This window comes from Nocardia gamkensis NBRC 108242, from assembly GCF_001612985.1.
GTDB classification, from domain to species: Bacteria; Actinomycetota; Actinomycetes; order Mycobacteriales; family Mycobacteriaceae; genus Nocardia; species Nocardia gamkensis.
The window spans coordinates 1-113,854 of the sequence record NZ_BDBM01000021.1 but is presented as its reverse complement, the minus strand read 5'-3'; the positions used below and the strand labels follow the sequence as shown (position 1 = coordinate 113,854).

The window sequence follows — 113,854 nt, the reverse complement described above, 5'->3', positions numbered from 1 at the left end:
ACGCCGTCGACGGTGAACGACACGATGCCGCTGTGCCGCAGGCCGATGTCGCGCACGGTCACCCCGGGAATCTCCGGCAGCGCCTTGCGCAGGTGCTCGGCGCGGGCCGCGATCGCGGCGTAGATGTCTTCCGGGCCCAGTTCGAGCAGGTATCGCACGGCGGCGCCCAGGCCGAGCCTGCCCGCGACGTCGCATTCCCAGAACTCGAAGCGGCTGGCATCGGGCGCGAGCCGGTAGTCGTGCGGGCCGGTCCATTGCGCGCCGTGCAGGTCGAGCCGGGCGGGTTCCATCGAGCGTGCCAACTCCGGCCGCAGGTAGAGGAAACCGGTGCCGCGCGGGCCGCGCAGCCACTTGCGGCCGGTGGCCGACAAGGCGTCGACGCCGAGTTCGGCCACGTCCAGGGGCAGCTGGCCGGCGGACTGACAGGCGTCCAGCAGCACCAGCGCGCCGACCGAGTGCGCGATCCGGGTCGCCTCGGCGGCCGGGTTGACCAGCCCGCCGTTGGTCGGGGCGTGCAGCACCGACACGAGCTTGACCCGTTCGTCGACCAGCGCCGACAACGCGTCCAAGTCGATCTGCCCGGTCCCGTCGCTGGGAATCTTCTCCACCGTGGCGCCGGTGGCGCGGGCCCGCTGCAGAGCGGCGATGGCGTTGCTGGCGTAGTCCGCCTCGGAGACCAGGATGCGATCGCCCGCGGTGAGCGGTACCGAGTAGAAGAAGTCCGCCCACGAGCGCGTGGCGCTGTCGCTGAGCGCGATGCTCTCGGGCGCGGCGTTGATCAGCGCGCCGATCGCGGTCTTGACATCGGCCAGATCGTCGAGCCGCTCGTTCGCGGCCCGATAGCCACCGATCTCCGCCTCCCTGCGCAGATGCGCGATGACGGTGTCGGTGACCACCCCGGGGGGCAGCGACGAGCCGGCGCTGTCGAGGAAAACGGGTCCCGGTCCGGGCCCCGGCGCGCATCCGGGAGTGTCGGCTCGTACGCGATCGTCATCCAGCATGGAGCCGACCCTATCGGGTGAATTGTTCGGCTTCATGTCGGTTTCTTGTCGGCCTGCGTCGCTACGCTGGATGGATCGCCGCACTCGAATTTCGGCCGGGGAGTGGAATACCACCGCGCAGAATGGCGATAACCGAAGAGCAGCGGACTACGTCCCGGAGCCCACTGGAGGTTGGCATGGCGGTCACGCTCGAGAGTCCTGAGTCGGCCGGGTGTGCCACCGAGCAGGGAGAACTCTCCTCCCGCGCGGCGGCGGAAGCATATGTCGGAGGGGTGTGTTTCAAGCTCGGGCCACCGGCGCTGATCGGCGCCGAACTCGAATGGCTCACGGTGCAGGGTGAGTGTTCGGCGTCGGGTCCCTCGGCCGCTCCGCGCCCCCAGCTGTCCGCCATGGCGGACGCACTCGGACCGTACGCACCACGGTCCATCGCCCCCGATTCGCCGGCACTCGCGTTGCCGGGGGGCAGCCGGGTCACTCTGGAACCCGGCGGTCAGATCGAACTCTCCAGTGCTCCCTACGGAGCTGCCGCGCAGCTGTGTGATCGGCTGCGCGATGATGCCCGTCTGTTGCGGGAACTTCTCGAATCCCGGTCCATCCGCACCGTTTCCGTCGCCGCCGACGCGGACCGCCGCCCCAAGCGCTTGCTTCAGCTGCCGCGCTATCGCGCGATGGAGCGCTCCTTCGGCGGCATCGGGCCGTTCGGCAAACTGATGATGTGCAATACCGCCGCCACCCAGGTCAGCGTCGACGCAGGGGCCGACCGCGCGGACGTCACCGCGCGCTGGAGCGCCCTGTACGCCGTCGGCCCGGCGCTGCTGGCCGCCTTCGCCTGTTCGCCCGGCCTGCGTGGCGCGCCGCCGGGAACATGGGCGTCTCAGCGCATGCGGGCCTGGTTGCGGCTGGACAACACGCGCACCCGCCCGCCGGTGCTGGACTGGGCCGACCCGATCGCCGCCTACGGCAGATGGGCGCTGGACGTGCCGCTGCTGTGCGTGCGCCGACCGGACGGCGGCGCCGAGGGCGGTGACGGCGACTGCGCGGAATGGTCCGCACCGCCCGGTGCGACATTCGCCGACTGGCTGTCGGGCGCACTGGACGACGAGGTCGGCCGCCGCCCCGGCATCGGCGACCTCGACTACCACCTGACCACGCTGTTCCCGCCGGTGCGCGCCTCGGGCCACCTGGAGGTCCGCTACATCGACGCCCAGCCCGGCGATGCCTGGACCGTGCCGGTGCACGTGATCGACGCGCTCATGTCCAGCCCGGCGGTGGTCGCGGAGGCGAGCTCGATCGCCGCGCCGCTGGCGGGCCGCTGGGTCGATGCTGCCCGCTACGGATTGGCCGATCCCGACATCCGGGCCGGTGCGGTCGCCCTGCTGCGCCTGGCGGCCGAGCACACCGCGACCGACGACGCGGCCCGCGCCGTGGAATCCGCCGCGAAACGATGTCGCCACGGACGCACCCCGACCGAGGACGACACCGAGCACAGCGCGGAGCCCACGGAGACAGCCCTGTGACCAGCAGCCGACCGCATTTCCCCGACAGCGACCCGGTCGACCGCGCCGAGTCGCCCAGCAGCGCAGACGCCGATCAGCACGAATCCCGGAGACGTTTCCCGTGACCACTTCCCATTCCGCCTTCACCGACCACGCCGGTACCGAACAGCTGCGCGACCGGATCGCCGAGGTGCTCACGCGCGCCCGGCAACGAACCCTCACCCTCACCGACTGCCTGGACGAAGCCGAACTGGTAGCCCAACATTCGCGACTGATGAGCCCACTCGTCTGGGACCTCGCGCACATCGGCAATCAGGAAGAACTCTGGCTCGTGCGCGACGTCGGCGGACGCGACGCGGTGCGCGCCGACATCGACGAGCTCTACGACGCCTTCAAACACGCCCGCGCGAACCGGCCCGAACTACCGTTGCTCGATCCCGGCCAGGCCCGCGACTACGTCGGCGCCGTGCGCGACAAGGTGTGGGATGTGCTGGAGCGCAGCGAACTACGAGGTCGGCCACTGATCGATGACGGGTTCGCGTTCGGCATGATCGCCCAGCACGAGCAGCAGCACGACGAGACCATGCTGGCCACCCATCAGTTGCGCGCGGGCGCACCCGTGCTCGCCGCGGCGGCCGCACCCACCGCCGCGGCGCCGGTCACCGGGGAAGTCGTGATCCCCGCGGGCGAATTCACCATGGGCACCTCGACCGACGTGTGGGCGCTGGACAACGAACGCCCCGCACATCCGGTCCGGGTGCCCGGCTTCGCGATCGACGCCGCGCCGGTGACCAACGAGCAATACCTGGCTTTCGTCGACGACGGCGGCTATGAGCGGCCCGAGCTGTGGTCCGAGCGCGGCTGGGCGCACCGCACCGAGGCAGGCCTCGTCGCGCCGCAGTTCTGGGAGCGCGATCCGTCCGGGCGCTGGTGGCGGCGGGTATTCGGGGTGATGACCCCGCTGCGCCCGCGGCAGCCGGTCGTGCACGTGTGCTGGTTCGAGGCCGAGGCCTACGCGAACTGGGCGGGTAAGCGCCTGCCCACCGAAGCGGAGTGGGAGAAGGCGGCCAGGTTCGATCCCGCCACCGGCGCGTCGCGCCGATTCCCGTGGGGCGACGCCGATCCCGACGCGACCACCGCGAACCTCGGGCAGCGGCATCTGGAACCCGCCGAGGTCGGCGCGTATCCGTCCGGCGCGTCTCCCGCGGGCGTGCACCAGCTGATCGGTGACGTGTGGGAATGGACCGCTTCGGGTTTCGAGCCGTACCCGGGCTTCCGTGTGTTCCCGTACCGGGAGTACTCCGAGGTGTTCTTCGGCGGCGATTATCGCGTGCTGCGCGGCGGTTCCTTCGGCACCGATCCGGTGGCCTGTCGCGGCACCTTCCGCAACTGGGACCATCCCATCCGTCGCCAGATCTTCGCCGGGTTCCGCCTGGCGCGGGATCTGGGTCCGGGAGAAGGCGAGTGAGCGACGCCCGTCATTCCGGCCTGCGGCCGGACCGCGGTCACGCGGTGAGCGGACCGCACCGGTCGAAGGCGGCATCGGCGGGTGCCGATGTGTAGACACCTGGGTTACATCGGCCCGCCGGTGCGGGTAGGCGACATGGTGACCCTCGGCTCCCATTCGCTGCACACGCAGGCGTGGGCGCCGCGCGACATGCGCCACGGCGGCACCATCAACGCCGACGGGTTCGGCGTCGCCTGGTGGCGCGTCGGAGCGGACGACACGGTCACCGCCAGCCGTTACCGCAACGCGGCGCCGATCTGGACCGACCCGGCCGTGGACGAGGTGCTTCCGCAGCTGGAGTCCGCCGCCGTGCTCGCGGCGGTGCGGTCGGCGACGGTCGGCATGCCGGTCGAGCGGTCCGCGTGCGCGCCGTTCACCCGTGACCGCTGGGCGTTCAGTCACAACGGCGTGGTGCCGGACTGGCGGCGCACGCTGACCGGCGTGGCCGAGGAGTTCGCGCTCATCGCCGCCGAACTCGGCGCCGAGGATCTGTTCACCCCCGCGCGGTTGCTGGAGGCGGAATCCGCCACCGACGCTGCCACGCTGTGGGTACTGCTGTGCGATCTGCTGGCGACCGGCGCACCGGACGGCGAATGGTCCGCCGCTCCGGCGGCACTGCGGCTGCTGGTGTCCGCGATCCTCGACCGAGCGCCGGAAGCACGCCTGAATCTCCTGCTCTCCGACGGCGCGCAACTGTGGGCGACCACCTGCCACCATTCGTTGTCGGTGCTGGTCACCGACGACTTCGCGCTCGTGTCCTCCGAACCCTTCGACGACGACCCCCGCTGGCGGTCGATCCCGGACCGCAGCCTGGTGAGCGCCAGGCCCGGCGCGCTGTCCGTCGACGCCCTCCTCTGACCCGAAAGGCCCGCGCCATGACCGCAGCCACGCTGGACATCCACCTCACCGAAGACGACCTGAACACGGCGCTCCGCTCGGACGCCACACAGGGCCTGACCGCGACCCCGAAATGGTTGCCGCCCAAATGGTTCTACGACGCCAAGGGCAGCGAACTGTTCGAGCGGATCACCGAGCTGCCCGAGTACTACCCGACGCGCACCGAGCGCGCGCTGCTCGAGCGGGTGGTCGACGAGATCGCCGACGCCGCCCAGGCCGAGGTGCTGGTCGAACTCGGCGCCGGATCGGCGGCCAAGACCCGCCTGCTGCTCACCGCCCTCAGCGCGCGCGGACCCTTGAAGACGTATGTACCGCAGGACGTTTCGTCCGCGGCGCTGCGAGCGGCGGCCGACGAGGTCGCGGCCGAGTTCCCTGGTCTCGGCGTGCACGGTGTGGTCAGCGATTTCACCGACACCTTGGACAACCTCCCGCGTGGCGGTCGCCGGATGATCGCCTTCCTCGGCGGCACCATCGGCAACCTCGTCCCCGAGGAGAGGGCCGAATTCCTCGCCAGGATCCACGCCGTGCTCGAGCCGGGTGAGCAACTGCTGCTCGGCGCCGGGCTGGTCACCGACCCGGCGGTGCTCGTGCCCGCCTACGACGACGCGGCGGGCGTCACCGCCGAGTTCAACCGGAATGTGCTGCACGTGTTGAACGCTCGCCTGCGCGCCGACTTCGCGCCGGAGAAGTTCCGGCACATCGCGGTCTGGGACGCGGCGCGGGAGTGGATCGAGATGCGGCTGGAGGCGAGCGAGGACATGACCGTCACGGTCGCCGACCTCGGTCTCACCGTGCGTTTCGGCCGCGGCGAACAGATGCGCACCGAGATCTCCGCGAAGTTCCGGGTCGGGGGGCTCGACGCCGAGCTCGCCGCCGCGGGCTTCGCCACCGGGCACGTGTGGACCGATCCGGACGATCGCTTCGCGCTGATCCTCGCCGGACGGCGCTGACCGGGGCTCCGGTCGGCGGCGGTCACCGGGAGGGCGCGCCGCCGACCACCGCCGCGAGCCACTCGACCAGCGGCCGCATCGTCTCCCACGCGGCGCGGACCTCCTTCGCCGTCCGCGGCGTGTCCAGCCAGCCGGGTGCGCCGAATTCCCTGCCGCACGTGATGGATTTGTGCCGCAGCAGGTCGATGCGCGGATGGTCGGCGTCGTAACCCTTGGGTTTGGTCTTCAGCTTCTCGCCGCCGATGTTGAAGCCGGCGTCGGCGAGTTTCGCGAGGATCGCCGCCAGTTCGCCGCCGCGTACCTCGTCGTCGATGGTGGCGCGCAGTTGCGCGAGCTGATCGGGCGAGCCCTGGTAGAAGCCGCCGCCGACGAACAGGCCCGCGGCGTTGATCTGGACATACCAGCCGACGCCGGGCGCGGCGCGCACCACCGCGCCCTGCGCGGTCTTGTACGGCGTCTTGTCCCTGGCGAAGCGCACGTCCCGATATGGCCGGAAGATCTTCGCCGCGCCGAAATCCGTCTCCAGCTCGGCTACAAGCGCCTTCATCGGCGCGAGTACCGATTCGTCGTAAATATTCTTGTGCGCGGTCCAGAAAGCCTTGGAGTTGTCGGCCTCCAAGTCTTCGTAGAAGTCCAGCCCGGCCAGCGGGAAGCCCGTGAATCCGGTCATGCGCGCACACTCCCCGCGCTGGTGTCACCGAAGGAACGCATACCGGAAATCTACGTCGTGAAGTCTCCGCCGAACACGGCGAATCCCACGATGAAGCCGATGACCATCCCGACGGCCGCCGCGATCGCTGCCCATTTGCCGAGCGATTCGCCCTTGTTGTGCCCGACGATCCCCAGGATTATCCCGGCCGGACCGAACAAGATCGGGCAGAACAGCACCGCGGTCACCGCGCAGACGAACCCGATGATCGAGTACACCTGGCTACCCGGCTGCTTCGGCGGGGTGGCATACGGCTCGTACCCCTCCTGCGGGTAGGACGGGTAGCCGTACTGCGGACCGGCCGCCGGTTGGTCGTACCCTCCGCCCGCCGGGTACGGAGGTTGCCCGGGCGGCGGATACGGTTGCCCGGCGTCGGCGGGCTGTCCGTACGGCGGGTAGGGCGGTTGTCCGCCCGACCCGTATCGAGCGTGGTCGTCCGGTGTGAACCGGCGCGTCTCCTCGTCGGTCGGAGGCTGCGGAGCGGAACCCGACAGTGGGGACCCCGGCGCGGCGGGTTCGGCGCCCCAGGACTGCTGGCCGCCCGGCCCGTCGGCGCCCCACGGCTGAGGTTCGGCCGGTTGACCGCTGGGTTCCGCGCCCCACTGGCCGCCCAGCGGGCCCGCGGGCGGTGTGCCGCCCGACTGCCACCATTGGTCCGCCGAACCCTGCTCGCTTTCCGGAGGCCGCGCGGCGGCCGGATCGTGCTCGGTGGGTGGTGCGCCGGTCTGGGCCGGGGCGGCGCCGGTCAGTGGCTGAGCAGGCTCGTCACCGGAGGTCTCACCGGTCTGGTTCGACAACGACGGTGCCTCCGGCTCCCGCCGCTCGTCGTCGGTGTGGTCCGGATCCTTCGGCGTGCTCATCGCACCCTCCTCGTGTCGTCCCGGTCACGCAACCTATGCCTACCACGCTGCTCGCGGCGTCATAGCAGATTGCTACAGCGCGGCGCGTCGGGGCGGTATTCGGCTCAGAGGTCCTCGTCGTCGACGATCTCGATCGCGGCCACCTCGGCGGACCGGTCGTCCGCCTCGTCGTCCTCGGCGCGGCCGTCGTGCGGCGTCCACTCCTGATCCAGCTCGTCACCGATGCCGAGCCTGCCGTCGTCCTCGTCCTCGTGATAGCGGATGCGCAGGTCGTCGGGCGGATCCTCGATATTGCGCCGATACTCGCGGATCTCGTCCTCCTGGTCGTCATCCCCCATCTCGGTTTCCAACGGGTCACTGTCCATACCCTCGGTATCCCCACCGATCGCCGCGGCTAACGCGTACGCGAAAACGGCGACCCGGACCGGAGTCCGAGCCGCCGTTTCCGCGGTGTGAGGCTTAGGCGTTGCCGTTGAAAAGGCCGGTGACCGACCCGTTTTCGAAGACCTCGCGGATGGTGCGGGCCAGCAGCGGCGCGATGGAGAGCACGGTGAGCTGCGGGAACTTCTTCTCTTCCACCAGGGGCAGGGTGTTGGTCACCACGACCTCCTTGGCGCCGCAGTTGGCGAGGCGCTCGGCGGCGGGCGCGCTCAGCACGCCGTGGGTCGCGGCGATGACCACGTCACCCGCGCCGGCCTCCTTCAGCACCTTGACCGCGCCCGCGATGGTGCCGCCGGTGTCGATCATGTCGTCGATCAGGATGCAGGTGCGGCCCTCGACCTCGCCGACCACGCGGTTGGACTTCACCTGGTTGGGCACCAGCGGGTCGCGGGTCTTGTGGATGAAGGCCAGCGGCGAGCCGCCCAGCGAGTCGGCCCACTTCTCGGCGACGCGTACGCGGCCGGAGTCCGGGGAGACGACGGTGATGTGCTCGAGGCTGTAGTTGGTGCGGATGTACTCCGCCAGCTGCAGCTGCGCGTGCATGTGATCGACGGGGCCGTCGAAGAAGCCCTGGATCTGGTCGGTGTGCAGGTCGACGGTGATGATCCGGTCCGCGCCCGCGGTCTTCAGCAGATCCGCGACCAGGCGGGCCGAGATGGGCTCGCGGCCGCGGTGCTTCTTGTCCTGGCGGGCGTACGGGTAGAACGGCAGCACAGCGGTGATCCGCTTGGCCGAGCCGCGCTTGAGCGCGTCGATCATGATGAGCTGCTCCATCAGCCACTGGTTCAGTGGCGCGGGGAAACTCTGCAGGACGAAGGCGTCGGAACCACGGACCGACTCCTCGAACCGGACGAAGATCTCGCCGTTGGCGAAGTCCCGCGCGATCTGCGGCGTGACGTGGACGTCGAGTTCCTTGGCGACCTGCTCGGCCAGCTCAGGATGAGCGCGTCCCGAGAAGAGCATCAGGTTCTTCTGGTTATCGATCCATGACGCGGTCACTGCTGATTGCCATCCTTTTGCTCTATTGCCTGACTCGACATCTCCTTGGCCGCGGTGGCTTCCGCCGCCGCGCGGGCCGCGTCCGTCCCAGGACGGTGTCGCTGCACCCAGCCCTCGATGTTCTTCTGCGGTCCGCCGGAGACCGCGAGAGCTCCGGGCGGAACGTTTCTGCGCAGTACAGTACCCGCCGCCGTATAGGCTCCGTCACCCACCGTCACCGGCGCGACGAACATGGTGTCGCTGCCGGTGCGCACGTGCGAGCCGACCACGGTGTGGTGCTTGGTCACCCCGTCGTAGTTGACGAAGACGCTGGACGCACCGATGTTGCTGTGTTCCCCGATGGTGGCGTCGCCGACGTAGGTCAGGTGCGGGACCTTCGAATGCGCGCCGATCGAGGCGTTCTTGGTCTCGACGAACGCGCCGAGCTTGCCCACCTCGCCCACGACGGTCCCGGGCCGCAGGTAACTGAACGGGCCGATGGTCGCCTTCGGGCCGATGGTGGCGCCCTCGCCGTGGGTGCGGATCACCCGGGCGCCGTCGCCCACGACGACGTCGGTGAGCGTGCTGTCCGGGCCGATCTCGGCGTCCTCGCCGACGACGGTGTTGCCGATAAGTTGCACGCCGGGTCGCAGCACGGCGTCCCTTCCGATGCGCACACCGGCGTCGACCCAGGTCGAGGCGGGATCCATGATCGTGACGCCCGCGCGCATGTGGCGTTCCAGGATGTAGCGGTTGAGCGTGTGCGCCGCCGAGGCCAGTTGCACCCGGTCGTTGACGCCGGTGACCTTGGCCGCGTCGACCAGGCGTGCGCCGTGCACCGGGTGACCGGCCTCGCGGGCCAGGCGCAGTACGTCGGTGAGGTACAGCTCGTGCTGGGCGTTGGCGGTGGACAGCCGGCTGATCATGGTGCGCAGCACCGCCGCGTCGAACGCGTACACACCGGAGTTCACCTCGGTGATCGCGGCCTGCTCCGGGGTGGCGTCGGCGTGCTCGACGATCTCGGCCAGCTGGCCCTCCGCGTCGCGCACGATGCGGCCGTAGCCGTTCGGGTCCGGCGGTACGAAGGTCAGCACGGTGACCGCGGGGCGTTCGGCGTAGCTGCGGTGCTCGTCGAGCAGCGCGGCCAGGGTGTGCCCGTCCAGCAGCGGCACGTCCGCGGAGGTGACCAGTACGTCACCGGTGAATCCGACCGGCAGGGCGGCCAGCGCGCACTGCACGGCGTGCCCGGTGCCGAGCTGCTGTTCCTGGATCGCCGGGGTGATCTCCCGGCCCAGCTCGTCGGCCACCGCGGTCACCGCCGCGCCGACTTGCTCGCGGTCGTGCCCCACCACGGTGATGAGGTACGCGGGGTCGATCTCGTTCGCCGCATGCAGCGCGTGGGCGAGCATGCTCCGACCGGCCAGCGAATGCAGGACCTTGGGGGTCTTCGACCGCATTCGCGTCCCGGCACCGGCTGCGAGAACGACGACGGCGGTCTGCTGTGGCATGGATCTCCCTCGGCTGCCTGTCCTCGTGCGGGGCATCGTCGTGCTTGGTCAGCGATCTGCGGGCCAACGATAGGGCATCGTGCTCTCGAGCTCCGCCGCCAGGACTCGAACCTGAACTCTCTGAACCAAAATCAGATGTGCTGCCATTACACCACGGCGGATTGCCACACCGGCGGTTGGCGAACACCCCGCCGCTGTGCCACGGCACGGGATGAATCCTCGCATACTCGGCCGCCTCCCCGCGAATTGTTCGGCCCGCCTGTCCGCGTATTCCGGCCGTACCAGGGCGGAGCCGGGACGGCCGCAGACACGCCGGCGGCGGACCGGTGGGCCGGGCGGGTGGATCCCCGGCCGGTCTGGGACAGTGGTATCCGAATGTCGGTGTCGTGCGTCGGAGCCCCGGTGCGACGGCCGACTCGACACGCACGAGGGCAACTCGCCGGGCTCGCCCGCGACCCGCCCGGCATGCGACCGTCGGTCGGAGGGAACCGCCGAGGCACTCACGACCGGCAACAACGCGGAGAGGGCGGAGGAGCAGGGGTGTCTTCGGGTGAGTCGCATCGAGTGTCCCGGCCGCGGATGACCGGCACGCAGCGGCGTCAGCAGCTCATCGAGATCGGGCGCGCGCTGTTCGCCGAACGCGGTTACGACGCGACCTCCATCGAGGAGATCGCGCAACGTGCCCAGGTCTCCAAACCCGTGGTGTACGAACACTTCGGCGGCAAGGAGGGGTTGTACGCGGTCGTCGTCGACCGCGAGATGTCGATGCTGCTCGACATGATCACCTCCTCGCTCACGCAGAACCGATCGCGTATCCGGCTCGAACAGGTGGCGCTGGCACTGCTGACCTACATCGAAGAACGAACCGACGGGTTTCGAATTCTGGTGCGCGATCAGCCCGCCGCGGCGGCGGAGGGCAGGTACTCCAGTTTGCTCAACGAGGCGACCAATCAGGTGGCGCACATCCTGGCCGGAGATTTCGCGCGGCGCGGGTTCGACACCAGTCTGTCCACCCTCTACGCGCAGGCGCTCGTCGGCCAGGTCGCCACCGCCGCGACCTGGTGGCTCGACGAGCGCCAACCCTCGAAAGAGGTTGTGGCGGCACACTTGGTGAACCTGTGCTGGAACGGGCTGAGCCATCTGGAGGCCGAGCCGCAACTGAGTTCGGAGTGGCGCGCGAGCGCAGGTGAGTGACCCGGATTGTTAACCAGCAAATTGCGCGGCGGGTCTTGTCGAATGCTCGAATTGGCTGCCGGGCGCGCGCCTGGTGGTACGGTTCACCCATCCTTTGGGTGCTGTTCGGGCGGTAAGTCGGTCAACTTCGGGATGTCGGTCTACTTCAGGATGGCTGGTTTTGGGATGACAGGCGGATCTGATGGCTAGGCAAGCGCGCGCGGAGATCACCCGCGACTCCGTCCTGGCAGGCGCGGCCGATGTCTTTCTGCGCTTGGGATATGCGAATGCGAGCCTGAGCGAGATCATCGCGCAGTCCAATGTGACCAAGGGCGCCTTGTATTTTCACTTCGGCTCGAAGGAAGAGCTGGCGCGCGCCGTGGTCGACCAGGGCAACGAGCGACTGACCAGCTCGTGTCAGGGCTTCTTCGATCCCCGGGTGCCCGCGCTGGAAGCGTGCATCGGCATCACCTACGTCGTCGCCGATCTATCGATGAACGACCCGATGGTCGGCGCCATGCTGAAGCTGACCCACCAGATCGGCGACTACCGCGGCGCCCAAGGCGACAACATCGCCAAGAACTGGGGCGACACCTACCGCCTGCTCGCCGAGCGAGCCATCGCCCAGGGCGACCTGATCGCCGACCTGGACGCGGAGGTCATCGGCCTGCTCTGGCAGGAGATGGCCGCGGGCGTGCACATCATCGCCGTCGGCACCGAATCCATCGACCAGATGGCGGTCCGGATGGAGCGCGCGTGGTACTTCCTGCTCCCGGCCCTCGTGCCGGCGGAGAAGTTGTCCTACTTCCGCGAGTTCGCCGCTAGGCGCCTGCGCCGCTACGTGCCGTAACTTTGGCAGCGCCTGCGGCGCTGCGTGTTCGCGGCCCCTTTGTGGCTCGCGTTTGCGCGACCGCCGCTGGCGACTTCGTCGCGGACGCGACGGCCGCGCAAACGCGAGCCGGGCCGCGAACGGCGCATGCTCGGTCTCGCTTCGCTCGAAACCGGGAGTTGGGGTGCGCTGGGCACGTTGGTGCCGAGGCTCGCTACCCGGTGCGCGCGGTGTAGTGGTTGGTGTCGGCCTTGGTGTCGCTTACTCCTTGTGTCGCGTGCGCGGCGGCCGCTCGAGCGACGGAGGTTCGGCCGGTGTGGTTGCGCTGGTGCCCGTGTCGGGGCAACGTTCGCCCTGTTGAGTCACGGGTCCGGGGCCAAAGGGATGGGTAATCTCGCGGCATGCGTCCGCATCTGATCTTCCACAATCCTCCGGCTCTGCCGCATGAGGTGGTGATCGCGGTGTTGGAGCGCGCGCTCGGAGACCGGGCGTATGAGTCGGAGGCGGCGGATGCTCTGGTGGGCAGCGCCTTGAACGACGACGATCGGGAGTTCGTCGAGCACTGGTGCGTGCAGGTCGGCACGCGAGCCGTGGCCGGAAGCCCGCTGCTCGGGCTGGCGGGGCTGTGCCTGGGACATACCGCTCGGCGGTTCGGGCGGCTCACCGATGAGTCTGTTGCGTTGGCGCGCTCCTTGGCGGCACGTGCCGAGTTGGATCCGTTGGACGTGGACGGGCGGGCACTCGACGGCCTCGATGACGTCCGGAGTTTCCTGCACCTCTGGTGAAGCAGGCGGCGACGCACTCGCTCGTGGACGGTCGCTCGGGGGCAGGCCGGGAGCGGCAGTCTCGTCGCGGCGGTGCGGGCGCTGGAAAAACGAGATGCCCGCTTCACTAGACTCGGTTGGCCGCTCGAACCGTGTCGCCTGCGCTCAGGAGTTGTCGATGTCCACCCACCGCCCACCGTTGGCGGGACTGGCCGCTGCGGCCGGTGCCGATACCTCGCTACGGACCGTCGCGGAGCTGATCGGCACCACGTCGGTCGCGTTGGTCGCGCCGTCGGCGGTGCGTCCGTTCGTAGCGGCGCGGGTGGCCGCCGAGCGGCCGCTGGTGGTGGTCACGGCCACGGGGCGGGAGGCCGACGACCTGACCGTCGAGCTGGCGGAGATGCTCGGTCCCGCGGTCGCGCAGTTCCCGTCCTGGGAGACGTTGCCGCACGAGCGGCTCTCGCCGGGCGCGGACACGGTGGGGCGCAGGCTGGAGGTGCTGCGCCGGATCGCGCACCCCGACGACCCGCATTTCCCCGCGCCACTGCGCGTGGTGGTGACCACGGTGCGATCGCTGATGCAGCCGATGGCGGCCGGTCTCGGCGACATCGAGCCGATCGTGCTGCGCGTGGGCGTCGAGCTGGACTTCGACGAATTGCTCGTGCGGCTGGTGGAATTCGCCTACACCCGGGTCGACATGGTGGGCAAGCGCGGCGAGTTCGCGGTGCGCGGCGGCATCCTCGATGTCTTCCCACCCACCGCCGACCATCCGGTGCGCGTCGAGTTCTGGGGCGACGAGATCACCGAACTGCGGCCGTTCGCCGTCGCCGACCAGCGCTCGCTGCCGGACGTCGCGGTGGACGTCGTGGTCGCGCCGCCGTGCCGGGAGCTGCTGCTCACCGCCGAGGTGCGCCAGCGGGCCGCCGAGGTGGCCACCGCCAACTCCGCCGACGCGGCGCTGGTGGAGATGCTGGAGAAACTGTCCCAGGGCATCCCGGTGGAGGGCATGGAAGCGCTGCTGCCGGTGCTGCGACCGGGCCAGCTGCGGTTGCTCACCGAGGTGCTGCCGGAAGGCACCCACGTGCTGCTGTGCGATCCGGAGAAGATCCGCACCCGCGCCGCCGACCTGGTGCGCACCGGTGAGGAATTCCTGGAGGCGTCCTGGACGGCTGCCTCGTTCGGTGGCGCCGCGCCGCTCGGCGGCCACGGGCTCGACCTCGCCGCGTCGGCCTACCAGCCGCTGTCCGACGTCCACGCCAGCGCCGACCGGCAGGGTCTGCCCTGGTGGACGCTGAGCCCGCTCGCCTCCGGCGATTCCTCCGAGGTCGTCCTGCGGGTGCTGCCCGGCCCCACCGCGCGCGGGTCCGACGAACTGGTGGCGACCATGTTCGCCTCGTTGCGCGCCCACGTGACCACCGGCGGCAGGGCCGTGGTGGTCGTCGCAGGTCACGGGACCGCGCAGCGCATCATGGAACGGCTGGCGGATGCCGACGTGCCCGCCGCGGCGCTGGAGACCGGCGCCGAGCCGAACGAGGGCGTGGTGGGCGTGCTGTGCGGCTCGCTGCACGACGGCCTGGTGTTCGAAGACGCCCGTTTGGTGGTGGTCGCCGAGTCCGACCTGACCGGCAACCGGGTCACCGCGCCGACCGAGGGCAAGCGGATGCCCGCGAAGCGGCGCAACCAGGTCGACCCGCTCGCGTTGAGCGCCGGTGACATGGTGGTGCACGACCAGCACGGCATCGGCAAGTTCGTCGAGATGATCGAACGCACCGTCGGCGGCGCCCGCCGCGAGTACCTGGTGATCGAGTACGCGCCGGGCAAGCGCGGCCAGCCCGGCGACCGGCTGTTCGTGCCGATGGAGTCGCTCGACCAGCTCTCCCGCTACGTCGGCGGCGAGATGCCCAGTCTGTCCAAGCTGGGCGGCTCGGACTGGGCCAACACGAAACGCAAGGCGCGCAAGGCCGTTCGCGAGATCGCGGGCGAACTCGTGCAGCTGTACGCGGCCCGTCAGGCCGCGCCGGGCCACGCCTTCGGGGCCGACACACCGTGGCAGAAGGAGATGGAGGACGCGTTCGCGTTCACCGAGACCGTCGACCAGATGACCGCCATCGCCGAGGTGAAGGCGGATATGGAGAAGCCGGTCCCGATGGACCGCGTGGTCTGCGGCGACGTCGGCTACGGCAAGACCGAGATCGCGGTGCGCGCGGCGTTCAAGGCGGTGCAGGACGGCAAACAAGTCGTCGTGCTGGTGCCGACCACGCTGCTCGCCCAACAGCATCTCCAGACGTTCGCCGAGCGTGTCGCGGGTTTCCCGATCACCGTGAAGGGCCTGTCCCGCTTCACCGATCCGGCCGACGCCCGCGCCGTGCTGGAGGGAATGGCCGACGGCAGCGTCGACATCGTGGTGGGCACCCACCGGCTGCTACAGACCGGCGTGCGCTGGAAGGACCTCGGCCTCGTCGTGGTCGACGAGGAGCAGCGGTTCGGTGTCGAGCACAAGGAGCACATCAAGGCGCTGCGCACGCACGTCGACGTGCTCACCATGTCGGCGACCCCGATCCCGCGCACCCTGGAGATGAGCCTGGCCGGGATCCGCGAGATGTCGACCATCCTCACCCCGCCGGAGGAACGCCACCCGGTGCTCACCTATGTGGGCGGGTATAACGACAAGCAGGTCACCGCCGCCATCCGCCGCGAACTGCTGCGCGACGGGCAGGTCTTCTACGTGCACAACCGGGTGTCATCGATCGACAAGGCCGCCAAGCGGATTCGTGATCTCGTGCCAGAGGCGCGGGTGGTGGTCGCGCACGGCCAGATGAACGAGGACGCGCTGGAGTCCACCGTGCAGGGTTTCTGGCAGCGCGAATACGACGTGCTGGTGTGCACCACGATCATCGAGACCGGCCTGGACATCTCCAACGCCAACACGCTGATCGTGGAACGCGCCGACGCGCTGGGCCTTTCGCAGTTGCACCAGTTGCGCGGCCGGGTCGGGCGCAGCCGGGAGCGCGGCTACGCCTACTTTCTGTACCCGCCGGAGAAGCCGCTCACCGAGACGGCCTACGACCGGTTGGCCACCATCTCGCAGAACTCCGACCTCGGCGCGGGCATGGCGGTCGCGATGAAGGACCTGGAGATCCGCGGCGCGGGCAACGTGCTCGGCGCCGAGCAGTCCGGTCACGTCGCGGGTGTCGGTTTCGATCTCTACGTGCGGCTGGTCGGCGAGGCCGTCGAGGCGTACCGCGCCGCCGCCGACGGCAAGCCGATCACCACCGAGGAGGTCAAGGAGGTGCGCATCGACCTGCCCGTGGACGCGCACATCCCGCCCGACTACATCGCCAGCGACCGGCTGCGCCTGGAGGCGTATCGCAAACTGGCCGCGGCGCAAGAGGATGCGGCGCTCGCGCTGGTCGTGGACGAACTCGTCGACCGTTACGGCCCGCTGCCGGTGGAGGTCGGGCGCCTGGTGTCGGTGGCCAAGTTGCGGCTGCTCGCCCGCGAGTACGAGGTCACCGAGATCGCGGTCACCGGGACGACGTTGAAGATCTCACCCCTGCATCTGCCCGATTCCAAGCAGATGCGGCTCAAGCGGCTCTACCCGAGCGCGGGATACCGCGCCGCGTCCGGAGTGGTGCAGCTTCCGTTGCCGCGTGTCGAGGACAGTGTCGGGGCCGAGCGCGTCCGAGATGTGGTGCTGCTGCAATTCGTCGCCGATCTGCTGCTGGCGTTGGACGGGAAGGCGCAAGGGGCGGTCGATCTCACCGTCGCCGCCGAGATGGCGCCGCGATGAGTTCGACGGGTCGCGACGAGTCCGTCCTTCGGGCCGCCCGGCATCGTGCCGCCGCGGGCGTGCCACCCGGTAGCGCGCCGAACGGCGACTCGCTGCCGCCCACGGACACGGCGGTGGTGGCGGCGGGGCTGGCCGGTGCGGTCGAGGTGATGGACCGCCTCTGGCATTTCGGTGGGTGGGAGGTCACCCAGACCCACGATTCCCTGCGTCCCTATCTGCTCGAGGAGACCTACGAGCTGCTCGACGCCATCCAGCACAGCGATACCGAGACGATCAAGGAAGAACTCGGGGACCTGCTGTTGCAGGTGCTGTTCCATTCCCGGATCGCCGAGGCGGCGGGGGAGTTCACGGTCGACGACGTCGCCGCCGCCCTGGTCGCCAAGCTGGTCAACCGCAGCCCGCACCTCGTCGACGCCCCGATCGATCCGTCCGCCTCGGTAGCGGAGAAGATCGCCGCGCAGGAACGCGCCTGGGAGGAGCGCAAATCCGCCGAGAAGTCCCGCCGCTCCTGCCTGGACGGCATCGCCACGGCCCAGCCCGCCCTGGCACTCGCCGAGAAGGTCGTCTCCCGCAGCACCAAGGCCGGTCTCCCGCCCGATCTCGTCCCCGAAGCGCTGCGGGTGGTGCGTCTCGGTGGTCCGGAAAGCGCCGAGGAACGTCTCCGCAAAGCGACGCTGACATTCGCCGCCGCTATCCGTGCGACGGAGGACTCGGCGGAAAAGGAGCGCGGTGAACGTTTCCCGCTCACCGCCGAGGACTGGCGCGCTTTCTGGCCGGAGGAAGACGAGTAGGCCGAGCGCCACTGTCACTGTGCGAGACGCCGCGATTGGGTTGGGTCACAGTGTGGGGATTGGTTGTCTGAGTTGTGTGACAGAGGCTCGGGTAGCGGGTGGGAAGGGCACTCGGCGGTGACTACTCTGGGCGCGTTCATCCGACTCCGAGGACGAGGCTTGTGAAAACCCTTCTGGCAGTGGCAGTTACCGTGCTCGTCAGCTCCGCTGCGCTCGGCGGGCAACCCGCCCACGCGGCGCCGCCCCCCGACCCGGCGCCGTTACCCGGGCCCGCGGGTCCGTCCCCGTTACAGGAATGGATCGACAACACCATTCCCGCGCCACCGCTGGCACCGGCGAGCCGAAATCCCGCCGGCGAAGACCACACCGCGCTATGGCAAGCGATCCTGTCCTCACCCACCGATGACCCGACCTTCGACACCTGGCCATCCGACCTCGACCAGCTCGACCCCGGCCAGGTCATCGAGATCCGAGACATCACCACAACAGCAGCAGCCCGCATGGCGGTTCCGATTCGGCGTGCGCTGCTGCTGAAGTTCCGGTCCACCTCGGCTTCGGGTGCACCGTCGTTCGGCACCGCGACGTTGATCACCCCGGCGGCCGAGTGGACCGGCGCGGGGCCGCAACCCGTGGAGGTGGACGCACTGCCGATCAACTCCCTCGGCTCGCATTGCACCCCGGGATATCAGATGTCGCACGGTCTCCTGGACAAACCCAACACAGATCTCACGGTCTTCATGCCATCGATCTGGTGGGCGCTCGGCCAGGGGCACGCGGTCCTCGTGCCCGATCACGAGGGCCCGCTGATGGCGTACGCCGAGCCGAATGTGGCCGGGCACGTGGTACTCGACTCGATTCGCGCCACCCGGACGGTGGGCGCGAACGACTTCGGCGACAGTCCTTTCGTGATCAGCGGCTACTCGGGCGGGGCGATCGCCTCCTACGCGGCGGCGATGCTGCTGCACGAATACGCGCCGGAGCTGGCAGGCACTGTGGTCGGAGCGGCCGCAGGCGGACTGGTCACCGACAACGAGAACGTCGCCCACCGGTTCAACGGCAATATCTCGTCCGGAATCCTCTTGTCGGTAGCGCTGGCGGTAGCGCGTGAACACCCCGAGATGGTTCCGTACATGAACCATCTCGCGCAGTGGGTGGCGACCTCACCGGTGAAGGACATCTGCGGCGATGCCGACGGACCGCTGGGCGTGCTCGGGTTCCCGATGGACGTCGTCGCGAATACCGGCAACGCGCTCGACGGCCCGATCGCCGAGAAGATGTTCGCCGAATTCGACCTGAGGGACCGGAAATCGGCTGTGCCGCTGTTCATCTACCACGGCCTGCACGACCCCTGGATCCCGCTCGATGACGCCCAGCGGACGTTCCGGCAGCAATGCGCCCTCGGTGTTCCGGCTGTCTTTCGCGTCGTGCCCGGCGAGCATTTGATCGGCTATGTCACCGGCTCGCCCGAGCTCGACAACTGGATTCTCGCGCGATTGCGCGGCGAACCGGCGCCGAGCGAATGCTGAGGTCCACAACTTTCGGGCAATCGCGCGCAACTGAACCGGCGACGCAGTTAGGATGACCGCAGCTCGTTTCCCGCTGTCACGGCAGCGGGAAACGAGCTGATAGGTCAGGCGCATTCGTTCGGTGCCTGCTCGCCACGTAACCTGGCGTCGATCCAGTCGCTGGCGCCTCCGGCTCCGATGAGCATCGCGGATACATGTTCGCCCGGCACCGTGCGGAATGCCGCCGGGACACCGAGGCCGCACTGTTGCCGGTACATCTTCTGAGGTCCCTGGATGGGAATCCAGAAGTCGTGCGACCCGTGGTAGATGTACAGCGGCACAGCCGATGTGCGGCCGGTCAGGTCGGTCAGTCGCTCGATACGTGCGGCGATATCGCTTTCGAGCGGATTCTCGATATTCGCCGCCACGTCGATCGGAATTCCCACCGCGCCGAGCGGGCCGTCGGCTTCGCCGCAGATATTCTTCAACGGCGAAGTTCCCACCCACTGCGCCAGATGATTCATGTACTTCAGCATCTCGGGATGTTCGCGCGCCATTGCCAGCGACACCGACAAGAGGATTCCGGATGCGCTGCGCCCGTTGAACGCGTGCGCCACGGCGCCATAGTCGGTCACCAACCCACCTATGGCCGCCCCCACCAGCACGTCTGACAGCTCCGGTGCGTATTCACGCAGCAACATCGCGGTCGCGTAGGAGGCGATCGCCCCGCCCGAGTAGCCGCTGACCGCGAAACCGCTGCCGGAGAACTCATCCGGAAACATCGATCGGATGGCACGAATCGAATCGAGAGTCATGTGCCCGGCGACGGTCGGCTCCGCATACGCCGATAACGGGCCCTCGTGGTCGGGTATCAGAACGGCGTGGCCTTTGCGCAGCGTCGACGCGACCCCCGGCAGGAAGACATTGATTCCGTTGTTGTCGCTGACGCCGTGCGCGAGGGTGTAACCGGGGGTGCAGTGCAGGCCCAGCGCGTTGATCGGCAGGGTGTCCACCTCCACCGGCCGCGGGCCGGGTCCCGGCCACGCGACGGCGGGGACGAGGAATGTCGCGGTGCCGAACGACGGTGCACCCGATGCCGAGGTGGACCGGAATTTCACCAGTCGGGCCTGAGCGATCGGGGCACCGACCAGCGTCGCTGCTGTTGTGGTGATGTCTCGGATCTCGATGACCTGGCCGGGGTCGAGCTGGTCGAGGTCGGATGGCCAGGTGTCGAAGGTCGGGTCATCGGTGGGTGAGGACAGGATCGCTTGCCATAGCGCGGTGTGGTCTTCGCCGGCGGGATTTCGGCTCGCCGGTGCCAGCGGTGGCGCGGGAATGGTGTTGTCGATCCATTCCTGTAACGGGGACGGACCCGCGGGCCCGGGTAACGGCGCCGGGTCGGGGGGTGGCGCCGCGTGGGCGGGTTGCCCGCCGAGCGCAGCGGAGCTGACGAGCACGGTAACTGCCACTGCCAGAAGGGTTTTCACAAGCCTCGTCCTCGGAGTCGGATGAACGCGCCCAGAGTAGTCACCGCCGAGGGCCCTTCCCACCCGCTACCCGAGCCTCTGTCACACAACTCAGACAACCAATCCCCATACTGTGACCCAACCCAATGACCTGCGCCTTCTCGCCAGTCGGCTCGATTGCCCCACAGGCAAATTCGCAGTGTCCACCCGGTGGACGACCCGATCGATCCGTCCGCGTCGGTTGCGGAGAAGATCGCCGCGCAGGAACGCCTCTGTGCGGAACGCAAATCAGCAGGGAGACTGAGACGATGCCGTACCCCGAGCTGAACGCGCGACCACGATGGCAATCGACCGGGAACGGCAGGTTTCCCGTCGCCGCCCACGTCGACGGCCAATGGTGGGTCTTGCGGATGAACGGTTTTCCCGACCATCCGCTGTGGACACTGTTCATCGACGGCGCACCGTGTTTCGACCTCGACGACCCCCCGGCCACCTGGGGTCGACCGAGCGCTCGATCTCTACCGCCGCTCGAGCCCGACACAGCGGAACAGATCTTGGCGCGCCTCGAGGACTTCATGGCCTACGGCAGCGAAGTAGGAAAACCCTGCGACGACCCGGTCTGCTGCGGTGGGGCTGCTGCACGTACGCATACTGGATGGCCGCATGGGTGACCGGCGACGTCACCGGCTCGGTGCTGGAGGCGACCGGGGACCGGCGCAGCGCTGCGGACTCCGTGGAGCAGTCGTTGCAGTTCATTCCGGTGCACGCCGCCAGGCATCAAGCGCTGACGCTGCTACGGTTCGCTCGGCTCACCGCCCCGGACGATCTCGACCACGCGGTGGCTGCGGCTGAAGAGGCTGTGGCGCTCTCGTGCAAGAACACCTCTCCGAGGTTGCGTGGAAAGTACTTGGAGACCCGCAAGCTCTTTGCTCCCTGGAGCGATACGCGCGCGGTACGAGACCTGGACGTATTCGCTGTAGGCGTCATCTAGGCTCCCACGAACGTCACCGCGCGGGTCTTCCGGAATTCGATGTCGTGCATCGAGCGGAAGAACCGTGCGGCGGCGTCAGGGAATTCGAACGCGGTCAGACGTTGACGCCGTAATCGCGTGCGATGCCCGCGAGACCCGACGCGTAGCCCTGGCCGATGGCGCGGAATTTCCACTCGCTGTTGTGGCGGTACAGCTCGCCGAAGATCATGGCCGTCTCGGTGGACGCGTCCTCGGTGAGGTCGTAGCGGGCCAGTTCGACGCCCGTGCCCGCGTCGACGACGCGGATGAAGGCGTTGCGGATCTGGCCGAACGACTGGCCGCGGGCGTCGGCGTCGTGGATGGACACCGGGAAGAAGATGTTGGTGATCTCCGGCGGGGCGGCGGTGAGGTCGACGTTGATCACCTCGTCGTCGCCTTCACCCGCGCCGGTGAGGTTGTCGCCGGTGTGCTCGATGGATCCATCGGGCGAACGCAGGTTGTTGTAGAAGATGAAATGCTGATCGGACAGCACTTTCAGGTTCGGTCCGCAGGCCAGCGCGCTGGCGTCGAGGTCGTAGTCGGCGCCGGTGGTGGTGCGTACGTCCCAGCCGAGCCCCACCGAGACTTTGGTGAGATTCGCCGCCTGCTTCGACAGCGAGACGTTGCCGCCTTTGGCCAGAGTGACGCTCATGATCCCCTTCCGCGCGGCACGGCCGGTGCCGCCTTCTCTCTGCTCCCGGAAACGTCGGGCTGCTTCAGTTCTAGTGGTCGGCCCAGGATCGCAGTGTGCTGACCCGATCCTTCAGCGCGCGCAGTTCGCTCTCGTCGTCGAGCACCGTGCGCTGGATGCCTTGCACGACCGCGAAGGCCGACTGGCGGTGGTCGTCGATCACGTCGACGTCGATGCGGACGGCGACGTAGTCGTCGGCGCCGGGCATCTGCTCGGCGACCACGTGCGCGGTGCCCCGGGCGCACATCGCCACGTTGCCCCCGCCGAGGATCAACAGCGCCACCTCGGGATGCTCGCGCAGCCGGGCCAGCGAGCCGCGATCATACTTCAGGCTGAGCAGGATTCGCCGGTCACCGGCCCGCACGGGCCAGGACACCGGAATCGCATGCGGCGCGGGATCGGTCGTCACCAGCACGCCGATCGTTTCCAGGGGCCATTCCGGGAGCACGTCCAGCTCGGGATGATCTGTCGAGTTGTGCTGACGTTGGGCGGGGCTCGCTCCGGCTGCCATCTTCGTCACCTCATGGATCGTCGAGCGCGGCGGGCTGTGCCGCGCTTGATAGCAGTCTAAGGTGCTGTGCCCCTTGCGCGCTGGCGCTGGGTGCTTTGTCCGGACCTCACTTCGCAGACCCGCGCCCGGTGCGCGGCGCCGGTCAGGCCGAGAGCAGCGCGGGAATGTCGAGCGCGGCGGCCCATCGCCGAGCCATGTCCCGGACGTGGATCTCGGTCGAGGCGTCGTGCCGCGCGTGTTCGCCGAGCTGGACGGCGCCGCGGGCGATGAGCTTCTCGGCGATGATCTCGCCGCCGCGGTTGAACGTGTCGCCGTAGACGGTGTCACCGAGCCCGAAGACGGCGAACCGCAGGCCGCCCAATTCCGGCGCACGGCGGTCGAGCGCGTCGGCGAAGGGCTCGGCGCCGGTCGGCAGGTCGCCGTCGCCGTAGGTCGAGCACACCACGACGTGGAAGTCGCGGACGTCCAGATCCTCGACGTCGAACTCCGCCATATCGTGCACCGAGACCTCGTGCGCCCCGCGCAGTTCCTCGGCGATGCTGTCCGCCGCGGACTCCGCGGTACCCATCTCGGTTCCGAACAGGATGACGACACGCACCGGCGCAACCCTTTCTCCAGCGTGAATATGGTGAGGCTACCCTAACTATAGCCGAAGATGCGCTGCGGCTCCGGTGGATGGGCGTCACCGGCGTCAGGGGCCGAACACGGGCGGTCGAGCTGCAACGATTGACGGAATCCCCAGCGCGTTGCATCATTCGTAAGGGTGCCCGGTGTTTTCTGGGCTGACCACTTTTCGCCGGCCGATGACTGTCCGGCTGCGCGGTTGCCACCCGTGCCCTTCGAGTTCTCGCACGAGTGCAGCGCTTCCATCCATGACGCTTCGCGCGTCCGGCCGTGAGTGAGGTGAATACGAAATGGTCTACCAGTCGTCTGCATTCCAGGTGATCAATTCGCGCGCCCGCTTCGGTTCCCTTCCCCACTTCTGAATGTCACCGCGCCGGGCGCGGTCTTCTCTCGCCGATGTCTCGCATCGGCGGACTCGCGGCTCGGCGCGGTGCCCCGGACGTATCGAAACCGGTGGATCGACGGATGTGGAGACAGTCATGGTGGACAGGGGAGCAGTGGATTCGGGGGCAGTGGAAATGGTGACGCGGCTGATGGCGAGCAACTTCGCCGTGTCGGCTGCGACGATCGCGGATCTCGGGTATCTGCGCGCGGAGCTGGCGGCCGCGGAGGTGCCGTTTCTGCTCGTACGCGACGGCGAGCACCGGCTCGTGCTCGCGGCGGACGCGGCGCACCGCCTGATGGTGCGCCGGGTGACCGCCGCGGCGATCTCGGCCGGATTCACCTGCGTCGAGGTGCAGCACAATGTCTTCCGGCTCGGGCGCGACCATGATCCGGCGCATCACGTCGAGCTGGAACTGTGGGAGTACCACGGTGACACGGTGACCTGTCCGCGCCCGAACGCGCTGACCAGGACGGTCTTCGACCTCGCCGATGTCCAGCGCACGCAGGTGCGGCTGTTCGACCGGACCTGGCCCACCCTGGTGGATATGTTCGCGCCGCAGACCGACGACGTCGGTTTCGACATCGACCTGGTGTTCTCCTGGGTGGACGGCTCCGATCCGGAATTCCGTGCCCGCCGCGCCGGGATGCTCGCCCAGGTAGTGGTCGGCGAGGGCGACGACGCGGACGCCAGGATCCGGCAGATCGACGAGTTGAAGTACGCCCTGCGGTCGGTGCACAAGAACGCGCCGTGGATCCGCAGGATCTTCATCGCGACCGACTCCACGCCGCCGCGCTGGCTGACCGCGCACCCGAAGGTGACCGTGGTGCGGGCGGTGGACCACTTCCGCGACGTCAGCGGTTTGCCGGTGTTCAACTCGCACGCGGTGGAATGCCAGTTGCAGCACATCGACGGGCTCAGCGAGCACTTCCTGTACTCCAACGACGACATGTTCTTCGCGCGGCCGGTGCGTCCGTCGATGTTCTTCACGCCGGGCGGCGTGAGCCGGTTCATCGAAGCGGACCTCAGAATCGGTCCGGGGCACAGCGACGAGCGGCGCAGCGGTTTCGAGAACGCCGCGCGGGTGAACCGGGCGCTGCTGGCCGATCGCTTCGGTCATGTCATCACCCGGCACTTGGAGCACACGCCGGTGCCGTTGCGGCGCAGCGTGCTGCTGGAGATGGAAGAGGAATTCGCCGGTGACTTCGCGCGCACCAGCGCGAGCCGGTTCCGGGCGGCCACCGACATCTCGGTCACCAATTCGCTGTACCACTACTACGCCATGCTGACCGGGCGCGCGGTGCCGCAGGAGGCGGCGAAGGTGCGCTACGTCGACACCACCAGTTACCGCGGACTGACCTTGCTCGACGGGCTGGCGCGCAGGCGCGACATCGACTTCTTCTGCCTCAACGACGGCAGTTTCCCCGAGGTCGCCGAGTCGGAGCGGGTGCGGATCGTCTCGGAGTTCCTCGCCGCGTACTACCCGGAGCCCGCGCCGTGGGAGCGGTTCAGCACACCGCCTCGTCATCCGCTTCCGGAGCCGACGCAGGGCGCCGCATGACGTGCGGGATGCGCCCGGCGGGCGGGATCACGATGCCCTCCTCCGCCAGCCGCCGCTGCGCCTCCTCCGGCGTCGCGGGAACGCCGACCGTGCTGCCGCGTTCGATCGGCACCACCGAGTGCACCACGGTGTCCGGGTAGATGTGCACGTAGTTGAAGGCCTGCGCGCCGTCCCGGCCGCGCAGGCCGCCGTGGGCCACACCGAGATCCTGGCTGTAGCAGGTGGCCGACGCCACCGAGACCGGGATGCCCGCGAAGGTCGCGCTGGTGGAGAAGTGCAGGTGTCCCGCGAGGATGGCGCGCACGTCGCTGCCGTCCAGCACGTCGGCCAGTCTGCGCTGATCGCGCAGTTCCACGGTGACGGCGAGGTCGACCACGCACGGCACCGGCGGATGGTGCATGGCCAGGATGGTGCCGAAGGGAGCGGGCTCGGCCAGCACCGAGCGCAGCCACTCCAGCTGGCCGTCGGAGATCTCGCCGTGGTGGTGCCCGGGGACCGAGGTGTCCAGGGCGATGACACGCAGCCCGTCGATCAGGTGCACTCGATCCAGCGGGGAAGTCGTGGGGTACTCGCCGAGCAGGCGGGCGCGCAGGGCGGCGCGGTCGTCGTGGTTGCCGGTCACCCACACGATGGGCGCCTGCAAACTCCTAGCGAACGGATCGACGATCGACTTCAGCTTGGCGTATGCGGCGGGCTCGCCCCGATCGGTGAGGTCGCCGGTGAACACGATCGCGGTCGGTCGGATCCGGCTGGCCGCGGCTTGCTCGAGCAGTTGCCGTAACCGCAGGTCGGCGTCGACATCGCCGTACAAGGGGTCGTCGCCCGCGATGAGATGTGTGTCGCTGAAGTGGAACAACACGTGATCCGGACGCGGATACTCCGCGACTCTGGTGATGGACACCGGACCGAACTCCTCCTGGCGGTTTGCCCGCCATTGGCTTGGCTCCGTCGCCACGATAGCGTCGGTTACGGACAGGTTTCCCGACGTTTGATGAAGACACGCTTGCGGGAAGGTGAGTTTTCGGTGTCGAACGCTGGGAAAACGCCGACCGGTGTGGGATTGGTCACCGGCCGAGCGCGTCGGCGGTGCGCAGGGCGTCCACCACCATCACGGCATCCACCGTGAAGGGTTCGTTGTGGATGGTCTCGCCCGCGGCGGTCGCCCGCTTCGCGATGGCCCACAGCGTCTCGTCGTCGGCGTCGGGCAGACCGAGTGCGGCGAGCGTGGTCGGCAAGCCGACCTCGGCGCAGAAATCGAGCACCGTGCCGATCTCGGACGCGGGCGCGCCCTCCAGCACCAGTTGGGTGACGGTGCCGAAGGCCACCTTCTCGCCGTGCAGGAACGGGCGCGTCCGCGCGGCGGCGGTGAGACCGTTGTGCACGGCGTGCGCCGCGGCCAGCCCCGACGATTCGAAGCCGAGCCCGGACAGCAGCGTGTTGGCCTCGACGACGCGCTCCAGCGCCGGTGTGACGCTGCGCGCGCGGATTGCGGTCAGCGCCTGCGCACCGTCGGCGAGCAGGGTGCGGTAGCAGAGTTCGGCCAAGGCGGTGGCGCTGCGCGTGGAGGCCCCGCCGCGCATATTGCGCACCTGGGCGGCGCTGCATGTGCGCGCCTCGAACCAGGTGGCCAAGGCGTCGCCCATCCCCGCGGCCAGCAGCCGGGCCGGGGCCTGCGCGACCACCGAGGTGTCCACCAGCACCAGCGCCGGATTCCGCCGGACCAGCTGATACGCCTCGAACTCACCCGCATCGGTGTAGATCACCGACAGCGCGCTGCACGGGGCGTCGCTGGAGGCGGTGCTGGGGCAGCTGATCATCGGCAGGTCGAGATCGTCGGCGACCGCGCGCGCCGCGTCGAGCACCTTGCCGCCGCCCGCGCCGAGGACCACCGTGCTACCGGACTGTTCGACGGCGTGAGCGATCCGCGCGATCTCCGCCCTGCTGCATTCCCCGCCGGACAGATGAATGGAATAGGCGATCTTCGCGTCGGTAAGCGAGCGTTCCCAGGTGTCGGCGAGCAGCCGGAAGGCACTCGATCCGGCCACGATCAGCACCGGACCGCCGATCCCGAGCCGCGTCATCTCCGCGCCGAGCGCGGCGGTGGCATCCCGGCCCTGCACATAATGTCCCGGCGAGGAGAACACACTCAGCACCTGGCACCTCCCGATCCCGGGCCGCGCGCACGAAACGGAATACGAGCCCGGCCGACGACCCTTCAACGCTAACGTGAAGCACGCTGTTCGGCGGCCTCGGTCGACCGAACTCGCCGTGCGCCCGCCCTACGGCGCATCGCATCGTGCGGCAGTGCCCGGCGCGGCTCCGCCCGCGAACTTCGGCGCTCCGGTGCCGGTCGTCGGCGCACCGGGCGTACGGCAGCCGGAACTCGGCGCCGACCCCGATCGGCCGCCGTGTCGGCGCTCGAACGGGCAGGCCTTCCAGCGGCTCAGGCACTCGCTCTCGGCTGCTTTACCCATTGGGTCGGCGTTGGCCGGAGCAGCCTCGCAGAAGTGTCGCGTACCGCATCGGGCACCGAAGGGCCGCTGTCGTCGGACGGTTGCCCGGGATCGAGGCGGCTTCCACGATCGCCAGCGCCCCTGCCGCCACCCGGGGAGCGCTCGCGGCGGCGTCAACCGGGCGTGGTGAGCGTTTCCGGGAGCAGGCGGGGCCGCTCGCGTTCCCGCTCGCCGAGCAAGGCGAAGTAGCGGCGCAGCATGAGGACGGCGGTGGTGGCCAGGCCTGCGGTGAGGCCCCACCAGACGCCCGCCGCGCCGAGACCCGCGGGGTAGGCCAGCAGCAGGGCGACGGGCAGGCCGACGCCCCAGTAGCCGATCAGCGAGAGCCGGAAGCCCGCGTTGGTCGCCTTGAGCCCGCGCAGCAAACCGTTGCCGATGTTCTGGGCGGCGTCGAAGAACTGGAGCACGATGCCGATCAGCAGCAGGGTGTGCGCGACCCGGATGGTGTCGGCGTCCGAGGAATCCAGGAAGGGGCGCAGCACCAGATCGGGGGCGACCACGTACACCGCGCCCGTCACCGCCGCGATGACCGCGGCGTGCCGCAGCGCGAGCCACGCCAGCGCGCGTGCGTGCGTGTGCTCGTCGCGCGCGACCGCGTGGCTGACCAGGATCGACGCACCGTGCGACAGGCCGATCGCGACTTGGAAGACGATGTAGATGATCTGGTAGACGACGTTGTGGGCGGCCAGCGCGGCGGGGCCGATGCTGCCCATGACGAGGGCGAGCACCGAGAACATGCCCGCCTCGGAGCCGTAGGTCAACGCGATCGGCGTGCCCAGTTTCAGCTCGGCGCGCACGGTGCTCAGCCGCACCGGCAACGGCGTCACGGGCAGGGTGCGGCCGAGTTCGTCGTCCCGCCACACCATCGCCCAGAACACGCCGAAGGTGATCAGGAAGACGAGCGAGGTCGCGACTCCGATACCGGTCAGCCCGAGCTCGGGCAGCCCGCCCTTGCCGTGGATGAAGCCGAGGGCCAGCAGCAGGTTCAGCGCCACCGAGCCGAGCGTCACCAGCAACAGCGCCTGCGGGCGCTGCATGCCGACCGTGTATTGGCGCAGCACCTGGAACCACAGGCAGGGCAGCAGGCCCGGTGCGAGCGCCACCAGCAGGGGACGGGCGTCGGCGAGCACGCCCGGGTCCTGCCCGAGCCACGGCAGCACCCAGCCCAGCCCGATCAGTACCGCGCCGCCGAGCAGGCCCGCGACCGTGGCGATCGCGAAGCTCGAGCGCAGCAGGTCGCGGATCTCCGGATCCGGCGAGTCGCCGCGCTTGCCCGCCGCGCTCACGGCGGTGGCGATCTGGTTGCCGCTGCCGGTGATCAAGCCGACGCACATGGTGCGGATCTGGTTGAACAGCACGATCGCCAGGCCGCCCGCGGCCACCTGCCGCACGCCGAGCGTGCCCATCAGCGCGATGTTGGTGGTGGACACCGCGATCTGGGCCAGCTGGGTCAGCGCGATCGGCGTCGCGAGCGCGGTGAGCCGCCCGCCGTCGCCGCGGAAACTCGTCACGATCACCGGTTCTCCTTCGCGGAAGGCGGGAGCGCGGTCCCGCGCGGGCGCAACGTCATGCGGTACGAGCGATCGGACCTCACCGCGCTTGCACCAGCGTGTTCCTGGCAGCGGGCGTGTAGCGCCGCAGCAGTTCCGCGACCTCGCGTTCGGCGTCGGCGTCGAGCAGGTCGCGCTCGTTCATCCAGTCGTCGTCGAACACGGTGTCCAGGTATTTCTCCCCGCCGTCGCAGACGATGGTGACCACGGTCGAGCCCGGCGGGAACTCCTCCAGCCGGGTCAGTCCGGCGTGCACCGAACCGCCCGCCGACCCGCCGATCATCAGGCCGAGCTCGGCCGCCACCGCCCTGGCGGTCGCGAAGGCCGCCACGTCGGAGACCTTCACGCCCTCGTCCAGCAGCGAATAGTCGACGGCGGTGCCGATGGTGGCGCCCGGCGGGGTGCCGGTGCCCGACTGCCAGTACGGGCCGCCGGGCCCGCCGAAGGCGATCGAACCGACCGGCTCGACGCCGATCACGTAGGGCGGGCAGCCGAGCTGGCGCAACCGGGTCGCGGTGCCGAACAGCGAACCTCCGGTTCCCACCGCGGACAGCAGGATGTCGACCCGCTCGACGTCCTCGAGCAATTCCTCCGCCACCGGGTAGTAGCCCACCGCGTTGGCGTCGTTGTTGTGCTGCTCGGTGAAGAATGCGTCGGCGCGCTCGGCCGCCATCGCCTCGGCCAGGTCCTCCCGCGCCGAGGTGGCGAGATTGTCGTCGCCCTCGTCGGCGACGTACACGAGTTCCGCACCCATTGCCCGCATCGCGCGCAGTTTGTCCTTACATGCGTGATGGTCGACCACTGCGGTGAAGCGATACCCACGTTCGGCGGCGACTACCGCCAGGCCGAGCCCGGTGTTGCCGGACGTGGACTCGATGATATGTCCACCACTGCGCAGCAAACCGCGACGCTCGGCATCGAGCACCATTTCGCGCGCCATTCTGATCTTGGCCGCGCCGGTCGGGTTGAACTGCTCGAGTTTGAGCAGCAGGCGGGTGCCTGTCGCGGTGGCCGCGAGCTCGAACAGCGGCGTGCGACCGATCAGATCCGTCACGCGCGTGACGAGCGGCATTGATGTCTCCTGGTTCGGGTCGGGGTCAGCTACCGTCGCGGGTCCAGCGGAAGCGCTCGCCGGGCGCGTCGTGCAGCACGACTTTCGGTGGGATGGGCAGTTCGTGGAAGGCGGACTCGTTCGAATCCATCTGATAGCCGGCGGTATTCGGGTAGATCAGCAGGTCGCCGACCTCGGCGGGGCGCGGCAGCGGCACCCGGCGCCAGCTCAGCATGTCGGAATCCAGACAGCTGGCCGCACCGACGCACGTCGGCGTCACGGCGCCGGGGCGCGCGGGCCACAGCACCGGATCGGGCAGGTACTCGCTGTCGAACCACTGCTCCGAGAGGCTGAGACTGGTGCCGTCGACGGTGAGCAATCGGTAGGGCTTGCCGTGCGCGTGCCTGGTCTTGCCGCCCTGCACGCGGAAGACGGTGCAGCCCGCGTGCGCGAGCAGCGCGCGGCCCGGTTCGATCGCAAGTCGCACAGCGTTGTCGCGCAGTCGCCCGGCGAGATCGTCGTGGTCAAGGATCTGTGTGAGCATGGCCGCGCCGGGCACCGGAAAGTGGTACGGATAGTACGAATCGAAGGACTTTCCGGAGTGGAACCACTGCCTGCCCATCCCCGCGGTGAACTCCAGGGCGGCGTCCGCCGGAACGTAGTCGACGCCGAAGCCACCGCCGATCGACACGGTGGTGGCCGGATGCCCCAGTGTGCGCGCGTGCAGGCAGCGGGCGATCAGCTCGCCCGCCAATTCCGCGCGCGCGACCGCGTCGTAGCCGGACAGGTGAAAACTGAAGCCTTCCAGCCGGATCGATGCGCGAGCGCCGCACAGCGCCAGCGCGTCCTCGATTTCGCCGGATGTCATGCCGAATCGGCTGGCCGAGGCGGCGGGCAGCACGCGAAGCAGCACGCGCGCGGGCTCCCCGGCAGACGTGAGCGCGGCGAGCCGCTCGAGTTCGCCGAGGTCGTCCACGGCGATGAGCGAACCGTGCCGGGCGGCCAGCCACAGCAGATCGTCCGCCTTGGCCGGGCCGGTCACCATGAGCTCGGGGCCGCGCACGCCCTGCGCCAGCGCGGCGGTCAGCTCGCCGGCGCTGGCGACGTCGACGCCGGCGCCGTGTTCCGCGCACGCGCGCGCCACACAAGCGGCCTTGTTCGCCTTCTTGCCGTAGTAGATCGTGCCGTGCACTCCGGCGCGGGTGAAAGCGGCGCGGAAGGCCCGGATGTTGTGGCCGACCCGTGCCGGATACATCACATGGAACGGGCCGCCCATCGCGAAAGACAGGTCACCGAGCAGGTTCGGATCGGCGAGCAGGCGGCGCTCCCACGGGTCCAGATGCGCGGGCATCGGTGACGCGCTGATCGACTCGTGCGCGTTCGCGTCGGCCCCCGGCTCCACGGCGATACTCGACTGTTCTAGCCCCACCGCGTACCTCCGTGCGCTAGTCCCACAGCGGCACCTCCGTACCACGGCCCTCCGCGATCGCCCGCTCGGCCAGCGCGTGGGCCACCGCGATGTCGGTCAGCACCAGTCCGCTGTTGTACACGAAGACGCGTTCGTCGTCCGAGCGGCGCGCCACCGCACGACGATTCAGGATCTGCGGCAGCTCGGCGTCCACCGCGCGCAGCGTGCCGTCCGGCCCTGCCATGTCGGTGCCGGTCAGCGCCATCTGCTCGGCACTGGTCGCGATCACGCGATCGGCCTCCGCCAGCGTCGAGGGCGCGAGGCCGTAGCCGACCAGCACCGCCACCGAACCGGGTGCCAGATCCTCGGATTCGAGCGCCACCTCGGTGGCCGGCCCCGCGGTGGCCAGCACCACATCGGCCGTGGCCGCCGCGGCGCGCGGATCGGTCACGGTCTCGAGCAGGGCGTGCGGATGATGCTCGGCGAGCCCGCGGTGCACGGCTTCCAACCCCTCCGGGTGGGTGCCGTAGACCATCAGTTTGCGCAGCTGCGGGTTGGCGGCGAGCAGATGCGGCAGGGCGTTGCGGCCCTGGGTGCCGGTACCGATCAGCAGCACGCTCTCCGCGCCGCGCCGGATCGTCTCGCGCACAAGCAGCGCCGACACCGCGGGCGTGCGCAACGCGCCGACCCGGGCACAATCCATCATCGCGATCGGCGCACCGGTGCTGTCGTCGTAGAGCGTGATGGTCGTGTAGTACCGCTTGGTGCTGCGATCGTGGCCGGGGTCGAACTTGTAGGAGGTCTTCATCGCCACCACGCGCCTGCGGCCGTCCCGGCCGAGCATGGCGTAGGCGACCGACCAGCCGTCCGGGTTCGCGACGCTGAGTTTGCGCGGGTTGTCCGAATCGCCCGCCGCGAAGGCGAGATACGCCTCCTCCACCGCGCGCACCACCGCGGCCGGTGTGATCGGCACGTCGGCGAGGTCGCTGCGGCTCAACACCCGCAAAGGTGTGCTTCGGTCACGCGTGCTCAAGGGGTCCTCGATCATGTCGTACTGCATCCCGCTCATGAGTGCCGCTCGCGACCGGCGGGGTGTCCGCCGTCCGGAACGGGGCCACGATTTGTTGCCCGTAGCCATTCTCGTCGGCTTCCTCGGCCCGCCGCTGTCGTTCCGGAAGCCGGATGTTCACTCGCTTGAGCCATCGGTCGGTGCCGTCGTATCGCGCGGTGAACGGTACCCGGCCGTGCACGGCGACGTCGTTGTCCACCAACAACAACTCACCGGGGGACAGCGTGGCGGTCACGCAGACGCGTTCGAGTTCGGCGGCGAGTTGTTCGTAGGCTGCCCGGAATTCGGCGTCCGCCTCGGCGAGCGGAGTGTATGCGGGGTCGTAGCGCAGTGTCTGCCGGTCGGGACCGGCAGCGCTCCACAGCGTCGGAATGGCTGCGGCAGAGTATGTTTCGTGCCCGTTGCCGTAGGAGACGTCGGGCAGGATCGGCAGGGCGGGAGTGCTGAGCAATGCGCGCTGCTCGGTGGTGAGTTCGATCCGGCGCACCGACGAGACGGTGGTGCCCACCAGGTCCGGGTTACGCAGGCAACCGAGCATCAGTATGTGGGCGCGTTGCGGATGGAAGGCGTCCTCGGTATGCGGGCTCAGTAGCACTTCGCTACTGGCGCCGGACTGTTCGTATTCGTGACCGGCCGCGGGAACGATGTTGTTGACCAACCGTCCGCCTTGCTGCCCCTGCCAGCCGAACGGCTCACCCGTGCTGCGCGCGAGCAAGAGCATGACCAGGTCGAGTTCGAACGAACGCGCGCGGCGCACCGGATCGCCGCTCCAGCTCGCCGCCTCGCGCCAGCTCGGCGGCGTGGGTCCGAATTCGTTGTCCGCCAGCGGAAGACGTCCTACGATCGCGGCGCCTGCCGCGGTGGCCGGCGGGCGCATGGCCTCGCGCACCTCGGTCGGGAGTTCCGTGGCGCCCGCATCGATCCGTTCGATGATCGCCGGGTCCGTGAGGGTGCGCGCGGCGGTGGCCGGATCGGTGAGCGCGTGATCGAGTGTGGCGGATATCGCTCTGGCGAGCTCCCGCACCGCCCGGCCCGCCGCCGCGGACATCTCACGTCGTTCGAGGTCTTGTGGGTGAAGCGTCTTACGTTCGGAGAGAACGCTTTTCACCAAGGGTCCCTTCTTCGCATCGGTTCGAAAAGCAGGGGTCACGTTCTGTATGGGAAGGTATCCCTTCCGCCTTAGTGAAGCAAGGCTTACCTAAGCGAGTCGGCGAAAAAATAGCCGGATCGTATAACCACGCCTCGATCCGGACCCACGGTCGGCGGGTGCGCTCGCGCGATCCGGGAGTTTGCGGGCGGTACGCCCTTGCGCTGCCGTTTCGGTGCCGGAATCGGCGAGTCGCGCAATCCATTAGGCTAGCCTGTCCTGATCAATACACTGGGTGGGCGGTACCGAGGTGGGTTCGGTTCAGGAATGAGGGCAGCGCAATGGTTTTGAATCGACGGCAACTGCTGCGGTCGAGTCTCGGGGCGGGGGCGGTGTTGCTGGTAGCCGCCTGTTCCGACGGCGCGGACTCGTCCGGCCCCGCGCGGCGCGGTGGCACACTGCGGGTGGGTGCGCTCGGCACCGCGGCTCGCATCGAACGCGACCCACACGCCAACCTCAGCAACGACAGCGACTTCCTGATCGCCTCCCTGGTGTACGACGCGCTCACCGTGCCGGGCGGTAACCCGAATGTCGTGGCGCGCCTGGCCACCCGCTGGGAGCCGGATGCCGATCGGCGGCGCTGGAGTTTCACCCTCGCCGAGAACGTGACCTTCCACGACGGATCACCGGTGACGTCTGAGGATGTCGTGTGGTCGCTGCGCAGGCTGCGCACGGTCGGCGGCGCGTCGAAAATGCCGGTGGCCGTGGAGGACATCGCCGCCGACGGGCCGAACCGCGTGATCCTCGCGGTGCCCGAGCCGAATAACCAACTGCCGCTGCTTGTCCGGCTGATGACCTTCACGGTGAAGAAGGACAGCACCGATTTCACCAAGGCGGTCGGCAGCGGACCGTTCCGGTTGGAGTCCTATCAGGGCGGCAACGCCCGGCTGGTGCGCAACGAGCAGTGGCACGGCGGGCCGCCGCCGCTGGACGCCATCGAGGTCACCATGTTCGAAAGCGTGACCGCGCTGGGCAACGCGGTGCTCGGCGGGCAGATCGACCTCGCCTCGAACGTCGGCGCCATCGCGGGACGCACCGCCGAGGGCCGCGGTGACCTGACTGTCGTGCGCCGCGCGAACGACACGGTGGTCGGCGTCGCCATGCGCACCTCCGACGGGCCGTTCGCCGATCCGCGGGTGCGCACCGCCCTGCGGCTCGGCGTCGACCGCAAAGCTCTGGTCGACCAGGTGCACTCCGGATACGGAACAGTGGCCAACGACGTCCTCGGCACCGGCGACCCGCTCTACGACACCTCCCTCGCCCAGCGCACCCGCGACGTGGACCGCGCGAAGGCGCTGCTGCGCGAGGCGAATTTCGACACCGGGCGCGGCTATCCGTTCGTCACCAAGGCCGAGGCACCCGGTGAGGTGGAGTCGGCGAAGGTGATCGCCACCCAGCTCGCCGAGATCGGTGTGCGGCTGGACGTGGTCACCCAGGAGCCGAACGCCTTCTACGACCAGACCTGGCTGAAGGCGCCGCTGTACACGATCTCCTGGGGCACGAACGATTCCACGCTCTTCTTCGCGAGCAAGTTGCTGGCGGGCGGATCGAATCGCAACGAGACGGCCTTCAAGGACGCGGCGTTCGACGCGGCCACGGCGAAAGCGCTCGGCGCGCACAGCGACGAGGAATATCGGCTGGCCGCCGAGGAACTACAGCGCATCCAGTACGAGCGCGGCGGATACCTGGTCTGGGGCATGGCCGACGGTATCGACATCGCCGCGTCCCGGGTGCGCGACCTGCCGACGCTCGGCGGCTTCGCCCGCGTCCAATTGGAAAGGGCTTGGCTGGCCGGGTGATCTCCTTCGCGCGACTCCTGCTCCGGCGCGTCATCCTGCTGGTGACGCTGCTGGCCTGCGTCTTCGTCGCCGTGGACCTGTTGCCGGGCAACACCGCCCGCGCCGTCCTCGGCCGGGAGGCCACGCCGGAGCAGATCGCGGCCAAAGAACACGAACTCGGACTGGACCGCCCCCTGACGGTGCGGTTCTGGCACTGGATATCCGGCGTCGTGACCGGTGATTTCGGGCGCACCGCGCGCGGACGGCCGGTCAACGACCTGCTTGTCGACAAGTTCCCGCCGACGCTGCTGCTCGGTGGGCTCGCCCTCGCGGTGACCGTGCTCGCGTCGCTCGCGCTCGGCGCGTGGTGGGCGACGCGTCCGGGCAGCGTGGCCGCGCGCGTGTTGCAGCCGACGACGACCACCGCCGTGGCGGTCCCCGAGTTCGTGATCTCCACGCTGCTGATCCTCGTGTTCGCGCTGGCGCTCGGGTGGCTGCCCGCGGTCACCATCACCGGCCGTTCCGGGATGCCCGCCGGGCCCGAGATGCTGGTGCTGCCGGTGCTGGCGCTCGCATTGCCCCAGGCCGGCTGGAACACCAGGGTGGTGCGTGCCGCCCTGGCCGACGCAGCGCTGGCGCCGCATGTGGAAAGCGCGGTGCTGGACGGGATTTCGAGCAGGACGGTGCTGGTTCGGCACGTGCTGCCGTTCGCGCTGCCGACCATCGTCGCCAGCTTCGCCACCACGGTGGGGATGCTGCTCGGCGGGGCCCTGGTGGTGGAGACGGTCTTCAACTACCCCGGTCTCGGTGCGGTCCTGGCCGGCTCGGTGTCCGATCGGGACACCTCGGTGGTCGCCGCGGTGGTCGCGCTGTCCGGGGTGATCATCATGATCATGCTGGCCGCCGCCGACGGCATCCGCAGCTGGTCGTTGCGGGGGCGGCGATGAAGCTCTCCTCCGAGGTCGCGAGTCCGGCGCGGCGACGGCTCGGCCGGCTGACGGTCGCGCCCGCGCTGCTGGTCACCCTGCTGGCGGCGCTGGGCCCGACGCTGGCGCCGCACCCGGCGGAGCAAGCGATCGGCATCCCGTTCGCCGATCCCGGCGCGGGCGCGCCGCTGGGCACCGACCGGCTGGGCCGCGACGTGCTCAGCCAACTGCTGTACGGCGGTTGGGGATTGCTGCTGGTTGCCGCGATCATCGCGGTGACGGTGACCGGGGTGTCGTGTGTCCTCGGCGCGGTCGCGGCGCTGCGCCCGCGGATCGGCGAGTGGATCGAATTGGGCACCGACCTGTTCATCCTGCTGCCCGCGGTGCTGGGGATCCTGCTCGTGCTGACCTCGTGGCCCGACGCGGGCACCTGGGGCCTGATCGTTCTGGCGCTGCTGTTCGGCGTCCCCTATTGCGCGCGGATCTTCACCGCCGCCGCTGCCGGGGTCGCGGCATCCGGATATGTCGAGAGCGCGCGGGCCGCCGGTGAGCCGCTGACGCACCTGGTGTTCCGGGAGGTGATCCCGAATCTGCGCGAAGTGTCGACGACCCAGCTCGGGCTGCGTTTCGTGGCGGGGGTCTATCTCGTGAGCACGGCGTCCTTCCTGCAACTGCCCACGACGCTCGGCGCGACCAACTGGGCGGTCATGGTGCGCGAGAACACCTCCGGCATGCTGCTCAATCCATGGGCCGTGCTCGCCCCCAGCCTCGCGATCGCGATCGTCGCGGTGAGCGTGAACCTGGCGGTCTCGGTGTTCGGGCGAGGGGAGCGGGAATGAACGTGACGAAACGCGGTTGCCCGGCGGCTGCGGCGGAGGGTGCGGCGACCGATCTCGTCTCGGTCGATTGTCTGACCGTGCTGGGACCGAACGGCCGTGAATTGGCCGGTCCCGCGACTTTCCGGATTCCCGCGGGCACGGTGACGGCGCTGACGGGCCCGTCCGGGTCGGGTAAGACGACGGTGATGCGGGCACTGCTGGGGCAGCTGCCATCCGCTCAGGCGCGCGCGACGGGATCGGCGTCGGTCGCCGGGCACGACGTATTGACGCTCGATCGTCCTGCCCTGCACAGGTTTCGGCGTCGGCACATCGCCTTCGTCGGGCAGGACCCGGGTTCGGCGCTGAATCCGCTGCTGCGCGTGCGCGCCCTGCTGCGCGAGGTCGCTCCGGACGCGCCCGAGTCCACCCTCACCGACACGCTGGCACTGGTCGGACTGTCGCCGGATTACCTGCGCCGCCGTCCCGGCGAACTCTCCGGCGGCCAGCAGCGCCGCGTCGCCCTCGCCAGGGCGCTGATCCGCCGCACCGGCGTGCTGGTGCTCGACGAGCCGCTCGCCGGGCTGCACGGCGCGCTACGTACCGACATCGCCGGACAACTCGCGGCGCTCGCCCGTGAGCGGTCGACGGCGATCCTGCTGTCCGGTCACGACACCGCCCTCGTGCACTCGATCGCCGACGACATCGTCGAACTCGGTGTGGTGCCTCAGGTATCCGCGCCTCCGGTTCGGGCGACCGCTACAGCAGGGCGAGCCTCCGGTGTGGTGACCGACTCCGCACCGGGCCTGCCGACCGCCACGTCCGCTGATCCGGTTGCCGCCATGGCGGTCGGTGGCCGGGCCGAGCTCGCGCCGGTGCCCGACAGTGGATGGTTGCGGCCCGGCGGCTCCGATCCGGCACGAACCGCGGCGGCGGGCGGACGCGAGCAACGCACCGGTCCGGACGCTTCGGCACGGCCGCCCAACGATGTGGCTGTTCGACGCGACGAGCCGAAGCGGGCGGACGGATGCGACCCGGCGAGCGACGGTCACACGTCCCCGGTTGTCGTCGCGACGGACGATCGACCGCCGGCCCCCGCGCTGCGCGCCGAGGGGATCAACGCCTCGATCGACGGCCACCAGGTGCTCGCCGACATCGATTTCGCGCTCGAAGCGGGCTCGGCGCTCGCGGTGGTCGGCGCGTCGGGCGCGGGCAAGACGACTCTGGCGCGCGTCATCGCGGGGTTGCACCGTTCGGCGACCGGATCACTGGAGTTGCGCGGCAACCCGATCGTCGTGGGCGCGAACAGGCGAATCCGCTACGGTGCGGGCGGCATTCAGTTGGTCACCCAGAACCCGCGCTCCGCGCTCAACCCGCGCCGCACCGTGGCGCAGACGCTCGGTCGTCCGCTGCGGCGGATCGGGCGCGTCGCGCGCCGGGACCTCGCGCGGCGGGTCACCGAACTGCTCGCCGCGGTCGAACTGTCCGCCGACCTGGCCGCCCGCTACCCGCACGAGCTGTCCGGCGGACAACGCCAGCGCGTGGCCTTGGCGCGTGCCCTAGCCGCCGAACCCGCCGTGCTGCTGTGCGACGAGATCACCTCGGCACTGGACCACACCACCGCGTCGGCGATCATGGCGCTGCTGTACCGGATCCGGGCCGAACGCGACACCGCCCTGCTGATCATCACCCACGACATGGCCTTGGTCGCCGAATACTGTCCCGGCCTGCTGGTCCTCGATCAGGGGCGGATCGCCGAATCGGGTCACACCGGAACCGTTCTCGCCGCGCCGACGCACAACGCGACCAACGAGTTGCTCGTCTGAACCGCCGCGGGTCATGCGCACGGCCGACACGCCGTGGACTCCGTCACCGGCTTCCCGCGGGCACGAGCCGTCACCTGGATCATGGAAGGGGTGTTGCGAAAGACCGGCGTCTCGGCCGCCGTCGTGGTGATTCTCGGGCTCGCCGGTTGCGGGATCGACCGCACCCCGATCCCGGAGGGCATTCCGCCCGGACCCGGGGCGCCGCTGCCCGTGATCGACCTGGACGCTCCCGGCCGCACGGCCGTCCAGTTGCGCGGCTGGGCAGGCGAGCAGGCCGGGCGGCTCGGCATCCCGCAGGTCGCCCTGGAGGCGTACGGCTACGCGGCGGCCGTGATGACCAGGGCACGCCCCGACTGCGGCATCGCGTGGACGACGCTGGCCGGCATCGCGAGCGTGGAGAGCGGGCACGGCACCCATCGCGGTGCGCGGCTCGGCGATGACGGCTCGATCCGCCCGCCGATCATCGGCATCCCGCTGGACGGCTCACCCGGCGTCGCGCTGGTCGAGGACACCGACCGCGGCGCACTCGACGGCGACCCGGTGCACGACCGCGCCGTCGGCCCGCTGCAGTTCATCCCGGAGACCTGGAAGCGCTGGGGGGTCGACGCCAACGGAGACGCGACCGCGGATCCGCAGAACATCGACGACGCCGCGCTGACCGCCGCCAGGTACCTGTGCGCCAGCGGCGGCGATCTCACCTCCGAGCACGGTTGGCAGCGCGCGTTGCTCACCTACAACCAGTCGCGCAGCTACCTGCTGACGGTGCGCGATCGAGCCGCGAGCTACAGCGTCGGCCGCCGGGTGTGATCCTCCGGTCCCCGGAGTGCCGGTTACCCGCCTCGCTGCCGGGACGATAGGCTCGCAACGCACGGCCCATCCCGTGAGACCAACCGTGTCAGCAGCCGAAGGAGTGTCGTTTTCGTGGCCATCATCGAACAGGTCGGAGCTCGCGAGATCCTGGATTCCCGCGGTAACCCCACCGTCGAGGTCGAGATCGCTCTCGACGACGGCACCCTGACCCGGGCGGCCGTGCCCTCCGGCGCGTCCACCGGCGAGCACGAGGCCGTCGAACTGCGCGACGGTGGCGAACGCTACGGCGGCAAGGGCGTGCGCAAGGCGGTCGATGGTGTGCTCGACGAGATCGCGCCCGCCGTCATCGGCCTGGACGCCGTGGAGCAGCGCACCGTCGATCAGGTGCTGCTGGACCTGGACGGCACCCAGGACAAGTCCCGGCTCGGCGCCAACGCCCTGCTCGGTGTCTCGCTGGCCGTGGCCCGCGCCGCCGCCGAGTCCTCGGGGCTCGAGCTGTTCCGCTACCTCGGCGGTCCGAACGCGCATGTGCTGCCCGTCCCGATGATGAACATCCTCAACGGCGGTGCGCACGCCGACACCGGCGTCGACGTGCAGGAATTCATGGTCGCCCCGATCGGCGCGCCCACCTTCAAGGAGTCGCTGCGCTGGGGCGCGGAGGTCTACCACGCGCTGAAGTCGGTGCTGAAGGCCAAGGGCCTGTCCACCGGCCTCGGTGACGAAGGCGGTTTCGCACCCGACGTCGCGGGCACCAAGGCCGCGCTCGACCTGATCAGCGAGGCCATCGCCAAGACCGGCCTGAAGCTGGGCAGCGACGTGGCGCTCGCGCTGGACGTCGCGGCCACCGAGTTCTACAGCACCGGCAGCGGCTACAAGTTCGAGGGCGTCGTGCGCTCGGCCGAGGAGATGGCGCAGTTCTACGCCGACCTGATCGGCGCCTACCCGCTGGTGTCCATCGAGGACCCGCTGTCGGAGGACGACTGGGACGGCTGGGTGACCCTGACCGACCAGATCGGCGAGAAGATCCAGCTCGTCGGCGACGACCTGTTCGTCACCAACCCGGAGCGCCTGGAAGAGGGCATCGCCAAGGGCGCCGCCAACGCGCTGCTGGTGAAGGTCAACCAGATCGGCACGCTCACCGAGACCCTGGACGCGGTGGAGCTGGCGCACCGCAACGGCTACAAGACGATGATGTCGCACCGGTCGGGTGAGACCGAGGACACCACCATCGCCGATCTCGCCGTCGCGGTGGGCAGCGGCCAGATCAAGACCGGCGCCCCCGCTCGCAGCGAGCGGGTCGCCAAGTACAACCAGCTGCTGCGCATCGAGGACGCGCTCGGCGATTCGGCTCGTTACGCCGGCGACGTCGCGTTTCCTCGCTTCGCGTTCGAAGGCTGACCTGCGGTAGGAGCGACGGGCCCTCAGGAGGTAGCGGTGCGTGACCACCCAGGGCCCCGAGAGTGCCGCGAAGCAGAGACCGAGGCGTGAGATGACGGAGCGACGTGCGCGTGGGACCAGTCCGGCCGGACGTGGGGACCGCCGCACGTCGCGTGCCGACGGATCGCGCCCGGCCGATGCCGCGGCCAAGCGCGGCCGCAGGCGATCGGAGACCGCGGAGAAGCCGAAACCGCGCAAGAGCGCGCGGGGTTCGGCCGTCGGCAGGCACGACCACACGTTCCTGGGGCTCTCCACCGGCAAGGCGGTGATCCTCGCGATGGTGGTGTGCGGGCTCGCGCTCACCCTCGCCGTGCCGATGCGCACGTACTTCACCCAGCGCGCGGAGGCCGCGCAGCTCGCGCAGCAGCGCGAGGAACTCGAGGCGGATCTGGCCCGGTTGCGGGATCGCCGTGCGCAGCAACAGGATCCGGCCTACATCCGGACCGAGGCGCGGGACCGCCTTCGTTTGGTGCTGCCCGGCGAGACGCCGTACATCGTGCAGGTGCCCGGCATCGAGGCGCCCGCCCCGCCCCCGGCCCCCACCAGAGCCAGACAACCCGACCCCTGGTACACCGAACTGTGGCGCAGCATCGCCGAGCCACAGCCGACGCCCGGGGCCGCTCCGGCGCCGCCCGCCGCACCGCAAGTACTGGAAGGACCTAGGTGACCGCCCCGAACGACCAGGATCTCGCGATCATCGCCGAGCAGCTCGGCCGTGCGCCGCGCGGCGTGCTCGCCATCGCCTATCGCACCCCGGACGGGATCCCGGCCGTGGTGAAGACCGCGCCCCGGTTGCCCGACGGCACCCCGTTCCCGACGCTCTACTATCTGACCGATCCCCGGCTCACCGCGGAGGCGAGCAGGCAGGAATCCGCCGGTGTGATGCGTGAGATGACCGAGCGGCTGGCCTCCGACACGGAGCTGGCCGCCGCCTATCGCGCCGCACACGAGAGCTATCTGGCCGAACGAGACGAAATCGAATCGCTCGGTACGGATTTCACCGGCGGCGGGATGCCCGAGCGGGTCAAGTGCCTGCACGTCCTGATCGCGCACGCACTGGCCAAGGGGCCGGGGGTGAATCCGCTCGGCGACGAGGCCGTGGCGCTGGCCGCCGAGCACGGCCTGCGTGGCACCGCCGTTCCGGCCGATTGGCCCGCGCCGCGCCCGACCGGCCCGCGAGAGACTGGAGCACAGTGATGAGTGACCGCGTAGCCGCCGTGGATTGCGGCACGAACTCTATCCGGCTGCTGATCGCCGACGTGCTCGGTGACGGGCGCCTGGCCGACGTGCACCGCGAGATGCGCATCGTCCGTCTCGGCCAAGGGGTCGACGCTACCGGTTCGCTCGCGCCCGAGGCGATCGAACGCACCCGCGCCGCCCTGGCCGACTACGCCGCGCTGATGCGTGCGGCGGGCGTCGGCCGGGTGCGGATGGTGGCCACCTCCGCCACCAGGGACGCCGCCAACCGCGAGGACTTCTTCGCCATGGCCGAGGCCGAACTCGGCACCGTGGTCGCGGGTGCGGAAGCCGAGGTGATCACCGGCGACGAGGAGGCACGCCTGTCGTTCGCGGGCGCGATCGGCGAACTGTCCAGCGCCTCGGGTCCCTTCGTCGTGGTGGATCTGGGCGGCGGATCGACCGAGCTGGTGTTCGGGGACAGCGCGGGGGTGCGATCGGCGTTCTCCGCCGACATCGGCTGCGTCCGGATCACCGAGCGCTGCCTCGCGGGCAACCCGCCCACCGCCCAGGAGATCGCCGCAGCCCGCGCCTTCGCCACCGAGCGGTTGACCGAAGCGTTCACGCACGTCCCCGTGGAGGGCGCGCACACCTGGGTCGGCGTGGCGGGCACGATGACCACCTTGGCCGCGGTCGCGCTCGATCTTCCCGAATACGACTCGGAGCGGGTGCATCTCACCCGATTGACGATGGACCAGGTCCGCCAGGTCTGCGACCGGCTGATCGCCATGGACCACGATCAGCGCGCCGCGCTGGGGCCGATGCACCCCGGCCGGGTCGACGTGATCGGCGGCGGCGCGGTCATCACGGAGGTGCTCGCGGAGGAACTGTCCCGGCGCGCGGGCATCGCCGAGCTGGTCGTCAGCGAGCACGACATCCTCGACGGCATCGCCCTGTCGATCGCCTGACCGGGCCCCATCCGGCGACCGGACCGGTCAGTTCTGCGGCACGTGACCGTCGAGCCGTACCTCGGCGTGTGTCTCCTCTCCCGGGCGGGCTTGCGTGCGGCCCGCGAGACGGGCTTTGCCCAGCGCGATATCGGCGAGCCGGGACAGCGATTCCTTGTTCCGCGGCACCAAGAGCAGCTCTTGCAGAACGTTGGGCACAAGGTTGCCCAGCCCTCGCTCGGCGTGCTCGTACATCCGGATCTGGGTCTCGCCGGGTGCGGTCTCGACGAGTTCCAGACGGATCCACGCGGCGCCGAGCGGCGAGAGTTTGGCCTCGAGTTCGAGCATGTGCGGCGGCTCCACCGACACCACCTGCGTGGTGTCGTTCACGGTGAACGGCCATACGCCCGCGCTGTAGTGCAGTTGGGAGCCGACGCCGGGCCATTCGCCGTCGACGTCGCGGATGTGCGTGGCGCCGACCACCCAGGCGCAGAACAGCCATCCGTCGGCGAGGACGTCGAAGACCTGTTCCGGTGTCGTCGGCACGGTGATTTCCACGTGGACCATCAGCTCAACGCTTTCTGGGGGTATGGCGTTGCGGGTTTGCCTGTCGATTGCGGGGTGCCCGGTGGTGTGGCGGGCAAACCACCTGCCGCGACCCGGTTGCCCCAGGGGCGTGAACAGAACATACGAATCCTCCACAACGCTGCTCGAGCTGCGATCTTCTAAGAATGGTTGAAGCGGCAACACCACGGCTCGGTTGGTCTCGGAATGTCGATGTCGGGTAGTTTGGCTCGGTTCTATGACCCAGGTCACGAGTTCGCCGATTTCCGGTACCGCCGGGACGGTCATGGTTTGTGCGGGGGCTGATCGTCGCCGCCATCGCACCATGGATCAGCAAATTCCTGGCCGGCGTGCATCACCTCGCCGTATGGGTACAGAACACCAAGCACAGCAGCACGATCTAAGGAGAACGCGTGACTAACCCCGGGCCACAAGCCGATCCGGCGGGTGATGTCTCGTCTCGGTGGGGCGGTTTGTTCCGCACCAAATCCATCGAACAGTCGATCCGCGACACCGACGAACCCGACTCGAAACTCCGCAAGGACCTGACCGCCTGGGACCTCACCGTCTTCGGCGTCGCCGTCGTGGTCGGGGCGGGCATCTTCACCCTCACCGCACGCACCGCGGGCAATGTCGCGGGACCGTCGGTCTCGCTGGCCTTCGTGTTCGCCGCGATCGCCTGCGGGCTGACCGCGCTGTGCTACGCCGAGTTCGCGTCCACCGTGCCGGTGGCGGGCAGCGCCTACACCTACTCCTACGCCACCTTCGGCGAGCTCGTCGCCTGGATCATCGGCTGGGACCTGATCCTGGAGTTCGCCCTCGCCGCGGCGGTGGTGGCCAAGGGCTGGTCGCAGTACCTCGGCGAGGTGCTCGGGGACATCTCCCCGATCGTGCACCTCGGCCCGGTGACCTTCGACTGGGGCGCGGTGCTGCTGATCGCCGTGCTCGGCGTGCTGCTCGCGACCGGCACCAAGGTGTCCTCGCGGGTGTCGGCGGTGGCGGTCGCCATCAAGCTCGGTGTGATCGCGCTGGTGCTGGTCGTCGGCTTCACCTATTTCAAGTCCTCGAACCTCTCGCCCTACATTCCGCCGTCGCAACCCGGTGAGCGGGGCGAGGGCCTGCGGCAGTCGCTGTTCTCCTATCTGACCGGCGCCGGGGACAGCAATTTCGGCTGGTACGGCCTGCTCGCCGCGGCCAGCCTGGTGTTCTTCGCGTTCATCGGCTTCGACGTGGTCGCCACGACCGCGGAGGAGACCCGCAACCCGCAGAAGGCGGTGCCGCGCGGCATCTTCGGCTCGCTGCTGATCGTCACCGTCCTGTACGTCGCGGTGTCGCTCGTGCTCACCGGCATGGTGCCCTACACCGAGCTGTCCGGCGGCGACGCGACGCTGGCGACGGCGTTCGCCATCCACGGGGTGACCTGGGCGAAGAACATCATCTCCATCGGCGCCCTCGCCGGGCTCACCACAGTGGTCATGGTGATGTACCTCGGACAGACCCGGGTGCTGTTCGCGATGGCGCGCGACGGACTGATGCCGCGCAGGCTCGCGCACACCGGCGCCAACGGCACTCCGGTGCGGGTCACCGTCATCGTCGGTGTGGCGTGCGCGCTGCTGGCCGGGTTCGTGGATTTCGGCACGCTGGAGGAGATGGTCAACATCGGGACGCTGTTCGCGTTCGTGCTGGTGTCGATCGGCGTGCTCATCCTGCGGCGCACGCGTCCGGACCTGCCGCGCGGATTCCGGGTGCCGCTGGTGCCGCTGATCCCCATCCTCGCGGTGCTGTCGTGCCTGTGGCTGATGCTGAACCTGTCGGTGGAGACCTGGCTGCGGTTCCTGGTGTGGATGCTGATCGGCTTCGTCGTCTACTTCGCCTACTCCCGGCGCCACTCCCTGGTCCGGAAGGCCGCGGCCACCCGGTAGCGCGGCCCTGTTCGGCGTGCCGGAGGCCGGCGGATAGCCTGACGCGGTGTCGCAGCGTGAGTTGGTTGTTCTCGGAACCGCGAGTCAGGTGCCGACGAAACAGCGGAACCACAACGGGTACCTGCTCCGGTGGGACGACGAGGCGATCCTGTTCGACCCCGGTGAGGGTACGCAGCGGCAGATGACCTACGCCGGTGTGTCCGTCACCGGGATCAGCCGGATCGCCATCACCCATTTCCACGGCGACCACAGCCTCGGGCTGGCCGGGGTGGTGCAGCGGATCAACCTCGATCGGGTGCCGCATCCTGTCGACGTCTGCTTCCCGGCGTCGGGCGCCGTGTACTACGACCGCTTGGTCAACGCGACGTCCTACTATCGCCGCGCCGAACTGCGGCCGCGCCCGGTCGCGGGCCCCGGCCCCGTGGACTTGCCGGGGGCGCCGTTCACGGTGACGGCGGTACGGCTCTCGCATCCGGTGGACACCTTCGGCTATCGGCTCAGCGAGCCGCCCGGTAGGCGCATCCTGCCGGATCGGTTGCGCGCCTTGGGTTTGCGCGGGCCGATCATCTCCGAACTGCAACAGCGCGGCGAGGTCGAGTTCGACGGTCGCACCATCACGTTGGCGGAGATCAGCGAACCCCGTGCCGGTCAGAGCTTCGCCTTCGTGATGGACACCCGGCTGTGTGCCGGTGTCGGCGAACTCGCGGCCGACGCCGACATGCTCGTCATCGAAGCCACCTTCCTGGACGCCGACGAAGACCTCGCCGTCGAATACGGCCATCTCACCGCGGGCCAAGCCGCGCGGGCCGCCGCCGACGCGGGCGTCCGCACCTTGGTCCTCACCCACTTCTCCCAGCGCTACCGCGACCTCGACGAGCACCTGGCCGAAGCGGCGAAGTACTTCACCGGCGAGATCCACATCGCCACCGACCTCGCCCGAATCCCGGTGCCGCCCCGGCGCTGACGCCCGACACGCCGAGCCGACCGGCGGACGTTAACACCGGCCCGCCCAGACCGATCTAGTTCTCTGGGACGCCAGCCGACCCGGGCTCGAAACAACCGCCACCGGCGCCGGTCACCCGACCGCGCCCTCCGGCATCCGCCCACGGCCGACGCCCCGCCACCCCGAGGAACACTCGGAATTCCGGTACAGCCGTACGACTCGGTACGCTGTCCCGGACGCCCCCATAGCCCAATTGGCAGAGGCAGCGGACTTAAAATCCGCCAAGTGTCGGTTCGAGTCCGACTGGGGGCACCAGCGAGGTCGCGGATAGATCCGCTTCCTGTCGCCAGGCTTGCCGGTGTCGGCGCCTTCGGTCCGCAATGAGTCCGCACGACCACCGTCCTGAGTCGGAAGATTACGTACGAGGTGGGACAGTCGCTCTTGACCTGTGAGTTTTCTCGGGTCGCGCCAACTACGTCCGACCTCGACGAAGAAGCTCGGGGTGCCTGCGCTAGGGCGTCGGCCCGCTCCAGGAGAACTCCGTCGACCAAGTTAGCCCTGCCGTGTGGTCGGTCAGGATCAGCTCGAAATCCCAGGGCGGGTCCGCGATGTCGTCCGGAATCGGAGCCTGGAAGGTCCTGATCGTTCGTGTCGCCGAGGTCGATTCACCGGCCACCACCTCCGATGTCCCGAAGTTGGAGCGCAGGACGGCATCGACCTCGTAGTCCCAGATCGATGGTGCGCGTTCGTCGAGCGCGGTTGCGGTGTAGAGGAACTCGATTCCGTTGGGATCGAGCGTGATCGGTCCGATCCAGGCCTCGATCGGATCTCCATCGTCGCTGACGAAGGCTGGATCCGTCAGCATGGCCAATCGTCCCCGTGGATCGCACAGCGGCGCGGAGTAGACGGTGTCCTTCGGCCGAGACAGTCGCCTCACCCAGGGACCGTCGGTGGTGACGTCGTCGATGGTCAACTCGATGTCGACCGGTGCGGTATCCGGGTCGAGATCCGGAAATGTGAAGGTGGTACCGGCGTGGGTGTCGGACGAGCTGCTGCCCCAGCCGACCTCGGTCGCCACACCGTTGGCCAGTGCCGACACCCCGACCTGGTAAGTCCGCAACGACGGCGCGGCATCGCCGACCGCTTGCGCTGCGAGAGACAACCGCAACCCGGTCGGCGTACGCAGCGCCGGTCCGACCCAGCTCAGAATTCCGTTGCTGCCGTCGGACACGAATTCCGGGGGTGACCACACGGCCAGGACACGATCGGTAGTGCGCTCGCTCGGTGACATCGTCGGCTGTGCTCCTCTGGATCGCGGTGGTGGACGCGGAAACGGCCGGTTCGGGCCCGGCAATCGGCCTCGATCAACGTAACAGTGACGCGCACCGGCCGCTTCTGCTGTGCACCGGTCCCCTCGGCATGGGCGGCGATCGGGTGACGATCACCCGATCGACGTCGAACCGGCCGCGGTTATCCTCTGCCCTCGACATCCCCGCAGGGCAGCGTGGCCACCTCCGACGTCCCGGAGGTCGCGTGCTTACCGGCGCTGATCCAGCCTTTCGCCCGGTACCTGTTGGTGGTGTTCGTCCGACACCGATCGTTGTGATACTGCAGGACAACCACCGGCTTCCCTTCATCGAAAGCGAGGCTGCTCCTGCGTAACACCTGTACCCACGAGTCGCCGACCTGCGTCTCGAGTTGAACGGTGACCTTGTGCGGGTGCCAGTCGTCACCGGTGCACTGGGACGTCAGCCCCCATTCGATGTACCCGTTCACGGCCCTGATCACATGAAAGTTTCCGGCACACGCCCCAGACGCCGCAGTCGCCGTGGCAGGGCCGGTGATCATCCCCGACGCTGTAAACGCGCCGATGGCAAATGCCGTCACAACAGACTTACGAATCTTCATAGATTACCCACCCCGATAAATTGTGTTGCGCCGTCACCCTTTCGACGTCCGCCCCGCTGAGAACTGTGGTGACACTAGATATGACGCACCGCAACGCCGACCGGTTCCACCGATCCGCGATTTTTAGAATCCGCACCGTGTCGGTTCGAGTCCGACTGGGAACTGGCGTGACATTGCCGACGTGGCCATCTCGAAGTCTTTGGACAAACCCGGCCGCACCTTGGACCTAGGCGGTGGCAGAACTTGCTACTCCGGCCAGCTCTACGTGGTCAACTTCGCTACCGGTGCCGTTGCCAAGACTGTCCAACCCAGCGTTATCGTTCTCGATGACGGTCGGATCATCACGGGACGTAGCTGCGGCGCGATCAGCGCGAAAGGCCGTGGGCGCGGGCGATGATGCGTTCCATGACCGTGCGGGGGAGCAGGCGGCGGAGGGTGAAGAGGGCGGGGGCGTTGCTGCCTACGGCGTAGAGGGGATGGGGGCGGTCGGCTTCGATCGCCTTGACGATCGTGGTGGCGACCTTCTCCGGCGTGATGCCCTTTGCCTGCTTTTCGTCGAGTTTCGCCATGAACGTCGTGAAATCGGCGGTGTGGGGCGAGTTTTCGGTGAGGTACTTGGTGCGGCGCTCGCGCAGTCCGGTGTCGATCTGGCCGGGCTCGACGGCGGTGATCCAGACGCCGAAGGGGGATTCCTCGAAGCGGGCGGCCACCGCGAAGCCGCGCAGTGCCGCCTTGGTGGCGACGTAGGACGAGCGGTAGGGCATCGGGAAGCTGGCGAGCATCGATCCGACCATGACGACGCGGCCGTACCTGCGTTCCCGCATGCCGGGTAGCACCGCACTGGTCAGGGCGACAGGTCCGAGCACATTCAGCTGGAACAGCCGTTCGACGGCGTCGGTGGGTAGTTCGGCGAGCGGGCCCGCCTGGCTTTCGCCCGCGTTGTTCACCAGCACGTCGACCTGGTCCAGACCGGCGGCGAAGGCAGCGATCGACGACGGGTCGGTGAGGTCGAGCGCCCGGTACTCGACGCCGGGAACAACGGCGTCGGAGCCGATGGTGGCGGGGTTGCGGCTGGTTCCGATCACGCGATATCCCCGCCCGGCCAGTGCGGCGGCCGTGGCCTTCCCGATTCCGGACGACGCACCGGTGACCACAGCGACGCGAGACATAGGGCTCCTTTCGACAGCAATACACTGACGATATCGTCAACTCCTCGGTGCGCGCTACCCGGAGGTAACTTTCTGCCGCTGACGAGGGTGTCCGGTGGGGTGGGACACCGAGCGCCACGAGTGTGGCGTCGATGGGCCCGTCCCGTCCGCGCGGCGGCGGGAAACGGGAATACAACGTGTGGTGGCGGGTCGGGGATTGCCCATTGAATTCTCCATGGCGGGTTCTGCACCGCCCGCGGTGGCACGGTGCTGCTGCGTGCGCTCTGCTCGGGTCGATCGCGAGCCTGTGAGCTGGGCAGACAGACCCGCGCATCGTCGTGAGATGCGCTCCGGCGCAGCCGAAATCGTTCACCGGAGGGAAGTCCGCGCGGATGTCGGCGGTCGCGTGATGGGGCTAGTGTTGGCCGGCGCGGTGCAGGCCGGAGACGCTGCCGCGTTACCCCCGACGCCGAGGAGACTGTGGTGGTTGTCGATACCGTCCGCGAGGAACAGGCGATCCGTCAGATGACGGAGCGGCTGGTCGAAAACTACACCGAGACCTATTCTCCCGAGCATATCGAGAGCACCGTGGGCGCGGCCCGGCAGAAGTTCGCGGGCCATCCGGTGCGGCAATTCGTTCCGATCCTGATCGAGCGCGTGGTGCGACGGGAGTTGGAGAGGTCTCCCGAAGCGGAAGTCCAACCCGCTACGGTCCCGATGGACAAGGCGCCCGAGCCCTCCGCGAGCCCTTCGGGGACACTGTCGCGGCTGCGTGACTTGTGGTCGTCGAAGAAGCGTTTCGCGCCCTATGCGGTGGGCGCCGTCGTGATCCTGACGGTGATCGCCGTCGTTCTCGCCGTGCGGCAACCCGGTCCCGAAGCGCCCGCGGCCGTTCCGGCGCCCGTCGCGCCGCTCACGGTTGCGCGCGGCGTGGTCGGGTCGGAGAAGATGCCGTTCTTCCAGGACCCGAAGGTGATCGATGCGCTGGCGCGGGGCGGCGTGCGTGTGGAGGTCGAGCCCGCCGGGTCGCGCCAGATCGCCACGTCCATCGATCTCGCGAAATTCGACTTCGCCTTCCCCTCCAGTGAGCAGGCGGCCGAGCGAATCCAGCGGCAGCGCAATGTGACCGCCAAGTACACGCCGTTCTCCTCGCCGATGGCCGTCGCGACGTTCGCGCCGATCACCGATCTGCTCACCCGGGCGGGCGCGGTGCGCCCGGGCCCGGTGCCGACGCTGGACCTGCGCCGCTACCTCGAACTCGTTCGCAACGGCACGCGCTGGGACGAGCTGCCCGACAACACCGCCTACCCGGTGCGCAAGAACATCCTGATCTCCACCACCGACCCGCGTAGCTCGAATTCCGCCGCCATGTATCTGGCCGCGGCGAGTTATGCCGCGAACAACAACACGATCGTGCAGGGACAGACCGCCGAGCAGGCCGTCCTGCCCGCGGTGTCGCGGCTGTTCGTGGGCCAGGGCTACACCGAGAACACCACCGAGGGCCCGTTCAACAACTACCTCGCCACGGGGATGGGCCCGACGCCGATGGCGTGGATCTACGAGGCGCAGTACGTCGAGGCGCTGGTGCGCGGCCAGATCAAACCCGAGATGACGCTGGTGTACCCGTCTCCGACGGTGCTGTCCCGGCACACGCTGGTGCCGTTCGGCGAGACGGGTGACCGGCTCGGTCGCCTGTTGTCCACCGATCCGGAGTTGCAGCGGCTGGCCGCCGAGCACGGCTTCCGCACCAATGACGGCGCCCAGTTCGCGAAGGTCGCCGCCGAACGCAACGCTCCGGTGGCCGCGGATCTGCTGGACGTCGTCGCCACCCCGACCTACGACACGCTCGAGCATCTGCTCGAGGGAGTCACCAAGACCTACAACTGAAGCCGGGGGCGGCGGTTTCGGTGGAGATGATGCGGGCATCCTCTCCGCATCAGGTACCGGAAGAAACGGCCGGTATCGTGGCGGGAGGAAACACCGGTGACAGCGGACGACGGGCCATGGGAGATCCCTCCGATCGATAACGCTCCGGACATCGCGCGCGACCCCGCGCCCGCGCCCGGCGCGACGATGGCCGACACCAGGAACTGGCCGGGCTACGGGCTGCTGCTGGTCGCGGCGGCGGTGGCGATAGCCGCCGCGGTACTGGCGGGCTGGGGATTCGCCCAGCTATCGGCCGTAGCCGCGATCATCGCGGCCGTCTTCCTGGTGATCGGGGTGGGCCTGATCGTGCTGGAGCAGGTGCGCGCACGAGCGCAGGCCCGCGAGCACACCGAGCAGCCCGCCGAGCGGGCCACCGTCCCGCCGGGGTACTGAGCTTCCTCAATCCCGGGGCAGGAAACCGGACTCGATGAACTCGCGGACGAAGGTGTCCACCACCGTGCGGTCCACCTTCGGGCAGTCCACGCCGGTGCCCGCCAGCGCCGCGCGGGTGTGCTCGTCGGCCCAGTCGAGGTGACCGGCGAGTTCGGCGAAATCGTGACTCAGCAGCGCCGCGCGCACCAGCGAATCGTCGCCGAGCGCGTCACGGCGGCGCGCTTCCCTGACCAGACCCGCGCGCACGGCGTCCTCCGGCATCGTCGCCACCGGCAGCCCGTGGGCGCGCAGACTGGCGAGAATGTCGCCGACCGCGACGGGGGCCCGATTGACCAGGTGAAACACGGTTTCCGGGCGCGGTCGGGCCGAAATCTCCACCACCGCGCCCGCCACATAGCTCACCGGAACCAGTGAGACGGTGGCGTCGCCCACATCGGGCGCCATACCGAGCATCACGGCGGCGCGGACCATGTTCCACAGCGAATCGTCCGGGCTGTTCACCCCGACCTCCGGGCAGCCGCAGATGGTGCCCGGCCGGTAGATGGCGATCGGCAGCCCGCGCTCACCCGCCTGGCGGACCAGTTCCTCGGCAACCCATTTGGACGCCAGATAGCCGTTCCCTGGCACCTGGTCGGCACGCAAGCGGACGCCCTCGGCGACGACCGGAGATTCCGGTGCGGCGCCGACGGCCGCGCCCATCGTGGAGATCAGATGGAACGGTTTCACCCGGCGAGTGGTGGCCAGCCGCAACAACTCCCGGGTGCCCTCCACGTTGGCCTGCCGTAGCCGGGCGTAGGGGTCGACGTGATTGACGCGCGCGCCGTTGTGGTAGATCGCATCGATACTGTCGGCCAGGCAGTCGTAGTCGGCAGGATCCAAGCCGAGGCGCGGTGCGGTGAGATCGCCCGCGACGACGACGATCCGCTCCGCGGCGGTCGTCCCCGAGAGCCGGTAGTGGTTCAGCGCATTCAGGATCCGGTCGATGCCCTCTTCGGCGTCGTCGGCGCGCACCACGCACCACACGCGCGCCTCGGTGCGATCCAGCAGTTCTTGCAGCAGGTGCGCGCCGAGAAAGCCGGTCGCGCCGGTGAGCAGGACCTCCTGCGGCGGCCCGCTGTGCGCGGGTGCGCAGCCCGCGATGCCGATCTCCGGCTCGAGAACGGCGTCGCGTTCCGGCGTCGGCGCGGCGGGCGCGCACTCGCCGGTCAGCCGCGCCGCGAGGCCGCCGACGGTCGGGGCCGCGAGAATCGCCGACATGGGCACGTCGCGCCGCAGCCGGTCCGACAGCCGCTGGTGCAAGGTGAACGCGAGCAGTGACGATCCGCCGAGTTCGAAGAAGTCGTCGCTCACCCCGATCGGGGACACGGCGAGCACATCGGCGAAGACTTCCGCGATCGTGCGCTCCAGGGGGGTGCCGGGGCGCACGCCGGCGCGTGCGGTGAACACCGGCTGGGGCAGCGCGGCGCGGTCGAGTTTCCCGCTGGTGTTCACCGGGAACGTGTCGAGCGCCAGCACCGCCGACGGCACCATGTAACCGGGCAGCACCCGGGCCACCGAGTGACGCACCGCGTCCGGATCGACCGTGGCCCCCGGCGCGGCAACCACGTAGCCGACCAGCCGGTCTCCCGCATCGGAGCCTTTGACCGCCACCGCGGCCCGGCCGACCGCCGGATCGGCCAGCAAGGCCGCTTCGATCTCGCCGAGTTCGATGCGATGGCCGCGGACCTTGACCTGGAAGTCGGTGCGGCCCAAGTAGTCCAGTGTGCCGCCGCGGTTCCAGCGCACCAGGTCGCCGGTCCGGTACATCCGCTCGCCGGGGTGCAGCGGATCGGCGACGAACCGGGTCGCGCTCAGGCCGGGCGCGCCGTGATAGCCGCGGGCCAGCTGAACTCCACCCAGGTAGAGTTCGCCCGCCACGCCCACCGGAACCGGCCGCAGACGGTCGTCCAGTACGTGGCAGCGCGAATTCCATTCCGGCACACCGATGGAAACGCCGGGAGCGGTGCGGTCGGCAGCCGAGACGGCGTGCTGCGTGATGCTCACCGCGGCCTCGGTCGGTCCGTACAGGTTGTGCAAGTCGGCCCGGGCCACGCTCGCGAAAGCCCGTGCGGTCTCCGGAGGCAGCGCTTCACCGATGACGAAGACCGCGCGCAGCGAGGACAGTTCGTCCTCGCTCGCGTGCTGGGCGAAGACGGTGAGCATCGCGGGAACGAAATCGGTGAGCGTCACCCGGTGCTCGGCGATCAGCCGGACCAGCGCCGCCGGATCGCGATGCTCGTCCGGGCCAGCCAGGACCAGCCGCGCGCCCGCGCGCAGCGGCAGGAAGTAGCCCCACAGGGACACGTCGAAGGTCGCGGGCGTCTTGTGCAGATAGACGTCGGTGGCGTCGACGTCGTATTCGGCCTGCATCCAGGCGAGTTGGTGCACGATCGCCCGATGGCCGACCACCACGCCTTTGGGGCGGCCGGTCGAGCCGGAGGTGTAGATGAGGTAGGCGGGCTGGTCGGCGCGCCATGGCGCTCGGCGCTCGGCGTCGGCCACGGGCTCAGGACCGAAGCGGTCGAGGTCCAAGGTGTCGACGTCGTAGGCCTCGGCGGCCGTGAAGCCGTCGGCGGCGGTGGTGAGCACGCATCGCGGCGCCGCCGATTCGAGCACGTAGCGGATGCGCTCGGCGGGATGGCCCGGATCGATCGGCACCCATGCCGCGCCCGCCTCCACGATCGCGTTCAGCGCGACCACCTGCTGGATCGACCGCCGCATCGCCACCGCAACGACGGTCTCCGGACCCACGCCCCGTTCGATCAGCCAGCGCGCCAGGCGGGCGGTCCGCTCGCGCAGTCGCGCGTAGGTGAGGGTCTCGGTTCCGCAGACCACGGCGATCGCGTCCGGGGTCGCCGCGGCCTGCCGCGCCGTCGCGGCGGTGAGCGGCTCTGCCGGGACCTCGTGCTCGGCTCCTGCGCCCCAGGAACGGATGCGCTTGTGCTCGACCGGGTCCATGATGTCGATGTCACCGACGACGGCACCGGGGTCGGCCGCGACCTGGAGCAGGATGCGGATGTAACCGTCGAGGAAACGTTGCACGGTGTGTTCGTCGAACAGGTCGGTGCTGTAACCGAATCGGATGATGATCTCGCCCGGCTCGCCGTCTGCGTCGCGGGTGTCGACCACACCGATGTGCAGGTCGGTCTTCGCCGTGTCGGCGTCCACATCGAGGAACGACACGCTGGGCCCCGACAGCTGCAGGGTGGCCTGCGTGAAATTCTGGAACGCGAAGCCGACCTGGTAGAGCGGGTGTCGCCCGGGCGAGCGGGTCGGATCGACCGCGTCGACCACGTGCTCGAAGGGCACCTCGGAGTGCGCGAAGTTGACCAGATCCCGCTCCCTGGTGCGCCGCAGCAGGGCGGTGAAACTCTCCGCGGGCTCGATCCCGGTCCGGGAGACGGTCGTGTTGACGAACATGCCGACGACGTCGGCGAGCGCGGGCTCGGCCCGGTTCGTCATCGGCACGCCGATCGCGATGTCGGTGCTGCCGGACAGGCGGGACAGCAGCACGGCGAGCGCCGAGCGCATCACCATGAACAGCGTCGCCCGGTGTGCGCGGGCGACGGTGAGCAGGTCGCGGTGCAGGGTCGCGGGCACCGTCCGCTGGGTGGCCGAGCCGCGCAGCGTGGCCACCGGCGGGCGCGGCCGGTCGGCGGGCAGGTCGAGTTCGTCGGGCAGGCCTGCCAGCTCGCCGGTCCAGTACGCCAGTTGCCGCGAGAGCGGCGAATCCGGGTCGTCGCGGGAACCGAGCAGATCCCGCTGCCACAGGGCGTAGTCGGCGTACTGGACGTCCGGCGGCTGCCAGGCCGGAGCGGCGCCCGCGCTCCGGGCGGCGTAGGCCAGGGCCACGTCGCGGGCCAGCGGCGCCAGCGAGGACCCGTCGGCGCAGATGTGGTGCAAGGCGCAGACCAGCACGTACTCGGTGGGAGTGCGCAGCAGCCGGACACGTAGCGGCACCTCGGCCGCTACGTCGAACCCGTGCCGCAGGATCGCGCGTACCCTGCCGGGCACCGCGTTGTCGGACAGTTCCTCGACCGCGAAATCCTCGACCACCCGTTCGGTGTCGAGGATCAACTGTCGCGGTCCGGTTTCGTCGGCGGGGTATCTGGTGCGCAACGACTCGTGCCGTTCGACGGTATCGGCGAACGCCGCGCGCAAGGCGGGCACGTCCAGCTCCGACAGCCGCAGCGCGAAGCCGATGTTGTCCACCGAGGACGTCGTGTCGAACTGGTTGCGCAGCCAGAACCGCAGCTGGGCGGGGGACAGGGGGATGCGTTCCGGCCGGGTTCGCGCACGCAGAACCGGGCGCGCCGTGTCGAATTGCTGCGAGCGGATCGCCTTCGACAAGCCCGCGACGGTGGGATGGTCGAACACCAGTCGCGGCGGAATGCGCAGCCGCCAGATTTCGCTCAACCGCGCGGCGACTTGCGTCGCCAGCAGCGAATTCCCGCCCGCTGCGAAGAAATCGGCGTCGGCGCCGAACCGCTCCCTGCCCAGCACGCGGGCGAGGACCTCGGCGACCGTTTCCTCGCCGAGGTCGGCGGCGGGCCGATAGTCCGGCTCGTCGAGGGCGCGCAGACGCAGTGCGGGCCGATCGGCCTTGCCCGTGGGAGTGCGCGGGATCCGTTCGACGACGGTGATCGTGTTGGGCACCATGTACTTCGGCAGCAGCGCGGCGAGCGCGCCGGCCAGAGCGGTGGGGTCCGGGGCGTGTCCCGGCTCGGGCTGGACGAACGCGGCGAGCGTGGTCTCGCCCACGGCGGTCTTGCGGTCGACGGTCACCGCCAGCCGGACGCCGGGCTGCGTCGACAGGATCGCGTCGATCTCGCCGAGCTCGATGCGGAAGCCACGGACCTTGACCTGGTCGTCGGCCCTTCCGAAATAATCGAGATCACCGGTGGCGGTGCGCCGGACGAGATCGCCGGTGCGGTACATCCGGGAACCGGGCGGTCCGAACGGATCGGCGAGGAACCGTTGCGCGGTCAGATCGGGGCGTCCGTGATATCCCCGCGCCACGCCGGGTCCGGCCACGTACAGCTCGCCGACGACGCCGATGCCGACCGGCCGCAGCCGATGATCGAGCACCTGGCAGCGCGTGCCCGGCACGGCAGATCCGATGGTGACCGGCGTGTCCGGCGACAGCGCCGGGCTGAGTGTCGCCACGATGGTGGATTCGGTAGGGCCGTAGGCATTGTGGAACAGGCGGCCGTCGGTAGCCCAATGCTGCGGCAACATCGGGGGACAGGGCTCACCGCCGACCAGGACCGACCGCAGGGCCGGCAGTCCGGCAGGCTCGATCGTGGCCAGCGCGGACGGGGTGAGGAAGGCATGGGTTATCGCGTGCCGCGCGAGCAGTTCCACCAAGGCGGTGCCGCCGTAGAGGCCGGGCGGGGCGATCACGAGAGTCGCCGCGGAGCAGATCGCGAGCAGCAGCTCCAGAATCGAGGCGTCGAAGCTCGGTGACGCGAAGTGCAGTACCCGCGAGTCTTTGTCCAACCTGTGCCGCGCGGCCAATTCGGTGCACAGCGGGGCGAGCCCCGCATGGGTGACGGCGACGCCTTTCGGGCGTCCGGTAGATCCCGAGGTATAGATCAGGTAGGCCGCGTGGGTGGCTCGAACTCGCGCCGTCCGTTCGAAGTACGCGATCGGGTTCGCGGGGTTCGCCGCTACCCGCGCGATCACTTCCGCGTCGTCCAGCGCGAGCCAGTGCACCTCGGTGGGCAGCGTCGTCGCGAGCCCGGTCCGGGTCAGCCCCAGCGCGGCACCGCTGTCGATCACTTGGAACGTGATGCGCGACAACGGAAGCGCCGGATCGATCGGAACGAAGGCGGCGCCGGTCTTGGCGATCGCCCACACCGCGAGTACCGATTCGAGGGATCGCGGAAGCGCCACCGCCACAGCTGTTTCGGGACCCGCGCCCGCCGAGATCAACGTGCGGGCCAGCTGGGACGAGCGGGCGTCGAGGTCGCGGTAGGTGATCGTGGTGTCGCCGTCCAGAACCGCGACGCCGTCGGGATTGTGCTCCGCCGCGGCGGCCAGCAGGGCGGTGAACGTCGGCGTGGCGGAGTCGGCTGATCTGCGGCGACGGCTGTTCCGAGCGGGTGGACGAGGATTCCGGATACCGCTGGTCATATCTTCGTCCCGTTCCGCGTGGCAGTAACGCGCCAGATGCTATAGCCGTGCGGCGGGATTCTTCACCGATGAGAAGGCGGCTGCACCGGCTTCGCGCGCCGCTCAGGCCGTCCGGTGGCGTGCGCCGCAACGCGGTCCGGCACCACCTCGTCGGCTTCGGTTCGGCGTCTTGGCCTGTTCGGACGGAGCGGGGTGGGCCGCCGCCGCGCGCGGTGGGAGCGGATGGAAGTCCCGCTCGGCGTGAGGGTGATCGACGCGCCGGACTGGCCGGGCCGCGCCGGACTGGCCGGGCCGCGTCGGATCGGCTGGGCCGCGTCGGATCGGCTGGGCCGCGTCGGATCGGCTGGGCCGCGTCGGATCGGCTGGGCCGCGCCGGATCGGCTGGGCCGCGCCGGACTGGCTGGGTCGCGCTGAGCCTGGTGTCGCCCGGAAGCGTTGCCCGTCAGCGGGTGCCGTGCCCCTGACAGGCGGTCAGCGCGGTGTTCTTGGTGGCGTTGAACCGGTCGATCACCGCGTTCAGAGTGTCGGTGTCGGCGCGACGGGCCAGCGTGTCGGCCAGGGCGTTCGTGTCGTCGCGGTAGGCGCGCAGCGGGTCGGCGACCACGGACGGCACCTCTCTGGTCACCTTCTGGTCGACCGAGCGCGCGTTGTTGCGCAGCGTCGACACCGCGGTGTCGGCTTTGCCGTTCGTATCGGGATCGCCGCGGCCTTTCGCGTTGCTGGCATCGATGTAATCGTTGAATGCCCGTACCGAGCTGCCGTTCGCGGCCAGGAAGGCGTCGCACGCCGATCCGGTCGCGCGTTCGACGGCCGCTGCTTTGGACGAGGAGGCGGCGGCCGAGGAGGAAGTGACCTCCGAGGCGTACGCGGCCAGGTCGGTCCGGTTGACCTCCGCCGTGCCGGAAACTTGCTGTGCGCAGGCGCCGATGAGCAGCACGCCGGCCGTGGTGGCCACCGCGGCGGCCAGCAGGCCCGCGCGTTCGAGTCGTCGCATGGTCGGTCCCCTTACTCCCCTCGAAAGTCCGGCCGGGACAGCAGGCACGCCGGACATTCCGACCGTACGTCGCGCGGGCGGGACACGCCCGGCCGCGCCGATATCGATGGCCAACCGATATCGGCGCGGGGTGGGGTTCAGCGCTGGCCGAGCATGGTGCGCATCTGCTCGATCTCGGTCCGCTGAGCGGCGATGATCGTCTCGGCGAGCGCCTTCGCGTCGGCATTGCGGCCTTCGGCCAGTTCCGTTTCGGACATGGTGATCGCGCCCGCGTGGTGCTCGATCATCATGGTCAGCCACTGACGGTCGAAGTCCGGACCGGAGGCCGCCTGCAGCGCGGTCATCTGCTCGGCCGACATCATGCCGGGCATCCCGTGGCCGCCGTGCCCTTCGTTCGCGGTGGGAGCCGGCTTGCCGAAGCTTTGCAGGAGGGCGGTGATCTGCTGCATCTCCGGCGCTTGAGCTTGCTCGATCTGCGTGGCGAGCGTCCGCAACTGCGGGTTGTCGGTGTGGCTCGGCACCAGCCGCGCCATCTCCACGGCTTGGGCGTGATGCGGATACATCATCTGCAGAAACATCACGTCGGCGTCGTCGGACTCCGCGCGTGCGGGCGCGCTCGTGACGGCCGAGGCGGTTGTCGAGGTGCCGTGCTCGGTGGTGTGCCCGGTGTCGGCGTCGCCGCATCCGGTGAGGCTCACCGCTGCGATCGCGACGAGGGCGAGGATCGAGCGGGTGCGAGTGATCAACATGGGTTGCTCCTTGCGAGGTGCGAAGTCTGAGGGACGGAGTGGACAACGCCGCGACCGTGGTTCGGACACACGGCCGCGGAGGACCTGTCAGATCCGCAGAATCGCCAGTTCGGCCAAGGTGAGCACGGTCCATGGCGGCGGTCGTTCCCGCCGCGCCCGCCAGTGCCGCGGCCGCGCCGCCGCCGGGACGATCGACAGCCATCCGGTAGAGCAGGACCAACGCGGCCAGCGCGCTCAGGCCGGTCAGGATGAACACACAGCTGTGCAGCGCGCTGTGCGCGCCGTCGCACCCGCCGCCCGCGCAGTGCGGGAGCGTTACCCGTTCGCGGCTGTCGGATGTCGCGTGGCTCGACCGGGCTACATCGTGACCGGAGATATCGCGGATTGCGGCATGTCGTCCGAGGCCGTCGGCCGGTGCTCCGGAAGCGAGCGCCGGCGCGGCGTGCGCACCGGCGGCGTGGACGTGGCCCGAGGACCCGAAGACCGCCGAATGCATGACGACCACCCCGGCGAGCAGTGCGAGCATCCCCAGCAGCCGGGCGGGCCCGGTGGCATCGAGTATGCGGCGTTCGACCACGAGCGCCCAGTCTACCCCTGCTCGGATACCCGTTGGTGGTACCCGTATCTAGGAGTGCGCGATGTCCACGACGAGCCGGGTCGGGTTGGAGAGCGCGGTGACGGTGAACGGGGGCCGGTCGGCCTGTATGCCGATGAACGATTGGGTCACGCCCTCGAACACGGTCGTCCGGTAGACGCCCGCGATGCCGGGGACCTCCGGGTTCACGGCGGGGTCGGGACCCTCGTACGGCGTCACGCCGCTGTCGAACGGGTAGGCCGACCCGAGAATGCGCACTTCCAGGATCGACCGGCCCGCGACGTCCACCGGATTGCCGCTGCCGTCCTGCACGGCACGGTCGGTGTACCGGACGAGCCAGCCGGGCGTGCCGACCCCGCCGAGGTCGTAGACCACGCGATCGAAGCCGGGCTGACGCCCCAGGCGAACGTCGGTCACCGTGAGCGCGGCGTCGCCGGAGGGCTTGCCCTGCTTCGGCGCGGTGTCCCCCGGCACAGGGGCCTGCGCGACCGCGGCGGGCGTCGCGGTGCTGGAGGCGACCGGGAGGTCCGGTTGCGAGTCGCCGTCACCGCAGCCCGCGAGCAGTGCCGTCGCGACCGCGACCATGAGCACCATCCTGTTGCGCATGGCCCGATGCTACTCAGCGAAACGCGCCGGATGGCGTAACCGGAGGGCGTTGCGGCTGATTCGCCTGTGGTCGGGCGCGGCGTGCCGGCGATCGGGAACGCGGTGTCTGCCGAACCGCTTGTCCCGCAGCGGTTCAGTGCGCGAGCCGCGCTGCGGAGAAGGCCGCGAGAACGATTGGGCGGGGTGGGCGCGACTGTTCGGCAACGATCTAGCACACTTGAGGTGTGGGAGATGTCGAGGACGTACTGAGCCGGCTGCGGCGGTATCCGGACGTGGAGGCACTGAACCTCTACGCCGTCGACGCCGCCGATCGGCTGATCCTCGACGTCGCGGCCGATGCCCTGGCGACTGCGGATAGCGGGAAGGTAGCCGTTATCGGTGACGCCTACGGTGCGCTGACTCTCGGCGCCATCGCGGGGCACGATCTGCGCGACGTCCGGGTGCATCAGGATCTGCTCACCGGTGAACTCGCCCTTGCCAACAACGCCCGTGCGGCGGGTCTGTCGGATCGCTACACGGCGCACCCGCTCGGCCCCGGGTTGCTGCGTGATGCCAGGGTGGTGCTGCTTCGCCTGCCCCGGGTGCTGGCCGGGCTGGCCGAGGTCGCCGATGCCATCGCGCGTTACGCGGATCCGGCGGTCGAGGTGTTCGCGGGCGGGCGGGACAAGTATCTGACCAAGTCGATGAACGACGTTCTGGCGCAATCGTTCTCCGAGGTGCGTGCCAGCCGTGGCAGGCAGAAGTCGCGAACGCTGCTGGTGACCGGCCCCAAACCCGTGGCGGATCGGCCGTTTCCGGTGCGCGATCGGCTTGACGAACTCGGTCTCGATGTGGTCGCGCACGGCGCGGCCTTCTCCGGGGCGCGCCTGGACATCGGCACCAGATTCCTGCTCGAGCACCTGAAACTGATGAAGCCGGACGCCCGCGACGCCATCGATCTGGGCTGTGGCACCGGCATCCTGGCCGTCGCGCTGGCCACGGCGCGGCCGGGCATCAAAGTGACCGCCACGGATCAATCCGCGGCCGCCGTCGCCTCGGCGCGGGCGACCGCCGAGGCGAACGGCGTCGCCGACCGGGTGTGCGCCGTGCGTGACGACGCCATGTCCGCCGCCGCGGACAACAGCGCCGACCTCGTGCTGTGCAATCCGCCGTTCCATGTCGGCGCGGCCGTGCACACCGGATCGGCGATCAAGATGTTCGCCGAGACCGGGCGGGTGCTGCGCCCGGGCGGGGAGCTGTGGACGGTGTACAACTCGCATCTGAACTATCGGGCCGTGGTCGAACGGATGGTGGGCCGGACCGAAGTGGTCGGCCGCAACCGGAAGTTCACCGTGACTCGCTCGGTGCGTGGCCTGCACGACTCACGGCAGCGGTAGAGTCCGAATTGTCCGTCTCGGCGAGACTCTCCGGGAACTCGCGACGGATGACAAACGTTGGACAGGGCAGTTGGATATCGAGTGAACGAACTCGATGAACAGCGGCAACGACTCCAGAAAGGGACGCCGTTCAATGCGTACCACGAGCAATCCGGTTTTCAGGAACCTGCCAAGGCAGGAGGGCGGTGGATACGCCAGCTTCGGTTCGGGCGTGACCTCCGCGGGACAGTTCGGCAACCAGTACGGCCGGTATCCGCAGCAGTACGGCGAGCACCCGCAGCCCTATCAGCAGGCTCCGGCCACCACCCGGTCGATGACCATCGACGATGTGGTGACGAAGACGGGTATCACCCTCGCGGTGCTCGCCCTGTCCGCCATCGTCTCCTACGGCCTCACCAACGCGAACACCTCGCTCGCGCCGTTGTTCGTGATCGTCGGCGGCTTGGTCGGCCTGGTGCTGGTGCTGGTGGCGACCTTCGCGAACAAGATGGACAACCCCGTCCTCGTGTTGTCCTACGCCGTCGCCGAGGGCCTGTTCCTCGGTGCGCTGTCGTTCATGTTCACCAATGTCGAGTTCGGCGGGGTCGGCGGCAGCGCGCTGATCGGTCAGGCGGTGCTCGGCACGTTCGGTGTCTTCGCGGGCATGCTGGTGGTCTACAAGACCGGCGCCATCCGGGTGACGCCCCGCTTCACCAGGATCATCGTCGGCGCCATGATCGGCATCCTGGTGCTGATGCTGGGCAACCTGGTCGCGAGCTTCTTCATCGACGGCGGCCTCGGCCTGCGCGACGGCGGCCCGCTGGCCATCGTGTTCAGCCTGGTGGTCATCGCCATCGCCGCGTTCAGCTTCCTGCTCGACTTCGACGCCGCCGATCAGCTGATCCGCGCGCAGGCTCCGGAGCGGGCGGCCTGGGGCGTGGCCCTCGGCCTCACCGTCACCCTGGTCTGGCTGTACGTCGAGATCCTGCGACTGCTGAGCTACTTCCAGAACGACTAGCCGTGCAGCGGAAGGGCGGTCACCGGAGTTCCGGTGACCGCCCTTCTCGTATCCGGGTCAGCTCAGGCGCTCGATGACCATCGCCATGCCCTGACCGCCGCCGACGCACATCGTCTCCAGACCGAACTGCTTGTCGTGGGTCTGCAGGTTGTTGATCAGCGTGGTGGTGATCCGGGCGCCGGTCATGCCGAACGGGTGGCCCAGCGCGATCGCGCCGCCGGAGACGTTCAGCTTGTCCTCGTCGATCTTCAGCTCCCGGGCCGAGCCGAGCACCTGCACCGCGAACGCCTCGTTGATCTCGACCAGGTCGATGTCGTCGATGGTCTTGCCCGCCAGCGCCAGCGCGCGCTTACAGGCCTCGATCGGGCCCAGGCCCATGATCTCCGGCGACAGACCCGACACGCCGGTGGACACGATCCGCGCCAGCGGCGTCAAACCGAGTTCCTCGGCCTTGGTGTCGCTCATGACGACCAGCGCGGCGGCGCCGTCGTTGAGTGGGCAGCAGTTGCCCGCGGTGATGGTGCCGTCCGGACGGAACACCGGCTTCAGCCCGGAGACCGCCTCGTAGGTGACGCCCGCGCGCGGGCCGTCGTCGGTGCTGACCACGGTGCCGTCCGGCAGCGTCACCGGGGTGATCTCGCGGGCGAAGAAGCCGTTCTTGATGGCCTCCTCGGCGCGGTTCTGCGAGCGCACGCCCCAGCGGTCCTGGTCCTCGCGGGTGATGCCGGTGGAGGTCGCCACGTTCTCGGCGGTCTGGCCCATCGCGATGTAGACGTCGGGGATCAGGCCGTCCTCGCGCGGGTCGTGCCAGATGCCCGCGCCGCCCTCCGCGGTCTTCGCGGTGCGCGCCTGCGCCTCGGCGAACAGCGGGTTCTGTGTGTTCGGCCAGCTGTCGGCCGAACCGTTCACATACCGCGACACGGTCTCCACACCGGCGGAGATGAACACATCACCCTCGCCCGCCTTGATCGCGTGGAACGCCATCCGGGTGGACTGCAGCGACGAAGCGCAGTAGCGGTGCACCGTGGTGCCGGGCACGAAGTCGTAGCCGAGCTGCACGGCGACGACGCGGGCGAGGTTGAAGCCCTGCTCACCGGCCGGCGAGCCGCAGCCCAGGATCAGGTCGTCGATCTGGGCGGGGTCCAGGGCAGGCACCTTGTCGAGCGCTGCCCGCACAATCTGCGTGGTCAGATCGTCGGGCCGCAGGTCGACCAGCGAACCCTTGCGGGCACGGCCGATCGGGGAGCGTGCGGTCGAAACGATGACGGCCTCGGGCATGAGGACTCCTTGGGTCGGACGGTTCTGGCGAACCCTTTTGTTACTCGTGGGTTCTTACCGAATCTACGTCCCGTCGCCGAGTACCGGAAGCACGCGTCCCGCCCAGCGCGTCCAGCAGCACCGGCAGCAATTTCGCCGCGGCCAGTTCGTAGCCCGCGGCCGAGGGGTGGAATCCGTCGGCGGCGAACAGGAGCTCGGGCGCGGCGCGGAACTCGGGCGCGAGCAGGTAGCCCATCCGCACCGGGTGCCCGCCCGCCACCGTCGTCGCCACGTGCTGCGCCTTGGCCAGCCGCGTGCTCCAGTTCTGCACGACGGTGCGCAGCGGCTGCGGGATGGCGGTCACGATGCCCAGGTTCGGGCAGGTGCCGACCACCACCACCGCGTCGGCGCGGCGCAACCGGGCGACCGCCGCGGCGAGTCTGCGCGCGGAGGCCCGGATCGAGTGCTTCTTGGTCACGTCGTTGGCGCCGACGAGGATGACCGCCGCATCCGGCGGTGGGCCCGCGACGAACATCGCGTCCACCTGACCGGCCAAGCCCTTGGAGGTGGCCCCGGAGATCGCTTTGGTGCTCAGACGGATCCGCCGCCCGGTCGCCTCGGCGAGTCCGCGGGCCAGGCGAACGCCGGGCACCTCGTCGGCCACCGTGCAGCCGAGCCCCGCCGCGGTGGAGTCGCCGAAGATCATCAGATGCAGGTCGGCGTGCTTGCCCGGCCGCCACGGCTCGGGCTCCGCGCAGCCCGCGGTATAGATGCCGTCGGCTTCCGGCGGCTTGGAGGTGTCCCGGCCGATCATGCCGCGCGCGACGCCCGCCTGCGCCATGAGCAGGCGATAGGTCGCCCACCACGCCGTTCCCGCACCGGAGCCGGCGAGCACGGCCGCGGCCCCGGTCATCGCCGCGGTGCGCCAGCGGAACTGAGGTGCGCTCACGCCGGGAATTTTACGAAATCTCGCCGCCCACTCGGGTCTGAGCGCGTCCGAGGCTCTTGTGCGCCGAGCTGGGCGCGATGGCCGCACGCCCCATCGGTCTTGCCCGGTCGGCATGAAGGATGTGCCCTATGCGTTCGAGTGAGTGCTGTCAGAGGAGAACGGTGCTTCCTTCGTCAGACCGAGAACATGTGGGTCGACGATGGCGAGAAGCTGGTCGACGGTCCGCGACTGGATCCATGTCGCCGCGATCTCGTAGCCCCGGTCGAAGAGTTCGCCGGATCGATGCGCAGGTTCCTTGAGGGCGGCGCCGTACGGTTGGTTGGCGAAAATGGTCGACTCGTGCAGGGGCCTGTGCCGGAAGGGGCGTGGACGACGGGGGATCATCGGTAACGATGGGTGGAGGAGGGGAAAAATCAGTCCGCCGCGGCTGTCGTATGGCTGCGGCCCGTACAAGTCCAAGATCAAGGCAGGGTGTGGCGAGAAGATTTCGTGCGGGACGCGGTACTGGCAGCCGCCGTCGAAAATTTCGTCGAGCCCCGCTGCTGCCGGCAGAGCTCCAGGTATGCGGGTTGCCGCGACGATGGCGTCGGCGACGGGAAGGTCGGAAAGTCCGAGCTTCGGAAGGTCGCGCGGCAGGAGCAGCGTGCCGTGCTTTGCGGAGTAGACCGGAATGATCAGCGAGGATGTCACTCCGGATGGTTGCTTTTCGCGCACTTCCGCGGTGAGGGCGAAGTCGGCGAACGTTCGATCGCCGACGAGGGCGTGGGCGAGATCGCGAACGCGGGCATCGGGATACAGTGTCCGTCGGGACAGCAGAGCACGAAAGTTCCTCTGGCCTAGCACGTGCTCCTGGGAATGATCTACCGCGAACTGGCGTGTCTCGTCACGCGTCATCCGCATGGCAACCGCTGCGGCTCCGATTGCACCACCGCTCACACCGAGCACAATCGGCTGCAGTTGGGCGGCGGGCATCCCGCTGTGACCGAGTTCTGCTCTCCGAGCGGTCATGGCATCCATCGCGCCGCTGGTCATTCCCACCATCAGCGCAAGGCTGCGTCCCGTCACTCCGGCAAGAATGCGGACGACTGGTTGTTCCTGGATCAAGATCTTCCTCTCCTGCCCAGCGCATGCGGCGAAGCGACGCGTGGATCTTCCGTTTACTAGTGTTCGGTGAGAGCTGAGATCTGCTCATGCCGCTCACGGGTCCCAAGGGTGGAAGCGTGACAACGCACGGTTCACGCCGTGCATGTGTGCAACTCGACCGCGTGTACGACCGCGTCAGGGTGGCGCTCCGATAGCGGCCAGGGTCGGGAAGTTCGATCTGAACGCCCATCGCAGGCGGCCCCTGATACATTCCGCGGGCCGCCACGGAGGCCCGACCGTCCCGCTGGCCGCCGCGCCGAGCACGCCTCCGATGGTGCGTCCGGTGGTCGTTCCGGCCACGTGACCGGTTACCCCGCCGATGGTGCCGCCGTTCGATGACCTGGCCTGATAGTTGGCTTCCTGCATCGCCGTGAGTGGGTCAACAGCAACGACGTAGTGGCGGACCTTCCCGCTCGCCGCGTTCTCGCGGCTTGAACAGGATCATTCCGGCACGGCGGAAAGAGCGGTCGAGGTGTCGGCATTGTGGGAATGCAGACGTTTTCGTGGTCGGACAGGGGGCCCGCCGATCCGAACGAACGGAAATGTCAGGTGGGCCGCCGCAGGACCCTCGCACCGAGGAGACGGCAGATCTGGAGGGCCAATGCGATATCGAGTTTGTCGTGCGGGACAGTGCCGCTGCGCGTGGCCTCGATGGCTTTGGTGACGCGGTATTTGACGGTGTTGCGGTGCAGAGTGAGGCTCTCGGCGGTGTGCACATGGCTTTCGCTGGTTGCGTAGTAGGTGCTGAGTGTGCGGCGCAAGATTGCTGCTTGGTCGGTGTCATCAGCGAGTTCACCCAAGACCTCGCGGACCCAGGCTCTGGCGGCGTCCAGATCCTTGGCCAGCAGGGAGGTCACGGCGACGCCCGGGTCCCCGAAGCCGACGACTGGCGGAGGAGACGGGGTGCCGGGCACGGTCGCGACGAAATAGGCGGCGCGGGCCTGCTGATGTGAGCGACGGAATCCGTCGAGGCCCTCGCCGGGCAGTCCGACGGCCAGCTGCGTATCGTCGGCGATATGCACCCTCGAGCGCAGCTCGGTTGTGTTGGTAATCGGTTCGCGCGAGCCGAACGGCAGCCAGGCCCATGCGGTGTGCCGATCGATGGCTGTGACCAGCGGAGGGCTGTCGGTGTGCAGGCCACGGGCGATCGCGCGCGCCTGGGTGTCCAGTAGATTCAGTGTGTTCGGCTGTTCGGGGCCGGGGCGCCACAGGATGACCGCAAGGTGGGTTCGGCTCAGTCGATAGCCGGTCTCGGCTTCGAAGGCGGCGGTGTCCGGTGTGTCCGTGGCGAGCACGGCGTGCACGGTGGAGGATCGCACGCTCCCGCGGAAACTCGACCACCGGCTACGCTCGGCCTCGTAGGCATCGAAGACATAGAGCGTGATCCACTCGATATAGCTGTAGATGATTTCCGTGAGCCGTTTGACTACGGCCAATGCCAGCGGTGCGGACACGGCGCGTCGATCGATCTCGTCGTAGTAGATGCGCAGCATCTCGTTCTGCCCCATATGGTAGGCACGTACCAGAGAATTGGATGGCACCTCGCGCTGAGCCAGTCGCCGCGCGTATTCGACGGCCGCGGTGGTGGGTTGCAGATGGTCGACGGGTATGTCGTTGGCCAGAACATGGATGACGGTGGAGACATTGCCGTGCACACTGGCTTCGAGGGTTTCCGCCAGTTGCGGATCGTCGGCCAGATTAGCTATTTCGCGGGCCATCAGGGCACTCATGCGCTCAGTGATCTCGAGTTCGCGCGCCTTCAATGTTCGTGCGATATCCGCGAGGATGGCGACCACGTTGGCATCGGCCATGGCCGGTATACGGGATGGCCGTCGCTGATCGGGCCGGATGGGGGAGATCGTCATTGGTAAACCTTCCGCGGGAGGTGTCCGCGATGCGGTGCCCTCGGATATCGCAGTGCCGACTCGGCGGCTTCCCAACCGCACGAGTCGCGCCCCCGGCATGGTCGAGCAGGTGGGCGGATTCGATCCTTGGCCACCGCCCCCGCAACCGCAACCGGTACCGATGGAGACCGACTTCGCACCGTATAGATGCCCTGGGCACCGGTGAGAAATTGGTCGGCCACCGGCCTGTCGGCAGACGACATATCGAAGCACCTCGGCCATATCCTCGATCACTTTCCATCTGGCGTGGCCCATGAGGTTACTGAGCGGACGGCGGGCCGGAAACGGTCCTGCAGGCCATACTTTCAACCGAGTGTTGTGCGCCGTGCACAATCCCAGACGAGCACGGTGGTCCTCCCGAGGTTCCGGCGCCGGTGATCAACACGCCGATGCCTCCCTCTCGTCACAGCAGCCCTCCAACAGATATCGCTCGCTCACCACCGCGACCGGGAGGCCACCCACGTCCAGCCGAGCGGTGATGTCGAACAAAGGGCTGCCCTGCTGGTTGCCAGGTGCCGGTGCGCGTACCACGCTGAGCGTGTTCCGCTTGGGATGCAGCGAAGCCAGCAGCAATCCGAGCGGGGTGTCGCTGTCCCGGAGCGCCCGGGCAATGCAGTAGGGCAACCGGCCGAGGGCTACAGCTGCCGTTGCCTCGGAAAGCACACGCTTACGCTTGTCCAGCAAACGTATCGTCCGTCGTTGCACCGGCTCAGGCCGCCACAGATCGAGATCGGCGAACTCGGTGGGCAAAAGCCGGTCATCGTGCCTGTCCACCACATCCAGCGATACCGGCCCACCGATCCAGGCCGCGAGCGTCCGGGTCGCGCTATCGCTGTCCCTCAGCAGCCTGATCAGCCGCTCATAATCCGGAAAGGCGGCCGGAGCCGTCAGCACCACATGTTCGGCAGAAACAGGAGCTGAAGAGTCGTTGATCAACATGTGCACTCCATGACAGGAACCTCGATTGACACGCCCGGCGAAGCGCCGTATTCCTGTGCGACTTTGCACCTTTGTAAGACTGGTCTCGGCAGCGTGCCGCCAAATGAAGTCAATCGTTTCAGCCATATTATCGATCACTTTCCACCCGGCGTGATCCATGAGGTTACTGAGCGGGCAACGGTCCGGAAACGGTCCTGCAGACCACACTTCCGGCTGAATTTTGTGCCGCGTGCACTGGCACCGCAGTGCTGACCAAGAATCCCGCCGTCGACCGAGTGATCGCGGCAATCCCCGAGAATGCGGGGACGCAGATGAAATAGCCGGACGCAGGCGCGGTTGGCGCGAATTCCGCCTGGGTGCTTTCCGCGCCGCAAGATCGTCACCGTTGCGGCTCGTCCGGCCCGCCCGCGGCGCGAGCTCGCGCTACGAATGCCGACTCACCGGCCCTGGAGCGATGCCTGGCTGCGACTGAGACAAGCACCACGCAACGGCTGGCGGTACCGCCGGCCGATCGAGCTCATGTCGGCCCGTCAGGAAGTACCCGTCCGGGTCGCCGACACCGGATCGGCTACCTCAGCCCGGCACCAAGAAGGAGCCACGAGCGGGGATGCTCGCCGCGTCGGTGGAGACGGTGACCTCGACGAGGCCGGGGCCGGTGTCCTGGAACAGCGCGTACTGGATGCTGCCGTAGATGCCGGTGACCACGACGTTGTCGTAGCTGCCCGTCGCCCCGGTGGTCACATTGCGCCACGCGACGGTGGTGCGGACCTCGCACAGCGGCGCCAGCGGGTAGATACCGGGCCCGATACCGTTCACGGGGAGCGCGCGGACGTTGAGGATGGCGCGCCCCGGCCATTCGGGACCGGTGTCGGCCCAGGTGCGGATGCTGGTCCAGCACAGACCGCCGCGCGCGAGCGTCGGCACCTGCGGGAACTCGACGGTCGCCGCCTGCGCCTGCGCGCCGGATCCGACTACTAGAGCCAGCGCCGATCCGGCCAGAAGCGTTGCGGCGCGGGCGATGTTCGGCTGCCTCATGGCAGCGATCCTAAGGCTGCGGGCGCCGGTTCGCGCGCACTCCGAGGCCGCTGCGCGCGGCGTGCGCGAACTCACAGTTAGTGCGTCTGCAACTATGGGGGCCATGCGCATCGCGGATCATGTCGTGGATCTCATCGGCAACACGCCGCTGGTCCGGTTGAACTCGGTCGTGGGACCGAACGCGGGGCTGGTCGCGGCCAAGATCGAATACCTGAACCCGGGCGGCAGTTCGAAGGACCGGATCGCGGTGAAGATGATCGACGCCGCCGAGCAGTCCGGGAAGCTGCGGCCGGGCGGCACCATCGTCGAGCCCACCTCCGGCAACACCGGCGTCGGCTTGGCCCTGGTCGCGCAGCAGCGCGGCTACAACTGCGTGTTCGTCTGCCCAGACAAGGTGAGCGAGGACAAGCGCAACGTGCTGCGCGCTTACGGCGCCGAGGTCGTGGTCTGCCCGACCGCGGTGCCGCCGGACCACCCGAACAGCTACTACAGCGTCTCCGACCGCCTGGTCCGCGAGATCGACGGCGCGTGGAAGCCCGACCAGTACTCCAACCCCGGCGGTCCGGCCAGCCACTACGAGACCACCGGCCCGGAGATCTGGCGCGACACCGACGGCAAGGTCACCCACTTCGTCGCGGGCGTCGGCACCGGCGGCACCATCACCGGCACCGGCCGATACCTGAAGGAGGTCTCCGGCGGGAAGGTCCAGATCATCGGCGCCGACCCGGAGGGCTCGGTGTACTCCGGCGGCACCGGGCGGCCGTACCTCGTCGAGGGTGTCGGTGAGGACTTCTGGCCGTCGGCCTACGACCCCGCCGTGCCGGACGAGATCATCGCGGTCTCCGACGCGGACTCCTTCGACATGACCCGCAGGCTGGCCCGCGAGGAGGGCCTGCTGGTCGGCGGTTCCTGCGGCATGGCGGTCGTCGCGGCCGTCGAGGTGGCTCGACGCGATCCGGACGCGGTGGTCGTGGTGCTGCTGCCGGACGGAGGTCGCGGCTACCTGTCGAAGATCTTCAACGACGAGTGGATGAGCTCCTACGGCTTCCTCCGCGAGCGGCTGGACGGCACCGCCGAACCACTCGTGGGTGACGTGCTGCGGGGCAAGTCCGGCGCGCTGCCGGACCTGGTGCACACCCACCCGTCGGAGACGCTGCGCGACGCGATCGAGATCCTGCGCGAGTACGGCGTGTCCCAGATGCCCGTGGTCGGCGCCGAGCCGCCGGTCATGGCCGGCGAGGTCGCGGGCAGCGTGTCCGAACGCGATCTGCTGTCGGCGGTCTTCGAGGGCCGGGCCCACCTGACCGATTCGGTGGCCCAGCACATGAGCCCCTCGTTCCCGCTGATCGGTTCGGGCGAGCCCATCTCCGCCGCGACGAAGGCGCTCTCGGACACCGATGCGCTCATGGTCGTCGAAGAGGGCAAGCCCGTCGGCGTGATCACCCGCCACGACCTGCTCGGCTTCCTCAGCACGGGCAGCCTCGGGAAGTAGGCGGACACCGACCGCTCCGCACGGCGATGCCCTAGCGCCGACTCGCCGTATCGCACAGGGCAGTGCGGCGAGTGCAGCGCCGTTGGGTTTTCGGCCTAGGCCGGTCTCCTGCCGCGCACGGTTTCGCGCACGCCGCCGGTGATCAGGTCGGTCCATTCGTCGGCCAGCAGGGCCAGCCGGTACCAGGCGGCGTGCACCCGCTCGTCGGACACCTTCTCGGCGGTGTGCAACAGGTGGCTGGCGTGGACGTGCGCGGCGGCCATGCGGTCGACCGTGGCGCCGACGGATTCGGCGCGCAGATGATCGGCCGACCGCTTCCCGGGCAGCTGGTCGATCACCCACGCGTCGATGGTGGCGACCAATTCCGCTCGGCGGCAATCTATTCCGGCTGCGGCGAGCGGATCGCGGTGTCGCCCGCGGTGCAGCGCGGCGAGCGTCGCGGCCCAGCCGAGCAGGGGGTGATCGTCCGCCGGATCACTCGGATGACCGCCGAAGGCGGCCACCAGTTCGCGCTGATCCGGTAGCCGGCGGGCGACGCCGTGGGAGCGCCGGGGCAGATGGTCACGCACGAACATGGCAGGCTCCCAGTGCATTCGGAACCGACCACGGTGCGCGAGGGTCGATCGTCAACGTGTGCATCTTCGCACCTCCGATGGTGTGGCGGTGGAGGCATCGCCCCAATGCCCTGGTCCCCCACTATCATCCGCATTCCCCTTGGCCTGATGGTGACACCCATATGGCACCTGAATGACAAGAGGTAACAATCCTCTACCCATCCCGCCTGCGACTCGTGTGAGGCCGTTCTCGCGCACCCGTGCCGTTCGAGCCCTGTGCGCGAACGTCTTTCGTCGGGCGAGCCGGGTCAGCCAGGCAAGAGGTGGTGGGACATGGCGAAGACGGCGGCGCCCGCCCGGGTGCGGTGGCCGGTCTTGGCGCGCAATTCGGTGAGGTGGTGGGTGACGGTGCGTTCGGGGAGGAGAAGTTCGGCGGCGATCTCCCGGCCGCAGCGGCCGCGCGCCGACAGGCGCAGGACGTCGATCTCGGTGGCGGAGAGGCCGTGGCCGCCGGGGCCGGGGCGGTCCGCGGCGGCGGCGATCACGGCGGTGCAGGCGTCACCGTCGAGGCGGCCCGCGGCGACTTCGGCCCCGAGGTGTGCCGCGGCTTCCTCGGGACGAGCGGCGGGACGATAGGGTCGCGCTTCGGTGCAGGCCGCGAAAATGTTCGCGGCCGCGAGTAATCGGGCCCCCGGCGAAGCCTCCTGCTCACCCCGGGTATAGCCGCTGGGGTCGAGCCGCTCATGGTGCCCTGCGGCGAGCTCGGCCAGACCCGCCAGCCCGGGGCAGCGGCGCAGGATGCGTTCGGTCCAATAGCCGCGCAGCCGTACGCGTTTCCAGTCCCGCGGACCGAGCGGGCCGCCGCGGTCCCAGACCGTGCTGGACACCGCGGCCCGGCCCAGATCGTGCAGCAGGGCGGCGGCGCGCAGTGCCGCCCGGTCCTCGGCGGGCACGCCCATCCGGCAGGCCGCCGCATCGGCCAGTCCGGCCACGTGCGCCGAATGCCCCAGCAGGTAACGGCCTTTCAGGTCGACGACCATGGCCAACGCGAGGCCGGGCCGGTCGAGTTCGGTGTTCGGAAGCGTGGCCTGCGCTCCCGGTTCGGCGGCGAGGACGGCGGCGAGCAGGTCGGGGACGTCGAGTACCGCGCGCAGGGCATCGGCGTCACAGACGGCGACCAGGTCGGGGTCGAGGTGGCCACCGGCCCGTCGCCGCAACTCGCCCAGGACGACACCCTGCCTGCTCGCCACAGCGCTGAGCGCGGGACGCGCCGGGTCGTGCCCGGACCCATCCGCCCGATGCTCGGTTTCTTCGCGCGGGAAGCCGACCCCCACCGGCAGGACGGCCGCGGGTTCGTCGCCGACCCCCTCCAGCGCGAGTACTGCCTGTTCGGCCACGTGCAGGATCCGTCCGGCGAGCGAGATGGCCTCCCCGCGCAGCCGGTCCGGCGCACCGAGTCCGTCCCAGCGTTCCTCCACCTCGGTCAGCGCGCGAACGGCGGCATCCGGCAGGTCCAGTCGCGATCCGAGCGCCCGGACCATCTCGCTCGACGAGCGCAGGGCTCGCGGGGCCCCGGCCCGCACCTGGGCGACGAATCGATTGCGCAGCGCGGATTGGGCGGCGGGCGACCAGTTGCCGAATCGGCGCAGCTGCGCGGTGAAGACGGTGGAATCACCGGGATCGAGCACATGGCACGCGCGTTGGAAGGCGATGTCGTCGGCATACGACTCCGCGTTCTCCGAGGCGCGGCCGGTGCACCCGAGGGCGGCCAGCAGTGCGGCGAGGAAGACGGCACGGCGTTCGGCGTCCGGCAGCCCGATCCGCTCGGCGAGGTGGGTGGCTATCAGGCAGGTGGCCAGCCCCTTTTCCAACGGCATCCCGGTGGCGAGATCGGTGGTCAGCGACAGTGCCGCGAGGACCTCGGCGGCGCGGATCGACGACATGCACCGACAGTAGTGTCCGTTCGCGGCGCGCGCAGGACCAATTCGGTTCTCCCGGACCGTAATCCGCGTCCGGATCGCATCACGGGACCGGGCCCGCGCCGGATCCCCCGCTGGACCGCCGTTCGGCCAGGAGGGGCCTGTTTCGGTGCCGTGTCTCGTACATCAGATTTTGGCAACTTATTCGCAAATCGCGTTGCCGAGCGAAGTCCAGAGGTATAACCGGGCAATATGTCATCGTGGCAAACGTCATGTTGTCGACGGATAGCGAAGGGCAGGTAATGCGCACCTCCAGTTCGGCTATCGATTACCAGCAGGGATTGTCCGACGCGTGGAGTTCCGTGGCCAGGTTCGTGCCCCAACTCGCCGGGTTCCTGCTCGTCCTGCTCATCGGCTGGCTGGCCGCGAAAGCGGTCGCCACGATCGTGGGGAAGGTGCTGGAGCGGGTCGGTTTCGATCGCCTCGCCGAGCGCGGCGGGATCCGGCAGCTGCTGTCGCGCAGTCGCTACGACGCCCGCGATCTGCTGGCGAAACTGGCGTACTACGCGATCCTGCTGCTCGCGCTGCAATTGGGCTTCGGGGTCTTCGGGTCCAATCCGGTGAGCGACACGATCGACGGCGTCGTCGCCTGGCTGCCCAAGGCGGGCGTCGCGATCATCATCCTGGTCGTCGCCGGCGCGGTCGCCCACGCGACGCGCGAGATGGTCGGCAGCCTGCTCGGCGGTCTGTCCTACGGCGCGATGCTCGGCCGGATCGCGGCGGTGTTCGTGTGGGGTATCGGCATCGTTGCGGCGCTGAACCAGATCGGCGTGGCCACCTCCGTCACGCTGCCGATCCTCATCACGGTGCTCGCCACCATCGGCGGCATCCTGGTGGTCGGCCTCGGCGGCGGGATGGTCCGCCCGATGCAGCAACGCTGGGAGAACTGGCTCAGTGAACTGGAGGAGGAGATGCCCGCGGTTCGCGGACATGCCGCGGCCTACCAGCGCGGCCGCTCGGACGCGGCTCGTGAGCAGCTGTGGATGGATCAGCAGGCGGCACGGGGGCAGCAGTGGGAAGACCGGCCGGACCCTGGTGCGGAATGGCAGTGGGACCGGCGGGCCGACCGCGGGGAGGGCGTGCCGTGGCAGGACGGTCCGGGGCGGCAACGGCACCAGCACGGTGCGCGAACCCGGGGACAGCACCGGGGCGATGGGGCCAGGTCCGGCGGCGCCCACCCGCCGGCACGCGAATACTTCGACTTCCCCGACGAGGACGATTTCCGTTAGAACAGCAATTTTTCAGTTTTCTTCGGTCCCGAACTCACCTCTCGGCAGCGCCGTTATTCGAATGCGATTCAGCAAATATTCAACCGAAATAGCTTGTCAGCGGAAGGCGTTCGCATCCGTCAGGGCCCGGCCGAGCACCAGCTGATGCACCTCCGCGGTGCCCTCGTAGGTGAGCACCGACTCCAGATTGTTCGCATGGCGCAGCACGGGGTAGTCGAGCGTGATGCCGTTGGCGCCGAGGATGGTGCGGCATTCCCGGGCGATGGCGATGGCCTCGCGCGTGCTGTTCAGCTTGCCCGCGCTCACCTGCTCCGGTGTCACCACGCCGCGGTCCTTCAGCCGCCCGATGTGCAGCGCGAGCAGCTGCCCCTTGCCGAACTCCAGCGCCATGTCGGCCAGCTTGGCCTGGGTGAGCTGGTAGGCGGCCAGCGGCTTGTCGAACACCTCGCGGGTCCTGGCGTACTCGATGGTGGACGCCAGGCACTCGCGTGCCGCGCCGAGCGCGCCGAAGACGATGCCGAAGCGCGCCTCGCTCAGGCAGGCCAGCGGCGAGGCCAGCCCTCGTGATCCCGGCAGCACCGCGTCGGCGGGCAGGCGCACGTCGTCGAAGTCCAGTTCCGCGGTGACCGACGCGCGCAGCGACAGTTTGCGGTGCATCTCCCGCGCCGTGAACCCGGGCGTCCCCGCGGGCACCAGGAATCCGCGGATCACCTGTTTGCCCTCGTCCTCGGTCTGCGCCCAGACCACCGCGACGTCGCTCACCGACCCGTTGGTGATCCACATCTTCGCACCGTTCAACACCCAGTCCGCGCCGTCGCGCTTCGCCCGGGTGCGCATGCCGCCCGGGTTCGAGCCGAAGTCGGGTTCGGTGAGCCCGAAGCAGCCGATCGCCCGGCCCGCGGCCAGTTCCGGCAGCCACTGCTGCTTTTGTTCCTCCGAGCCGAATTCGTAGATCGCGGTCATCGCCAGCGAACCCTGGACCGAGACCATGCTGCGGATACCCGAGTCGACCGCCTCCAGCTCCTGGCAGGCCAGGCCGTAGGTGGTCGCCGACGTACCCGCGCAACCGTATCCCTCCAGATGCATGCCGAGCAGTCCCAGCTCGCCCAGCTCCGGGGCGAGCTCGCGGGCAGGGAAGGTGCCCGCCTCGAACCAGTCCGCGATGTGCGGTCGCAGCCGCCGGGCCGCGAAGGCCGCGACGGTGTCCCGGATCTCGCGCTCGTCCTCGGACAGCAGTACGTCGGTAGCGAACAGTTCTTCCACAGTGACCATGGATTCAGCCTAAATGGGGGCGAGTCCGGTGAGACCGAACTCACGTCCCCTGCCCGCGGGCGAAAGATTTCCGACGTAACTACGGCAGTCACGTAAATCGACCGGACCGACGGGGTGGGATCCCGCCGCGTCGACGCCGTTGTGGCGGTTTGCCCGATTCTCTTGCGGGCGCGGCCGAGATATGCCCACACCGGGAAGTTGCCCGGGGATCGCCCCGATTAGGCTGACTCTCATGAGCGAGCTGGGATTCTCCACACGGGCCGTGCACGCCGGGTATGAACCCGATCCGCAGACCGGCGCGGTGAATGTGCCCATCTACGCGAGTTCGACGTTCGCCCAGGACGGCGTGGGCGGTTTGCGCGGCGGTTTCGAGTACGCCCGCACCGGCAACCCGACGCGCTCCGTGCTGGAGGCGAACCTCGCCGCGCTGGAATCGGGCCGCTACGGCCGGGCGTTCGCCTCCGGCATGGCCGCGACCGACTGCGCGCTGCGCGCCACGCTGCGCCCGGGCGATCACATCGTGATCCCCGACGACGCCTACGGCGGCACCTTCCGGCTGATCGACAAGGTCTTCAGCCAGTGGGGGATCGAGCATTCGCCCGCGCACGTGTTCAACGTCGACGAGATGCGTGCCGCGATCCGGCCGAACACCAAGCTGGTGTGGATCGAAACCCCGACCAATCCGCTGCTGAGCATCGGCGACATCCCGGCACTGGCCGAGGTCGCGCACGCGGCGGGCGCGAAGCTGGTCGTCGACAACACCTTCGCGACCCCCTATCTCCAGCAGCCCCTGCTGCTCGGCGCCGACATCGTGGTGCACTCCACCACCAAGTACCTCGGCGGCCACTCCGACGTCATCGGCGGCGCGCTGATCACCGACGATCCGGAACTCGACGCGGCGTTCGCGTTCCTGCAGAACGGCGCCGGCGCCGTCCCCGGCCCGTTCGACGCTTTCCTCACACTGCGCGGTATCAAGACCCTCGCGCTGCGGATGGACCGGCACTGCGACAACGCCGAAACCGTCGCCGAGTTCCTGTCCCGGCATCCCTCGATCTCGCAGGTGATCTACCCCGGTCTGCCGGAGCACCCGGGCCACGCCGTCGCGGGCAAGCAGATGCGCCGGTTCGGCGGGATGATCTCGGTGCGACTGCACGGCGACGTGGAGGCCGCGCGCAAGTTCTGCTCGCGGACCGAGGTGTTCACCCTCGCCGAGTCGCTGGGCGGCATCGAGTCGTTGATCGAGCATCCGGCCGCGATGACGCACGCCTCCACCGAGGGGTCCGAGCTGGAGGTGCCCGCCGATCTGGTGCGGCTCTCGGTCGGTATCGAGGATGTCAGCGACCTGCTCGCGGACATCGAGCAGGCTTTGAGCTAGGTTCACGGATATGAGGAAGCGGCCGCACCCGATGATCGGGCGCGGCCGCTCGTGTCCGCGGGGGTGTCGGCCGGGCGCGGGGCCACGGCCGAGTGCATCAGCTGTGGTAGGGCTCGGCGCTGATCAGGGTGACCTTCATCGTGTTGCCGTTGGGCAGCGTGTATTCCCTGGTCTCGCCCACCTTGGCGTCGATGAGCGCGCCACCGAGCGGGGAGTTCGGCGAGTAGGTCTCCAGCTTCGAATCGCTGAGACCCTCCTCGCGGGTGGCGATCAGGAAGGTTTCGGTGTCCGTCTCGTCGCCGTCGTAGTAGACCTTGACGACCGACCCGGGAAGCGCGACGCCGGACTTGGTCGGTGCGACGCCGACCTTGGCATTGTTCAGCAGTTCCTGAAGCTGGCGAATGCGCGCCTCCTGCTGACCCTGCTCCTCGCGGGCGGCGTGGTACCCGCCGTTCTCCTTGAGGTCGCCCTCTTCCCGGCGTTCGTTGATCTCGGCGGCGATGACCGGACGGTTGGCGATGAGCGCGTCGAGTTCGCTCTTGAGCCTGTCGTGCGACTCCGGGGTCAGCCAGGTCACTTGCGTCTCAGTCATCTCGATCACTCCCTAGTAGTTGTTCCCGGCAGGCCGGGATTCCCTGAGCACTGGCGTGTACCCACCCGGAAGCGGGCATGCACCAGTCGACGGCTAGAGCGATCCTGGGAAGTTCATCGAACCCCGACAGGCCCTGGTCGCGGGCAAGCTCGCAAGCCCGAACCGTCAGCGCTGGCCGCCAATGCAGCAAACACGGCTCCGAGCCCCGGAACCGTGTATCACGCCATTTTAGCATGATTCACAAATGTGCAGGTCGGAGTTGATTTCGTAGGCACGTCGCCGGTGTATGCGCGGAAATCAGCCAGCTCGCAGGTAGCCGGGTACCCGATCGCTGCACGCGTACACACTGCCCGACGCGGGCCGCGCGGACGAGCGCACGACGGTGGTCAGCTCCACCGTCCCGCTGCTCGACGGTTCGACCAGCACTTCGCGTCGGCCGAGTTCGGAGCCGTCGCGCGCCATCGCGCGGACGAAACACACCACCGGCCGCTCAGGGTCGGCGCGGGTGACCTTGAGCCGGATGGTCATGGTCGAGTCGTCGACGACGACATAGCCGAGCTGCTCGGCCTCGATGTCCTCCGGCCCGTACTTCTGGTACCCGAGATAGGCCACGCCGAGTCCGGCGAGTACCACCAGTACGCCGAGCACCGGCACGATCCAGCGGCGCGGCTTGCGGGGCCGGGTGCCGTACCGGTCGGCGGGAGGCAGGCCCGGTGACGCCGCCGCGGCCTTCGCGTCACCGCCGGGCTCCGGCGTGGGCTGGCTCATGGTGGGTCGCTCCCGGGGGGTACGTCGGAACAAATGTGGGTCGAATGGAACTATAGGTAACGAAGCCCCGACACCCGCGACCGAGAGCGACGGAGAACGAGACGTGAGTGGCCTTCGCCTCATGGCGGTGCACGCCCACCCAGACGACGAATCCAGCAAGGGTGCCGCGACGACCGCCCGCTACGCAGACGAAGGACACGACGTCCTCGTCGTGACGCTGACCGGCGGAGAGCGCGGAAGCATCCTGAACCCGGCCATGGACACCCCCGGCGTGCTGGAGCGGATCCACGAGATCCGCCGCGAGGAGATGGCCGCCGCGGCGCGCGCGCTCGGCGTGCGCCAGCACTGGCTCGGATTCGTCGATTCGGGGCTGCCCGAGGGTGACCCGATGCCGCCGCTGCCCGAAGGCAGTTTCGCGCTGGTTCCGCTGGAGGAGGCCACCGAGGCCCTGGTGCGCGTGGTGCGCGAGTTCAAGCCGCACGTGATGACCACGTACGACGAGACCGGCGGCTACCCGCACCCCGACCACATCCGCTGCCACGAGGTGTCGATGGCGGCGTTCGAGGCGGCCGGGGATCCCGAGCGCTTCCCCGAGGCGGGGGAGGCGTGGACGCCGCTCAAGCTGTACTACGACCACGGCTTCAGCATGCGGCGGATGGAAGCCTTCGCCGCGGAGTACGAGCGTCTCGGCGAACCGTTCCCGATGCAGGAATGGCTGGACCGGATGCGCAAGTACGCCGCCGAGCGCGGTGACATGTTCGCCCGGATCACCACCCAGATCGAGTGCGCCAAGTACTTCCCGCAGCGCGACGACGCCTTGCGCGCGCACGCGACGCAGATCGACCCGAACGGCGCGTTCTTCGCCGTTCCGCTGGAGATGCAGCAGCGGTTGTGGCCGACCGAGGAGTTCGAGCTGGCCAAGACCCGGGTGCGCACCGAGCTGCCGGAGACCGACCTGTTCGCGGGCATCGAGGACGAGCGGTCGTGACGCTGATCCTGCTCGCCCAGACGCCCGGGACGCCGACCGGCCCCGAGTTCGGTAAAGCGTCGCCGCTGGGTCTGGTCATCGTCCTGCTTCTCCTGGCGGGGACCTTCCTGCTGATCCGTTCGATGAACCGGCACATCAAGGGCTTGCCCGCGACGTTCGAGCCCGAGCACCCCGAACCGGACCAGGAGGCCGACGAGGGGACCGAGCCCGGCATCGCCCGTCGTGCCGACGGGACCGAAGGCGCGGGCCCGGAAGGGCGCGCCGAATCGAGTTGACCGGGCGCTGAGCCCGCTGATCCGCTCTTTGTCACTTTTCCGCGCTCTCCTTCGTCGATGAGGTAGTCGCGGCGCGAACCACGGCCCGTTCCGTCCGGAGGGCCTGCTCACGCATTCGTCGCTCGCGTCTGCTTCCGAACGCTGAGAGTCAGGACGAGCAATGACATTCGACGAACTGCGCGCCGCGCTGCCCGGTCGCGTGCTGGTGGCCGGTGACGAGGGTTTCCAGACCGCGGCCAGACCGTGGACGACGACGGTCACCCAGCCGGTGGCCGCCGTGGTGCGGGCCGCTGACGCGGGCGACATCGCGACCGTCGTCCGGTACGCCGCCCGCGTCGGCGCGCCGGTGGTGACCCAGCCGACCGGTCACGGCGCGTCCGGCGGAGTGCCCGACGCGATCCTGGTGCGCACCGGGCAGCTGGACGACATCGAGATCGATGCCCAGCGGCGGGTGGCGCGCGTCGGCGCCGGGGCGGCGTGGGGCCGGGTGCAGGCGGCCGCTGCCAGGCACGGCTTGACCGGCCTGGCGGGCAGCAATCCGGTGGTCGGCGTCACCGGCTACACCCTCGGTGGCGGTATGGGCTTCTCGGGCTGCCGCACCTCGCCGACGCGGTGACCGCGCGGCGCACCGCCCTCGTCGACGCGGTGAGCGGGCAGATCAGCGGCAGCAAGCCGTACACATTCCTCACGCCCGGCGAAACCGCCTCGGCCGCTTTCGATTCCGCGCCGCTCACCCGGCTGCGCGAGATCAAGCGCGCCCGGGACCCCCGCGGCGTCATCCGGGCCAACTATCCGGTGCTCGGATAGACCGATGGCGGCTTGGCCGAGGCCCGCTGGTGGTCGCGGCCCCGCCGCGGTTCAGAAGAGCCGGTCGGCGTCACGGCCCGCCTCGAGAAGCGGGATCCCGCGTCGGTTCCGCAGCCATTCGGTTGTGCGCACACGGTGTTTTCCAGGTGTCCGAGAACCGCATCGAGACGAGTCCTGTTGTCGCATCCCATTTTTATCGCGGGGTTTTACGAGAAAGGCGGCGACGGCCTGCTACCGCCTCGGGAACGGTCCGGGTTCGAATCGGAACCTTCGGTCCCGAGGTAACCGTGGTCCCCGCACGCTGGCGATCTCGAGAAGCACACCGCCGGCAACTATCCCGGTGCAAGGTGGTGTTCGCATTACCGCGCACTTGTCGGCGTCCTGTGTTACCAATTCAGCCAAACCGCTCGACCGAAGGATGCTCATGGACAACGTGATCGGACAGATCGACCGTGCACTGGATGCGACCGGAGCGATCGTCGCCGCCGTGGGAGGAGCGGGTCTGGCAGCGCCGACGCCGTGCCGGGAGTGGGATGTCCGCGCCGTGCTCAACCACACCGTGGGCGGCATGCACATCTTCGCGGCAGCGCTGAGCGGCACGGACGCGGGCGCCGAGCACGAATCCGACTGGCTCGGCGGTGATCCGCAGGGCGCGTACGCCGCGGCGGCCGAGGTGGACCGCGCCGCCTGGCACCGGCTCGACGCGCTGGACGGCACGGTGGCCATCTCGCTCGGGGAACTGCCCGGTCCCGTGGCGGCACTGGTGCATCTCACCGAGCTCCTCGTGCACGGGGTCGATATCGCGGTGGCCATCGATCGGCCGGATCTGGCCGACGACGAGCTATGTGGCGAACTGCTCGCCACCATGCAAGCAATGGGAGGCATCGACACATTCCGCGGGCCCGGCGTTTTCGGGCCCGAAGTCGCGGTCGCCGACGACGAACCGGCGCACCGTCGGTTGTTGGCGTACGTGGGTCGAGAAGTTCTTGCCCGAACCGCCTAGTCGGCGGGAACGAGCCCATCCGTCGCGGCAGGGGGCTTGCGCACTCCATTCGGTTGCCGTGAATTCTCCATAGGACGCCGGTACCCGTTCCCACCGCGTGATCGGATACGACTCAGAGCTGAAATATTCTATCGATAATCGATATTCGCATTTCCCGTGCGGGAGCGGCCGAACCGAAATCGGCCGCTCCCGCACGGCACATTGGACGCGCCCGAGATCTCCAGGCGACGAAATACCGGCCTGAGCGAATCGAGCCCGGCGGATCCGAGGACCCTGCCGTGGACCGCTCTACCGATCGAGCCACCGGATCGCACCGATCCGGACGGGGCGTAGGCCGTCTGGTAGGCCGTCTGGTGGGTTCGTACCGCGGTGGCGAGAGCGCCCCGGCTGCCTCAGCGGTGACGTAGTCGTTCGCGGCGGATGTCCGGACCACGAGTCGAGCCGTGCCGCCCGCGCGGCGCCGGAATGCGCCGTACGGTGGAGCCATGAACCGGCTCGGAGAGGCGACGTCCCCGTACCTGCGCCAGCATGCGGACAACCCGGTGCACTGGCGGGAATGGGATGCCGAGGCACTGGCCGAAGCGCACGAGCGGGACGTGCCCGTCCTGCTCTCGGTGGGGTACGCGTCCTGTCACTGGTGCCACGTGATGGCGCACGAGTCGTTCGAGGACACGGCCACGGCCGAGCAGATGAACGAGAACTTCGTCTGCGTGAAGGTCGACCGGGAGGAGCGGCCCGATCTGGACGCGGTGTACATGAACGCCACGGTCGCGATGACAGGTCAGGGCGGCTGGCCGATGACCTGCTTCCTCACCCCCGACGGCGAACCGTTCTACTGCGGCACCTACTACCCGAAACTTCCGCGCGGCGGCATGCCATCGTTCACCCAGTTGCTCACCGCGATCACCGAGACCTGGCGCACCCGGCGAGACGAGGTGAACCAGGCCTCCGCGCAAGTGGCGGCGGCCCTGCGCGACCAGACGGCGGGACTGCCCGCCACGGACCTGACGATCACCCCCGAGTTGCTCGCCCACGCCGTCGCCGCCGTGCTGCGCGACGAGGACGCCGAGCACGGCGGGTTCGGCGGCGCTCCGAAATTCCCGCCGTCAGCGCTGTTGGAGGGACTGCTGCGACACTGGGAGCGGACCGGTGACGGCGCGGTGATCGACGTGGTGGCCCGCACCGCCGAGGCGATGGCACGCGGCGGCATCTACGACCAGCTGCGCGGAGGATTCGCGCGGTATTCGGTCGACGCCGCGTGGGTCGTGCCGCATTTCGAGAAGATGCTCTACGACAACGCGCAACTGCTGCGCGCCTACGCGCACCTGGCCCGGCGCAGCACCCCGGCGCCTCCGGAATCGTTGTCGCGGCGGGTGACCCGGGAGATCGTACGGTTCCTGCTCGATGACCTGGGGACCGCGCAGGGCGGCTTCGCCTCCGCGCTGGACGCCGACACCCACCTGGAGCCCGGCAAACCCGGCGTCGAGGGCGCGACGTACGTGTGGACGCCCGCCGAGCTGGCCGGTGAACTCGGGCCGATCGACGGGGCATGGGCGGCCGGATTCTTCGGCGTCACCACCGCCGGAAACTTCGAACAGGGCACTTCGGTGCCGACCAGGTACGTCGAGCCCGCCACGGCGGAGGACGCCGCGCGGGTGGAACGCGTGCGAGCGGCGTTGATCGCCGCCCGCGACCGCCGCCCCCAGCCGGACCGGGACGACAAAGTGGTCACCGCGTGGAACGGAATGGCGATCACAGCGCTCTCCGAGGCCGCGGCCGCACTGGACGAGCCGGAGTGGACCGCCGCCGCTGTCCGGTGCGCGCGCTTCCTGCTGGCCGAGCACGTGGTGGACGGGCGGCTGCGGCGCGCATCGCTCGGCGGCGTCGCGGGCACCGCGCCCGGCATCCTGGAGGATCACGCCTGGCTGGTCACCGGACTGCTCGCGCTGCACCAGGCCACCGGTGAACTCGGCTGGCTGGAAGACGCCCAGCGCTTGCTGGACCTCGCGATCGAGCACTTCGCCGACCCGGACCAGCCGGGCAGCTGGTTCGACACCGCCGACGACGCCGAAACCCTCGTCGCCCGCCCGCGTGACCCGGTCGACGGCGCCACTCCCGCTGGCGCCTCCGCGCTGGCCGAAGCGCTGCTCACCGCCGCGGCCACGAGCGACCCCGAACGAGCCGTCCGCTACCGCGAACTCGCCGACCGCACCCTCGAGCGCGGTGCGATCGTGCTGGCGCGCGCGCCCCGTTCGGCGGGCCAGTGGCTCGCCGTCGCCGAGGCGGCCCTGCGCGGTCCCTTGCAGGTCGCCATCGCCACCGCCGAACCGGCCGCCCAGCCCACCGAATTGCTCGCCGCGGCTCGTTCGGCCGCCCCGGGTGGCTCGGTCGTCCTCGCCGCCGCGCCGAACGCCGTGCCGCTCCTTGCCGACCGGCCCTTGGTCCGTGACGCGGCCGCCGCCTACGTCTGCCGCGGCTCCGTGTGCGACCTCCCGGTCTCCACTCCGGACCAGCTCCGGGCGGCGCTCCAGCGGAACTAGCGGCAATGAGGCGATCGATGACTTCCCGCTTCGAGGGAGCCAGCCTCTAGCGCCGAGGTGGGGCGTCGAGTTCGGTGTTCGCTGTCCGGGCGCCCTCGGACTCGGGTGCGGTGTGGATTTCGATGACGGGATTGGTGTCCGGCGGCAGGTCGGGCTGATCGGTGCGGGTGTTCGTGGACTCGGGCCGCGTGCCGGAGCTGTCGATGTCGGTCCAGCAGACCGTCGGCTCCTTCATGCCGCGCAGCACGATGGTGTCGTAGAACGTCCATTTGGCGCGTTCGTGTTCCGCGCCGGCTTCGATCACCGCTTGGCTCACCAGGATCCGCCGCGGCACCTCTTTGGCCGCCGTGGTGAGGCGGGCGGCCTCGTTGACCGCGTCGCCGATCACCGTGAACTCGAGCCGGGTGTCGGAGCCGACGTCGCCCGCGAAGACCGGTCCGCGTGCGACGCCGATCCCGATGTCGAGTTCGCCGGTGGTGAGCACCTCGTCCCGGATGCGCCGCGCCGCTCGCAGGGCCGGGGTCGCGTTGTCGCGCAGCGCGATCGGCGCACCGAACACACACAGTGCCGCGTCGCCCTCGAACTTGTTGACCAGGCCGTTGTTCTCCTCGGTCGCCGCGACGACGATCGCGAGCAGCCGGTTGAGTTTGGCCACGAACTCCTGCGGCGGCAGCCCGGTGGACAGCTCCACCGACCCGGTCACGTCGACGAACAGCGCCGACACCTCGCGCACGTCGCCGGTGAGGTCCGCTCCGCCCGCGAGCGCGCGCTCGGCCACCTCCGTCCCGACATGCCTGCCGAACACCTCCCGCATCCGCTCGCGTTCGCGCAGATTCGCGGCCAGCTCGTTGACCGAATGCTCCAACCGGCCGATCTCGCTGGTACTGCCGATCGGCACCCGGGCTCCCCAGTCACCCTGGGCGATCCGGTCCAGGGCCTGACGCAGGGTGCGCATCGGCGCGGCGACCGCGCGAGCGAGGAACGCCGTGGCCAGCGCACCGACGCCGATGCCGACCCCGGACAGGTAGATGGCGGTACGCACCCGGTCGGACGCGGCCGCCGCCGGGTCGGCCAGCACGACGATCAGCATGAGCAGCGGAAGCGCCGCCGCCACGGCCCAGGTCAGCACGACCCGCACCAGCACAGAGGAACTCCAGTGCATGGTCCAGCCGAGCACTCGGGCCACCACCGGAATGGTCGGGCGGATCAACCGGTCGACGATCAGGAAGGTGACCGCCGCCGACTCGAAGGCACCGATCGTGAACAACGCCGCCGTCACGCCGGGGTCGTTGTGCGGACTCAGCTGCGCGAAGATCACCGTCGCCACGATCACACCGGGAATCCACAGCGCGAGCGCGCGCATGGTGATGGCGACGGGCAGGTGCAGCAGGCGCCGCGCCTCCACCTCGGTCGGCTTGCGCGCGGCGTCGAGCCAGCCGAAGTACGTCTTGCGGTCGCGCACCGCCAGCACGATGCCCGCCACGAACCCGACGGCGGGGTAGATGCCGACGAAGGCCAGCGCCCGCGGCCAATCCGGGCCCAGCCTGCCGAGGAACCCGTTCAGCCACAGCTGGGTGACGATCACCGCGAGGCCGCTGAGATTCGCCGTGGTGACCAGCGCGGCCAGACCACCCCTGGCTTTGAGCGCCCAGACGACGAGCTTCGCGATCATGGGAACCCGCCCCTCCTCGTCCGACCTCCCCGTCGACTCTATGCGCTCAGCGCAAGACGACGAGCCAGACCGCGGCGTAATGGGTCAGTGCCGCGAGCACCGTGGCCGCGTGGAAGAACTCGTGGTGGCCGAAGACGTCCGGCCACGGGTTCGGCCACTTGGTGGCGTAGAGGATCGCGCCGCCGCTGTAGAAGAGGCCACCGATGAGCAGCAGAATCAGCGGCGCGATGCCGATCTGGTTGTTCAGCTGTCCGGCCACCGGCACGATGGCCCAGCCGAGCAGCAGATACAGCGGAACGCCCACCCAGCGGGGAGCGGTCGGCCACAGGAGTTTCAGCGCCACTCCGGCCAGCGCGCCCGCCCAGACCACGGTCAGCAGGGTCTGTCCGGTGCGTCCGGGCAAGCCGAGCAGGGCGAAGGGGGTATAGCTGCCCGCGATGAACAGGAAGATCATCGAGTGGTCGGCTCGCTTCATCCGGATGCGAGCGCGAGTGGTCGGCCAGGTCACCCGGTGGTAGACGGCGCTGACGCCGAACAGCCCGCACACGGTGAGCCCGTAGATCAGCGTCGACCATCCAGCGGTCGCCGAGATCGTCGCGGCGGTGGCGATCAGCACGACCGCCGCGATCGCCGCGACGCCGACGGCCCAGGTATGGATCCAGCCCCGCATGCGCGGCTTGACCAACGCCTCGGCGAGCGCTTCGCCCGCCGAGCCGGGAACCGGCGTGACCGGTGCCGAGTGGGTGGCGCTGACCGATTCGGACACGAGTACCTCCTCGAGGGGAGCCGGACGAGTCTGTTCGCGGCCCCGCGCCGGGCCCGGTATCGACGAGCCGGCTAACCCGTCAGTAACCTACGCAACCGTAACTTGCGCGCTCCCGGCCACTCTACCGGCCTATCGCGGTCGATGCCGTGATCGTGCCCCCGAGGCGTAGGGTTGCCCGCGTGGAACTTCCGAGTCAGGTGCGGGGTCTGCCGTATCGCATCTACGAGGCCCGGCTGTCCAGGCAGCTGGCCGGCAAACAACATCCCCGGCACGTCGCGGTGATGTGTGACGGCAATCGCCGCTGGGCGCGGGAGAACGGTTTCACCGACGTCAGTCACGGCCACCGGGTCGGCGCGCTGAAGATCGCCGAGCTGGTCGGCTGGTGCGAGGCCGAGGGCATCGAGATGGTGACCGTCTACCTGCTGTCCACCGAGAACCTGCAGCGCGATCCCGACGAACTGGAGACGCTGTTCGAGGTGATCACCGATGTGGTCGAGGAGCTGTCGGCGCCGGAACAGAACTGGAGCGTGCGCATCGTCGGCTCGCTCGACGGCTTCCCCGAGTTGATCGCCAAGCGGTTGCGCACCGCCGCCGAGCGCACCGACGGCCGCGACGGGGTGCACGTCAACGTCGCGGTCGGTTACGGCGGCAGGCAGGAGATCACCGACGCGGTGCGCTCGCTGGTCCGTCAGGAGATCGCCGCGGGCGAAACCGGGGAGGACCTGGTCCAGTCGATCACCGTGAACGCCATCGGCCAGCACCTCTACACCTCCGGTCAGCCCGACCCCGACCTGGTCATTCGGACCTCCGGCGAGCAGCGGCTGTCCGGGTTCCTGCTGTGGCAGAGCGCATACTCGGAGATATGGTTCACCGAGGCGTATTGGCCGGAGTTCCGCCGGGTGGATTTCCTGCGGGCGCTGCGCGACTTCGCCGCGCGCCATCGCCGTTTCGGCGTCTGAGTCGATCTCGGCCCGGTGAATTCGGCGCCACCTCCGCCGTTCTCGCGTACCGTGCGGTCTCATGAGCGCGTTCGGTCAACGGCCCGCCGAAGCCGTCCGGCGCGAATCTGGCGACTTCATCAGCTATGCCGAGTTCGGTAGACGCTTCCTGGAGTACGCCGCCTCCGAAGAGCGCATCTCCGGCGCGTTCGCACAGTTGACCGGCACGGCCTTCGATTTCGGCCCGATCGGCGTAGGGCCGGGCCGCTTGGCCAAGGTGACCGCGGAGGTTCAGCTCGGCGCGTCCCGGCTGCGCCGTCACGGCGAAGAGGCGATCGCGTTCGAGCTGATCATCCCGCTCGAGGTCGACCTGCTGCTTGACTTGACGGTCGATCGGCACCGCTTCCACGTCGAGGGCACCGTGCACCTGCACCTGACGGTGCGCACGGCCGCGCCACTGCGGGTGGTGATCGATATCGCCGAACCGCGGCCGGCCGACGTGCGCGTCGACGTGGCCGCCGCCACCAAGCGCGGGCAATTGCTGCGCATCCTCGCCAGCGTCGATCACGAGATCAAGCGTTTCGTCGCCCGCTACATCTCCGCCGAGATCCGTAAGCCACACATCGCCGCGGTGCGAGATATCGATGTCGCCCGGCGCCTGGACGAGGCGTGGAAATTGTAAGCGGAATCACAATTTCCGTAGCCGCAGCCGGTTGATGCTGTGATCGGCGTCCTTGCGCAGCACCAGGGTGGCGCGCGGACGGGTGGGCAGAATGTTCTCCACCAGATTCGGCCGGTTGGTGTTGTTCCAGATCTCCTGCGCGGCGGCGGTGGCCTGCTCGTCGGTGAATCCGGAGTAGTGGTGGAAATGCGCGTTCGGATCGGCGAAAGCGGTGTTGCGCAGGGTGAGAAACCGTTGCACGTACCACTTCTCGATGTCCTCGATGCGCGCGTCGACGTAGATCGAGAAGTCGAACAGATCCGAGACCATCAGGCGCGGACCGGTCTGCAACACGTTCAAACCCTCCACGATCAGAATGTCGGGCTGGCGCACGCAGTGCTGCTTGCCCGACACGATGTCATAGGAGATGTGCGAATAGACCGGCGCGCAGACTTCGGCCGCACCGGATTTCACCTCGGTGACGAATCGCAGTAGCTTGCGGCGGTCGTAGCTCTCCGGGAAACCCTTACGGTGCATGATGCCGCGCCGGGTGAGTTCCGCGGTGGGATAGAGAAATCCGTCGGTGGTGACCAGGTCGACCCGCGGGTGGTGATCCCAGCGGGCCAGCAGCGCCTGCAACACGCGCGCGGTGGTCGACTTGCCCACCGCGACACTGCCCGCGACGCCGATCACGAACGGTACCTGCTGGTCGGGATGGGTTTCGCCGAGGAAGGTCGCGGTCGCGGCGAACAGCCGCTGACGGGCGGCCACTTGCAGATGGATGAGACGAGCGAGCGGAAGATAGACCTCCGCGACTTCCTCGAGATCGATCTGTTCCCCGAGACCGCGCAGGCCGATCAGTTCTTCCTCGGTGAGCACCAGGGGAGTCGATTTACGCAGGGTCCGCCACTGTTTCCGGTCGAATTCCACGTAGGGACTCGGCTCGCTCATTCGTGCCACTTACCCGACGCTCCATTTCGGCAAACACGCACAGTGCGGGTGCGGATCCGGTGAGATTCGGTCTAGCTGTCGCCGCATAGCCGAATTCTGCTCCGCGTCAACATCGTGGGATGAGCGGGGTACCACTACCCGTTGGTAACCGACTCGATGCACCAGGTGTGAACCGCTAATGTCGGCTGGCATGGATGCGCATCCGCTCGTGACCGAATACTTGCGGCTCGGCCTCGCCTTCGACCGGCTGGAGGAAGGGTTCGTCGACGCCTATACCGGCGACCCCGCCCTGCGCCGCGAGGTGCAGAACGCGCCCGCGCCGCAGCCGCGTGAGCTGGCTCGTCGTGCCGCCGAGTTGCGTGCCGCGGTGCCGGAGGCGGGGCTGGCGCCGCAGCGCGCCGAATTCCTCGACGCGCACCTGCGCGCGCTGGAATGTTCCGGACGGAAGTTCGCCGGGGACGACATCGGGTTCGTCGAGGAGGTCAGCGCCTACTTCGACGTCGATATCGCGCCCGGCGACGTGGACGACTACCGCGACGCGCACCGGCAGATGGACGAGGTGCTCGCGGGGGACGGTCCGCTGGCCGAACGGGTGGCCGCGCACCGCAAGGCCGATGAGATCCCGCCCGAGCGCCTGCAGGTCTGCGTCGAGGCGTTCTCCGGCGCGCTGCGCGAGTTGGTCCGCGCCCGCTACCCGCTGCCCGACCACGAGCACGTCACCTACGAGGTGGTCGGGGACAAGCCGTGGTCCGGGTTCAACTACTACCTGGGCAACTACCACTCCCGGGTCGCGATCAATTCCGACCTGAAGCAGCACATGGCGCACCTGCCGCAGCTGATCGCGCACGAGTCCTACCCGGGGCACCACACCGAGCACTGCCGCAAGGAGGCCGGGCTGGTCGCCACCGGGCAGGCCGAGCAGACGTTGTTCCTGGTGAACACGCCGCAGTGCCTGATGGCCGAGGGGCTCGCGGATCTGGCGCTGCGCTCGATCGTCGGACCCGGCTGGGGCAAGTGGGCGCAGGAGATCTACGCGGACCTGGGGCTGCGCTTCGACGGCGAACGAGCCGAACGCCTTTCGAACGCCTCCGCCAAGCTGCTGAGCGTGCGCCAGGACGCCGCGCTGCTGCTGCACGATCGGGGGCGGTCGCACGACGAGGTGGCGGAGTTCTTGCAGAAATGGAACCTGACGACGCCCGAGCGGGCGCGCCAGTCGCTGCGCTTCCTGTCCTCGCCGCTGTGGCGGGCGTACATCTCCACCTACGTCGAGGGGTACCGGCTGCTGGGCGGGTGGCTCGATCGCGCGGCCGACGCCGAGGACCGGGCCGACCGCTTCCGCAGGCTGCTCGACGAGCCGCTCACGCCGGGAGCGTTGCGCGCGGCCGCGTGAGCCGGTGTCCGGCGGGAACGGGCTGAGCCGCACGGCGTTCGTGCGGCCATGGCAGTGCTCCTCGGGTCACTGTTGTGCGCGGAAGATGACGCAGGTGGTGGTGGCGTGCGCGACCAGGCGGCCCTGCTCGTCGACCACCCGTCCCTCGGCGGTCGCGGTGGTGCGCCCGACGTGGATAGTGGTGCCGGTGGCGGTGAGGCGCTGTCCGCCGGTGGGCACGGCCCGGATGTAGTTGATCTTCAGCTCCAGCGTCGTGTACCCGACGCCGGGCTCCAGCGTGGTGTGCACCGCGCAGCCCATCACCGAGTCGAGCAGGGTCGCGCAGATGCCGCCGTGGGTGGTACCGAGCGGGTTGGCGAAGTCAGGCCGGGTGCGCAGCGCGAAGACCACCTTGCCGTGTTCGAGTTCGTCGACCTCCATGCCGAGCAGATCGCCGATGAACGGCGGGCGATCCGCCCGGCTCATCGCGGTGCGCAGGAGTTCGAGACCGGACAGTCGCGCCGGGTCGACCGTGGCTTCGGACATCAATCCCATCCTTTCGATGAACCGATCGGTCCACATCTGAGATGATTGCAACATGGACCGATCGGTTCACGCAACCCTCGGGCAAGGAGCTCGCATGACCGCAGGGCCGCGCGCCAGGCTGATCGAAAGCGCCATCGAACTGGTCCGTGAGCAGGGTGTGCACGCCGCGGGACTGACCACCCTGCTGGAACGCAGCAACGCCTCACGCAACTCGCTCTACCAGCACTTCCCGGCGGGGAAGAGCGAGCTGGTCGAGACCGCCACCCGGGTCGCGGGCGCGCGGACCGGCGAGGTGATCGACAAGGTCACCGCCGCGCCGCCGCGCCGCTGGTTCGATTCGCTGCTCGGTTGGTGGGTGCCCGCGCTGCGGAAGACCGACTATCGCGCCGGGTGCCCGGTCGTCGGGGCGGCGCTGGCCGAGTCCGAGCCCCGGGTGCAGGCGGCCGCGGGAGAGGTGTTCGCCGCCTGGCACGAGCGGCTCGGCGCTGCGCTGGTCTCGGCGGGCATGACCGCCGCCGATGCGCGCTCGTTCAGCAGTTTCGCGTTCAGCGCGATGGAGGGAGCGATCATCCAGGCGCGGGCCATGAAGTCCACGCGTCCGCTGGAAGACGCGCAGCGGCATCTCGCGGTGCTGTTGGAGAGCTACCTCCCGGAGGACGACGACTCCCGCTGACCACGGGGTGGGGCATGCGCGGGGAGTGTCGCACGTCACGGCCGTACCGCACGACGCGCGGGCGGGGTGAACCCCCTGCTCGAGGGCCGGGCCCGCGGCCCATAGACTGAGGTCGTGACGCAGACGACCGCCTCTGTCAATTCCCAGTCTCTCGGTGAGCTCGATCCGGAGCTCGCTGCCGCGATGGCAGGCGAGCTCGCCCGCGAACGCGACACGCTCGAGATGATCGCCTCGGAGAACTTCGTGCCGCGCGCGGTGCTGCAGGCGCAGGGCAGCGTGCTCACCAACAAGTACGCCGAGGGTTACCCGGGGCGGCGCTACTACGGCGGCTGCGAGCACGTGGACGTGGTGGAGACTCTGGCGCGCGACCGCGCCAAGGAGTTGTTCGGCGCCGAATTCGCCAACGTGCAGCCGCATTCCGGCGCGCAGGCCAACGCCGCGGTGCTGATGTCGCTGATGGACCCGGGCGACAAGCTGCTCGGCCTCGACCTCGCGCACGGTGGTCACCTGACCCACGGCATGCGCCTGAACTTCTCCGGCAAGCTCTACGAGGTGCACTCCTACGGGGTGAGCAAGGAAGACCACCGCGTCGACATGGACGAGGTGCGCGAGATCGCCCTGCAGGCGCGTCCGAAGGTGATCGTGGCGGGCTGGTCGGCCTACCCGCGCCATCAGGACTTCGCGGCGTTCCGCTCGATCGCCGACGAGGTCGGCGCCTACCTGTGGGTGGACATGGCGCACTTCGCAGGCCTGGTCGCCGCCGGTCTGCACCCCTCGCCGGTGCCCTACGCCGACGTAGTGTCCTCCACCGTGCACAAGACCCTCGGCGGTCCGCGCTCCGGCCTCATCCTGGCCAAGCAGGAGTACGCGAAAAAGCTGAACAGCGCGGTGTTCCCGGGCCAGCAGGGTGGTCCGCTCATGCACGCCATCGCCGCCAAGGCCGTCGCCTTCAAGATCGCCGCGGGTGAGGAGTTCAAGAACCGTCAGGAGCGCACCCTGTCGGGCGCGAAGATCCTGGCCGAGCGGCTCACCGCCGCCGACGTCAAGGACAAGGGCGTCAGCGTGCTCACCGGCGGCACCGACGTGCACCTGGTGCTGGTCGACCTGCGCAACTCCGAACTCGACGGCCAGCAGGGCGAAGACCTGCTGCACGAGATCGGTATCACCGTGAACCGCAACGCCGTTCCGTTCGACCCGCGGCCCCCGATGGTCACCTCCGGCCTGCGGATCGGCACCGCCGCCCTGGCCACCCGCGGCTTCGGCGACACCGAGTTCACCGAGGTCGCCGACATCATCGCGAGCGCGCTGGCCGGTAACGCCGACCTGGACGCACTGCGCGCCCGGGTGAGCAAGCTGGCGCAGGACGTTCCGCTGTACGACGGCCTCGAGGACTGGCGCCTGCTGGGCTGACGCCGGGTTCCGCGCAGCGGCGCGAGGTGAACCGCGAGTGGCGCAGCCCGGAGGTCCCTTCTCGGGAAATGCCGCGACCATGTGCCACTCGTCGCCGCCGGGCGAGCGGGGTCACCGGTCCAGGCGCGCCTTGGCCCGCACGATCGACTCGTCCAGGTACCGGGTGATATCTGCGCTGGTGCCGGGGCGGATCATCAGAGCGCGATTGGCGGGCACCTCGCAGTAGCGGCCATCGGGCGTGTCGATCCAGCGGAGGCGGCCGGTGCGCAGCGGTTCGGCGTTGCGCGGGCCGATTAGCACGACCGCGGTCCCGCGAGTGGTGCACGATTGCCGCCAGAAACGCCGGTAGCGTTCCTTGGCCTGACTGGCCGGCGCGTTTCCGAACACATCGGGGCGATCATCGTTCAGGTCGTCGAGCAGGAAACTCTTCTCGCCGACCGTTCCGGCCGGGGTGTCCGGCAGCAAACGCGCCAATTCGGTGGCGAGCTGATCGGTTCGGTAGCGGCGCAACCGGACTCGGCCGCCGTCCGGGCCCGGCGTCTGCACGGCGAGCACCCCGGATCCGGTGCGTGTCCCAGCGGCGACGGCGCGCAGTTCGACGCCCTCGCGCGTGTTGTCGTACCCGAACAGTTCGATGCGCCAGTCGGGACCGGCGAGCGTGGTGATCGCGCTGCGCAGGGGCAGACGCTCGTCGCGGCTCAGCTCGGCGCGGAACTGCCGTTGATACTCCCGGTACTCGTGCAGGCCGGGGAATTGGCTGGTGAATCGGAACGGGAACGGCATGCGATCCAGCCCCGTGCCGAACCAGGCCGCGGCGAACTGCTCGGCCGACAGCGACCACTGCGCCGTCATTTCTCGCCCAGCGCGGGCGGCACGGTCGGCTGCACTTCGCCGAGCAACTCCTTCGCGTGTTCCTCGGTGCGCAGGTACTTCGGCGACTTGTGCTCGTCGTCGTCCGCGCGCCTGCCGCGCAGCCCCGGTGGGACCATGCCCGAGTACCCCGCGCCGCCGGGCGCTGCCGGGCGTCCCACCGTGCTGGTCTGCGGATTCGCCGCCCCGGGGGTAGTGGGTTGGGCAGGGCGAGAAGTACCCGACCGCGCCTCGTTGTCCGCGACGCCGGGAGTTCCGGCCGCACCGGGCGTCGCCTGCCGGGCCGGTGTGCCGTTCGGTCTGCCCTCGAACGCTGCGGGGACCACGGCGGCGGGTGCGCTGGTAGGCGGCGGCGTCGTGGACACCAACGGCGTGCTCGAGGTTGTCGTCGTCTGTGCGCTCGTAGCGGATACCGGTGTTGTGGTCGCCGTGTCCTGGCCTTGTGCGACGGCCTGTGGCGTGGTCGTTTCCGAGGTGTCCTCCGCCGCTGGTTGCGCAGGCTCGTCCGAGGTGCGTTCCTCCTCCACATCAGCGGCCGAGGCGGTGCCTTCGGATGAGGGCTCGTCACCGGAGGAAGAGGTGTCGGTGGGGCGGTCGGCGTCCACCGGCTGTGCACCCACGTCGGAGTTCACAGCCGTACCGGTGCCCGTCTCGATCCCCGTCGGCGTCGTGGCGGCGGGATCCACCGGTGGGGGCAGGGTGGGAATGGCCGGAGCGGTCGCCCCGTACGGCTGGATGTACTGGGTGTTCATCTCGTCGCGGGCCTGTTCCTCACGCGAGTTGCGCTGTTCGGCATTCCCCGCGCCTGCCGAGGTGTCCACCAATTCCGGCACCGACGCCTTGAATTTGGCCGCCGCGTCCGCTGCCGCCGACAGTGGCAGGCTCTGCGCGCCGAGGGCCTCGCCGAGTTCGCCCACCCGCGCCGTGTAGTCCCGCACGCCGCGCACCGCGCTGTCGGCCGCCGCGCCCTCCCAGTTCTGTTCCACCGCGTTCTTGATCGCGTTCTCGAACTGCTGCCCCGCGTTCGTGACCGCCGCCGCGATGGCCGACCACGCCGCGAACGCCCCTTCGAGCCCTGCCGGATTCATCGCGTCGGCGGCCTGCTTGATCTCCGCGTGCGAGAAACTGTGCGCGTTCTCCGGATTGGTGATCGCGCGGCCGTCGGTCTGTCTCATGATCGCTTCCCCCGGTGTTCAGCTGCCCGCGGGCAGCAGTGGTGCGATTGCTCGGGCGATATCGGTGGCGTTGTCACACGGTGACAGTTTGCGTGGATGCTTGCCGCTCGGGTCATCGACGAGGATGTACAGGGAGCCGTCGCGCATCTCGATGTTGATCGTGCAGCCGCCGGGGACATCCGGTCGAGCTTCGTACCGCAACGCATTTCGGCTTCCGACGGGAATTCCTGCGGCCGAAGGAAACTTCTCCTTCACCTGGTCGAGCGTCCCGTTGGTTGTTTGGATCGTGAAGCTGTACCCGGCTCGCGCCACATACCGGCAGCCTTTCCAGCTGATGCCGCCGGTGCTGTTCTGCTTCGGTGCGGGCGGCAGCGCGTCCCACTGATGCTCGGCCAAGAACTGCGGCGTCAGGGCGGTGCAGGGATCGAACGCTGTCCGCGGGGCCGCCTCGACGCTCGAGCTTGCCCCGGTGCTCGGACCATTCGCCCCCGTAGTCGATGTCGGCGGTTCCGATGACGTTGTCTCGCCGTCGCAACCGGTGAGCAGAACAGCCAGCAGGGATGCGGCGACGAAACTCGCCCTGGACCGACGACGTACGTATCCACGGCCGTTCATACGCGGAGTTCCCGCATCTTCGCTGCGAACTCGCTGTCGGTGCGTTGATAGGCGTCGCTGATCGCCTTGAACATGGCCCGGATTTCCTCCGCGACTGCGAGGTACTCGTTCAGAGTGTCGTAGGCGTTGTTCGGGCCGCCGAACCCTTTCTCCCGGAACAGCCGGACCAGTTCGGCCGCCGACGACAGACGCGGATTGTCCTCGCCCAATCCCCACTGCGTCTGCTCGCCGAGTTCACGGGCATCCGCACGTGCGCCGGTGAGCTGGTCGATCAACTCCTGGCACGCCCGGTCGATCTCCACGAACCCTTGCGGGTCCATCCGTACCCGCAGCGCTCCGGTTTTCGCAGCTTCGATGTACCCGGGAAACGGGCTGTCCGCCATCGCGGCCCCTTCCGTCAGTGCCGTCTGACCTTATAGACGCGTCCCGCCGCACTCCGGTTCCATCGAAACACAGCCGACTTCTCGGTGCGCCCCGTCGTGCCGCTCGTCGTCGGCGGCGCGACGGTTCCGAACTGGGAGGTTGTGCCGAATCCCGATGGGCGCGGCCGATCCGATCGTTGTCAAGGCCGCTGACGGATGCCTAGCGCGCGTTCGCCGCGGCGACCAGTGCGGGGTAGTCCTTCAGATCGATGTCGTTGGCGGCGTTGTCGCTGTATTTCGTCATCAGCGCGAACAGCCGGGAACCGAAGAACCAGTTGCGCATCCTGATGCCGCGCGCGGTCTTGGGCGCCAGGAAACGACCGGCGTTGCTGTTGCCCGCGATCTTCGCGTAGCGCTTCATGATCTCGTCGTAGCGGGCGAACGCCACGGTGTGATCGCCGCCGGCCGATGCCAACTCGCCCGCGATGACGTACGCCCCGACGACGGCGAGCCCGGTGCCGAAGCCTCCGAGCGTGTTTCCGTATCCGGAGTCGCCGACCAGCGCGACACGTCCCTTGGTGTATCCGTCCGGCATGCGCACCTGGCTGATCGTGTCCATGTAGAAGTCGTCGAATCCGGCCAGCTCGGTGAGCATCCGCGGTACTTCCCAGCCCACCTCGGCGTAGGTCTCGGCGAGGATGCGGCGCTGGGCCGCGCTGTCGTCCCGTCCGTAGTCGAGTTCGGGGGAGGCGAACATGTACATCTGCTGTGCCTTCGGGCCGCCGCTGATCGCGAGTCGTCCGGGAGCGTTGTGGGCGTGCGCGGTCACCCGCTCGCGTGGTCCGGTGGTCCTGCCGCTCCATGGACTGGCGCCCGCGACGGCGTAGTAGTAACCCAGGTATTTCACGAAGTCGCGCTCGGGGCCGAACGCCAGCCTGCGGACCCGCGAGTGGATGCCGTCGGCGCCGAAGATGAGGTCGAAGGTGCGGGCGTCCGCGTGCTCGAACTCGACGTAGACGCCGTCCGCGTTCTCGGTGAGCGCGGTGATCGAATCGCCGAACAGGTATTCGCAGTGGTCTGCCGTGCGCCGGTAGAAGATCTCGGCCAGGTCGCCGCGCAGGATCTCGACGTCGCCGCCGGTGAAGTCGCCCGACATCAGGGCCAGCCGGGTGCCCTGCTCGTCCACGAACACGGTGTCGGTGGTGCCCGTCCTGCGTTGCTCGATGTCCTCCAGCACGCCCATCCGCTCCAGCACCGTGCGGTGGGTGCGGCCCTTGAAGTCGATCGCCTGGCCCCCGGGGCGCAGCGCCGGAGCGCGCTCCACCACGGTGACCGCGAACCCGTAATGGCGCAGCCAGTAGGCCAGCGCGGGTCCGGCGACGCTGGCGCCGGAGATGAGAACGGTGGTGTTGCGCATGATGAACTCCTGTCGGAATCTGCGTCCAATGGAAACTGTATCCGTGGGACTCGAATAAGAGTATGGTGGACACAGTTTCACGTCAAGACGATCTCCGGAAGGATTTCGGGCATGCCGACACCGACCGCACTCGAATTGCTCTGGGGCACCGGTCAGCGCCCCAAGCGGGGCCCCAAACCAGCGCTGTCCTTGGAGCGGATCGTCGCGGAGGCCATCGAGCTGGCCGATGCCGAAGGACTGGCGCACCTGTCCATGCAGCGGCTGGCCGAGCGGCTCGGCTTCACGAAGATGTCGCTGTACCGCTACGTGCCCGGCAAGGCCGAACTCGTCGCGCTGATGCTGGACACGGCGCTGGGCGCGCCGCCGGAGATGAGCGCGGCCGCGGAGACGTCGCAGGACGCTTGGCGGGATCTGCTGGCCTTGTGGTGCGAGACGATCTACGAACGCTTCCGCTCTCACCCCTGGTCGCTGGAGGTGTTGGTGGGCATGCGGCCGATCGGCCCGAACGAGCTGGCCTGGATGGAAGCCGCGCTGGGCGCGCTCGCCGGGACCGGGCTCACCACCGCCGAACGCCTGGACACCATCGTTCTGCTGACCGGGCACGCCCGCAGCCTGGCGCAGCAGGTGCGGATGACGGACGCCGAGGAGTTCGAGAAACAGATCGCGGGGCAGTTCGCCGAGATGGTGGCGGCCGCGGCCGAACGATACCCGGCCGCGGCCGCCGCGTTCGCCGAGGAAGGCGCGGTCGCGGGAGGGGCGGGTGCGCTGAGATTCGGCATCGCGCGCATTCTGGACGGACTGGCCGTGCTCATCGCGCGCCGCGGATGACCGGCGCGGCCTACGCTCGGACCATGACCGACGAACCCGACCTGAGACAGGACTCGATCACCACCGTGCGGGAGTTCTTCGCCGCGCTGGAGATGGGCGCCTCCGAGGAGGCGATCGACCTGCTGCACCCGGACATCGTCTGGAAGAACACCTCGCTGCCCGACCTGCGCGGCATCCGCCGGGTCGGCGGCGTGCTGCGCGGCCTGAGCCGCGACTCCATCGGCTTCGGGGTGGACCTGCACCACATCGCCGCCGACGGCGACGTCGTGCTCACCGACCGCACCGATTATCTGCGCTTCGGGCCGGTGCGGGTCGGTTTCTGGGTCACCGGCACGTTCGAACTGCGGGACGGCCGAATCATCCTGTGGCACGACCACTTCAGCTGGGGGAACTTCCTGCGCGGCACCGCCGCCGGCCTCTGGCGGGCCGCGCTCACCCGCGGCTGACCCGGCCTCAGGAGTGCTGGGCCAAGTAGTCCAGGTAGACCGGCCGCAACACCTCGGCGACCGCGCCGTCACCCGCGTGGACGTAGTCGTCGAGCATGGGCAGCACGTACTTGATGTCCGCCTCGCTCTCGCCGACATTGCCCGCGGCGGCTTCCGCCGCCGGGATCGACGTGAGCAACCGCCACAGGAACTTCACATCACCGCGTCGCACGGCGAGCTTCATCGCCCGGTCGTGCAGCTCCTTCGACGACAGCTTCTCCAAATCCTCGTTACCGGACATACCAGCGACTCTATCCGTCGAATCGGCCGACAGCGACGGCGTGGCGAATCCCGTAGCCGCTCGGACCCCGTGCTGCGATGACTGCTATGACCCCGCAACCGCAGCCCGGCTTCCGCGTCAAGCGCGTCTACGACAGCCCCGACCCGGACGACGGCGCCCGGGTGCTGGTCGATCGGCTCTGGCCGAGGGGTATCACCAAAGCGCAAGCGCGGGTCGATCGCTGGCCCAAGGACCTCACCCCGTCCACCGAGTTGCGGCGCTGGTTCCACGCCGACCGGGACGCGCGAGGCGCGGAATTCGCCCGCCGCTACCGTGCCGAGCTCGCCGCGCCGGAAGTTCAGCAAGATTTGCGGGATTTGCGGGACCTGGCCGCCGAAGGTCCGGTCACATTGCTCACGGCCGTACAGGATCCGGCGCACAGCCATGTTCCGGTGCTGCTGGACGTGCTGCGGTGAATAGCCGCGACGTGCCGGTTTACGACAAGTTCACGGACACGCCTCCCGGTCCCCGAGCGCGGACATGGTAATCGGAGGTAGCGTCGGGTGTGCGGGCCGCGGCGGTGTGGCTCGTACGGGAGGTCCTGACCGTGACTGAGCTACTCAGTACGAGGGGGCCGGGACCCGGCCCTCGTGGCACCTGACGGCAACGTCGGGTCCATCAGGACGGACCGGTCCAGCGAGATCGTTCGTGCGACTGCCGCGCGAACACAGAGGAGCCCACCGTGACTGCTGCACGCTCCGTTTCCGCTCCCTCGGCGAACTCCAGCTCCGCGAAAGGCGGAGCCGCCGCGAAGGGGGCCCGCCCCTCGCAATCAGCCGGCACAACCTTCGTCATCGACACGTCCGTCCTGCTGTCGGATCCTTGGTCCTTCACGCGGTTCGGCGAACACGACGTGGTCTTACCCCTGGTGGTCATCAGTGAACTCGAAGCCAAAAGGCACCATCACGAACTGGGCTGGTTCGCGCGAGAAGCCCTGCGCAATCTGGACGATCTGCGCCTGCAGTACGGCAGGCTCGATCAGCAGGTGCCGATCGGCACCGAGGGCGGCACGTTGCAGGTGGAACTGAACCACACCGATCCCGCGGTCCTTCCGGTCGGCTTCCGCACCGACACCAACGACTCCCGGATCCTGGCCTGTGCGCTCAACCTCGCGGCCGAGGGCCGTGAAGTGGTGCTGGTGTCCAAGGACATCCCGCTGCGGGTGAAGGCGAGTGCGGTGGGCTTGCACGCCGACGAGTACCACGCCCAGGACGTGGTGACCTCCGGCTGGTCCGGCATGGTGGAACTCGATGTCAGCACCGCGCGCATCGATCAGCTCTACGCCGAATCGGTGATCGATCTGGACGAAGCGCGAGAGCTGCCCTGCCACACCGGCATTCGGTTACTCGGTGTCAGCTCCAGTGCGCTGGGCCGGGTCACCCCGGACAAGCGGGTGCAGCTGGTGCGCGAACGCGAGGCGTTCGGGTTGCACGGCCGCTCCGCCGAGCAGCGCATCGCGCTCGATCTCCTGCTGGACGAGAGCGTCGGCATCGTCTCGCTGGGTGGCCGAGCGGGTACCGGCAAGTCGGCGCTGGCGTTGACCGCGGGCCTGGAGGCGGTGCTGGAACGGCGGACGCAGCGCAAGGTGGTCGTCTTCCGTCCGCTCTACGCGGTGGGCGGCCAGGAGCTGGGCTATCTGCCCGGCACCGAGAGCGAGAAGATGGGCCCCTGGGCCCAAGCGGTCTTCGACACGCTCGACGGGCTGGCCAGCCGCGAGGTGATGGAGGAGGTGCTCAGCCGCGACATGCTGGAGGTGTTGCCGCTGACCCACATTCGCGGGCGGTCGCTGCACGACTCCTTCGTGATCGTGGACGAGGCCCAGTCACTGGAGCGGAACGTGCTGCTCACGGTGCTCAGCCGCCTGGGAACCGGCTCGCGGGTGGTGCTCACCCACGACGTGGCCCAGCGCGACAACCTGCGTGTCGGCAGGCACGACGGTGTCGCGGCGGTGGTCGAGAAGCTGAAAGGTCACCCGCTTTTCGCGCACATCACGCTGACCCGTAGCGAGCGCTCGCCGATCGCGGCGCTGGTCACCGAGATGCTGGAGGAGTACGGCCCGAACGCCTGATCCCGCACGGCCCTCTCGCGCGGTGTTTCACGGCATATCCGGTGGGTATCATCCGCCGCGATAGCTGTTCGGTATGACCCGGTGACCGCCTGGCGGTCACCGGGTCATCGCCTGACAATCGGCCGAGGCTATGCGCGGCGTCGTCACGGAGTCCGTGGTGTGCCGGTAGCCCACAGCGAGAGGATGGACATGCACCACTTCGCTCGACGAACGGCTGGATTCACCGCATTGCTCGCCGCGGCAGGGCTGGTCTTGGTCGGCTGCGGCGATGATGACAACGACAAAGGCGACAGCGCCAAGACCGGTATGGCCAGCATGACCGGAATGGTCACCTCGATGATGAGCCCCGGCAGCGGCACCGCGAGTCCCACGGGCACCGGTGAGGGGCCGACGGGGACCACCGGCGTCACGGCCACCGGCGCACGTGCGGAGGGGACCAAGATCGCCACGCCCGGCGGTGAGATCGCCGTGGATGGCGATATCTACGACAAGTACATGCAGCTCGGCGGCCCGAACGGCACGCTAGGACTGCCGTTGCAGGCCGAAGAGGACGCGCCCGACGATGGCGACTACCAGGACTTCGCCGGCGGCACGATCTACGAGCCCAAGGACGGCGAACCGCACGTCGTCTGGGGCGAGATCCGCAAGGCGTGGGAAGACAACGGCGGCGTACAGGGGCAGCTCGGTTACCCGGTCAGCGACGAGAAGGACATCCCCGGTGGCAAGCAGAGCGACTTCAGTGGCGGCACCATCACCTGGGTGAACGGTACTATCACCGTCACACCCAAGTAGGAACCAGATGTACGGCGTCCGGGATCGCGGTGCGGTCTCGGTTGCCGTGCCTCCGGTCCCGGTTACCTGTGAATCCCATCCATCCGCCCCCGCTACGCGGGCCAAGCCGCTAGGTTATCTCGGTGCAAACTCTCCTGACCGATCGCGAATTGCTGGAATCGCTCGCGGTGGACGTAGAACTGCTGCTGCGTAAGCACATCGATGTCGCCGACGGGTGGCAGCCACACGACCTCGTCCCGTGGGACGACGGCCGCAACTTCGCCTTCCTCGGCGGTACCGACTGGGCGCCGGAACAGTCCGAGCTCAGCGAAACCGCCAAGCTGGCGCTGACCGTCTCGGTGCTGATCGCCGACAACCTGCCCTCCTACCACCGGGAGATCGGCAAGTACCTGCGCACCGGCGCGTGGTGGCGCTGGGTCGGCCGCTGGACGGCCGAGGAGAACCGCCACGAGATCACCATTCGCAACTACCTCATGGTGACCAGGGCCGTCGACCCGGTTGAACTGGAGCGGTTGCGCATGGATCACATGACCAAGGGCTTCCGCCGCCCGGCGATGCACTTGCTGGACGTGCTGGCGAACTGCGCGTTCGAGGAGGCCGCCAGCGCGGTCCGGCATCGCAACACCGCGGCGCTCGGCGAGAACCCCCTGGTCACCGCCATCGCCGAGCGCATCGCGCTGGACGACGAACTGCAATCGGTGTTCTTCGCCGACCTGGTCGCCGCCGCCCTGGATCTGGCGCCCGACCAGACCGTGCGGGCCATCGCCGACCGGGTCGCCGGTTTCGAGGTCCCCACGGTGGCGCTGCCGAACGGCCGCAGCAGCGACGAGGTGCTCGCCGAGGCGGGCATCTACGACCGCGCCAAGGAGGACGAGCTGGTCTTCGCCCCGTTGCTGCGGCGGTGGAACATCTTCACCCGCACCGACCTGGGCCCGGACGGCGAGCTGGCGCGCGAGGAACTCTCGCGCCTGCGCGACTGACCCGCCGTCGTCGGATCCCGGCGCTCCGTCCCGCGTGTCGCGGTCGGGTCGCCCGGTCAGAGTTTCGACACGTTTCAGTCGAACGCCACCTCGGCAAACCCCCGGCTTCCGAGGTGGCGTTCGTGTCCGCGCCGTCGCGGCGACCAGGCCGGTTCCGTCAGTCCTGTTCTTTCACCTTCGCCATGGCCAGCACGTCGAGGCGGCGGTCGAGTTCCTCCTCGGTCAGTTTCTCGTCCAGCAAGCCGCGATCGATGACGGTCTGGCGAATGGTCTTCTTCTCCTGCAGTGCTTCCTTCGCGACCGCGGCCGCCTCCTCGTAGCCGATCGCGGAGTTCAGCGGCGTCACGATCGAGGGGGAGGACTCCGCGAGCATGCGCAGGTGCTCGACATTGGCGACCAGGCCGCGCACGCACTTGTCCGCGAACAGGCGGGCGACGTTGGCCAGCAGGCGAATCGACTCCAGCAAGTTGCGCGCCATCACCGGGATGTACACGTTCAGTTCGAATGCGCCGTTCGCGCCCGCGAAGGCGACCGCGGCATCGTTGCCGATCACCTGGGCGCCGACCTGGGTCACCGCCTCGGGGAGCACCGGGTTGACCTTGCCGGGCATGATCGAGCTGCCCGGTTGCAGATCCGGCAGTTGGAGTTCGGCCAGTCCGGTGAGCGGGCCCGAACCCATCCAGCGGATGTCGTTGGCGATCTTGGTCAGGCTCACCGCGATCGTGCGGAGCGCGCCGGATGCCTCGACCAGCCCGTCGCGCGCGGCCTGCGCCTCGAAGTGGTCCTCGGCCTCGCGCAACGCGTCGATGCCGGTGGCGCGCACGAGTTCCGCGACGACCTTCGCGCCGAAGCCCTCCGGCGCGTTCAGTCCGGTGCCGACCGCCGTTCCGCCGATCGGCAGCTCGCCGAGCCGCGGCAGCGTCGCCATGATGCGGTCGATGCCCGCCGCGACCTGGCGGGTGTAGCCGCCGAACTCCTGGCCGAGGGTCACCGGGACGGCGTCCATCAGGTGCGTGCGACCTGACTTCACCACGGTGCGCCACTCCGTCGACTTGTCCAGCAGCGCCAGCCGCAGATGCTCCAGCGCGGGAACCAGGTCGGTGATGACCGCTTCGGTGGCGGCGAGATGCGTTGCGGTGGGGAAGGTGTCGTTGGACGACTGGGACATGTTCACGTCGTCGTTCGGGTGGACCGTGACGCCGTTGGCCTTGGCCAGCGAGGCGATCACCTCGTTGGCGTTCATGTTCGAGCTGGTACCGGAGCCGGTTTGGAAGACGTCGATCGGGAACTGGTCGTCGTGCCTGCCCTCTGCGATCTCGTTCGCCGCGGCGATGATCGCATCGGCCTTCGCGGGATCGAGCAGACCCAGGTCGCGGTTCACCGTGGCACACGCGGCCTTCAGCAGGCCGAGCGCGCGAATCTGCGCCCGCTCCAAGCCGCGTCCGCTGATCGGGAAGTTCTCCACGGCCCGCTGGGTCTGCGCCCGCCACAAAGCGTCCACCGGAACCCGGACCTCGCCCATGGTGTCGTGCTCGATGCGGTACTGCGTCTCCTCGCTCATGGTCCCGACCCTATGCCGCGGCCGCTGCCCGTGGGGCAGCCACGCCTGAGGTCATTCGCACACCTCGGCAGGCATGCGCCGGGGAATACGAGCCGTTCGCTCGGTGGGTGCCACACGGCCCCCGGGTGGCGGCGGCCGAGCATGAAGTTGCATCCGCCTCGACCCGGGTCTGCCGCACTATCGCTGCGGAAAGCCGCACCATCCGGCCACCGGGCGCCACGGCGCGCCACGGTGGAAAGCGACCGAGGCACCATGAACGGCGCACTTCGGGGCGCGGTCCCCCACATTGCGGAACCACTGACCCCAGCTCCCGGTTTCGAGCGAAGCGAGACCGAGCATGCGCCGTTCGCGGCCCGGCTCGCGTTCGCGCGGCCACCGCGTCCGCGACGAAGTCGCCAGCGGTGGTCGCGCGAACGCGAGCCACAAAGGGGCCGCGAACACGCCGCGACGAAGTCGCGGCCGAATATCACGGCAGCGGCGGGACCGCGTGTTCGTCGCCGATGAAATCGACCGAGGAGTATTCGCGCAGCTTGGTCAGGCGGTGGTAGGCGTCGATCATGCGGACCGTGCCGGACTTCGAGCGCATCACGATCGACTGGGTGGAGGCGCCGCCGCCGTAGTAGCGCACGCCGCGCAGCAGGTCGCCGTCGGTGACGCCGGTGGCGCAGAAGAAGACGTTCTCACCTGAGACGAGGTCCTCGGTGGTGAGCACACGGTCGAGGTCGTGGCCCGCGTCGATGGCTTTCTGCCGCTCCTCGTCGTCCTTCGGCGCGAGCATGCCCTGCAATTCACCGCCCATACAGCGGATCGCGGCGGCGGCGATGATGCCCTCGGGCGTGCCGCCGATGCCGACCAGGATGTCGGTGCCGGATTCCGGGCGGGCGGCCGCGATCGCGCCCGCGACGTCGCCGTCGGAGATCAGGCGGATGCGGGCGCCCGCGTCACGCACCTGCTGGATCAGCTCGGCGTGCCGGGGACGGTCCAGGATGCAGACGGTGAGGTCGGACTTCGAGGAGTTCTTGGCCTTGGCGACCCGGCTGATGTTCTCGCCGATCGGGGCCGAGATATCGATCACATCGGCGGCATCAGGGCCGACGGCGATCTTGTGCATGTAGAACACGGCGGACGGATCGAACATGGCGCCACGCTCGGCGACCGCGAGCACCGAGATCGCGCCGGGAACGCCCTTGGACATCAGCGTGGTGCCGTCGATGGGATCCACCGCGAAGTCCACTTCGGGGCCGGTGCCGTCGCCGACGGCCTCGCCGTTGTACAGCATGGGCGCCTCGTCCTTCTCGCCCTCGCCGATGACGACGATGCCGCGCATGGACACCGAGCTGACCAGCTGCCGCATGGCGTCGACGGCGGCGCCGTCGCCCCCCTCCTTGTCGCCGCGTCCGACCCACCGGCCCGCGGCCATCGCCCCGGCCTCGGTCACGCGGACCAGCTCGAGTGCGAGGTTGCGGTCGGGCGCCTCGCGGCGGCTAGGTGTGGGAGAAGTTGCCGTCATTGCGGGGTGCCTCCTGTGCGTCGGTACGTACCGGTCAATTGTCTCATTCGATGTGGCACGGGCGTACACCCCTGCTCGGCGGCGTCGGGGTGCGCGGGGCGGCGGCGCCGTCCGAGTGGATACTGGGAGCGTGTCGTACCAAAAGCCACGCATCCTGAACGACTACCGGGATCTGTTCTGGTCCCTGATCCCGTTGGTGTTGATCGCGCTGGTTTTCGCGGGCCTGGCCAGCCAGTGCAGTTTCGCGGCGAACGGTCCGACGCAGGGGCAGATCCCGCACTTCGACGCGCGGGCGGCGCTCACCGCCGACGCTCGATCCCTGCCGTTCCCGATCCGCAACCCGGACCTGCCCGCGGAATGGACGCCGAATTCCGGCAGCCGCGAGTCCATCGGCGGCAATGGCGGCGGACCGGTCAGCACGGTCGGCTACATCACGCCGCAGGGCACCTACATGCGTTTCAGCCAGAGCAACGCGACCGAGGAGGCGCTGGCCCGGTTCGTGCTCGGGTCCCGGTACGCCAGCGGTACCGAGCAGGTCGGCGCGCAGAAGTGGATCGTCTACGCCGAGCAGGGCTCGGAGACCGCGTGGATCACCGATCTCGGGCAGTCCCGCGTGCTGATCACCGGCGCGGGCAACCAGGCGGCGTTCACCACGCTCGCCCAGGCGATCGCCGCGGCGCAACCACTGAAGCCCTGATACACGCTTGCCTTCCGCCGTGCGCGCCCGTTGAGTTCACCGCGGTGCGAGTCACGTGCCGAACCGGATCTCGGAGGTCGATGAATATGGCTGCCCCCCAGCTGTATTCCGCATGCCCTTCGCCGGTTCGCGCGCCCCTGATTCTTTCGCAGACGCGTCGACGCGAACCGGTCTCTTCTCGATGACCCAGGAGTGTCACGTGTCTGTTTTCCTTTCCTCCGATCTGCTCACCGAACGCCTGATCCTGCGGTTGTGGACCGTCGATGCGGCGGCCGCCGTGCTCGACGACCAGCGTCGGGCCGCGTGGGCGGCGGATTTCCCTGCCGAGGGCGATCGCGTCATCGCAGGCCTGCTCGCCGAGCATTCGGACTGGCTCGGATCCTTCGGGCACCGGCTGATCGTCGAACGATCGAGTGGGCTCGTCGTCGGATCGATCGGGCTGTTCTGGCCGCCCGCCGACGGTGAGCTGGAGATCGGGTACGGCATCGTCGCCTCGCGGCGCGGTCGTGGTTACGCGACCGAGGCCACTGCCGCGCTGACGGCGCACGCGTTCACCGCGCCGGGCGTCCGCGTGGTGCGCGCCGACGTGGAGTTGTCCAATCCGCCGTCCGTGCGTGTGCTGGAGAAAGCCGGATTCGAGCAGGTGAGCAGCGCTGACGGTGTCGCGCGGTTCCGGGTAGCGGCCGGGTAAGCGCGGTCCACGGGACCGTCGTCAGCGGTGGCTCACCACATTGACGATGGTCCCGCTCGGGTCGCGGACGAAGAAGCGCCGCACGCCCCACGGCTCGTCGCGCAGGGGGTAGACGATGTCGGCGCCCGCGGCGAGCACCTCGGCGTGTACGGCGTCGACGTCGTCGACCTCCACGCTCATGTCGGGCTGGAGTCGCTCGGCGTCGGGACCTACGAGCAGGACCTGGGCGGTCGGGTTGGACGGTGAGGCCATGGTCACCACCCAGCCCAGGTCCATCGCCTCCTGGAAGCCGAGCAGCCGGTAGAAATCCCGGCTCGCGGCCAGGTCGGTGGTGCGGATGTCGGGTGTGGCGCGGCGGATGGTCATTCCTGCCGCTCCAGGTCGGTGCGGTGCAGCGCGTCCTCGACGCGCTTGCGCGCGCCCGCCAGGTGCTCTTCGCAGCGGGTGGCCAGCGCCTCGCCGCGTTCCCACAGGGCCAGGGATTCGTCCAGGTCGAGGCCGCCCTGTTCGAGGATCTTCACGACGTTGACGAGTTCGTCCCGGGCGCGTTCGTAACCGAAACCGGCGATCTCGGCCGCGTCGTCGGCCGGATCGGCTCCCGTCCCGTTCTCGCCCGTGGACTTGCCGGACTCGGCCAAGGTCAGTTCCTCCCTGTGTCGGTGTGCTTCGCGCCGAGCGCCTGGGCGCCGAGCGCGGCGGCCGTGACGGCCCCGTCGGCCACCCGGATGCGCAACTGGCTGCCCGCGGGCGCGTCCTCGATCGAGCGCACCACCTCCCGTTCCCGGCCGGTGACGCGCTGTACGACAGCGTAGCCACGGGCCAGCGTCGCGGCGGGGCCGACGGCGGTGAGTTTCTCGCGCAGGTGCCGGGTGGCCGTGGATTCGGTGCGGATCAGCTGTTCGGCCGAGCGGTGCGCGGCCGCGCGCAGGCGTTCGACCTCTTCCTGACGGCGATCGATCTCGCGCAGCGGGTCGGCCAGCACGGGCCTCGACCGCAGTTGGGCGAGCGCCCTGGTCTCCCGGTCCACCCAGCCGCGCAGCGCGGCGGCGGTGCGTTCGCGCAGTTCGCGGATGCAGGCCAGTTCGGCAGCGGCGTCGGGGACGATCCGCTTGGCGGCATCGGTCGGGGTGGCCGCGCGCAGATCGGCGACCAAGTCGCTGAGCGGGTTGTCCGGCTCGTGGCCGATCGCGCTCACGATCGGCGTGGTGGCGGCCACGATGGCGCGGCACAGCGCCTCGTCGGAGAACGGCAGCAGGTCTTCCACGCTGCCGCCGCCGCGCGCCAGCACGATCACCTCGACGGCGGGATGCCGGTCGAGTTCGGCCAGCGCCGTGAGCATCTGCGCGACCGCGGTGGGTCCTTGCACAGCTGTGTTGCGGATCTCGAAACGTACCGCGGGCCAACGGTTGCGGGCGACGCTCAGCACGTCGCGCTCCGCGGCGCTCGCGCGGCCGGTGATGAGGCCGATCGTCCCGGGCAGGAACGGGATCGGGCGCTTGAGCCGGGGATCGAACAGGCCCTCGGCGGCCAGCAGCGCCTTCAGCCGTTCGATGCGGGCCAGCAGCTCGCCGATGCCGACCGGCCGAATCTCCGCGACGCGCAACGAGATCGTGCCGCGACCGGTGAAGAACGAGAGCTTGCCGTAGACGACCACCCGGCTGCCCTCTTGCAGGGGGATGGGGGAATTGCGAATGAGGTCCGGATCGCAGGTCACCGACAGCGACATGTCGGCGGACGGGTCCCGCAGCACCAGGAACGCGGTGCGGGTGCCCGGCCGGAGGTTCATCTGGGTGATCTGGCCCTCCACCCAGATGCTGCCGAGCCGGTCGATCCACTGGGCGACCTTCATGGAAACCGAACGCACCGGCCAGGGGTGTTCGGCGGAGTTGGCCGGTGCGGCGGCGGGCCCGCCGGAGGTCTCCCGGCTTGCCGTCGGCGACGAAGGAGTCCGGGGTTCGGTCACTGGGCCTGCACAGTGGCGATCCGGTTCGTGAGCATGGTCACGAACGGCGCCCTGGCGCGGGTGCGCTGCTCGTACTCCAGCAGCGCGGTGAGGTCTTCGATCGTCAGCAGGCGCAGCCGGGCGCGCAGCTGGGCCAGGGTCATGTTGGCGTAGTCGTACCGGACGGCGACCTCCGGTTCGGCGATCTCGGGCGCTTCCGCGGCAGGCTCGGGATCGGTTTCCGAGTTGCCCGGCTCCGATTCTCCGGCCGGCTCCTCGGCGATCCTCGTCACCGAGGCGACATGGCCGTTGGTCGCTTCGGCGCGGGTGTCGTCCGCGGAGAAGGACTCGTTCGCGCGGAACGGTTCGGGATCGTCGGCAGTGAAGAGATCGAATCGACTGCCGCGATGCGCGGTGGGGCTCGGGTCGTCGGTGAGGTCCTCGTCGAAGGTGGCCCACTCGGGCTGCTCGACCGGGTGGTTGGACAGCCGGTCGAATACCGCGTCGCCCTTCAGGGCCAGGCTGGTGACGAACTGCTGGACGTGCATCGTCGTCTGCAGTACCTGACTGATGGCCGTGATCGGGAAATTCATTGCCGCCGTGGGTAGCCGGCGGGATTCCTCGAGGGCGTATACGGCGGCGCCGGCGGCGACGCGGGCCAGAAAGGGTGGTCGAAACATGGTCCTAGCCTGCCCGAAATGGTGTGCTATGCAAAGAAGGGGCGCGCCCGGTTCCGATATTCGCCGGTTGCGGCGTGCGGCCGATCGGCGGGAATTGAGCGGCGCTGTGCTCATAACGCGGAGAATAAACGCTGGTCCCGGCGGGAGTGTCCGAGACATTCGCCGCGGCGGGTCGGCAACTCGGCCACGGCGGGCTCTCCGCCCCAGTTCGCGGCCCGTACGCACCGGCTCCGGCGCGGATGTGACGGGCAACTCCCGGACGTGGCGTGGTCGCGGTCCGCACGTATCCTGTGGGCATGTCTTCGGCCATTCCCTTGAACGTCGGAATCGCGCGCTCGGCAGGCGTCGGAAACGCCCTTGCCGAGGGCGGAAAACGCGTGCTGCTCGCGGAACCACGCGGGTACTGCGCCGGCGTGGACCGCGCGGTCGAAACCGTCGAGAAGGCGCTGGACAAGCACGGCGCGCCGATCTACGTGCGCAAGGAGATCGTGCACAACCGCCACGTGGTGGAGACGCTGCGCGACCGCGGCGTGATCTTCGTTGACGAGACCGACCAGGTCCCCGAGGGCGCGGTCGTGGTGTTCTCCGCGCACGGCGTGTCGCCCGCGGTGCACGCTTCGGCCGCCGCGCGCAGTCTGCACACGATCGACGCCACCTGTCCGCTGGTCACCAAGGTGCACCAGGAGGCGAAGCGCTTCGCCCGCGACGACTACGACATCCTGCTGATCGGTCACGAGGGCCACGAGGAGGTCGAGGGCACCGCGGGTGAGGCGCCCGAGCACGTCCAATTGGTCGACGGGCCCGGCGCGGTGGACAACGTCAACGTGCGCGACGAGTCGAAGGTGATCTGGCTCTCGCAGACCACGTTGAGCGTGGACGAGACGATGGAGACGGTGCAGCGGCTGCGGGAGCGCTTCCCCGCCCTGCAGGACCCGCCCAGCGACGACATCTGCTACGCCACGCAGAACCGCCAGGTCGCGGTGAAGGCGATGGCGCCGGAATGCGACCTGGTGATCGTGGTCGGCTCGCGCAATTCGTCGAACTCGGTGCGCCTGGTGGAGGTGGCGCTCGGTGCGGGCGCCAAGGCCGCGTACCTGGTGGACTTCGCTCGCGAGGTCGATCCGGCCTGGCTCGACGGCGTTCGCACGATCGGCATCACCTCGGGGGCCTCGGTGCCCGAGATCCTGGTCCGCGGCGTGCTGGACATGCTGGCCGAGCACGGCTACGGCGAGGTCCAGCCGGTCACCACGGCCAACGAGACCCTCGTCTTCGCCCTTCCCCGTGAACTGCGCGACGCCCGGCACTGACGCCGGTCCGCACCCGGCAGGGCCGGCTCCGGTCCGCGCGCCTCGGTTCTCGCGCGCATGCGGCATGAGCAACACCTCCGATACCGAGCCGCGTCGTGGCGAGGTCGCCACGTCCGCAGGCGCGGTAGGCGCGCCCTCTCACCCGTGCGGACCGGCTACAGGTTCTCCGGCCTGCGCCGTTCCGGGCGGCCCGAATCACGTTCGCGGTAACGCACATTGGGCTGGGGATGCGGGGGCATATCGCGGCGGCGGCCCGCGCCGCGCGGTGGTTCTCCTTCGGGCCGCGGCACAGCCCCGGCCGGGCGGGTAGCGCCCC

At 69.1% G+C, this 113,854-nt stretch carries 103 protein-coding genes and 2 tRNA genes (1 of these 105 cut by a window edge); 52 read left to right on the top strand and 53 right to left on the bottom strand.

Annotated features, from left to right (window positions below; all coding sequences use genetic code 11):
- Window positions 1-1,001 carry the 5' portion of an aminotransferase class V-fold PLP-dependent enzyme gene (locus NG1_RS18965; RefSeq protein WP_062972671.1) on the bottom strand. Its footprint begins 190 nt before the window's first position, so only the first 1,001 of its 1,191 coding nucleotides appear in the window; the start codon lies at window positions 999-1,001; its stop codon lies off the left edge, out of view.
- Window positions 1,002-1,177: 176 nt separating this feature from the next.
- On the opposite strand from NG1_RS18965, the gene egtA reads away from it, so the two are divergent.
- From egtA to egtD, 4 genes are all read left to right on the top strand, one after another.
- Complete coding sequence (gene egtA / locus NG1_RS18960) at window positions 1,178-2,518, top strand: ergothioneine biosynthesis glutamate--cysteine ligase EgtA (protein WP_062972599.1); 1,341 nt, start codon at window positions 1,178-1,180, stop codon at window positions 2,516-2,518.
- A 100-nt stretch (window positions 2,519-2,618) separates the two neighbouring features.
- Window positions 2,619-3,965 carry an ergothioneine biosynthesis protein EgtB gene (egtB, locus tag NG1_RS18955; RefSeq protein WP_062972597.1) on the top strand — a complete coding sequence of 449 codons (1,347 nt, stop codon included), beginning with the start codon at window positions 2,619-2,621 and terminating at the stop codon, window positions 3,963-3,965.
- Between the two features lie 87 nt (window positions 3,966-4,052).
- Window positions 4,053-4,862, top strand: coding sequence for an ergothioneine biosynthesis protein EgtC (egtC, locus tag NG1_RS18950; RefSeq protein WP_062972596.1), 810 nt, complete (start codon window positions 4,053-4,055; stop codon window positions 4,860-4,862).
- Between the two features lie 17 nt (window positions 4,863-4,879).
- On the top strand, window positions 4,880-5,851 hold the full coding sequence (gene egtD / locus NG1_RS18945; RefSeq protein WP_062972594.1) for an L-histidine N(alpha)-methyltransferase: 972 nt from the start codon (window positions 4,880-4,882) through the stop codon (window positions 5,849-5,851).
- A 22-nt stretch (window positions 5,852-5,873) separates the two neighbouring features.
- On the opposite strand, the gene NG1_RS18940 is transcribed toward egtD, so the two are convergent.
- From NG1_RS18940 to NG1_RS18915, 6 genes are all read right to left on the bottom strand, one after another.
- Window positions 5,874-6,521 (bottom strand): DUF2461 domain-containing protein, encoded by a 648-nt coding sequence (locus NG1_RS18940; RefSeq protein ID WP_062972592.1) that lies wholly within the window; start codon window positions 6,519-6,521, stop codon window positions 5,874-5,876.
- A 50-nt stretch (window positions 6,522-6,571) separates the two neighbouring features.
- A complete protein-coding gene (locus NG1_RS18935; RefSeq protein WP_062972590.1) occupies window positions 6,572-7,420 on the bottom strand; it encodes a DUF4190 domain-containing protein in 849 nt (282 codons plus the stop codon).
- A gap of 104 nt (window positions 7,421-7,524) precedes the next feature.
- Window positions 7,525-7,785: a hypothetical protein gene (locus NG1_RS18930; protein ID WP_062972588.1), complete on the bottom strand. Its 261-nt coding sequence runs from the start codon at window positions 7,783-7,785 to the stop codon at window positions 7,525-7,527.
- A gap of 94 nt (window positions 7,786-7,879) precedes the next feature.
- Complete coding sequence (locus tag NG1_RS18925) at window positions 7,880-8,860, bottom strand: ribose-phosphate diphosphokinase (protein ID WP_040869786.1); 981 nt, start codon at window positions 8,858-8,860, stop codon at window positions 7,880-7,882.
- Window positions 8,857-10,347 carry a bifunctional UDP-N-acetylglucosamine diphosphorylase/glucosamine-1-phosphate N-acetyltransferase GlmU gene (gene glmU, locus NG1_RS18920; protein WP_062972585.1) on the bottom strand — a complete coding sequence of 497 codons (1,491 nt, stop codon included), beginning with the start codon at window positions 10,345-10,347 and terminating at the stop codon, window positions 8,857-8,859. Before glmU ends, NG1_RS18925 begins: the two co-directional genes overlap by 4 nt.
- Window positions 10,348-10,437: 90 nt before the next feature.
- Window positions 10,438-10,508, bottom strand: a tRNA-Gln gene (locus NG1_RS18915).
- Between the two features lie 418 nt (window positions 10,509-10,926).
- Between NG1_RS18915 and NG1_RS18910 the strand changes: the two genes are divergently transcribed.
- The 6 genes from NG1_RS18910 to NG1_RS18885 all read left to right on the top strand — a co-directional run bounded on the left by NG1_RS18910 (window position 10,927) and on the right by NG1_RS18885 (window position 19,220).
- On the top strand, window positions 10,927-11,541 hold the full coding sequence (locus NG1_RS18910; RefSeq protein WP_040869782.1) for a TetR/AcrR family transcriptional regulator: 615 nt from the start codon (window positions 10,927-10,929) through the stop codon (window positions 11,539-11,541).
- Between the two features lie 181 nt (window positions 11,542-11,722).
- Complete coding sequence (locus NG1_RS18905; RefSeq protein WP_039800936.1) at window positions 11,723-12,370, top strand: TetR family transcriptional regulator; 648 nt, start codon at window positions 11,723-11,725, stop codon at window positions 12,368-12,370.
- 380 nt (window positions 12,371-12,750) lie between these two features.
- Window positions 12,751-13,134, top strand: a complete 384-nt coding sequence (locus NG1_RS18900) for a hypothetical protein (RefSeq protein ID WP_157114119.1) — start codon at window positions 12,751-12,753, stop codon at window positions 13,132-13,134.
- A gap of 157 nt (window positions 13,135-13,291) precedes the next feature.
- Window positions 13,292-16,903 carry a transcription-repair coupling factor gene (mfd, locus tag NG1_RS18895; protein ID WP_062972583.1) on the top strand — a complete coding sequence of 1,204 codons (3,612 nt, stop codon included), beginning with the start codon at window positions 13,292-13,294 and terminating at the stop codon, window positions 16,901-16,903.
- 149 nt (window positions 16,904-17,052) lie between these two features.
- On the top strand, window positions 17,053-17,694 hold the full coding sequence (locus NG1_RS18890; protein WP_245659956.1) for a nucleoside triphosphate pyrophosphohydrolase: 642 nt from the start codon (window positions 17,053-17,055) through the stop codon (window positions 17,692-17,694).
- Window positions 17,695-17,873: 179 nt separating this feature from the next.
- Complete coding sequence (locus NG1_RS18885; protein ID WP_245659953.1) at window positions 17,874-19,220, top strand: lipase family protein; 1,347 nt, start codon at window positions 17,874-17,876, stop codon at window positions 19,218-19,220.
- A gap of 104 nt (window positions 19,221-19,324) precedes the next feature.
- On the opposite strand, the gene NG1_RS18880 is transcribed toward NG1_RS18885, so the two are convergent.
- Complete coding sequence (locus NG1_RS18880) at window positions 19,325-20,668, bottom strand: lipase family protein (RefSeq protein WP_062972579.1); 1,344 nt, start codon at window positions 20,666-20,668, stop codon at window positions 19,325-19,327.
- Between the two features lie 652 nt (window positions 20,669-21,320).
- Between NG1_RS18880 and NG1_RS18875 the strand changes: the two genes are divergently transcribed.
- On the top strand, window positions 21,321-21,656 hold the full coding sequence (locus tag NG1_RS18875) for a hypothetical protein (protein WP_062972577.1): 336 nt from the start codon (window positions 21,321-21,323) through the stop codon (window positions 21,654-21,656).
- A gap of 94 nt (window positions 21,657-21,750) precedes the next feature.
- On the opposite strand, the gene NG1_RS18870 is transcribed toward NG1_RS18875, so the two are convergent.
- The 3 genes from NG1_RS18870 to NG1_RS18860 form a co-directional block, all read right to left on the bottom strand.
- Complete coding sequence (locus NG1_RS18870; protein ID WP_062972575.1) at window positions 21,751-22,326, bottom strand: TerD family protein; 576 nt, start codon at window positions 22,324-22,326, stop codon at window positions 21,751-21,753.
- Between the two features lie 70 nt (window positions 22,327-22,396).
- Entirely contained in the window at window positions 22,397-22,876 is a 480-nt protein-coding gene (locus NG1_RS18865) for a hypothetical protein (RefSeq protein ID WP_062972665.1), read from the bottom strand.
- A gap of 142 nt (window positions 22,877-23,018) precedes the next feature.
- Window positions 23,019-23,474, bottom strand: a complete 456-nt coding sequence (locus NG1_RS18860) for a flavodoxin domain-containing protein (RefSeq protein ID WP_062972573.1) — start codon at window positions 23,472-23,474, stop codon at window positions 23,019-23,021.
- A 505-nt stretch (window positions 23,475-23,979) separates the two neighbouring features.
- Here NG1_RS18860 and NG1_RS18855 point away from each other — a divergent pair.
- Window positions 23,980-25,443, top strand: a complete 1,464-nt coding sequence (locus NG1_RS18855; protein ID WP_084499020.1) for a stealth family protein — start codon at window positions 23,980-23,982, stop codon at window positions 25,441-25,443.
- Here NG1_RS18855 and NG1_RS18850 read toward each other — a convergent pair.
- From NG1_RS18850 to NG1_RS18820, 7 genes are all read right to left on the bottom strand, one after another.
- Entirely contained in the window at window positions 25,391-26,344 is a 954-nt protein-coding gene (locus tag NG1_RS18850) for a phosphodiesterase (protein ID WP_157114118.1), read from the bottom strand. The genes NG1_RS18855 and NG1_RS18850 overlap by 53 nt on opposite strands.
- 163 nt (window positions 26,345-26,507) lie before the next feature.
- Window positions 26,508-27,596, bottom strand: a complete 1,089-nt coding sequence (locus NG1_RS18845) for a glycerol dehydrogenase (protein ID WP_062972571.1) — start codon at window positions 27,594-27,596, stop codon at window positions 26,508-26,510.
- Window positions 27,597-28,069: 473 nt separating this feature from the next.
- Window positions 28,070-29,473 carry an MATE family efflux transporter gene (locus NG1_RS18840; protein WP_062972569.1) on the bottom strand — a complete coding sequence of 468 codons (1,404 nt, stop codon included), beginning with the start codon at window positions 29,471-29,473 and terminating at the stop codon, window positions 28,070-28,072.
- A gap of 73 nt (window positions 29,474-29,546) precedes the next feature.
- On the bottom strand, window positions 29,547-30,578 hold the full coding sequence (locus NG1_RS18835; protein WP_062972567.1) for a PLP-dependent cysteine synthase family protein: 1,032 nt from the start codon (window positions 30,576-30,578) through the stop codon (window positions 29,547-29,549).
- A 25-nt stretch (window positions 30,579-30,603) separates the two neighbouring features.
- The gene (locus NG1_RS18830; protein ID WP_062972659.1) at window positions 30,604-31,908 is read right to left on the bottom strand and encodes an alanine racemase; all 1,305 of its coding nucleotides are present in this window, start codon (window positions 31,906-31,908) and stop codon (window positions 30,604-30,606) included.
- 94 nt (window positions 31,909-32,002) lie between these two features.
- Window positions 32,003-32,965, bottom strand: a complete 963-nt coding sequence (locus NG1_RS18825; RefSeq protein WP_040869666.1) for an ornithine cyclodeaminase — start codon at window positions 32,963-32,965, stop codon at window positions 32,003-32,005.
- Between the two features lie 19 nt (window positions 32,966-32,984).
- Entirely contained in the window at window positions 32,985-34,082 is a 1,098-nt protein-coding gene (locus NG1_RS18820; RefSeq protein WP_062972565.1) for a TauD/TfdA family dioxygenase, read from the bottom strand.
- Window positions 34,083-34,462: 380 nt separating this feature from the next.
- On the opposite strand from NG1_RS18820, the gene NG1_RS18815 reads away from it, so the two are divergent.
- From NG1_RS18815 to NG1_RS18775, 9 genes are all read left to right on the top strand, one after another.
- Window positions 34,463-35,980 (top strand): ABC transporter substrate-binding protein, encoded by a 1,518-nt coding sequence (locus NG1_RS18815; RefSeq protein ID WP_062972563.1) that lies wholly within the window; start codon window positions 34,463-34,465, stop codon window positions 35,978-35,980.
- A complete protein-coding gene (locus tag NG1_RS18810; protein WP_245659952.1) occupies window positions 35,965-36,906 on the top strand; it encodes an ABC transporter permease in 942 nt (313 codons plus the stop codon). The genes NG1_RS18815 and NG1_RS18810 overlap by 16 nt, the downstream gene beginning before the upstream one ends.
- The gene (locus NG1_RS18805; RefSeq protein WP_062972561.1) at window positions 36,903-37,724 is read left to right on the top strand and encodes an ABC transporter permease; all 822 of its coding nucleotides are present in this window, start codon (window positions 36,903-36,905) and stop codon (window positions 37,722-37,724) included. The genes NG1_RS18810 and NG1_RS18805 overlap by 4 nt, the downstream gene beginning before the upstream one ends.
- On the top strand, window positions 37,721-39,526 hold the full coding sequence (locus NG1_RS38380; RefSeq protein WP_062972559.1) for an ABC transporter ATP-binding protein: 1,806 nt from the start codon (window positions 37,721-37,723) through the stop codon (window positions 39,524-39,526). The genes NG1_RS18805 and NG1_RS38380 overlap by 4 nt, the downstream gene beginning before the upstream one ends.
- Window positions 39,527-39,607: 81 nt before the next feature.
- The gene (locus NG1_RS18795; RefSeq protein ID WP_062972655.1) at window positions 39,608-40,333 is read left to right on the top strand and encodes a lytic transglycosylase domain-containing protein; all 726 of its coding nucleotides are present in this window, start codon (window positions 39,608-39,610) and stop codon (window positions 40,331-40,333) included.
- 114 nt (window positions 40,334-40,447) lie between these two features.
- On the top strand, window positions 40,448-41,734 hold the full coding sequence (gene eno / locus NG1_RS18790; protein WP_040869660.1) for a phosphopyruvate hydratase: 1,287 nt from the start codon (window positions 40,448-40,450) through the stop codon (window positions 41,732-41,734).
- A gap of 91 nt (window positions 41,735-41,825) precedes the next feature.
- On the top strand, window positions 41,826-42,440 hold the full coding sequence (locus tag NG1_RS18785; RefSeq protein ID WP_062972557.1) for an FtsB family cell division protein: 615 nt from the start codon (window positions 41,826-41,828) through the stop codon (window positions 42,438-42,440).
- The gene (locus NG1_RS18780; RefSeq protein WP_062972555.1) at window positions 42,437-42,970 is read left to right on the top strand and encodes a DUF501 domain-containing protein; all 534 of its coding nucleotides are present in this window, start codon (window positions 42,437-42,439) and stop codon (window positions 42,968-42,970) included. The genes NG1_RS18785 and NG1_RS18780 overlap by 4 nt, the downstream gene beginning before the upstream one ends.
- Complete coding sequence (locus NG1_RS18775) at window positions 42,970-43,917, top strand: Ppx/GppA phosphatase family protein (RefSeq protein WP_062972553.1); 948 nt, start codon at window positions 42,970-42,972, stop codon at window positions 43,915-43,917. The genes NG1_RS18780 and NG1_RS18775 overlap by 1 nt, the downstream gene beginning before the upstream one ends.
- Before the next feature lie 27 nt (window positions 43,918-43,944).
- Here NG1_RS18775 and NG1_RS18770 read toward each other — a convergent pair whose 3' ends face one another.
- Window positions 43,945-44,463 (bottom strand): SRPBCC family protein, encoded by a 519-nt coding sequence (locus NG1_RS18770; protein ID WP_063910373.1) that lies wholly within the window; start codon window positions 44,461-44,463, stop codon window positions 43,945-43,947.
- A 410-nt stretch (window positions 44,464-44,873) separates the two neighbouring features.
- Between NG1_RS18770 and NG1_RS18765 the strand changes: the two genes are divergently transcribed.
- The 3 genes from NG1_RS18765 (at window position 44,874) to NG1_RS18755 (ending at window position 47,640) form a co-directional block, all read left to right on the top strand.
- Window positions 44,874-46,382, top strand: a complete 1,509-nt coding sequence (locus NG1_RS18765) for an amino acid permease (RefSeq protein ID WP_062972552.1) — start codon at window positions 44,874-44,876, stop codon at window positions 46,380-46,382.
- 46 nt (window positions 46,383-46,428) lie between these two features.
- Complete coding sequence (locus NG1_RS18760; RefSeq protein ID WP_062972550.1) at window positions 46,429-47,346, top strand: ribonuclease Z; 918 nt, start codon at window positions 46,429-46,431, stop codon at window positions 47,344-47,346.
- A 217-nt stretch (window positions 47,347-47,563) separates the two neighbouring features.
- A tRNA-Leu gene (locus tag NG1_RS18755) sits at window positions 47,564-47,640 on the top strand.
- Window positions 47,641-47,836: 196 nt separating this feature from the next.
- Here NG1_RS18755 and NG1_RS18750 read toward each other — a convergent pair.
- The 3 genes from NG1_RS18750 to NG1_RS18740 form a co-directional block, all read right to left on the bottom strand.
- Window positions 47,837-48,616, bottom strand: a complete 780-nt coding sequence (locus NG1_RS18750) for a hypothetical protein (protein WP_157114117.1) — start codon at window positions 48,614-48,616, stop codon at window positions 47,837-47,839.
- A gap of 179 nt (window positions 48,617-48,795) precedes the next feature.
- The gene (locus NG1_RS18745; RefSeq protein ID WP_157114116.1) at window positions 48,796-49,233 is read right to left on the bottom strand and encodes a hypothetical protein; all 438 of its coding nucleotides are present in this window, start codon (window positions 49,231-49,233) and stop codon (window positions 48,796-48,798) included.
- Window positions 49,234-49,598: 365 nt separating this feature from the next.
- Window positions 49,599-50,402 carry an SDR family oxidoreductase gene (locus tag NG1_RS18740; RefSeq protein WP_062972544.1) on the bottom strand — a complete coding sequence of 268 codons (804 nt, stop codon included), beginning with the start codon at window positions 50,400-50,402 and terminating at the stop codon, window positions 49,599-49,601.
- A gap of 462 nt (window positions 50,403-50,864) precedes the next feature.
- Here NG1_RS18740 and NG1_RS18735 point away from each other — a divergent pair, with 462 nt between their 5' ends.
- Complete coding sequence (locus tag NG1_RS18735; protein ID WP_245659951.1) at window positions 50,865-52,268, top strand: three-helix bundle dimerization domain-containing protein; 1,404 nt, start codon at window positions 50,865-50,867, stop codon at window positions 52,266-52,268.
- Window positions 52,269-52,364: 96 nt separating this feature from the next.
- The gene (locus tag NG1_RS18730) at window positions 52,365-52,700 is read left to right on the top strand and encodes a hypothetical protein (protein WP_062972542.1); all 336 of its coding nucleotides are present in this window, start codon (window positions 52,365-52,367) and stop codon (window positions 52,698-52,700) included.
- 6 nt (window positions 52,701-52,706) lie between these two features.
- On the opposite strand, the gene NG1_RS18725 is transcribed toward NG1_RS18730, so the two are convergent.
- Window positions 52,707-58,874 (bottom strand): non-ribosomal peptide synthetase, encoded by a 6,168-nt coding sequence (locus NG1_RS18725; protein ID WP_062972540.1) that lies wholly within the window; start codon window positions 58,872-58,874, stop codon window positions 52,707-52,709.
- A 222-nt stretch (window positions 58,875-59,096) separates the two neighbouring features.
- Here NG1_RS18725 and NG1_RS18720 point away from each other — a divergent pair, with 222 nt between their 5' ends.
- Window positions 59,097-59,288: a hypothetical protein gene (locus NG1_RS18720; protein ID WP_157114114.1), complete on the top strand. Its 192-nt coding sequence runs from the start codon at window positions 59,097-59,099 to the stop codon at window positions 59,286-59,288.
- 28 nt (window positions 59,289-59,316) lie between these two features.
- Here NG1_RS18720 and NG1_RS18715 read toward each other — a convergent pair whose 3' ends face one another.
- The 3 genes from NG1_RS18715 to NG1_RS18705 all read right to left on the bottom strand — a co-directional run bounded on the left by NG1_RS18715 (window position 59,317) and on the right by NG1_RS18705 (window position 61,818).
- Entirely contained in the window at window positions 59,317-59,868 is a 552-nt protein-coding gene (locus NG1_RS18715; RefSeq protein WP_062972536.1) for an Rv2240c family protein, read from the bottom strand.
- 137 nt (window positions 59,869-60,005) lie between these two features.
- Window positions 60,006-60,617 carry a DUF305 domain-containing protein gene (locus tag NG1_RS18710; RefSeq protein WP_062972534.1) on the bottom strand — a complete coding sequence of 204 codons (612 nt, stop codon included), beginning with the start codon at window positions 60,615-60,617 and terminating at the stop codon, window positions 60,006-60,008.
- Window positions 60,618-61,242: 625 nt separating this feature from the next.
- A complete protein-coding gene (locus NG1_RS18705) occupies window positions 61,243-61,818 on the bottom strand; it encodes an AMIN-like domain-containing (lipo)protein (protein ID WP_062972532.1) in 576 nt (191 codons plus the stop codon).
- Between the two features lie 224 nt (window positions 61,819-62,042).
- Here NG1_RS18705 and NG1_RS18700 point away from each other — a divergent pair, with 224 nt between their 5' ends.
- Together NG1_RS18700 and NG1_RS18695 are read left to right on the top strand one after the other, a co-directional pair.
- Window positions 62,043-63,194 carry a class I SAM-dependent methyltransferase gene (locus NG1_RS18700; protein ID WP_062972530.1) on the top strand — a complete coding sequence of 384 codons (1,152 nt, stop codon included), beginning with the start codon at window positions 62,043-62,045 and terminating at the stop codon, window positions 63,192-63,194.
- A gap of 133 nt (window positions 63,195-63,327) precedes the next feature.
- A complete protein-coding gene (locus NG1_RS18695) occupies window positions 63,328-64,191 on the top strand; it encodes a Bax inhibitor-1/YccA family protein (protein ID WP_062972528.1) in 864 nt (287 codons plus the stop codon).
- Window positions 64,192-64,248: 57 nt separating this feature from the next.
- Here NG1_RS18695 and NG1_RS18690 read toward each other — a convergent pair whose 3' ends face one another.
- The 6 genes from NG1_RS18690 to NG1_RS18660 all read right to left on the bottom strand — a co-directional run bounded on the left by NG1_RS18690 (window position 64,249) and on the right by NG1_RS18660 (window position 71,418).
- On the bottom strand, window positions 64,249-65,469 hold the full coding sequence (locus tag NG1_RS18690; RefSeq protein ID WP_062972526.1) for an acetyl-CoA C-acetyltransferase: 1,221 nt from the start codon (window positions 65,467-65,469) through the stop codon (window positions 64,249-64,251).
- Between the two features lie 40 nt (window positions 65,470-65,509).
- On the bottom strand, window positions 65,510-66,361 hold the full coding sequence (locus NG1_RS18685; protein WP_084499028.1) for an SGNH/GDSL hydrolase family protein: 852 nt from the start codon (window positions 66,359-66,361) through the stop codon (window positions 65,510-65,512).
- A 162-nt stretch (window positions 66,362-66,523) separates the two neighbouring features.
- A complete protein-coding gene (locus NG1_RS18680) occupies window positions 66,524-67,501 on the bottom strand; it encodes a patatin-like phospholipase family protein (protein WP_157114113.1) in 978 nt (325 codons plus the stop codon).
- 584 nt (window positions 67,502-68,085) lie between these two features.
- Complete coding sequence (locus NG1_RS18670; protein WP_062972518.1) at window positions 68,086-69,405, bottom strand: PucR family transcriptional regulator; 1,320 nt, start codon at window positions 69,403-69,405, stop codon at window positions 68,086-68,088.
- A gap of 417 nt (window positions 69,406-69,822) precedes the next feature.
- Entirely contained in the window at window positions 69,823-70,383 is a 561-nt protein-coding gene (locus tag NG1_RS18665; RefSeq protein WP_157114112.1) for a hypothetical protein, read from the bottom strand.
- A gap of 573 nt (window positions 70,384-70,956) precedes the next feature.
- A complete protein-coding gene (locus NG1_RS18660; RefSeq protein ID WP_062972514.1) occupies window positions 70,957-71,418 on the bottom strand; it encodes a hypothetical protein in 462 nt (153 codons plus the stop codon).
- Between the two features lie 103 nt (window positions 71,419-71,521).
- Between NG1_RS18660 and NG1_RS18655 the strand changes: the two genes are divergently transcribed.
- Window positions 71,522-72,910 carry a cystathionine beta-synthase gene (locus NG1_RS18655; RefSeq protein ID WP_062972512.1) on the top strand — a complete coding sequence of 463 codons (1,389 nt, stop codon included), beginning with the start codon at window positions 71,522-71,524 and terminating at the stop codon, window positions 72,908-72,910.
- 95 nt (window positions 72,911-73,005) lie between these two features.
- Here the strand turns inward: NG1_RS18655 and NG1_RS18650 are convergent, their stop codons facing one another.
- On the bottom strand, window positions 73,006-73,485 hold the full coding sequence (locus NG1_RS18650) for a DUF4254 domain-containing protein (RefSeq protein ID WP_062972510.1): 480 nt from the start codon (window positions 73,483-73,485) through the stop codon (window positions 73,006-73,008).
- A 287-nt stretch (window positions 73,486-73,772) separates the two neighbouring features.
- Window positions 73,773-75,407, bottom strand: coding sequence for an HD domain-containing phosphohydrolase (locus NG1_RS18645; protein WP_062972508.1), 1,635 nt, complete (start codon window positions 75,405-75,407; stop codon window positions 73,773-73,775).
- A 236-nt stretch (window positions 75,408-75,643) separates the two neighbouring features.
- Between NG1_RS18645 and NG1_RS18640 the strand changes: the two genes are divergently transcribed.
- Window positions 75,644-76,672, top strand: coding sequence for a mechanosensitive ion channel family protein (locus NG1_RS18640; protein ID WP_245659950.1), 1,029 nt, complete (start codon window positions 75,644-75,646; stop codon window positions 76,670-76,672).
- A gap of 96 nt (window positions 76,673-76,768) precedes the next feature.
- Here NG1_RS18640 and NG1_RS18635 read toward each other — a convergent pair whose 3' ends face one another.
- Window positions 76,769-77,944 (bottom strand): acyl-CoA dehydrogenase family protein, encoded by a 1,176-nt coding sequence (locus tag NG1_RS18635; protein WP_062972503.1) that lies wholly within the window; start codon window positions 77,942-77,944, stop codon window positions 76,769-76,771.
- Between the two features lie 232 nt (window positions 77,945-78,176).
- Between NG1_RS18635 and NG1_RS18630 the strand changes: the two genes are divergently transcribed.
- On the top strand, window positions 78,177-79,319 hold the full coding sequence (locus tag NG1_RS18630; RefSeq protein WP_040869624.1) for a cystathionine gamma-synthase: 1,143 nt from the start codon (window positions 78,177-78,179) through the stop codon (window positions 79,317-79,319).
- A gap of 97 nt (window positions 79,320-79,416) precedes the next feature.
- Here the strand turns inward: NG1_RS18630 and greA are convergent, their stop codons facing one another.
- Window positions 79,417-79,911: a transcription elongation factor GreA gene (greA, locus tag NG1_RS18625; protein WP_040869622.1), complete on the bottom strand. Its 495-nt coding sequence runs from the start codon at window positions 79,909-79,911 to the stop codon at window positions 79,417-79,419.
- A 297-nt stretch (window positions 79,912-80,208) separates the two neighbouring features.
- Window positions 80,209-80,679, bottom strand: a complete 471-nt coding sequence (locus NG1_RS18620) for a DUF4307 domain-containing protein (protein WP_084499019.1) — start codon at window positions 80,677-80,679, stop codon at window positions 80,209-80,211.
- A 121-nt stretch (window positions 80,680-80,800) separates the two neighbouring features.
- On the opposite strand from NG1_RS18620, the gene mca reads away from it, so the two are divergent.
- The 6 genes from mca to NG1_RS18590 all read left to right on the top strand — a co-directional run bounded on the left by mca (window position 80,801) and on the right by NG1_RS18590 (window position 86,292).
- Window positions 80,801-81,667 (top strand): mycothiol conjugate amidase Mca, encoded by an 867-nt coding sequence (gene mca, locus NG1_RS18615; protein ID WP_157114121.1) that lies wholly within the window; start codon window positions 80,801-80,803, stop codon window positions 81,665-81,667.
- Window positions 81,664-81,942: a hypothetical protein gene (locus tag NG1_RS18610; protein ID WP_062972499.1), complete on the top strand. Its 279-nt coding sequence runs from the start codon at window positions 81,664-81,666 to the stop codon at window positions 81,940-81,942. Before mca ends, NG1_RS18610 begins: the two co-directional genes overlap by 4 nt.
- A gap of 160 nt (window positions 81,943-82,102) precedes the next feature.
- On the top strand, window positions 82,103-82,558 hold the full coding sequence (locus NG1_RS18605) for an FAD-binding oxidoreductase (protein ID WP_062972497.1): 456 nt from the start codon (window positions 82,103-82,105) through the stop codon (window positions 82,556-82,558).
- Window positions 82,555-82,749 (top strand): hypothetical protein, encoded by a 195-nt coding sequence (locus NG1_RS38375; protein ID WP_062972496.1) that lies wholly within the window; start codon window positions 82,555-82,557, stop codon window positions 82,747-82,749. The genes NG1_RS18605 and NG1_RS38375 overlap by 4 nt, the downstream gene beginning before the upstream one ends.
- Before the next feature lie 424 nt (window positions 82,750-83,173).
- On the top strand, window positions 83,174-83,752 hold the full coding sequence (locus tag NG1_RS18595) for a TIGR03086 family metal-binding protein (RefSeq protein WP_062972649.1): 579 nt from the start codon (window positions 83,174-83,176) through the stop codon (window positions 83,750-83,752).
- 485 nt (window positions 83,753-84,237) lie between these two features.
- A complete protein-coding gene (locus NG1_RS18590) occupies window positions 84,238-86,292 on the top strand; it encodes a thioredoxin domain-containing protein (RefSeq protein ID WP_062972494.1) in 2,055 nt (684 codons plus the stop codon).
- 46 nt (window positions 86,293-86,338) lie between these two features.
- Here NG1_RS18590 and NG1_RS18585 read toward each other — a convergent pair whose 3' ends face one another.
- Together NG1_RS18585 and trhA are read right to left on the bottom strand one after the other, a co-directional pair.
- Entirely contained in the window at window positions 86,339-87,964 is a 1,626-nt protein-coding gene (locus NG1_RS18585; protein WP_062972492.1) for an adenylate/guanylate cyclase domain-containing protein, read from the bottom strand.
- 46 nt (window positions 87,965-88,010) lie between these two features.
- Window positions 88,011-88,649: a PAQR family membrane homeostasis protein TrhA gene (trhA, locus tag NG1_RS18580; protein WP_369691019.1), complete on the bottom strand. Its 639-nt coding sequence runs from the start codon at window positions 88,647-88,649 to the stop codon at window positions 88,011-88,013.
- 260 nt (window positions 88,650-88,909) lie between these two features.
- Between trhA and NG1_RS18575 the strand changes: the two genes are divergently transcribed.
- Together NG1_RS18575 and NG1_RS18570 are read left to right on the top strand one after the other, a co-directional pair.
- The gene (locus tag NG1_RS18575; protein WP_062972490.1) at window positions 88,910-89,689 is read left to right on the top strand and encodes an isoprenyl transferase; all 780 of its coding nucleotides are present in this window, start codon (window positions 88,910-88,912) and stop codon (window positions 89,687-89,689) included.
- A 61-nt stretch (window positions 89,690-89,750) separates the two neighbouring features.
- Complete coding sequence (locus NG1_RS18570; protein WP_062972488.1) at window positions 89,751-90,350, top strand: hypothetical protein; 600 nt, start codon at window positions 89,751-89,753, stop codon at window positions 90,348-90,350.
- Window positions 90,351-90,356: 6 nt separating this feature from the next.
- Here NG1_RS18570 and coaA read toward each other — a convergent pair whose 3' ends face one another.
- Window positions 90,357-91,289, bottom strand: a complete 933-nt coding sequence (coaA, locus tag NG1_RS18565; protein WP_040869612.1) for a type I pantothenate kinase — start codon at window positions 91,287-91,289, stop codon at window positions 90,357-90,359.
- 181 nt (window positions 91,290-91,470) lie between these two features.
- Here coaA and NG1_RS18560 point away from each other — a divergent pair, with 181 nt between their 5' ends.
- Window positions 91,471-92,670: a hypothetical protein gene (locus NG1_RS18560; protein WP_062972486.1), complete on the top strand. Its 1,200-nt coding sequence runs from the start codon at window positions 91,471-91,473 to the stop codon at window positions 92,668-92,670.
- A gap of 66 nt (window positions 92,671-92,736) precedes the next feature.
- Here NG1_RS18560 and NG1_RS18555 read toward each other — a convergent pair whose 3' ends face one another.
- A complete protein-coding gene (locus NG1_RS18555) occupies window positions 92,737-93,195 on the bottom strand; it encodes a PaaI family thioesterase (RefSeq protein WP_373686151.1) in 459 nt (152 codons plus the stop codon).
- Window positions 93,196-93,289: 94 nt separating this feature from the next.
- On the opposite strand from NG1_RS18555, the gene NG1_RS18550 reads away from it, so the two are divergent.
- Both NG1_RS18550 and glyA read left to right on the top strand, forming a co-directional pair.
- Window positions 93,290-93,868 carry a TetR/AcrR family transcriptional regulator gene (locus NG1_RS18550; RefSeq protein WP_062972484.1) on the top strand — a complete coding sequence of 193 codons (579 nt, stop codon included), beginning with the start codon at window positions 93,290-93,292 and terminating at the stop codon, window positions 93,866-93,868.
- 114 nt (window positions 93,869-93,982) lie between these two features.
- Entirely contained in the window at window positions 93,983-95,278 is a 1,296-nt protein-coding gene (glyA, locus tag NG1_RS18545; RefSeq protein ID WP_040869603.1) for a serine hydroxymethyltransferase, read from the top strand.
- 111 nt (window positions 95,279-95,389) lie between these two features.
- Here glyA and NG1_RS18540 read toward each other — a convergent pair whose 3' ends face one another.
- From NG1_RS18540 to NG1_RS18520, 5 genes are all read right to left on the bottom strand, one after another.
- Window positions 95,390-96,130 carry an ESX secretion-associated protein EspG gene (locus NG1_RS18540; protein WP_062972482.1) on the bottom strand — a complete coding sequence of 247 codons (741 nt, stop codon included), beginning with the start codon at window positions 96,128-96,130 and terminating at the stop codon, window positions 95,390-95,392.
- On the bottom strand, window positions 96,127-97,323 hold the full coding sequence (locus tag NG1_RS18535) for a hypothetical protein (RefSeq protein WP_062972480.1): 1,197 nt from the start codon (window positions 97,321-97,323) through the stop codon (window positions 96,127-96,129). Before NG1_RS18535 ends, NG1_RS18540 begins: the two co-directional genes overlap by 4 nt.
- 18 nt (window positions 97,324-97,341) lie before the next feature.
- A complete protein-coding gene (locus NG1_RS35760) occupies window positions 97,342-97,938 on the bottom strand; it encodes a DUF3558 domain-containing protein (RefSeq protein ID WP_084499018.1) in 597 nt (198 codons plus the stop codon).
- A complete protein-coding gene (locus tag NG1_RS18525; RefSeq protein WP_157114111.1) occupies window positions 97,935-98,321 on the bottom strand; it encodes a hypothetical protein in 387 nt (128 codons plus the stop codon). Before NG1_RS18525 ends, NG1_RS35760 begins: the two co-directional genes overlap by 4 nt.
- 199 nt (window positions 98,322-98,520) lie before the next feature.
- The gene (locus tag NG1_RS18520) at window positions 98,521-99,717 is read right to left on the bottom strand and encodes an FAD-dependent monooxygenase (RefSeq protein WP_062972474.1); all 1,197 of its coding nucleotides are present in this window, start codon (window positions 99,715-99,717) and stop codon (window positions 98,521-98,523) included.
- Window positions 99,718-99,828: 111 nt separating this feature from the next.
- Between NG1_RS18520 and NG1_RS18515 the strand changes: the two genes are divergently transcribed.
- Together NG1_RS18515 and NG1_RS18510 are read left to right on the top strand one after the other, a co-directional pair.
- Window positions 99,829-100,545 (top strand): TetR/AcrR family transcriptional regulator, encoded by a 717-nt coding sequence (locus NG1_RS18515; RefSeq protein WP_062972472.1) that lies wholly within the window; start codon window positions 99,829-99,831, stop codon window positions 100,543-100,545.
- A 23-nt stretch (window positions 100,546-100,568) separates the two neighbouring features.
- Window positions 100,569-100,991: a limonene-1,2-epoxide hydrolase family protein gene (locus tag NG1_RS18510; RefSeq protein WP_062972643.1), complete on the top strand. Its 423-nt coding sequence runs from the start codon at window positions 100,569-100,571 to the stop codon at window positions 100,989-100,991.
- A gap of 7 nt (window positions 100,992-100,998) precedes the next feature.
- Here the strand turns inward: NG1_RS18510 and NG1_RS18505 are convergent, their stop codons facing one another.
- Window positions 100,999-101,271, bottom strand: coding sequence for a hypothetical protein (locus NG1_RS18505; protein WP_039800723.1), 273 nt, complete (start codon window positions 101,269-101,271; stop codon window positions 100,999-101,001).
- A gap of 86 nt (window positions 101,272-101,357) precedes the next feature.
- Between NG1_RS18505 and NG1_RS18500 the strand changes: the two genes are divergently transcribed.
- The 4 genes from NG1_RS18500 (at window position 101,358) to NG1_RS18485 (ending at window position 105,150) form a co-directional block, all read left to right on the top strand.
- Window positions 101,358-101,726 (top strand): DUF488 domain-containing protein, encoded by a 369-nt coding sequence (locus tag NG1_RS18500; protein WP_062972470.1) that lies wholly within the window; start codon window positions 101,358-101,360, stop codon window positions 101,724-101,726.
- A gap of 266 nt (window positions 101,727-101,992) precedes the next feature.
- Complete coding sequence (phoH2, locus tag NG1_RS18495) at window positions 101,993-103,378, top strand: RNA 5'-3' helicase PhoH2 (protein WP_062972469.1); 1,386 nt, start codon at window positions 101,993-101,995, stop codon at window positions 103,376-103,378.
- A 189-nt stretch (window positions 103,379-103,567) separates the two neighbouring features.
- A complete protein-coding gene (locus NG1_RS18490; protein WP_062972642.1) occupies window positions 103,568-104,170 on the top strand; it encodes an LGFP repeat-containing protein in 603 nt (200 codons plus the stop codon).
- A gap of 122 nt (window positions 104,171-104,292) precedes the next feature.
- The gene (locus NG1_RS18485) at window positions 104,293-105,150 is read left to right on the top strand and encodes an acyl-ACP desaturase (RefSeq protein WP_062972468.1); all 858 of its coding nucleotides are present in this window, start codon (window positions 104,293-104,295) and stop codon (window positions 105,148-105,150) included.
- 157 nt (window positions 105,151-105,307) lie between these two features.
- Here the strand turns inward: NG1_RS18485 and NG1_RS18480 are convergent, their stop codons facing one another.
- Both NG1_RS18480 and glpX read right to left on the bottom strand, forming a co-directional pair.
- Window positions 105,308-106,711 carry a class II fumarate hydratase gene (locus NG1_RS18480; RefSeq protein WP_062972467.1) on the bottom strand — a complete coding sequence of 468 codons (1,404 nt, stop codon included), beginning with the start codon at window positions 106,709-106,711 and terminating at the stop codon, window positions 105,308-105,310.
- A 466-nt stretch (window positions 106,712-107,177) separates the two neighbouring features.
- The gene (glpX, locus tag NG1_RS18475; RefSeq protein ID WP_062972466.1) at window positions 107,178-108,221 is read right to left on the bottom strand and encodes a class II fructose-bisphosphatase; all 1,044 of its coding nucleotides are present in this window, start codon (window positions 108,219-108,221) and stop codon (window positions 107,178-107,180) included.
- Window positions 108,222-108,351: 130 nt separating this feature from the next.
- On the opposite strand from glpX, the gene NG1_RS18470 reads away from it, so the two are divergent.
- Window positions 108,352-108,918: a DUF4245 domain-containing protein gene (locus NG1_RS18470; protein WP_040869587.1), complete on the top strand. Its 567-nt coding sequence runs from the start codon at window positions 108,352-108,354 to the stop codon at window positions 108,916-108,918.
- 199 nt (window positions 108,919-109,117) lie between these two features.
- Complete coding sequence (locus NG1_RS18465) at window positions 109,118-109,609, top strand: GNAT family N-acetyltransferase (protein WP_210749981.1); 492 nt, start codon at window positions 109,118-109,120, stop codon at window positions 109,607-109,609.
- A 21-nt stretch (window positions 109,610-109,630) separates the two neighbouring features.
- Here the strand turns inward: NG1_RS18465 and NG1_RS18460 are convergent, their stop codons facing one another.
- Genes NG1_RS18460 through NG1_RS18445 form a run of 4 tightly spaced genes read right to left on the bottom strand, consistent with a single transcriptional unit; the run spans window position 109,631 to window position 112,231 of the window.
- Entirely contained in the window at window positions 109,631-109,975 is a 345-nt protein-coding gene (locus NG1_RS18460; protein ID WP_040869583.1) for a VOC family protein, read from the bottom strand.
- The gene (locus tag NG1_RS18455; RefSeq protein ID WP_062972465.1) at window positions 109,972-110,247 is read right to left on the bottom strand and encodes an exodeoxyribonuclease VII small subunit; all 276 of its coding nucleotides are present in this window, start codon (window positions 110,245-110,247) and stop codon (window positions 109,972-109,974) included. The genes NG1_RS18460 and NG1_RS18455 overlap by 4 nt, the downstream gene beginning before the upstream one ends.
- A gap of 2 nt (window positions 110,248-110,249) precedes the next feature.
- Window positions 110,250-111,572, bottom strand: a complete 1,323-nt coding sequence (gene xseA / locus NG1_RS18450; protein ID WP_084499017.1) for an exodeoxyribonuclease VII large subunit — start codon at window positions 111,570-111,572, stop codon at window positions 110,250-110,252.
- The gene (locus tag NG1_RS18445) at window positions 111,569-112,231 is read right to left on the bottom strand and encodes a lipid droplet-associated protein (RefSeq protein ID WP_062972462.1); all 663 of its coding nucleotides are present in this window, start codon (window positions 112,229-112,231) and stop codon (window positions 111,569-111,571) included. Before NG1_RS18445 ends, xseA begins: the two co-directional genes overlap by 4 nt.
- Window positions 112,232-112,527: 296 nt before the next feature.
- Between NG1_RS18445 and NG1_RS18440 the strand changes: the two genes are divergently transcribed.
- Window positions 112,528-113,538: a 4-hydroxy-3-methylbut-2-enyl diphosphate reductase gene (locus tag NG1_RS18440; RefSeq protein ID WP_062972636.1), complete on the top strand. Its 1,011-nt coding sequence runs from the start codon at window positions 112,528-112,530 to the stop codon at window positions 113,536-113,538.
- Window positions 113,539-113,854 lie beyond the last annotated feature (316 nt).

What these genes read in the sequence shown, in the direction of transcription:
- egtA (WP_062972599.1), top strand. Translation starts at nt 1,178, where the DNA reads ATGGCGGTCACGCTCGAGAGTCCTGAGTCGGCCGGGTGTGCCACCGAG.
- egtC (WP_062972596.1), top strand. Translation starts at nt 4,053, where the DNA reads ATGTGTAGACACCTGGGTTACATCGGCCCGCCGGTGCGGGTAGGCGAC.
- egtD (WP_062972594.1), top strand. Translation starts at nt 4,880, where the DNA reads ATGACCGCAGCCACGCTGGACATCCACCTCACCGAAGACGACCTGAAC.
- NG1_RS18940 (WP_062972592.1), bottom strand. Translation starts at nt 6,521, where the DNA reads ATGACCGGATTCACGGGCTTCCCGCTGGCCGGGCTGGACTTCTACGAA.
- NG1_RS18935 (WP_062972590.1), bottom strand. Translation starts at nt 7,420, where the DNA reads ATGAGCACGCCGAAGGATCCGGACCACACCGACGACGAGCGGCGGGAG.
- NG1_RS18930 (WP_062972588.1), bottom strand. Translation starts at nt 7,785, where the DNA reads ATGGACAGTGACCCGTTGGAAACCGAGATGGGGGATGACGACCAGGAG.
- glmU (WP_062972585.1), bottom strand. Translation starts at nt 10,347, where the DNA reads ATGCCACAGCAGACCGCCGTCGTCGTTCTCGCAGCCGGTGCCGGGACG.
- NG1_RS18910 (WP_040869782.1), top strand. Translation starts at nt 10,927, where the DNA reads ATGACCGGCACGCAGCGGCGTCAGCAGCTCATCGAGATCGGGCGCGCG.
- NG1_RS18905 (WP_039800936.1), top strand. Translation starts at nt 11,723, where the DNA reads ATGGCTAGGCAAGCGCGCGCGGAGATCACCCGCGACTCCGTCCTGGCA.
- NG1_RS18900 (WP_157114119.1), top strand. Translation starts at nt 12,751, where the DNA reads ATGCGTCCGCATCTGATCTTCCACAATCCTCCGGCTCTGCCGCATGAG.
- mfd (WP_062972583.1), top strand. Translation starts at nt 13,292, where the DNA reads ATGTCCACCCACCGCCCACCGTTGGCGGGACTGGCCGCTGCGGCCGGT.
- NG1_RS18890 (WP_245659956.1), top strand. Translation starts at nt 17,053, where the DNA reads ATGGACCGCCTCTGGCATTTCGGTGGGTGGGAGGTCACCCAGACCCAC.
- NG1_RS18875 (WP_062972577.1), top strand. Translation starts at nt 21,321, where the DNA reads ATGGCCGCATGGGTGACCGGCGACGTCACCGGCTCGGTGCTGGAGGCG.
- NG1_RS18870 (WP_062972575.1), bottom strand. Translation starts at nt 22,326, where the DNA reads ATGAGCGTCACTCTGGCCAAAGGCGGCAACGTCTCGCTGTCGAAGCAG.
- NG1_RS18865 (WP_062972665.1), bottom strand. Translation starts at nt 22,876, where the DNA reads ATGGCAGCCGGAGCGAGCCCCGCCCAACGTCAGCACAACTCGACAGAT.
- NG1_RS18855 (WP_084499020.1), top strand. Translation starts at nt 23,980, where the DNA reads ATGGTGGACAGGGGAGCAGTGGATTCGGGGGCAGTGGAAATGGTGACG.
- NG1_RS18835 (WP_062972567.1), bottom strand. Translation starts at nt 30,578, where the DNA reads ATGCCGCTCGTCACGCGCGTGACGGATCTGATCGGTCGCACGCCGCTG.
- NG1_RS18830 (WP_062972659.1), bottom strand. Translation starts at nt 31,908, where the DNA reads ATGCCCGCGCATCTGGACCCGTGGGAGCGCCGCCTGCTCGCCGATCCG.
- NG1_RS18820 (WP_062972565.1), bottom strand. Translation starts at nt 34,082, where the DNA reads ATGTCCGCGGCGGCGGGCCGGGCGGTGCGGGAGCTCGCCAGAGCGATA.
- NG1_RS18815 (WP_062972563.1), top strand. Translation starts at nt 34,463, where the DNA reads ATGGTTTTGAATCGACGGCAACTGCTGCGGTCGAGTCTCGGGGCGGGG.
- NG1_RS18805 (WP_062972561.1), top strand. Translation starts at nt 36,903, where the DNA reads ATGAAGCTCTCCTCCGAGGTCGCGAGTCCGGCGCGGCGACGGCTCGGC.
- NG1_RS38380 (WP_062972559.1), top strand. Translation starts at nt 37,721, where the DNA reads ATGAACGTGACGAAACGCGGTTGCCCGGCGGCTGCGGCGGAGGGTGCG.
- NG1_RS18795 (WP_062972655.1), top strand. Translation starts at nt 39,608, where the DNA reads ATGGAAGGGGTGTTGCGAAAGACCGGCGTCTCGGCCGCCGTCGTGGTG.
- NG1_RS18785 (WP_062972557.1), top strand. Translation starts at nt 41,826, where the DNA reads ATGACGGAGCGACGTGCGCGTGGGACCAGTCCGGCCGGACGTGGGGAC.
- NG1_RS18775 (WP_062972553.1), top strand. Translation starts at nt 42,970, where the DNA reads ATGAGTGACCGCGTAGCCGCCGTGGATTGCGGCACGAACTCTATCCGG.
- NG1_RS18770 (WP_063910373.1), bottom strand. Translation starts at nt 44,463, where the DNA reads ATGGTCCACGTGGAAATCACCGTGCCGACGACACCGGAACAGGTCTTC.
- NG1_RS18750 (WP_157114117.1), bottom strand. Translation starts at nt 48,616, where the DNA reads ATGTCACCGAGCGAGCGCACTACCGATCGTGTCCTGGCCGTGTGGTCA.
- NG1_RS18745 (WP_157114116.1), bottom strand. Translation starts at nt 49,233, where the DNA reads ATGAAGATTCGTAAGTCTGTTGTGACGGCATTTGCCATCGGCGCGTTT.
- NG1_RS18740 (WP_062972544.1), bottom strand. Translation starts at nt 50,402, where the DNA reads ATGTCTCGCGTCGCTGTGGTCACCGGTGCGTCGTCCGGAATCGGGAAG.
- NG1_RS18725 (WP_062972540.1), bottom strand. Translation starts at nt 58,874, where the DNA reads ATGACCAGCGGTATCCGGAATCCTCGTCCACCCGCTCGGAACAGCCGT.
- NG1_RS18720 (WP_157114114.1), top strand. Translation starts at nt 59,097, where the DNA reads ATGGAAGTCCCGCTCGGCGTGAGGGTGATCGACGCGCCGGACTGGCCG.
- NG1_RS18715 (WP_062972536.1), bottom strand. Translation starts at nt 59,868, where the DNA reads ATGCGACGACTCGAACGCGCGGGCCTGCTGGCCGCCGCGGTGGCCACC.
- NG1_RS18710 (WP_062972534.1), bottom strand. Translation starts at nt 60,617, where the DNA reads ATGTTGATCACTCGCACCCGCTCGATCCTCGCCCTCGTCGCGATCGCA.
- NG1_RS18705 (WP_062972532.1), bottom strand. Translation starts at nt 61,818, where the DNA reads ATGCGCAACAGGATGGTGCTCATGGTCGCGGTCGCGACGGCACTGCTC.
- NG1_RS18695 (WP_062972528.1), top strand. Translation starts at nt 63,328, where the DNA reads ATGCGTACCACGAGCAATCCGGTTTTCAGGAACCTGCCAAGGCAGGAG.
- NG1_RS18690 (WP_062972526.1), bottom strand. Translation starts at nt 65,469, where the DNA reads ATGCCCGAGGCCGTCATCGTTTCGACCGCACGCTCCCCGATCGGCCGT.
- NG1_RS18685 (WP_084499028.1), bottom strand. Translation starts at nt 66,361, where the DNA reads ATGACCGGGGCCGCGGCCGTGCTCGCCGGCTCCGGTGCGGGAACGGCG.
- NG1_RS18670 (WP_062972518.1), bottom strand. Translation starts at nt 69,405, where the DNA reads ATGACGATCTCCCCCATCCGGCCCGATCAGCGACGGCCATCCCGTATA.
- NG1_RS18665 (WP_157114112.1), bottom strand. Translation starts at nt 70,383, where the DNA reads ATGTTGATCAACGACTCTTCAGCTCCTGTTTCTGCCGAACATGTGGTG.
- NG1_RS18660 (WP_062972514.1), bottom strand. Translation starts at nt 71,418, where the DNA reads ATGAGGCAGCCGAACATCGCCCGCGCCGCAACGCTTCTGGCCGGATCG.
- NG1_RS18655 (WP_062972512.1), top strand. Translation starts at nt 71,522, where the DNA reads ATGCGCATCGCGGATCATGTCGTGGATCTCATCGGCAACACGCCGCTG.
- NG1_RS18650 (WP_062972510.1), bottom strand. Translation starts at nt 73,485, where the DNA reads ATGTTCGTGCGTGACCATCTGCCCCGGCGCTCCCACGGCGTCGCCCGC.
- NG1_RS18645 (WP_062972508.1), bottom strand. Translation starts at nt 75,407, where the DNA reads ATGTCGTCGATCCGCGCCGCCGAGGTCCTCGCGGCACTGTCGCTGACC.
- NG1_RS18635 (WP_062972503.1), bottom strand. Translation starts at nt 77,944, where the DNA reads ATGGTCACTGTGGAAGAACTGTTCGCTACCGACGTACTGCTGTCCGAG.
- NG1_RS18630 (WP_040869624.1), top strand. Translation starts at nt 78,177, where the DNA reads ATGAGCGAGCTGGGATTCTCCACACGGGCCGTGCACGCCGGGTATGAA.
- greA (WP_040869622.1), bottom strand. Translation starts at nt 79,911, where the DNA reads ATGACTGAGACGCAAGTGACCTGGCTGACCCCGGAGTCGCACGACAGG.
- NG1_RS18620 (WP_084499019.1), bottom strand. Translation starts at nt 80,679, where the DNA reads ATGAGCCAGCCCACGCCGGAGCCCGGCGGTGACGCGAAGGCCGCGGCG.
- mca (WP_157114121.1), top strand. Translation starts at nt 80,801, where the DNA reads ATGGCGGTGCACGCCCACCCAGACGACGAATCCAGCAAGGGTGCCGCG.
- NG1_RS18605 (WP_062972497.1), top strand. Translation starts at nt 82,103, where the DNA reads ATGACATTCGACGAACTGCGCGCCGCGCTGCCCGGTCGCGTGCTGGTG.
- NG1_RS18595 (WP_062972649.1), top strand. Translation starts at nt 83,174, where the DNA reads ATGGACAACGTGATCGGACAGATCGACCGTGCACTGGATGCGACCGGA.
- NG1_RS18590 (WP_062972494.1), top strand. Translation starts at nt 84,238, where the DNA reads ATGAACCGGCTCGGAGAGGCGACGTCCCCGTACCTGCGCCAGCATGCG.
- NG1_RS18585 (WP_062972492.1), bottom strand. Translation starts at nt 87,964, where the DNA reads ATGATCGCGAAGCTCGTCGTCTGGGCGCTCAAAGCCAGGGGTGGTCTG.
- NG1_RS18570 (WP_062972488.1), top strand. Translation starts at nt 89,751, where the DNA reads ATGAGCGCGTTCGGTCAACGGCCCGCCGAAGCCGTCCGGCGCGAATCT.
- NG1_RS18560 (WP_062972486.1), top strand. Translation starts at nt 91,471, where the DNA reads ATGGATGCGCATCCGCTCGTGACCGAATACTTGCGGCTCGGCCTCGCC.
- NG1_RS18555 (WP_373686151.1), bottom strand. Translation starts at nt 93,195, where the DNA reads ATGTCCGAAGCCACGGTCGACCCGGCGCGACTGTCCGGTCTCGAACTC.
- NG1_RS18550 (WP_062972484.1), top strand. Translation starts at nt 93,290, where the DNA reads ATGACCGCAGGGCCGCGCGCCAGGCTGATCGAAAGCGCCATCGAACTG.
- NG1_RS18540 (WP_062972482.1), bottom strand. Translation starts at nt 96,130, where the DNA reads ATGACGGCGCAGTGGTCGCTGTCGGCCGAGCAGTTCGCCGCGGCCTGG.
- NG1_RS18535 (WP_062972480.1), bottom strand. Translation starts at nt 97,323, where the DNA reads ATGAGACAGACCGACGGCCGCGCGATCACCAATCCGGAGAACGCGCAC.
- NG1_RS35760 (WP_084499018.1), bottom strand. Translation starts at nt 97,938, where the DNA reads ATGAACGGCCGTGGATACGTACGTCGTCGGTCCAGGGCGAGTTTCGTC.
- NG1_RS18525 (WP_157114111.1), bottom strand. Translation starts at nt 98,321, where the DNA reads ATGGCGGACAGCCCGTTTCCCGGGTACATCGAAGCTGCGAAAACCGGA.
- NG1_RS18520 (WP_062972474.1), bottom strand. Translation starts at nt 99,717, where the DNA reads ATGCGCAACACCACCGTTCTCATCTCCGGCGCCAGCGTCGCCGGACCC.
- NG1_RS18515 (WP_062972472.1), top strand. Translation starts at nt 99,829, where the DNA reads ATGCCGACACCGACCGCACTCGAATTGCTCTGGGGCACCGGTCAGCGC.
- NG1_RS18510 (WP_062972643.1), top strand. Translation starts at nt 100,569, where the DNA reads ATGACCGACGAACCCGACCTGAGACAGGACTCGATCACCACCGTGCGG.
- NG1_RS18505 (WP_039800723.1), bottom strand. Translation starts at nt 101,271, where the DNA reads ATGTCCGGTAACGAGGATTTGGAGAAGCTGTCGTCGAAGGAGCTGCAC.
- NG1_RS18500 (WP_062972470.1), top strand. Translation starts at nt 101,358, where the DNA reads ATGACCCCGCAACCGCAGCCCGGCTTCCGCGTCAAGCGCGTCTACGAC.
- NG1_RS18490 (WP_062972642.1), top strand. Translation starts at nt 103,568, where the DNA reads ATGCACCACTTCGCTCGACGAACGGCTGGATTCACCGCATTGCTCGCC.
- NG1_RS18480 (WP_062972467.1), bottom strand. Translation starts at nt 106,711, where the DNA reads ATGAGCGAGGAGACGCAGTACCGCATCGAGCACGACACCATGGGCGAG.
- glpX (WP_062972466.1), bottom strand. Translation starts at nt 108,221, where the DNA reads ATGACGGCAACTTCTCCCACACCTAGCCGCCGCGAGGCGCCCGACCGC.
- NG1_RS18460 (WP_040869583.1), bottom strand. Translation starts at nt 109,975, where the DNA reads ATGACCATCCGCCGCGCCACACCCGACATCCGCACCACCGACCTGGCC.
- NG1_RS18445 (WP_062972462.1), bottom strand. Translation starts at nt 112,231, where the DNA reads ATGTTTCGACCACCCTTTCTGGCCCGCGTCGCCGCCGGCGCCGCCGTA.
- NG1_RS18440 (WP_062972636.1), top strand. Translation starts at nt 112,528, where the DNA reads ATGTCTTCGGCCATTCCCTTGAACGTCGGAATCGCGCGCTCGGCAGGC.